This window comes from Streptomyces sp. NPDC101151 (assembly GCF_044768335.1).
GTDB lineage: Bacteria > Actinomycetota > Actinomycetes > Streptomycetales > Streptomycetaceae > Streptomyces.
Map to the genome: position 1 here is coordinate 170,619 of NZ_JBIWPP010000004.1, position 115,343 is coordinate 285,961.

94 protein-coding genes, 1 tRNA gene and 2 pseudogenes (2 of these 97 cut by a window edge) are annotated in these 115,343 nt (G+C 70.2%); 56 read left to right on the forward strand and 41 right to left on the reverse strand.

Features of this window, described 5'->3' with window-relative positions; all coding sequences use genetic code 11:
• Positions 1-44: the 3' end of a RidA family protein gene (locus tag ACIRU3_RS09205; protein WP_404053636.1), read on the forward strand. 355 nt of this gene lie to the left of the window's left edge; 44 of the gene's 399 nt are visible here — the last part of the coding sequence; its start codon lies beyond the left edge, outside the window; the stop codon is at positions 42-44.
• Between the two features lie 6 nt (positions 45-50).
• Here the strand turns inward: ACIRU3_RS09205 and ACIRU3_RS09210 are convergent, their stop codons facing one another.
• Positions 51-245, reverse strand: coding sequence for a DUF5999 family protein (locus tag ACIRU3_RS09210; protein WP_404053639.1), 195 nt, complete (start codon positions 243-245; stop codon positions 51-53).
• 231 nt (positions 246-476) lie between these two features.
• Between ACIRU3_RS09210 and ACIRU3_RS09215 the strand changes: the two genes are divergently transcribed.
• Positions 477-1,151, forward strand: a complete 675-nt coding sequence (locus ACIRU3_RS09215; protein WP_404053642.1) for a DUF6299 family protein — start codon at positions 477-479, stop codon at positions 1,149-1,151.
• Between the two features lie 70 nt (positions 1,152-1,221).
• Here ACIRU3_RS09215 and ACIRU3_RS09220 read toward each other — a convergent pair whose 3' ends face one another.
• From ACIRU3_RS09220 to ACIRU3_RS09240, 5 genes are all read right to left on the reverse strand, one after another.
• Positions 1,222-1,425, reverse strand: coding sequence for an acyl-CoA carboxylase epsilon subunit (locus ACIRU3_RS09220; RefSeq protein WP_404053645.1), 204 nt, complete (start codon positions 1,423-1,425; stop codon positions 1,222-1,224).
• 11 nt (positions 1,426-1,436) lie between these two features.
• Positions 1,437-2,981, reverse strand: a complete 1,545-nt coding sequence (locus ACIRU3_RS09225; RefSeq protein WP_404053648.1) for an acyl-CoA carboxylase subunit beta — start codon at positions 2,979-2,981, stop codon at positions 1,437-1,439.
• Between the two features lie 32 nt (positions 2,982-3,013).
• Positions 3,014-3,448, reverse strand: a complete 435-nt coding sequence (locus ACIRU3_RS09230; protein ID WP_404053650.1) for a hypothetical protein — start codon at positions 3,446-3,448, stop codon at positions 3,014-3,016.
• 122 nt (positions 3,449-3,570) lie between these two features.
• A complete protein-coding gene (locus ACIRU3_RS09235; protein ID WP_404053652.1) occupies positions 3,571-4,356 on the reverse strand; it encodes a BTAD domain-containing putative transcriptional regulator in 786 nt (261 codons plus the stop codon).
• Positions 4,357-4,654: 298 nt separating this feature from the next.
• A tRNA-OTHER gene (locus tag ACIRU3_RS09240) sits at positions 4,655-4,751 on the reverse strand.
• A gap of 175 nt (positions 4,752-4,926) precedes the next feature.
• On the opposite strand from ACIRU3_RS09240, the gene ACIRU3_RS09245 reads away from it, so the two are divergent.
• From ACIRU3_RS09245 to fabI, 6 genes are all read left to right on the forward strand, one after another.
• The gene (locus tag ACIRU3_RS09245) at positions 4,927-5,934 is read left to right on the forward strand and encodes a DUF2156 domain-containing protein (protein ID WP_404053655.1); all 1,008 of its coding nucleotides are present in this window, start codon (positions 4,927-4,929) and stop codon (positions 5,932-5,934) included.
• A 39-nt stretch (positions 5,935-5,973) separates the two neighbouring features.
• Positions 5,974-6,123 carry a hypothetical protein gene (locus ACIRU3_RS09250; protein ID WP_404053657.1) on the forward strand — a complete coding sequence of 50 codons (150 nt, stop codon included), beginning with the start codon at positions 5,974-5,976 and terminating at the stop codon, positions 6,121-6,123.
• A gap of 261 nt (positions 6,124-6,384) precedes the next feature.
• Entirely contained in the window at positions 6,385-7,500 is a 1,116-nt protein-coding gene (locus tag ACIRU3_RS09255) for a fatty acid desaturase family protein (RefSeq protein ID WP_404053658.1), read from the forward strand.
• Between the two features lie 253 nt (positions 7,501-7,753).
• Complete coding sequence (locus ACIRU3_RS09260) at positions 7,754-9,124, forward strand: MFS transporter (protein WP_404053661.1); 1,371 nt, start codon at positions 7,754-7,756, stop codon at positions 9,122-9,124.
• 28 nt (positions 9,125-9,152) lie between these two features.
• A complete protein-coding gene (gene fdxA, locus ACIRU3_RS09265; protein WP_404053664.1) occupies positions 9,153-9,482 on the forward strand; it encodes a ferredoxin in 330 nt (109 codons plus the stop codon).
• A complete protein-coding gene (gene fabI, locus ACIRU3_RS09270; RefSeq protein WP_404053666.1) occupies positions 9,479-10,246 on the forward strand; it encodes an enoyl-ACP reductase FabI in 768 nt (255 codons plus the stop codon). Before fdxA ends, fabI begins: the two co-directional genes overlap by 4 nt.
• A gap of 64 nt (positions 10,247-10,310) precedes the next feature.
• On the opposite strand, the gene serS (ACIRU3_RS09275) is transcribed toward fabI, so the two are convergent.
• From serS (ACIRU3_RS09275) to ACIRU3_RS09330, 12 genes are all read right to left on the reverse strand, one after another.
• Positions 10,311-11,588: a serine--tRNA ligase gene (serS, locus tag ACIRU3_RS09275; protein ID WP_404053668.1), complete on the reverse strand. Its 1,278-nt coding sequence runs from the start codon at positions 11,586-11,588 to the stop codon at positions 10,311-10,313.
• On the reverse strand, positions 11,581-13,059 hold the full coding sequence (locus ACIRU3_RS09280; RefSeq protein ID WP_404053670.1) for an APC family permease: 1,479 nt from the start codon (positions 13,057-13,059) through the stop codon (positions 11,581-11,583). Before ACIRU3_RS09280 ends, serS (ACIRU3_RS09275) begins: the two co-directional genes overlap by 8 nt.
• Positions 13,060-13,243: 184 nt before the next feature.
• The gene (locus tag ACIRU3_RS09285) at positions 13,244-14,464 is read right to left on the reverse strand and encodes a beta-ketoacyl-[acyl-carrier-protein] synthase family protein (protein ID WP_404053673.1); all 1,221 of its coding nucleotides are present in this window, start codon (positions 14,462-14,464) and stop codon (positions 13,244-13,246) included.
• Positions 14,464-14,694 (reverse strand): phosphopantetheine-binding protein, encoded by a 231-nt coding sequence (locus tag ACIRU3_RS09290; protein WP_404053676.1) that lies wholly within the window; start codon positions 14,692-14,694, stop codon positions 14,464-14,466. Before ACIRU3_RS09290 ends, ACIRU3_RS09285 begins: the two co-directional genes overlap by 1 nt.
• 63 nt (positions 14,695-14,757) lie before the next feature.
• Positions 14,758-15,765 carry a beta-ketoacyl-ACP synthase III gene (locus tag ACIRU3_RS09295; RefSeq protein WP_404053679.1) on the reverse strand — a complete coding sequence of 336 codons (1,008 nt, stop codon included), beginning with the start codon at positions 15,763-15,765 and terminating at the stop codon, positions 14,758-14,760.
• Positions 15,762-16,742 carry a VlmB-like protein gene (locus ACIRU3_RS09300; RefSeq protein ID WP_404053681.1) on the reverse strand — a complete coding sequence of 327 codons (981 nt, stop codon included), beginning with the start codon at positions 16,740-16,742 and terminating at the stop codon, positions 15,762-15,764. The genes ACIRU3_RS09295 and ACIRU3_RS09300 overlap by 4 nt, the downstream gene beginning before the upstream one ends.
• On the reverse strand, positions 16,739-17,287 hold the full coding sequence (locus ACIRU3_RS09305; RefSeq protein WP_404053684.1) for a flavin reductase family protein: 549 nt from the start codon (positions 17,285-17,287) through the stop codon (positions 16,739-16,741). The genes ACIRU3_RS09300 and ACIRU3_RS09305 overlap by 4 nt, the downstream gene beginning before the upstream one ends.
• Complete coding sequence (locus tag ACIRU3_RS09310) at positions 17,284-17,829, reverse strand: hypothetical protein (protein ID WP_404053687.1); 546 nt, start codon at positions 17,827-17,829, stop codon at positions 17,284-17,286. The genes ACIRU3_RS09305 and ACIRU3_RS09310 overlap by 4 nt, the downstream gene beginning before the upstream one ends.
• Positions 17,830-17,850: 21 nt before the next feature.
• Positions 17,851-18,333, reverse strand: coding sequence for a type II toxin-antitoxin system RatA family toxin (locus ACIRU3_RS09315; RefSeq protein ID WP_404053689.1), 483 nt, complete (start codon positions 18,331-18,333; stop codon positions 17,851-17,853).
• A 2-nt stretch (positions 18,334-18,335) separates the two neighbouring features.
• Positions 18,336-19,640, reverse strand: coding sequence for an aspartate aminotransferase family protein (locus ACIRU3_RS09320; RefSeq protein ID WP_404053692.1), 1,305 nt, complete (start codon positions 19,638-19,640; stop codon positions 18,336-18,338).
• 37 nt (positions 19,641-19,677) lie between these two features.
• Positions 19,678-20,820, reverse strand: coding sequence for an acyl-CoA dehydrogenase (locus tag ACIRU3_RS09325; protein ID WP_404053695.1), 1,143 nt, complete (start codon positions 20,818-20,820; stop codon positions 19,678-19,680).
• A 32-nt stretch (positions 20,821-20,852) separates the two neighbouring features.
• The gene (locus tag ACIRU3_RS09330; protein WP_404053697.1) at positions 20,853-22,484 is read right to left on the reverse strand and encodes an aldehyde dehydrogenase family protein; all 1,632 of its coding nucleotides are present in this window, start codon (positions 22,482-22,484) and stop codon (positions 20,853-20,855) included.
• Between the two features lie 150 nt (positions 22,485-22,634).
• On the opposite strand from ACIRU3_RS09330, the gene ACIRU3_RS09335 reads away from it, so the two are divergent.
• The 10 genes from ACIRU3_RS09335 to ACIRU3_RS09380 all read left to right on the forward strand — a co-directional run bounded on the left by ACIRU3_RS09335 (position 22,635) and on the right by ACIRU3_RS09380 (position 38,222).
• Positions 22,635-22,934, forward strand: a complete 300-nt coding sequence (locus ACIRU3_RS09335; RefSeq protein ID WP_404053700.1) for an acyl carrier protein — start codon at positions 22,635-22,637, stop codon at positions 22,932-22,934.
• A gap of 11 nt (positions 22,935-22,945) precedes the next feature.
• Entirely contained in the window at positions 22,946-28,657 is a 5,712-nt protein-coding gene (locus tag ACIRU3_RS09340) for an SDR family NAD(P)-dependent oxidoreductase (protein ID WP_404053702.1), read from the forward strand.
• Positions 28,658-28,678: 21 nt separating this feature from the next.
• Entirely contained in the window at positions 28,679-30,292 is a 1,614-nt protein-coding gene (locus ACIRU3_RS09345) for a fatty acid--CoA ligase (RefSeq protein ID WP_404053705.1), read from the forward strand.
• On the forward strand, positions 30,289-31,290 hold the full coding sequence (locus ACIRU3_RS09350; RefSeq protein ID WP_404053707.1) for an LLM class flavin-dependent oxidoreductase: 1,002 nt from the start codon (positions 30,289-30,291) through the stop codon (positions 31,288-31,290). Before ACIRU3_RS09345 ends, ACIRU3_RS09350 begins: the two co-directional genes overlap by 4 nt.
• 29 nt (positions 31,291-31,319) lie before the next feature.
• A complete protein-coding gene (locus ACIRU3_RS09355; protein ID WP_404054414.1) occupies positions 31,320-32,087 on the forward strand; it encodes a thioesterase II family protein in 768 nt (255 codons plus the stop codon).
• A gap of 98 nt (positions 32,088-32,185) precedes the next feature.
• On the forward strand, positions 32,186-33,205 hold the full coding sequence (locus ACIRU3_RS09360) for a ketoacyl-ACP synthase III family protein (RefSeq protein WP_404053709.1): 1,020 nt from the start codon (positions 32,186-32,188) through the stop codon (positions 33,203-33,205).
• 17 nt (positions 33,206-33,222) lie between these two features.
• On the forward strand, positions 33,223-34,674 hold the full coding sequence (locus ACIRU3_RS09365; RefSeq protein ID WP_404053711.1) for an MFS transporter: 1,452 nt from the start codon (positions 33,223-33,225) through the stop codon (positions 34,672-34,674).
• A 503-nt stretch (positions 34,675-35,177) separates the two neighbouring features.
• Complete coding sequence (locus ACIRU3_RS09370) at positions 35,178-36,128, forward strand: diacylglycerol/lipid kinase family protein (RefSeq protein WP_404053713.1); 951 nt, start codon at positions 35,178-35,180, stop codon at positions 36,126-36,128.
• 62 nt (positions 36,129-36,190) lie between these two features.
• On the forward strand, positions 36,191-36,559 hold the full coding sequence (locus ACIRU3_RS09375; protein WP_404053716.1) for a nuclear transport factor 2 family protein: 369 nt from the start codon (positions 36,191-36,193) through the stop codon (positions 36,557-36,559).
• 94 nt (positions 36,560-36,653) lie between these two features.
• Positions 36,654-38,222: an MmgE/PrpD family protein gene (locus ACIRU3_RS09380; protein ID WP_404053718.1), complete on the forward strand. Its 1,569-nt coding sequence runs from the start codon at positions 36,654-36,656 to the stop codon at positions 38,220-38,222.
• Positions 38,223-38,252: 30 nt separating this feature from the next.
• On the opposite strand, the gene ACIRU3_RS09385 is transcribed toward ACIRU3_RS09380, so the two are convergent.
• On the reverse strand, positions 38,253-39,545 hold the full coding sequence (locus ACIRU3_RS09385; protein WP_404053719.1) for an NB-ARC domain-containing protein: 1,293 nt from the start codon (positions 39,543-39,545) through the stop codon (positions 38,253-38,255).
• 64 nt (positions 39,546-39,609) lie between these two features.
• The gene (locus tag ACIRU3_RS09390; protein ID WP_404053722.1) at positions 39,610-40,392 is read right to left on the reverse strand and encodes a GntR family transcriptional regulator; all 783 of its coding nucleotides are present in this window, start codon (positions 40,390-40,392) and stop codon (positions 39,610-39,612) included.
• Between the two features lie 314 nt (positions 40,393-40,706).
• Here ACIRU3_RS09390 and ACIRU3_RS09395 point away from each other — a divergent pair, with 314 nt between their 5' ends.
• From ACIRU3_RS09395 to ACIRU3_RS09435, 9 genes are all read left to right on the forward strand, one after another.
• Positions 40,707-41,987: an extracellular solute-binding protein gene (locus tag ACIRU3_RS09395; RefSeq protein WP_404053724.1), complete on the forward strand. Its 1,281-nt coding sequence runs from the start codon at positions 40,707-40,709 to the stop codon at positions 41,985-41,987.
• Positions 41,988-42,071: 84 nt separating this feature from the next.
• On the forward strand, positions 42,072-43,070 hold the full coding sequence (locus ACIRU3_RS09400) for a carbohydrate ABC transporter permease (RefSeq protein ID WP_404053726.1): 999 nt from the start codon (positions 42,072-42,074) through the stop codon (positions 43,068-43,070).
• Positions 43,067-43,897 (forward strand): carbohydrate ABC transporter permease, encoded by an 831-nt coding sequence (locus ACIRU3_RS09405; RefSeq protein WP_404053727.1) that lies wholly within the window; start codon positions 43,067-43,069, stop codon positions 43,895-43,897. Before ACIRU3_RS09400 ends, ACIRU3_RS09405 begins: the two co-directional genes overlap by 4 nt.
• An 8-nt stretch (positions 43,898-43,905) precedes the next feature.
• On the forward strand, positions 43,906-45,417 hold the full coding sequence (locus tag ACIRU3_RS09410) for a glycoside hydrolase family 3 protein (RefSeq protein ID WP_404053730.1): 1,512 nt from the start codon (positions 43,906-43,908) through the stop codon (positions 45,415-45,417).
• A gap of 219 nt (positions 45,418-45,636) precedes the next feature.
• On the forward strand, positions 45,637-46,668 hold the full coding sequence (locus ACIRU3_RS09415) for a phytanoyl-CoA dioxygenase family protein (RefSeq protein WP_404053733.1): 1,032 nt from the start codon (positions 45,637-45,639) through the stop codon (positions 46,666-46,668).
• Entirely contained in the window at positions 46,665-47,978 is a 1,314-nt protein-coding gene (locus ACIRU3_RS09420; RefSeq protein WP_404053735.1) for a DUF6271 family protein, read from the forward strand. Before ACIRU3_RS09415 ends, ACIRU3_RS09420 begins: the two co-directional genes overlap by 4 nt.
• Positions 47,975-49,171: a type III PLP-dependent enzyme gene (locus ACIRU3_RS09425; RefSeq protein ID WP_404053738.1), complete on the forward strand. Its 1,197-nt coding sequence runs from the start codon at positions 47,975-47,977 to the stop codon at positions 49,169-49,171. The genes ACIRU3_RS09420 and ACIRU3_RS09425 overlap by 4 nt, the downstream gene beginning before the upstream one ends.
• A gap of 1 nt (position 49,172) precedes the next feature.
• On the forward strand, positions 49,173-49,676 hold the full coding sequence (locus ACIRU3_RS09430) for a GNAT family N-acetyltransferase (protein ID WP_404053739.1): 504 nt from the start codon (positions 49,173-49,175) through the stop codon (positions 49,674-49,676).
• Complete coding sequence (locus tag ACIRU3_RS09435; RefSeq protein ID WP_404053741.1) at positions 49,676-50,857, forward strand: MFS transporter; 1,182 nt, start codon at positions 49,676-49,678, stop codon at positions 50,855-50,857. Before ACIRU3_RS09430 ends, ACIRU3_RS09435 begins: the two co-directional genes overlap by 1 nt.
• Here ACIRU3_RS09435 and ACIRU3_RS09440 read toward each other — a convergent pair.
• On the reverse strand, positions 50,838-51,857 hold the full coding sequence (locus tag ACIRU3_RS09440; RefSeq protein ID WP_404053744.1) for a GlxA family transcriptional regulator: 1,020 nt from the start codon (positions 51,855-51,857) through the stop codon (positions 50,838-50,840). The two genes, ACIRU3_RS09435 and ACIRU3_RS09440, sit on opposite strands and share 20 nt — an antisense overlap.
• A 158-nt stretch (positions 51,858-52,015) precedes the next feature.
• Between ACIRU3_RS09440 and ACIRU3_RS09445 the strand changes: the two genes are divergently transcribed.
• The 3 genes from ACIRU3_RS09445 to ACIRU3_RS09455 all read left to right on the forward strand — a co-directional run bounded on the left by ACIRU3_RS09445 (position 52,016) and on the right by ACIRU3_RS09455 (position 55,385).
• Positions 52,016-52,606 (forward strand): isochorismatase family protein, encoded by a 591-nt coding sequence (locus ACIRU3_RS09445; RefSeq protein ID WP_404053747.1) that lies wholly within the window; start codon positions 52,016-52,018, stop codon positions 52,604-52,606.
• A gap of 277 nt (positions 52,607-52,883) precedes the next feature.
• A complete protein-coding gene (locus tag ACIRU3_RS09450; protein ID WP_404053749.1) occupies positions 52,884-54,008 on the forward strand; it encodes a hypothetical protein in 1,125 nt (374 codons plus the stop codon).
• Between the two features lie 132 nt (positions 54,009-54,140).
• On the forward strand, positions 54,141-55,385 hold the full coding sequence (locus tag ACIRU3_RS09455) for a CynX/NimT family MFS transporter (protein ID WP_404053752.1): 1,245 nt from the start codon (positions 54,141-54,143) through the stop codon (positions 55,383-55,385).
• Between the two features lie 134 nt (positions 55,386-55,519).
• Here the strand turns inward: ACIRU3_RS09455 and ACIRU3_RS09460 are convergent, their stop codons facing one another.
• A complete protein-coding gene (locus tag ACIRU3_RS09460) occupies positions 55,520-56,434 on the reverse strand; it encodes a tyrosine-type recombinase/integrase (RefSeq protein WP_404053753.1) in 915 nt (304 codons plus the stop codon).
• A gap of 841 nt (positions 56,435-57,275) precedes the next feature.
• Here ACIRU3_RS09460 and ACIRU3_RS09465 point away from each other — a divergent pair.
• On the forward strand, positions 57,276-57,446 hold the full coding sequence (locus ACIRU3_RS09465; RefSeq protein WP_404053756.1) for a helix-turn-helix transcriptional regulator: 171 nt from the start codon (positions 57,276-57,278) through the stop codon (positions 57,444-57,446).
• Positions 57,447-57,720: 274 nt separating this feature from the next.
• Here ACIRU3_RS09465 and ACIRU3_RS09470 read toward each other — a convergent pair whose 3' ends face one another.
• Both ACIRU3_RS09470 and ACIRU3_RS09475 read right to left on the reverse strand, forming a co-directional pair.
• Positions 57,721-58,422: a 2'-5' RNA ligase family protein gene (locus ACIRU3_RS09470; protein WP_404053758.1), complete on the reverse strand. Its 702-nt coding sequence runs from the start codon at positions 58,420-58,422 to the stop codon at positions 57,721-57,723.
• Positions 58,409-59,770, reverse strand: a complete 1,362-nt coding sequence (locus ACIRU3_RS09475; RefSeq protein WP_404053760.1) for a helix-turn-helix domain-containing protein — start codon at positions 59,768-59,770, stop codon at positions 58,409-58,411. The genes ACIRU3_RS09470 and ACIRU3_RS09475 overlap by 14 nt, the downstream gene beginning before the upstream one ends.
• 350 nt (positions 59,771-60,120) lie before the next feature.
• Between ACIRU3_RS09475 and ACIRU3_RS09480 the strand changes: the two genes are divergently transcribed.
• The 7 genes from ACIRU3_RS09480 (at position 60,121) to ACIRU3_RS09510 (ending at position 67,322) form a co-directional block, all read left to right on the forward strand.
• Positions 60,121-61,014 carry an aminoglycoside phosphotransferase family protein gene (locus ACIRU3_RS09480; protein ID WP_404053763.1) on the forward strand — a complete coding sequence of 298 codons (894 nt, stop codon included), beginning with the start codon at positions 60,121-60,123 and terminating at the stop codon, positions 61,012-61,014.
• A 78-nt stretch (positions 61,015-61,092) separates the two neighbouring features.
• The gene (locus ACIRU3_RS09485) at positions 61,093-62,343 is read left to right on the forward strand and encodes a methionine adenosyltransferase (protein WP_404053765.1); all 1,251 of its coding nucleotides are present in this window, start codon (positions 61,093-61,095) and stop codon (positions 62,341-62,343) included.
• Positions 62,343-63,266 carry an aminoglycoside phosphotransferase family protein gene (locus ACIRU3_RS09490; RefSeq protein ID WP_404053767.1) on the forward strand — a complete coding sequence of 308 codons (924 nt, stop codon included), beginning with the start codon at positions 62,343-62,345 and terminating at the stop codon, positions 63,264-63,266. The genes ACIRU3_RS09485 and ACIRU3_RS09490 overlap by 1 nt, the downstream gene beginning before the upstream one ends.
• On the forward strand, positions 63,263-63,973 hold the full coding sequence (locus ACIRU3_RS09495) for a histidine phosphatase family protein (protein ID WP_404053769.1): 711 nt from the start codon (positions 63,263-63,265) through the stop codon (positions 63,971-63,973). The genes ACIRU3_RS09490 and ACIRU3_RS09495 overlap by 4 nt, the downstream gene beginning before the upstream one ends.
• Positions 63,966-65,258: a serine--tRNA ligase gene (serS, locus tag ACIRU3_RS09500; protein ID WP_404053772.1), complete on the forward strand. Its 1,293-nt coding sequence runs from the start codon at positions 63,966-63,968 to the stop codon at positions 65,256-65,258. Before ACIRU3_RS09495 ends, serS (ACIRU3_RS09500) begins: the two co-directional genes overlap by 8 nt.
• 1 nt (position 65,259) lies before the next feature.
• Positions 65,260-66,282 (forward strand): glycosyltransferase, encoded by a 1,023-nt coding sequence (locus tag ACIRU3_RS09505; RefSeq protein ID WP_404053774.1) that lies wholly within the window; start codon positions 65,260-65,262, stop codon positions 66,280-66,282.
• Positions 66,276-67,322: a hypothetical protein gene (locus tag ACIRU3_RS09510; protein WP_404053776.1), complete on the forward strand. Its 1,047-nt coding sequence runs from the start codon at positions 66,276-66,278 to the stop codon at positions 67,320-67,322. The genes ACIRU3_RS09505 and ACIRU3_RS09510 overlap by 7 nt, the downstream gene beginning before the upstream one ends.
• An 84-nt stretch (positions 67,323-67,406) precedes the next feature.
• Here the strand turns inward: ACIRU3_RS09510 and ACIRU3_RS09515 are convergent, their stop codons facing one another.
• From ACIRU3_RS09515 to ACIRU3_RS09530, 4 genes and pseudogenes are all read right to left on the reverse strand, one after another.
• Positions 67,407-67,781 (reverse strand): HAD family hydrolase, encoded by a 375-nt coding sequence (locus ACIRU3_RS09515; RefSeq protein WP_404053779.1) that lies wholly within the window; start codon positions 67,779-67,781, stop codon positions 67,407-67,409.
• Positions 67,782-68,011: 230 nt separating this feature from the next.
• A pseudogene (locus tag ACIRU3_RS09520) lies at positions 68,012-68,368 on the reverse strand (cytochrome P450); the annotation flags it as partial.
• Between the two features lie 485 nt (positions 68,369-68,853).
• On the reverse strand, positions 68,854-70,383 hold the full coding sequence (locus tag ACIRU3_RS09525; RefSeq protein WP_404053782.1) for a helix-turn-helix domain-containing protein: 1,530 nt from the start codon (positions 70,381-70,383) through the stop codon (positions 68,854-68,856).
• A 149-nt stretch (positions 70,384-70,532) separates the two neighbouring features.
• Positions 70,533-70,865 carry a hypothetical protein gene (locus ACIRU3_RS09530; protein WP_404053784.1) on the reverse strand — a complete coding sequence of 111 codons (333 nt, stop codon included), beginning with the start codon at positions 70,863-70,865 and terminating at the stop codon, positions 70,533-70,535.
• 245 nt (positions 70,866-71,110) lie between these two features.
• Between ACIRU3_RS09530 and acnA the strand changes: the two genes are divergently transcribed.
• Positions 71,111-73,825 carry an aconitate hydratase AcnA gene (gene acnA / locus ACIRU3_RS09535; protein WP_404053786.1) on the forward strand — a complete coding sequence of 905 codons (2,715 nt, stop codon included), beginning with the start codon at positions 71,111-71,113 and terminating at the stop codon, positions 73,823-73,825.
• 232 nt (positions 73,826-74,057) lie between these two features.
• A complete protein-coding gene (locus ACIRU3_RS09540; protein WP_404053789.1) occupies positions 74,058-75,575 on the forward strand; it encodes an ATP-binding protein in 1,518 nt (505 codons plus the stop codon).
• A 64-nt stretch (positions 75,576-75,639) separates the two neighbouring features.
• On the opposite strand, the gene ACIRU3_RS09545 is transcribed toward ACIRU3_RS09540, so the two are convergent.
• Positions 75,640-78,345: a SpoIIE family protein phosphatase gene (locus ACIRU3_RS09545; RefSeq protein ID WP_404053790.1), complete on the reverse strand. Its 2,706-nt coding sequence runs from the start codon at positions 78,343-78,345 to the stop codon at positions 75,640-75,642.
• 596 nt (positions 78,346-78,941) lie between these two features.
• Here ACIRU3_RS09545 and ACIRU3_RS09550 point away from each other — a divergent pair.
• The gene (locus tag ACIRU3_RS09550) at positions 78,942-82,208 is read left to right on the forward strand and encodes a GH92 family glycosyl hydrolase (protein ID WP_404053793.1); all 3,267 of its coding nucleotides are present in this window, start codon (positions 78,942-78,944) and stop codon (positions 82,206-82,208) included.
• A 60-nt stretch (positions 82,209-82,268) separates the two neighbouring features.
• Here ACIRU3_RS09550 and ACIRU3_RS09555 read toward each other — a convergent pair whose 3' ends face one another.
• Positions 82,269-86,069, reverse strand: a complete 3,801-nt coding sequence (locus ACIRU3_RS09555; protein WP_404053795.1) for a GH92 family glycosyl hydrolase — start codon at positions 86,067-86,069, stop codon at positions 82,269-82,271.
• A gap of 341 nt (positions 86,070-86,410) precedes the next feature.
• Here ACIRU3_RS09555 and ngcE point away from each other — a divergent pair, with 341 nt between their 5' ends.
• The 11 genes from ngcE to ACIRU3_RS09610 all read left to right on the forward strand — a co-directional run bounded on the left by ngcE (position 86,411) and on the right by ACIRU3_RS09610 (position 100,759).
• Positions 86,411-87,856, forward strand: coding sequence for an N-acetylglucosamine/diacetylchitobiose ABC transporter substrate-binding protein (gene ngcE / locus ACIRU3_RS09560; RefSeq protein ID WP_404053797.1), 1,446 nt, complete (start codon positions 86,411-86,413; stop codon positions 87,854-87,856).
• Between the two features lie 28 nt (positions 87,857-87,884).
• Positions 87,885-88,811, forward strand: coding sequence for a carbohydrate ABC transporter permease (locus ACIRU3_RS09565; RefSeq protein WP_404053800.1), 927 nt, complete (start codon positions 87,885-87,887; stop codon positions 88,809-88,811).
• Between the two features lie 4 nt (positions 88,812-88,815).
• Positions 88,816-89,733, forward strand: a complete 918-nt coding sequence (locus ACIRU3_RS09570; RefSeq protein WP_404053802.1) for a carbohydrate ABC transporter permease — start codon at positions 88,816-88,818, stop codon at positions 89,731-89,733.
• A gap of 665 nt (positions 89,734-90,398) precedes the next feature.
• Positions 90,399-91,610 (forward strand): ROK family transcriptional regulator, encoded by a 1,212-nt coding sequence (locus ACIRU3_RS09575; RefSeq protein WP_404053805.1) that lies wholly within the window; start codon positions 90,399-90,401, stop codon positions 91,608-91,610.
• Between the two features lie 133 nt (positions 91,611-91,743).
• Positions 91,744-92,847: a sugar ABC transporter substrate-binding protein gene (locus ACIRU3_RS09580; protein WP_404054417.1), complete on the forward strand. Its 1,104-nt coding sequence runs from the start codon at positions 91,744-91,746 to the stop codon at positions 92,845-92,847.
• A 185-nt stretch (positions 92,848-93,032) separates the two neighbouring features.
• Positions 93,033-93,824, forward strand: coding sequence for an ATP-binding cassette domain-containing protein (locus tag ACIRU3_RS09585; RefSeq protein ID WP_404053807.1), 792 nt, complete (start codon positions 93,033-93,035; stop codon positions 93,822-93,824).
• Complete coding sequence (locus ACIRU3_RS09590; protein WP_404053810.1) at positions 93,821-95,134, forward strand: sugar ABC transporter permease; 1,314 nt, start codon at positions 93,821-93,823, stop codon at positions 95,132-95,134. The genes ACIRU3_RS09585 and ACIRU3_RS09590 overlap by 4 nt, the downstream gene beginning before the upstream one ends.
• A gap of 129 nt (positions 95,135-95,263) precedes the next feature.
• Complete coding sequence (gene dxs, locus ACIRU3_RS09595; RefSeq protein ID WP_404053813.1) at positions 95,264-97,192, forward strand: 1-deoxy-D-xylulose-5-phosphate synthase; 1,929 nt, start codon at positions 95,264-95,266, stop codon at positions 97,190-97,192.
• A 151-nt stretch (positions 97,193-97,343) separates the two neighbouring features.
• On the forward strand, positions 97,344-98,870 hold the full coding sequence (locus ACIRU3_RS09600) for an amino acid permease (RefSeq protein WP_404053816.1): 1,527 nt from the start codon (positions 97,344-97,346) through the stop codon (positions 98,868-98,870).
• A gap of 73 nt (positions 98,871-98,943) precedes the next feature.
• The gene (locus ACIRU3_RS09605; RefSeq protein WP_404053819.1) at positions 98,944-100,398 is read left to right on the forward strand and encodes a glycosyltransferase family 39 protein; all 1,455 of its coding nucleotides are present in this window, start codon (positions 98,944-98,946) and stop codon (positions 100,396-100,398) included.
• 82 nt (positions 100,399-100,480) lie between these two features.
• Positions 100,481-100,759 carry a hypothetical protein gene (locus ACIRU3_RS09610; protein ID WP_404053822.1) on the forward strand — a complete coding sequence of 93 codons (279 nt, stop codon included), beginning with the start codon at positions 100,481-100,483 and terminating at the stop codon, positions 100,757-100,759.
• Positions 100,760-100,919: 160 nt separating this feature from the next.
• Here ACIRU3_RS09610 and ACIRU3_RS09615 read toward each other — a convergent pair whose 3' ends face one another.
• The 3 genes and pseudogenes from ACIRU3_RS09615 to ACIRU3_RS09625 form a co-directional block, all read right to left on the reverse strand.
• Complete coding sequence (locus ACIRU3_RS09615; RefSeq protein WP_404053825.1) at positions 100,920-101,408, reverse strand: carboxymuconolactone decarboxylase family protein; 489 nt, start codon at positions 101,406-101,408, stop codon at positions 100,920-100,922.
• 164 nt (positions 101,409-101,572) lie between these two features.
• A pseudogene (locus tag ACIRU3_RS09620) lies at positions 101,573-101,884 on the reverse strand (IS982 family transposase); the annotation flags it as partial.
• Between the two features lie 2 nt (positions 101,885-101,886).
• Positions 101,887-102,279 carry an NTP pyrophosphohydrolase gene (locus tag ACIRU3_RS09625; RefSeq protein ID WP_404053826.1) on the reverse strand — a complete coding sequence of 131 codons (393 nt, stop codon included), beginning with the start codon at positions 102,277-102,279 and terminating at the stop codon, positions 101,887-101,889.
• Positions 102,280-102,351: 72 nt separating this feature from the next.
• Between ACIRU3_RS09625 and ACIRU3_RS09630 the strand changes: the two genes are divergently transcribed.
• A complete protein-coding gene (locus tag ACIRU3_RS09630; protein ID WP_404053827.1) occupies positions 102,352-103,368 on the forward strand; it encodes a hypothetical protein in 1,017 nt (338 codons plus the stop codon).
• A gap of 11 nt (positions 103,369-103,379) precedes the next feature.
• A complete protein-coding gene (locus tag ACIRU3_RS09635; RefSeq protein WP_404054420.1) occupies positions 103,380-103,772 on the forward strand; it encodes a hypothetical protein in 393 nt (130 codons plus the stop codon).
• A gap of 60 nt (positions 103,773-103,832) precedes the next feature.
• Here the strand turns inward: ACIRU3_RS09635 and ACIRU3_RS09640 are convergent, their stop codons facing one another.
• The 5 genes from ACIRU3_RS09640 to ACIRU3_RS09660 all read right to left on the reverse strand — a co-directional run bounded on the left by ACIRU3_RS09640 (position 103,833) and on the right by ACIRU3_RS09660 (position 110,641).
• The gene (locus ACIRU3_RS09640; protein WP_404053829.1) at positions 103,833-105,962 is read right to left on the reverse strand and encodes a 3-hydroxyacyl-CoA dehydrogenase NAD-binding domain-containing protein; all 2,130 of its coding nucleotides are present in this window, start codon (positions 105,960-105,962) and stop codon (positions 103,833-103,835) included.
• On the reverse strand, positions 105,959-107,179 hold the full coding sequence (locus tag ACIRU3_RS09645; RefSeq protein ID WP_404053832.1) for a thiolase family protein: 1,221 nt from the start codon (positions 107,177-107,179) through the stop codon (positions 105,959-105,961). Before ACIRU3_RS09645 ends, ACIRU3_RS09640 begins: the two co-directional genes overlap by 4 nt.
• 352 nt (positions 107,180-107,531) lie before the next feature.
• The gene (locus tag ACIRU3_RS09650) at positions 107,532-108,818 is read right to left on the reverse strand and encodes a ribonuclease D (protein WP_404053835.1); all 1,287 of its coding nucleotides are present in this window, start codon (positions 108,816-108,818) and stop codon (positions 107,532-107,534) included.
• A 204-nt stretch (positions 108,819-109,022) separates the two neighbouring features.
• Positions 109,023-109,682: a LuxR C-terminal-related transcriptional regulator gene (locus ACIRU3_RS09655; protein WP_404053838.1), complete on the reverse strand. Its 660-nt coding sequence runs from the start codon at positions 109,680-109,682 to the stop codon at positions 109,023-109,025.
• Positions 109,683-109,963: 281 nt separating this feature from the next.
• Positions 109,964-110,641: a DUF3000 domain-containing protein gene (locus tag ACIRU3_RS09660; protein ID WP_404053840.1), complete on the reverse strand. Its 678-nt coding sequence runs from the start codon at positions 110,639-110,641 to the stop codon at positions 109,964-109,966.
• 96 nt (positions 110,642-110,737) lie between these two features.
• Here ACIRU3_RS09660 and hemE point away from each other — a divergent pair, with 96 nt between their 5' ends.
• The gene (gene hemE, locus ACIRU3_RS09665; protein ID WP_404053843.1) at positions 110,738-111,805 is read left to right on the forward strand and encodes a uroporphyrinogen decarboxylase; all 1,068 of its coding nucleotides are present in this window, start codon (positions 110,738-110,740) and stop codon (positions 111,803-111,805) included.
• Positions 111,806-111,815: 10 nt separating this feature from the next.
• Here the strand turns inward: hemE and ACIRU3_RS09670 are convergent, their stop codons facing one another.
• Complete coding sequence (locus ACIRU3_RS09670; RefSeq protein WP_404053845.1) at positions 111,816-112,640, reverse strand: rhomboid family intramembrane serine protease; 825 nt, start codon at positions 112,638-112,640, stop codon at positions 111,816-111,818.
• 92 nt (positions 112,641-112,732) lie between these two features.
• On the opposite strand from ACIRU3_RS09670, the gene ACIRU3_RS09675 reads away from it, so the two are divergent.
• Positions 112,733-113,020, forward strand: a complete 288-nt coding sequence (locus ACIRU3_RS09675; protein ID WP_404053848.1) for a hypothetical protein — start codon at positions 112,733-112,735, stop codon at positions 113,018-113,020.
• Between the two features lie 93 nt (positions 113,021-113,113).
• On the opposite strand, the gene ACIRU3_RS09680 is transcribed toward ACIRU3_RS09675, so the two are convergent.
• Positions 113,114-114,508 carry an FAD-dependent oxidoreductase gene (locus tag ACIRU3_RS09680; RefSeq protein WP_404053850.1) on the reverse strand — a complete coding sequence of 465 codons (1,395 nt, stop codon included), beginning with the start codon at positions 114,506-114,508 and terminating at the stop codon, positions 113,114-113,116.
• A 27-nt stretch (positions 114,509-114,535) separates the two neighbouring features.
• Positions 114,536-115,343 carry the 3' portion of a DUF4349 domain-containing protein gene (locus ACIRU3_RS09685; RefSeq protein WP_404053852.1) on the reverse strand. The gene runs 176 nt beyond the window's last position, so the window shows 808 of its 984 coding nt (coding positions 177-984); its start codon lies off the right edge, out of view; the stop codon is at positions 114,536-114,538.

A 115,343-nucleotide genomic window follows, 5' to 3' on the forward strand; every position in this document is an offset into this window, starting at 1 on the left:
AGCAGGCGATGGTGGAACTGGACGGGTTCGCGGTGCTGCCGTAGCCGGTGTCAGGCCGCCACCGCGAGCCGCTCGGCGGGGACCCGCCGGGGCGGGACCACGCTGCCGTCCGGGTGCAGCTCCCCGGTGTCGTCGAAGACGATCGAGCCGTCGCACAGCAGGGCCCAGCCCTGTTCGGGGTGGGCGGCCACGGTGTGCGGGGTACTGGCGTCGGACGCGGCGCAGGAGATTCGGTAGGAGCACATGGCGCACCTCCACATCGGATGTGAGGGGGCCGGCGGGTTCGGCCGCCGCCCGGCATGGTCAGAACATGCCCCCGCTGTGAACGCCCCGGAACCGTCCGCCGTGAAGCGTGACAACTTGCGGACAACTCCCGGACGGTTCCATGACGCGCCACCGATGGAGTGACGATCACGCCAGACTGCACGGCCGCCCGGTACCAGTGGAGCCTCACCCATGAACTCCGGGAGGTCCCCATGCCCCTACGCCCCGCCCTCGCGGCGGCCCTCGGCGCCGCCGCCCTGCTGTGCGTCGCCGCCGGCCCGGCCGCCGCAGGGCCGTCCGAGACCGTGACCGTCGACCCGAGCGGCACCATCGCCCCGGACGGCACCATCACTCTTTCCGGCACCTACCGCTGCACCGGCGCCATCGGACCGGTTTTCGTCAGCTCCTCGATCGGCCAGGACGAATCCGACGTCAGGCACGGCATCGGCGGCACGCTCGCCCAGTGCGACGGCGCCGAGCACCACTGGGAGAACTCCGGCAAGGCCTCGGCCGACTCCGTCAAGGCCGGCAAGGCCCGTGTGGAGGCCACGGTCACCGAACTGCGCGCCGGCGGCATCCTGTTGCTGCCGGCCTTCCACGCGATCAAGGCCCAGGACGTCAAGCTCACGAAGACGCAGGACGTCAAGGCCACGAAGGAGCAGGACGCCAAGGCCACCAAGGAGCAGGACGTCAAGGCCACCGAGGACCAGGGTGTGAAGGCCACCGAGGACCAGGGCGTCAAGCTCGCCAAGGGCCAGGCGGTCAAGGTGATCAGGATCATCGAGGGCCAGGGCGTCAAGGCCATCAAGGACCAGGACGTCAAGGTCACCGACAAGAAGGACGTCAAGGTCACCACGGGGCAGGACGTCGAGCTCGCCAAGAAGTGAGCCGCCCGTACGCCGAGGGGCCCGGCACACCGGTGCGTGCCGGGCCCCTCGGCGTGCGCCCCGTGACCCGTCAGGATCGCTGCCAGCTGTGCGGCGCGTGAAAGGCGTGCGGGCGCCACGAGGTGGTGCCCGGGGTGGCGGGATCGGTGCCGGCCCCGGCCAGGGCGCTGCGGCTGAGCAGCAGCACCGCCAGCGCGGCCAGCTCCTCCTGCGTGGCCTCGCCCTTCTCGACGCGGATGGGCGGAGCCAGGGACGCGGGGGACGTGGGGGACATGGGGACCTCCGTCACTGAGGGGGGTTGCCGTGTTTGCGGGCGGGGCGCTCCGCGTGCTTGGTGCGCAGCATCGCCAGCGCTCCGATGAGCACGGAACGGGTGTCGGCCGGGTCGATCACGTCGTCCACCAGGCCGCGTTCGGCCGCGTAGTACGGGTGCATCAGCTCGGCCTTGTACTCCTTGACCAGCTCGGCACGCTTGGTCTCCGGGTCCTCGGCCTCGGCGATCTGCCGGCGGAAGATGACGTTCGCGGCACCCTCCGCGCCCATCACGGCGATCTCGTTGGTGGGCCAGGCGTAGGTGAGGTCGGCGCCGATCGACTGGGAGTCCATGACGATGTAGGCGCCCCCGTAGGCCTTGCGGAGGATCAGGGAGATGCGGGGCACGGTCGCGTCGCAGTAGGCGTACAGCAGTTTCGCGCCATGGCGGATGATGCCGCCGTGCTCCTGGCCGACGCCCGGGAGGAACCCGGGGACGTCGAGCAGGGTGACGATCGGGATGCTGAACGCGTCGCACATCTGCACGAAGCGCGCCGCCTTCTCGGAAGCCTCGATGTCCAGGACGCCGGCCAGGGTCTGCGGCTGGTTGGCGACGACGCCGACGACCTGGCCGTCCAGCCGGGCCAGCGCGCAGATGATGTTCCGCGCCCAGCGCTGGTGGACCTCCAGATATTCGCCGTCGTCGACGATCTCCTCGATCACCCGGGCCATGTCGTACGGCCGGTTGCCGTCGACCGGCACCAGGTCGGCCAGCGCCTCGCAGCGCCGGTCGGCCGGGTCGTCGCAGGGCACCGGGGGCGGGTTCTCGCGGTTGTTGCGGGGCAGGAGGGAGAGCAGGTAGCGCACCTCCTCCAGGCAGGTCTCCTCGTCGTCGTACGCGAAGTGACACACGCCGCTGGTCTCCGCGTGCACGTCGGCCCCGCCCAGGCCGTTCTGGCTGATCTCCTCACCGGTGACCGCCTTGACGACGTCCGGGCCGGTGATGAACATCTGGGACGTCTCACGGACCATGAACACGAAGTCGGTGAGTGCGGGACTGTAGGCGGCACCTCCGGCGCACGGGCCGAGCATCACGCTGATCTGCGGGATGACACCGGACGCGGCCGTGTTGCGCCGGAAGATGCCGCCGTAGCCCGCGAGGGCGGTGACGCCCTCCTGGATGCGGGCGCCCGCACCGTCGTTCAGGGAGACCAGAGGGGCACCGGCCGCGATGGCCATGTCCATGATCTTGTGGATCTTGGCGGCGTGGGCCTCGCCCAGCGCGCCGCCGAAGATCCGGAAGTCATGGGCGTAGACGAAGACGGTGCGGCCCTCCACCGTGCCCCAGCCGGTGACGACACCGTCGGTGTACGGCCTCTTCGCCTCCAGGCCGAAACCGGTCGCCCGGTGCCGGCGCAGGGGTTCGACCTCGTGGAACGAGCCCTCGTCGAGGAGCAGGCCGATCCGTTCGCGCACGGTGAGCTTGCCCTTGGCCTTCTGGGCGGCGGTCGCCTTCTCACCGGGTCCGGCGAGCACACTCGCGCGTATGCCGTCCAGTTCCTCGACCTGGGACCTCATGTCTCCCCCTGCTTTCCTGAAATGACGGAACGTCAGTTGCCGAGCCGGCGCAGACCGCTCGCCTGGAGTACGGCGAACGCGCCCACGACGGCCGCCTGCAGCACGGTCCACACCGTGCCGACGGTGTTCGGGTCGAACCAGCCGAAGACCGCGGTGGCCACGGACGCCACCGCCCACAGTGCGTTGGCCTCGATGACCGCCTTGGTGGCGGCCTTGTTCGGCATTGGACGGCTCGCCAGCAGCGCGACGAGGCCGCCGTACACCGTGAGGAACACGCCGATGCCCCGCAGGAAGCCGGTGTCGAGGTCGAGCAGATCGCCGACCGGTCCGGCGGCGAGCAGATAGATCAGGCCGTTGGCGGCGGTCACGGCCGCGTCCAGCGCGAGGAAGGTCCGTAACGGGCGGGCCGCTGCGGTACGGGTGGGCGTATGCGTCGCCGCCTGCACCGGGGTCTGGCTCGTGGTCATGGGGCCTCCGAAGGTAGGGGGGTTGATTCCACTTGCCCGTCGAGCGTGCCAAGGTGGGCTGACCGGGTGCTGACGGGACGCTTACGCGGACCGGTCCACCCGTTCCGCGAGCCGTCTGCGCGCTAGGCCAGTTGCAGGCGGAGGTCGCCGGTCAGGGCCGGGTCGTGGGCGAGGATCGCGTTCTCGACCCGGCGCAGGGCCGGGGAGGGCTGGATGCCGAGTTCGTCGTCGAGGTGGCGGCGCATCCGGCGGAAGACGTCGAGGGCGTCGGCCTGTCGTCCCGAGCCGTACAGGGCGATCATCAGCTGCTCGCAGAAGCGTTCCCGCAAGGGGTGGTTGGTGTGTGCCTCGGACAGTTCCGCGAGGACCGCGGCGTGCCGGCCGAGCCGTAACTCGGCGTCGAAGCGCAGCTCCATGGCCCGCATCCGGTGCTCCTCGTAGCGGGCGCCCGCCAGCTGGCACAGCGTCCCGGCCGTGAATCCGCCGAACACGGGGCCGCGCCACATCCCGAGCGCCTCGCCGAGCAGCCGCGCGGTGCGGGCCGCGTCGTCCGGTGCGGCGGACTCGGCCAGCCGCACCGCCCTGATGAACTCGGCCGCGTCCAGCTCGCCCTCCCCGACACCGAGCCGGTAACCGGAGGGATGGATGGTCACCCGGGAGGAGGGCCGGTCCGGCTCCAGGTCACGGAGTCTGCGGCGCAGCCTGCTGACATGGGCCTGGAGCGCGTTGGCCTGGTTGTCGGGGACGCAGTCGCCCCACATCTCCTCGGCCAGGCTCTCCCCGGACACCGGCTGCCCCTCGCTGACCAGCAGGGTCTGCACCAGGGTGCGCTGCAGATCGCCGGAGACGTCCGCCGGACCGACGGCGGTGAGTATCTGCAGTGCCCCGAGTACGGAGAACCTCAGCATGTCTTCCCCCCTTGGTGACAATTCCTGGCGAAGCTGTTTCTTTCTGGGTCGCGCCGCGGTGCAGGAGAGGATGGCCGAACGCACCGCGCCCCGGCGGGCCTCTGCTTCCTGGACGGCCCGCCGGGGCGGTTGTTCCGCCGGGACGGGGGGCGGCCGGCGGCTCCTTGGACATCCGGTGCCGAGCCGCCTTTGGCCCGGTACCGGGTGGGGAAAAGTCTATTCCGTGCGCCGGATCCGTGAATTCAAGACGATCCGTGCTCGGAATTTCCGGTCGACTGTCGCTTCCCCGGTGACTTCGTGGCGGAGAGGGCAGGATTTGAACCTGCGTGGGTCGTTGCCGACCCGACCTAGAGGCGTGCTCACGGTCCCCGATCAGCCACTCCGGGCACCTCTCCTCGCTCCCGGCTCCGGTTTCCCGTGCCGTTCACGGGAACAACAGTGCCAGCACCCGCTGACGGAATGCTGACACGCTTCTGACATAGGCAATGAATTCCTTGTGGCCCTTTTCTCGGACGTCCACTCGGTGCTGTACTCCCCTGGATGGAAAACACTCCAGAAAGGGGTACGGGAATGACCGCGACCACCACCGAAACCGTTACGGGAAACCCGGTTCTCGACGCCATACGCAGCCACACCGCAAGCGAGAACCCGAGTTCGTTCCTGACGCTCAACAGCGGAAACAGTACCTTCACCGTCCCGGGTGCGGACGGTGTGGTCGTCTACCGCCGCACCGGCCGCTACGCCGTGCAGTTCGGCGGCCCGTTCGCCGCCGAGCGGGACTACGGCACCCTCCTGGAGGCCTTCCGGCAGTACGTCCGCGACGAAGGCCTCACCCTCGTCGGCGTCCAGCTCCAGCGCAGCGACGCCGAGCGCTACGCCCGGCTCGGCTGCACCGTCAACCAGGTCGGCGCCTCCTGGGCGGTGAGCCTCGCCGAGTTCACCCTGCGCGGCACCAGGTTCATGCAGCTGCGCAACAAGATCTCCCGCGCCCACCGCAACGGCCTGCAGATCCAGGAGGCCGACGCGGCCGACGTGCAGGACGCCATCAGCGCCATCGACCAGGCCTGGCTCGGCTCCAAGGGCGGTGCCCAGCAACTGGAGTTCCTCGTCGGCCAGATCGGCGGCGAGGCCCAGGCCCACCGCCGGCTCTTCGTCGGCACCATCGACGGAGCGCCGGTCGCGTACATCTCGTACTCGCCGGTCTACGGCAGCCGGGCCGGCTGGATGCACGACCTCAGCCGCCGTATCCCCGAGGGCTCCCCGGGCCTCATGGAGGCCATCAACGCGCACGCCATCGAGGTGTTCCGGGCCGAGGGCGTCGAGTGGCTGCACTTCGGGTTCACGCCGTTCACCGGCCTGGACGCGAACCACGAACTCGACGGGCACAGCCCCGCGTTCCAGTGGCTGATGCACGCCCTGTGGGCCGAGGGCGCGGCCCTGTACCCGGCCCAGACGCAGCTGTCGTACAAGCAGAAGTGGGCCCCCGACCTGCTGATTCCCGAGTATGTCGCCTTCGACGGCCCGCAGGCCTCGCTGCCCGGCTTCGCGCACATCTTCCGTGCCTGCAACGCCTTCTGACCGTCACCCGCCCACCTCTTTGCCGACAGGAGTCGCGACATGAGCCAGTCCACCGAAGAACTCCAGCACGCCATGGTCGAGCAGCTGATGGCCGTCATCGGAGCCCCCGACGACGAGGCCGTCGCCGAGGCCGCCGACTCGGTCGTGCGCGCCCTCGACGAGCGGCTGCGCACCGGGGCGGCCGCCTGAGCCCGGCCCGGCACCTCCGATCAGACCGGCATCAGTGCCACATCAGCGCTCCACGGAACGCTGGACACACGTTCGCCCGGCGGTCCGGGCCCGGGAACACCGCACCGTGCTCCCGCCGTCCGGGTCCGCCGGGCGGACCCCAGGCCCTGTCCCGCGACCGATGACCGCACGCGGGAGCCTTGTCGACTCGCGGCGCCCGCAGGTCCGCGGGGCAGCGGCGCCGCCGCCCGATCCGGGCACTTCTCCCAAGGAGAGCAACGCATGCAGCGTCCGCACATACAAGAAGCCGGGGCAGTGGCCGCCGGTGGAGGCGCCGGCGCCGCCGGGCAGCGCACCGGTGCCTCGGCGACCTTCGCCGAACTGCTCAAGCGGGTCAAGGCCGAGGGTCTCCTCGATCTCGACCCCCGGTACTACGTGGGCAGGCTGGCCCTCAACACCACCCTGCTGCTGATCGGGTTCGCCGCCTTCTTCGAGCTGGGCGACTCCTGGTGGCAGCTGCTCACGGCCCTGTGGATGGGCCTGTGCGGCGGCCAGTCGGCGTTCATGTGGCACGACGCCGGCCACAAGGCGATGTTCCGCAGCAAGAAGGCCGCCTCGGCGGTCGGCTACATCCACGCCAACCTGGTCAACGGTGTCAGCTACGGCTGGTGGGTCAACCACCACAACCGGCACCACAGCAACCCCAACCACCTGGACATGGACCCGGACATCGGCCGGCGCACCGCCATCTTCGACCTCAAGCAGTACCCGAGCCGCAAGGGCACCCAGAAGTTCGTGGTGCGCTACCAGAGCGTGCTGTTCTTCGTGCTGCTGGTGCTCGAGGGCTTCAAGATGCTGAAGACGGCCGTCCTGTCGATCGTCCAGGGCAAGACCAAGCGGCCGGTCCTGGAGACGTTCCTCATCCTGGCGCGCGCGGCCGTCTACCTCGGCCTCGTCTTCACCCTTCTGTCCCCGGGCCTCGCGGTCGCCTTCATCCTGGTCCAGCACGCCGCCCTCGGTGTCTACTTCGGAATGATCTTCGCCCCGAACCACAAGGGCATGGACGTCCGCGACGGCGAGGAGGAGACCCTGGACTGGCTGGAGCGCCAGGTCCTCACCTCCCGCAACATCCGGCCCAACCGGCTGGTCGACTTCCTCTACGGCGGCCTCAACTACCAGGTCGAGCACCACCTGTTCCCGGCGATGCCGCAGAAGAACCTGGGGCGTGCCCGGGAGCTGACGATGGAGTACTGCGCCGAGCGCGGGGTGCCGTACCACGAGGTCGGGTTCTGGGCCTCGTACCGCGAGGTCGCCGCCTATCTGCACGAGGTCAGCGCGCCCGTCCGGAGCGGTGACGTGGAGGAGCAGCTCCGGCGCCGGGCCGTGGAAGCGGCCTGATCACACCACGGGGAGCGCCGCCGGGGCACAGGCCGCGTGCCGGTGCGGGTCCCCGGTGGCCGAGCGCGCAGTTCCCCGTGCCCCAGGGGAGTTGCACCCCCGTACCCAGCACGCCTCTCACCCCACTCACCACCCCACACCCCCCACATCCCGGCCCCCGGGCCGCACGCCCGGGCCCGCCGGCGGGCCCGGGCGGTTCCTTCCCCAGGAGCGACACACGTGGTCGCAAGAAGTCCCCAAAGGAGCCAGCCCCATGTCCCAGACCACTGCGGCGGCGGGCGGTGTCACCGCTCCCGCCCCGATCGGGGTCCGCCTGGACCGCATGCCGATCACTCCCCTGCACCGCAGACTCACCGCGGTCATCGGTATCGGCCTGTTCTTCGACACTTTCGAGAACAACCTGTCGGGCACCATCGGCAAGGTGCTGCAGAGCGACTTCGGCTTCGGTACCACCTCGCTCAAGCTCGTCCTGGCCTCCGTGTTCGTCGGCCAGTTCATCGGTTCCCTGACGCTCGGCCGGATCGCCGACCGGTTCGGCCGGCGCCGGGCCTTCCTGATCAACCTCGCCATCTACTCGGTCTTCTCGCTGCTCGGCGCCTTCTCCCCGAACGCCACCTGGCTGATCGTCACCCGCTTTCTCGCCGGTATCGGCATCGGCGCCGAACAGGCCCTTTCCGACTGCTACCTGGCCGACGTGCTGCCCGCGAAGAAGCGCGGCCGGTTCATCGCCTGGGCCTACACCCTCGCCTTCTGCGGAGTGCCCGCGGTGGGCTTCGCCGCTCTGTGGCTGGTCCCGCTGACCCCGCTGGGCGTGGCCGGCTGGCGCTGGCTGTTCGTGCTCGGCGCGCTCGGCTCGGCCGTGGTGTGGGTGCTGCGCCGGCAGCTGATCGAGTCCCCGCGCTGGCTGGCCGCGACCGGCCGGACCGAGGAGGCGGAGCGGCTGGTGGCCCGGATGGAGGCGGAGGCCGCGGGCCGCGGACTGCGCCTGGACAAGCCGGGTCCCACGCAGCCGGATCCGGTCGCCGGGGAGTCCCGTCTGCGGGACGTCTTCCGGCCCGGCATGCTCCGCCGGACCCTCGTGCTCTGGCTGTTCTGCGTGCTCTCCGTCGTCGGCTACTACGGCTTCGGCACGCTCGCCCCGCAGATCGTCGCCGCCAAGGGGTACGGCATCGTCGCGGGCCTCGGCTTCACCGCAGTGTCCTTCCTCGGCTACCCGGTGGGCTCCGCCCTCGTCCTGCCCGTCGTGGACCGCATCGAGCGGCGCACCCTGGTCGCCCTCTCGGCGGCCGCGATGGTCGTCGCCGGACTCGGCTTCGCCTACGCCGACTCGGCCGCGCTGATCGTGACCTGCGGCTTCGCCTACACCTTGTTCAGCAACGTCTTCTCCAGCGTCTCGCACGTCTATCTGTCCGAGCAGTACCCCACCGCGATCCGGGCCACCGCCTCCGGCGCCGCCTACTCGCTGTCCAAACTCAGCGCGGCCGCACTGCCGTTCGTGCTGCTGCCCGTCCTGGAGGACCACGGCGCCGGCGCCCTGTTCGCCGTCATCGCCGCGGCCATGACCGTCCTCGCCGTCACCGTGCTGACCCTGGGCGAGCGCACCACCGGCACTCCCGTCCGGTGAACCCGACCGACATCGTTAGGAGTTGAGCATGGCCTACGTCATCGGACTGCCCTGCGTCGACGTCAAGGACCGCTCCTGCATCGACGAATGCCCCGTGGACTGCATCTACGAGGGGCAACGCGCCCTGTACATCCATCCGGACGAATGCGTGGACTGCGGGGCCTGCGAACCGGTGTGCCCGGTCGACGCGATCTACTTCCAGGGCGACCTGCCCGAGGAATGGGGCGACGACCACGCGGCGTCCAACGCCGCCTTCTTCGAGGGCCTCGGCGAACCCGGCGGCGGCAGCTCCCTCGGCCCCCAGGACTATGACTCCCCGCTGGTCAGCGCCCTGCCGAAGGGGGTGTCGGTGGCATGAGCGGCATCCTCGCAGGCAAGCGGATCCTGGTGACCGGGGTCGTCACGGACGCCTCCATCGCCTTCCACGTGGCCCGGATCGCACAGGAGGAGGGCGCCGAGGTCCTGCTGACCGGCTTCGGCCGGCTGACCCTGATCGAGCGCATCGCGGCCCGGCTGCCCAAGCCTGTCCCGGTGATCGAGCTGGACGTCACCGACCAGGGCCACCTGGACAGCCTCGCCGAGCGGATCGGCGAGCACGTCGACTCCCTCGACGGCGTCGTGCACTCCATCGCCTTCGGCCCCCAGGGCGCCTTCTCCTTCATGGACGGCACCTGGGACGACGTGTCCACGGCCGTGCACGTCTCGGCGTACTCCCTGAAGTCCCTCACCACGGCCTGCCTGCCGCTGCTGGAGCGGCGCGGCGGCTCCGTCGTCGGGCTCACCTTCGACGCGTCCGTCGCCTGGCCGCACTACGACTGGATGGGTGTCGCCAAGGCCGCCCTGGAGTCCACCAGCCGCTACCTCGCCCGCGACCTCGGCGGCCGCGGCATCCGCAGCAACCTCGTCGCGGCCGGACCGCTGCGCTCCATGGCCGCCAAGTCCATCCCCGGCTTCTCGCAGCTGGCCGACGTCTGGGAGACCGAGCGGGCGCCGGCCGGCTGGGACCTCACCGACCCGGACCCGGCCGCCCGCGCGGTCGTGGCCCTGCTGTCGGACTTCTTCCCGCGCACCACGGGCGAGATCGTGCACGTGGACGGCGGAGTGCACATGATGGGTGCGTGAGCAACGTGCCCAAAAGGGGCGGGAGTCGAGGCCGCGACCTCGACTCCCGCCCCTTTCCGACGCGTTACTCGGTCGCGCCGCCCGGCAGTATCCGGCGGAAGCCGGTGTAGGGAACCAGCACCTCGGGCAGCAGCACCGAGCCGTCCTCCTGGGCGCCCTGCTCCAGCAGCGCGGCCACGGTCCGGCCGATCGGCAGCGCCGAGCCGTTCAGGGTGGCCGCCGGCGTCTTGCGGCCGTCGGCCCGCTTCACCCGGATGTCGGCGCGACGGGCCTGGAAGGTGCCGCAGTCGGACACCGAGGAGATCTCCCGGTAGGAGCCGCCGCCCGGCAGCCACACCTCGATGTCGTACGTCATCCGGGCCGAGAAGCCCATGTCGCCCGCGGGCAGCAGCACCGTACGGAAGGACAGTTCGAGCCGGCGCAGGCACTCCTCCGCCTGCGAGACCATCAGCTCCAGCTGCTCCTGGGCCTCCTCCGGCGCGCAGATCCGCACCAGCTCCACCTTCTCGAACTGGTGCAGCCGCAGCACGCCCCGGGTGTCCCGGCCGTACGCCCCGGCCTCCGCGCGGAAGCAGGGGGTGCGCGCGGTGAACGCGTACGGCAGCGTCCGCGCGTCCAGGAGCTGTCCGGCCACCAGGTTGGTCAGCGGCACCTCGGCGGTCGGGATCAGGAACAGTTCGCGGTCGCCGACCTGGGTGCGGAACAGGTCCTCCTCGAACTTGGGCAGCTGCCCGGTGCCGGTCATGGTGTCGCGGCCGACCAGGAACGGCACCGACTGCTCGGTGTAGCCGTGCTCCCGGGTGTGCAGGTCGAGGAAGAAGTCCCCGAGGGCACGCTCCAGACGGGCCCCGGCACCGTGCGAGACGCTGAACCGGGCGCCGGAGAGCCTGGCCGCGGCGGGGGAGTCGAGGATGCCGAGCGCGTCGCCGATCTCCGCGTGGTGACGGGCGCCCTCCGCCGGACGCGGGGCCGGACCCCCGCGCCGTATCTCCACCGCCTCCTTCTCCGAGTCGCCGTCCGGTACGGCGTCCAGCGGCAGGTTGGGGATACCGAGCAGCAGCTCGGTCAGCTCGCCGGCGGCCGTGCGGGCGGCGCCCTCCGCCTGCTGCACCTCCGTGCGCAGCGCGCGGGCGGTCTCCTTCTCCGCCTCCGTGGGCGGGCCGGAGCGGCGGGCCTTGGCGGTCCGGTTCAGCTCGGTGCGCAGCCGGGTGACCTCGGCCTGGGTGGCCGAGCGGGCGCGCAGCGCGGAGCCCAGGACGTCGAGGTCGAGGTCGTAGCGGCGGCGGGCCAGGCGCCGTACGGCGTCCGGACCGGCCTCGATCAGCTCGTTCGGATCAAGCATGGCGGTCTCCTGACAGGGCGGGGGAGGCGGGGGACGGCTCCGGCACGGGGGCCGCGGTGTGGCGGGTGCCGAGCAGGCGGTAGCGCAGCGGGCGGGCCGAGCGCAGCCACGCTGCATACAGCAGGCCGCCCAGCGCCACCGCCGGCAGCAGCCAGGGCAGGGCCGCGATGACCTCGGACGGCGAGCCGGTGAGCATGTCGAAGTTGCCGACCACCAGCCACACCGAGGCGGCCAGGCCCGCGAAACCCAGCAGCGGGGCGAGCACCTCCCGCCACCAGTGCCCGCTGCCGCTGCGCAGCCGCAGCCCGAGCACGGACAGCGCGGCCAGCGCCTGCAGGGCGACGATGCCGAGGGTGCCGAGGCCCAGCATGCTGGTGGTCAGGTCGGCGTACGGGTCGAGACCGGCGACGGCGAAACCGGCGACGACCAGCGTGGTCAGCGCGCTCTGCGCGAGGCTCGCCCGGTGCGGGGAGCGGTGCCGCGGGTGCTCCGCGGCCAGGCCGCCGGGCAGCAGACCGTCCTCGGCGAGGACCTGGGCGTAGCGGTTGGCGGCGCTGTGCAGGGCCAGTGTCGCCGCGAACAGGCTGGTGCAGAGCAGGATCTGCAGCCCGGTGCTGCCCGCCTTGCCGAGGAAGTCGTCACCGAGGACGAAGAACAGGTCGCCCATCTGCTTGCCCGCGACCTCGCGCACCTTGTCGCTGCCGACCGCGCCGACCGCCAGCCAGCTGGTGAGGGCGTAGAAGCCGGCGATCAGGACGACGGCCGCATAGGTGGCGCGGGGCACGCTGCGCCGCGGGTCCTTCGCCTCCTTGCCGTACAGGGACGCCGACTCGAAGCCGATGAAGGAGACGAACGCGAACATCAGCGAGACACCGACGCCGTGCCCTGTGGCGACGTGCGGGGAGAACGAGTCGGTGGGCAGGGCGTGCAGGCCGTGCCGGGCGAGGATCGCCACGTCCAGGGCGGCCAGGACCCCGATCTCACCGAGCATCAGCAGCGCGAGCACGCGGGCGCTGAGCGCGATCTCCCGGTAGCCGAGGACGGCCGTCAGCAGCAGGCCGACGGCCGCGCACCACTCCCAGGACACCGTCAGCCCGTGGGCCGCGAAGACCAGTTGGGTGAAGTAGCCGAGCGCGCCCGCGAGGCCGATGGTCGCGCAGTTGTAGGAGAGCAGGGCGACATAGCCGGCGGCGACCGCGGGCGGCCGGCCGAGTCCGTCGGCCACGGAGGCGTAGAAGCCGCCGGAGCCTCCGGTGCGTCGGGCGCTGACCGCGTAGCCGACCGAGAAGCACAGCAGGGTGACCCCGGCGAACAGGAAGGCAGCCGGTACGCCCGCGCCGTCACCGAAGGCGAACGCGAGCGGCACGGTGCCGACCATCGCGGACAGCGGGGCCGCGGCGGCGACGATCAGAAAGAGGATGTGCCCGGTGCCGAGCCGGCCGGACGCGGGCGGGGAACCACTGGTGGACATGGGAACTCCAGAGCAGGGGAGAGGGACGGGAAAAGGGGGACAGCCGCCCGCAGAGGTTCTCCGCAGACGGCTGTGGAAGCGCCCTGAAGGGGCGCGGGCGCTCTGTCGATGTGCGGCTTCGCCGCGTGGGCGCGACCAGCCACAGAACACCCGCAGCCGCCGGACCACCGACCCGGGCGGTTGCCTAGGCAGGTGCGATGGCCAGTGCCGTGTTCTGCCCACCGAACCCCAGCGAGTTGCTCAGAGCCAGGTCGATCGGCATCTCCGTAGCGGTCTGGGCCAACTTGATCTCGATCCGTGGATCGGGCAGGACCAGGTTGGCGACGGGCGGAATCATCTCGTGCTCGACGCTCAGCACGGCGAACGCGGCCTCGACCGCGCCGGCGGCGCCGAGCAGATGACCGGTGACTCCCTTCGTGGAGGTGACCAGCGGATCACCGCGCAGGGTCCGCTGGATCATGCGGGCCTCCGACAGATCGTTGAGCGGGGTCGAAGTCCCATGGGCGTTGACGTGCTGCACATCGTCCGGATCGGCGCCGGCGTCGGCGAGAGCCGCTCGCACGGCTGCCTCGATGCCGGTGCCGTCCGGGTGCGGCGAGGTCATGTGGTGGGCGTCGGCGGTGGCGCCGTACCCGATGATCCGGCCGTGGATGTGCGCGCCACGTGCGCGGGCGTCCGCGACGCGTTCCATCACGAGGATCCCGGCGCCCTCACCGGCGACGAAGCCGTCCCGGTCCACGTCGAACGGGCGGGAGGCGGCCGCCGGGTCGTCGTGCCGCTTGGACAGCGCGCCCATCTGCGCGAACCCGGCCATGACCAGTGGGGTGATCATGGCCTCGCTGCCGCCGGCCAGCACGATGTCGCACCGGCCGAGCGCCAGCAGGTCCCGGGCCGTACCGATGGCGGTCGCGCCCGAGGCGCAGGCGGTGGCCACCACCAGGTTGGGTCCGGTCGCCCCGAACTCGATGGCCGTCTGACCGGCCAGCATGTTCGGCAGCTGCATGGGCAGCAGCAGCGGCGACACCCGGTCGGCGCCCTGCTCGCGCAGCACATGGTGCTGTTCCTCGACGGTGCCAGGACCGCCGTCGGCGCATCCCAGCACCACCCCCACCCGCGCGCCGTCCCAGGTCTGCGGGTCGAGGCCCGCGTCGGCCACCGCCTCGTGCGCGGCGACCAGCGCGAACTGCACGAACCTGTCCAGACGGTGGGCCCGTCGCGCACTCAGCAGGGTCTCGGGGTCGAAGGCGGGCACTCGGCAGGAAATCTGTACGGGGTTGTTCGCCAGCACCGGATCGAGGGCGGCGGCCGGCCTGCCGTCGCAGACCGCCGCCCAACTCGGCCCGACCCCGATACCACCCGGGGTCACCAGGCCGAGCCCGGTGACGGCGATGTCCATCCCGGCCATCAGACCTTCGCGCTCCGCTCCTCCATCAGCCGGACCATGTCGGCCACGGTCTCGGCCTCCAGGAGGTCGTCGTCGCTGATGTCCAGGTCCAGCTCGGACTTCAGCAGCAGCGACAGCTCCACGACGGCCAGCGAGTCCAGCTCGATGTCCTCCCGGGTGGCCCCCGGAGTGATCGACTCGGGCGACACCTTGAGCTTGTTTGACAGGATTTCCTTGAGCTGCTCCAGCATGTCGGTTCCTTTCGAAGGCGTACGCACCCCGCGTACCGCTGAATATGAGTGACTGACGGTCGGTCAGATGGTTTGCAGCTCGGGCCAGACGAGGGTGGCGGCACCCCATGACAGGCCTCCGCCGAACGCGGTGAGCAGCACCCGGTGGCCGGTGGCGAGCCGGCCCTCGGCGGTGGCCTCGGCGAGCAGCAGCGGAATCGAGGCGGCGCCGGTGTTGCCGACCCGCGCGATGTTGCTCAGCTGCCGCTCGGCGGGGATGCCGAGCCGGTCCGAAACGGCCTCCAGGATCCGGGCGTTGGCCTGGTGGGCCACGAACCGGTCGACGTCGTCCAGCCGCCATCCGCTCCGCTCGGCGGCCTCGGTGGACGCGGCGGTCATGCGCTCCACCGCATGCCGGTAGGTGTCCCGGCCGAGCATCCGGAAGTAGTGGTCCTCCGAGGCGATGGGCCGGTCGGTGGACCGCTGCCGGGAGCCGCCTGCCGGTACCTCGATCAGATGGCTCAGCTCGCCGTCACTGCCGAGCACCAGCGGGCCGATCGCCCCGGGTTCGTCGGCCGAGCCGGCGCGCAGCACCACCGCGCCCGCACCGTCCGCGAAGATCACCGCGGTGGTGCGGTCCTCGGGGTTGATGATCGTGGTGAAGGCGTCCGCCGCGATCAGCAGCACCCGGTCCGCGACCCCGGCCGCGATCAGCCCCGCGGCCGAGGCCAGGCCGTACAGGAACCCGGAACAGACGGCCGCCACGTCGAAGGCGGGCACCTGCCCGAGCCCCAGCCGCGCGGCCACCTGAGGTGCGGTCGCCGGGCAGGGCTGGTCCGGGGTGGTGGTGGCCAGCACCACCGCCCCCACCTGCTCGTCGCCCGCCGACTTCAGCGCCCTCAGGCCCGCCTCCACCGCAAGATCGCCGGTGGAGGTGCCCGGGGTGATGAAGTTGCGCTCGACGATGCCGGTGCGCGTCCGGATCCAGGCGTCGGAGGTGTCCAGCCGCTGGGCCAGATCGTCGTTGGTCACCACGTTGGGCGGGACGTACGACCCGATGCCGCTGATGACCGCGGCCCGCCCGGTGCTCATGCGCCGGCCTCCGAGGCGAGGACCTCGACCGGCAGGCCCATGTACTTCATGCGGACCTCGGCCATCTCGTCGGTCCACTGCTCGGCCATGTCGTAGCGCTGCTCGGCGGTGGTGTCGAGGAGCCGGACGCCCGGCCAGACCTCGTAGTCGCCGATCAGATCGGCGTGCTCGAACATGCCCTGCTGGAACAGCTCCTCGCGGTGGATGACGAACTCCCGGTCCGGGATCTCGTCCCACAGCTTCACGCCCGAGCGCAGGATCTCCAGCAGCCGCGGCCGGTACTCCGGGTGTTCGACGATGTGGTCGCGCAGGATGGTGCTGGCCACGGTGAGGTGGCGGATCTCGTCGATGGCGGTGCCGCGTGAGATCTCGCCGGTCGCCGGGGACAGCGGGGTCCACTTGCGCTCGCTCAGCTCCGCCGCCGGGGCGAGCACGCCCTCGATGATGATGGCGAAGACGGCGACCCCGCCGGGGAAGTCGGCCTGGTCGCGGACGATGTCCAGGGTGAAGTCCACCACCGGGTCCAGGACCCGCTTGCGGTAGTCCCGGGCCATCTCCTCGATGTCCTTGAGCAGCGTGTTCGCCGGGACGCCCAGCTCCACCAGGTGCTGGCGGAAGACCCGGGCGTGCCGGGCCTCGTCGATCAGCTGGGTGGCGTAGAACTCCATCTGGGGGATGCCGGGCGCGACCGCCACGTAGTGCCCGAGCAGCCGGGTGGCCAGTTCCTCGGCCAGCGCCCGGAAGCCGAACTCCAGCACCAGCGCCTCGCGCAGCGGGCCGGGTGCCTTCAGGAAGTCCGGGGTGATCGCGTTCTCGTGGTGGCCGGTCACCCCGCGGTCGCGCAACGTGCCCTGGGCCACCGAGGTGATCCAGTAGGCGAGGTCGCACTCCTCGGGGCCGAGGGTCAGTTCCTTCGCGCCGTCCAGCAGACCGGGCGCCTTGTCCCAGTCCGCCTCAGGAGCAACGGGTGCGGTCATGACGCGGCGGCCTCCTTCGCCGGACGCAGGGAGCCGGCGAACAGCCCGCCGGCGTAACTGAACAGGGGGAGCTGCGCGTTGTCGGCGGTGGCACGGACGACGTGGCCGAGCAGCAGCTCGCTGTCGCCCGCCGCGTGCGCCGAGTGGAACCGGCAGACGTAGTGGGCGAGCGCGCCCGCGACCAGCGGGGCGTGCGCGTACCGGTCCGCCGTCCAGGCCAGGCCCGCGAAGGCCGCGTCGCCGTCGGGCCGGCCGCTCTCGGCGAACCGCCGGGCCACGTCGGCCTGGTCGCCGCCGAGCACATTGATGGCGAACCGGCCCTCGGCGGCCGCCCGCCGGGCGAACGAGGACCCGGCCCGCAGCACCACCCCGACCAGCAGCGGCGCGCGGGAGACGAGGGTGACCGTGCTGGCGGTGGTGCCGTGCATCCGGTCCTCGGGTCCGGTGGTCAGCACCGACACCGGGGAGGCCAGGTGGTACAGGGCACGGCGGCGTTCGTCCGGGTCCTGCCGGATCGGACGACGGACGTCGGTCGCGGTGGTCATCGCACGGCCTCCGCTTCCTTCTCCCGCACCGGGCGGACGGCCGGCGCCGGGATGTGCCCGACCGGCACCGGGTCCATGGCGTGCCCGACCGGCTTCGGGTGGGGCAGCCCCAGGTCGTCGAGCAGCCGCAGATAGCCCTCCTGGCGCACCGGCTCGAAGGGCAGCGCGAAGGACTTCATGAAGTTGCCGAACAGGCCGCGGTCGCCGAACAGATGGAACGGCAGCACCAGCAGCGCCCACTCGGGCTTGACCAGCCAGCACCACAGCGCGGCCACCGCGCCCTGCGTGATGAGGCTGTGCATGACGTTGTAGAGGACGTAGTACGCCTTGGGGATCGGCCGGCCGCCGCTCTTGCGGAACGCGATGGCGCCGGGGATGTAGCCGATCAGGTCGATGTAGAGGAACAGTCCGATCGCCGGCAGCCAGCGGATGTCGCTGAAGTGGTAGACGATCAGGGCGGTGGTGACGGCGAGGCCCACCAGGTACTCGGCGCGGTGCAGCGAGTACGTGCGCGGTGTCTCGAACGGGTTCGCCTGGTCCATGGTCAGCTCCTCGGCGGATTCCTAGGCGCCGACCGCGGCGGGCGCGGTGAGTGCGATGCCGCCCTGGATGCGCACGGCCGGGTACAGCCCGGTCAGCGCCCAGGCGACGGTCTCCTTGATGACCCGCTCGGCGATCGGGTCGAGGATGCCCTCCAGGCTCGGGATGCCGAAGTCGAAGTCGGCGTCGAAGCGGACCGTCACATCGGCCCCGTTCTGCTGGACCGACCAGGTACCGCAGAAGGAGTCGAAGTCGCCGTCGGACTGCTCGAAGCGGATCTCGCCGCTCTCCGGCAGCACAGTGTCGTCTTCGGTCCAGCGCAGCAGGCCGCTGCGGAAGTGCAGCTCCCAGCTGGAGGAGGCGGTGGGGTCGGGGTAGGAGGCGTGCACGGTGGTCGCGTTGACGTGGGGCGCCAGGTCCGGGTACTTCTCCCAGCGCCTTACGGCGTGCAGGACCGTTTCGGCCTGCTCCGCGGGTATCAGGGCATCGAGTTCGACGTGCCGCACGATCAGTTACCGCCTTCCGGCATCTTGGCCGCGCCCCTGATGAGGTCGCGGGTGGCGAGGTCGAAGGAGTTGACGAGGAAGTCCACGTCGGTGTCGTCCAGCACGGCGGGCGGGGTGAACCGCACCACCGAGCTGCCGTTCATGGAGTGATTGGCGACCACGCCGTGGTTGAACAGCTCGATCAGCAGCTCGCCGGCGAGGCCGGCCTCCACGAGCTCGACGCCGATGAGCAGACCCCGGCCGCGCACGTCCACGACCAGCTCGGGGATGTTGCGGTGGGCGACCTCCGCGATCCGCGGCAGCAGCCGGGCGCCGAGGTCCATGGCCCGGGTGACCAGGCGTTCCTCCTTGACGGCGCGGATCGCGCCCTGCACCGCGGCCATCAGCACCGGCTGCCCGGAGAAGGTGGCCGTGTGGACGTAGGGGTCCTTGTCGAAGGGGCGGAACGCCTTGCGGGTGGCGACGGCTGCCGACACCGGCATCACCCCGCCGCCGAGCGCCTTGCCGGCGAGCAGGACGTCCGGGACGACGCCCTCGATGTCGGCGCCCCACCACTCGCCGAGCCGTCCGAAGCCGGACTGCACCTCGTCGAGGATCAGGAAGCCCTCGTACTCGCGGACCAGCTCCTCGACCCGCTTCAGGTAGCCCTTGGGCGGGAGGATCACCCCGCCCTCGCCCTGCACCGGCTCCAGGATCACGCACATCTCGCCCGGGTGCGCCCTCAGTTCGGCTTCCAGAGCGTCGGCGTCGCCGAACGGCAGGTGCTGGAAGTCGGGGACGAGCGGGCGGAACGGCGCCTGGTAGACGTCCTTCGCGGTCGCCGACAGCGCGCCCAGGGTCTTGCCGTGGTAGCCGCCGCGCATCGAGATGGTCCGCTTGAACCCGCCCGCGCGGGCCAGCTTCAGGCCGGTCTCCACCGCCTCCGCGCCGGACAGTGCGAAGTGCACACGGTCGAGGCCGGGCGGCAGTACGGACACCAGGGCCTCGGCGGCACGCGCCACCGTCGGCTCCAGCAGGATGCGGGTCGCGGTGGGGTGGGTGCGCAGCTGGCGCTCCACCTCCTCCATGACGATCGGGTGCCGGGCGCCCATGACGAAGACGCCGTAGCCGCCGGCGTTCAGGAAGCGCTCACCGTCACTGGTGGTGAGCCAGGCGCCCTCCGACGCCACCTCCATGTGGCTGCCGAACAGCTCGGCGAGCGTGGCCCGGCCCTTGCTGAGGTGGGCCCGGTACAGCCCGAGGATCTCCGCCTCGTCGTCGACGGCGGACGCCGCCGGGGCATTCGGGGATTCCTGGATGACGGTCACGTGTCGCTCACTCCAAAGATGTGGGGATGACAGCTGCTCAGGCCAGGACCAGCGGGCCCCCGGCGAAGTACCGCAGCAGCGGATCGGCGGCGGCGAGCCGGGAGGGCGGGTGGAAGGCGAGGGCGCGGGTCGCGGCGGCCGTCTGGGCGCTCCCCGGGTTGCTGATGAAGTCCAGGCCGCCGAGCAGCTCAAGGGCGCGGGCCACGATGTCCGGCAGCGCGTTCTGCACGGCGTACCGGGCGACCAGCACGCGGGCCACCGACTCCTCGTCGCCCGGCTCCTGGCCGGTGCCGCGGGCCACGCCCTCCAGCAGGGCGAGGGCGGTCTCCATGTCGACGGCGAGCGCGGCCCGCTCCTCGACGCTGCCCCGCTGCCGCTCCAGGACCTGCTCCACCAGGGCGGCGGCGGAGCCCGCGTACCCGGCGGAGATCAGCATCTCGAACCAGACGAACCCGGCCGACTGCAGGTCGTCGAGGCGGGTGGGGTCGTCGGCGCCGGCCCGGACGACCATCTCGGCCGGGACGAACACGTCCTCCAGACGGACCTCGTCGCTCTCCGCGCCGGCCAGCAGGTCGTTGCCCCAGAACGGGTGCACGGACATGCCGGGCGCGTCGGCGGGCACCAGCGCGAGCGCCAGCTCGGGCTCGCCGCCCTCCTCGCCGTGGATGGCGATGGACGCGGTGAGAAGGCTCATCGAACGGGAGAGGCTGCACGGCTTCTTCGCACCGGACAGCAGGAACCCGCCCTCGACCGGACGCGCGGTCACGGCCGGCTTCAGGATGTTCTGCGCGGTACGGCCCTCGGCCCAGCCGGAGGCCATCACCTGCTGGTCCGGCACGATCCGGTGCAGCAGCTCGGTCTGCGCGCCGGTGAGCCGGCCCGCCTTGACCGCCAGTGAGTACAGCATGGCGGCGGTGAAGTGGTGCATGGACACGGCGGCGACGAGCGACGGCGACAGCGCACCGAGGGCCAGCTGGACACGCAGTGCCTCCAGCGGGGCCGCGCCGTGGCCGCCGTAGTACTCGGGTATGAGCAGACCGACCCCGCCGTGGATGCGGAACAGGTCGATCACCGGACTGCCGGGCCGCTCCCGCTCGGCGTACGGAATCTGCTCCAGCTCCTTGAGCAGTCCGGGGTGGAACCGTTCGCAGACGGTCCGGGCAGCATCGAGGGAACGCACGGGAAACCTCCGGAAGACTTCGGGACGGGCGGTCAGGCGCCGAAGACCGCGTCGTACGGGCTCACGTCGCGGGCGATGCTGACTCCCTGGATGTGGGAGGTCTTGAGCATCGGGTAGTTGGCCTCGCCGAAGGCGCCACCGGTGCGGCCGGTGCCGCCGTGGCTCGGCAGGTAGGGCAGGAAGCCGATGTGCGAGTCGTTGACCTTGAGCAGACCGCCGTTGACCACGCGGCGCACGAAGGTCTCGATGACGTGGTCCGAACGTGACCACAGGGAGTTGCGCAGCCCGTAGTCGTTGCTGTTGACGAACTGCAGGAAGGACTCGAGGAGAGCGTCGTCGTTGTCGCGTTCGGCGACCACGATCGGGACGAGAGGGAAGAACGTCTCCTCGCGGACCACGTCGTACGTCCGGGCCCGGTCCAGGCCGTCCACCCGCAGCACCGTCGGCTGCAGGAAGACACCCGTCTCGGACACCGTGCCGTCGACCTCGGTGCGGTTGCCGCCGGTGACCAGCTCGGCGCCGTTGTCCAGCGCCTGGCGCAGCAGCCGGAAGAAGCGCTCGCTGCGCCGGACCGGCGACAGCAGCACGTCCTCCTCCTCGGGCAGGCCCGGCTTGATGCCCTTGACCTGCTCCTTCACCTCGGCGATCAGCGCCTGAGCGATCTCCGGGTGGACCAGCACGTAGTTGGGCACCATGCAGATCTGCCCGGAGCCGTAGAACGCCTCCGTGATGGCCTCCGCCGCCCACTTCACGTCGGCGTCCTTCCACACCACGATGCCGTCGTTGCCGGCCAGTTCGAGGATCGGCTTCTTGCCGTGCGCCACGCACTGCTGCTCGAAGCGCAGGCCCTCCTGGCTGCCGCCGATGTAGAAGATGTCGTTGATCAGCGGGTCGGCGATCCAGCGGTCCATCGTCTGCTTCGGGTTGGAGCACACCGCGTTGAGCACACCGGCCGGCGCGTCGATCTCCTCCAGCAGCGGGGCGACGATGTCGCGCAGCAGCCACATGGTGGACAGCGCGATGCTGCGGGGCGACCGCACCACGACGGCGTTGCCCGCCATCAGCGCCAGCACGGACAGGGCGGCGCTGGGCAGCGGGGCGTTCTGCGGCGGGTTGAAGGCGACCACGCCGTCGGGCTGGCGGTGCAGGATCAGCTTGCGGCCGTTGTACTCCTTCTCGACCCGCATCTGCTTCAGGTACCAGCGCAGGGAGCCCGGGGCGTAGATCTGCAGCAGGCAGCTCAGCTCCCAGCGGGCCAGCTTCACGGGGTGGGACTCGGCGACCAGCATGCGCAGGAACTCGTCCTGGTGCTTGATCAGTTCCTCGCGGAACCGGGTGCCCAGCCGCATCCGCCGCTCCAGCGGTACGGCCGCCCAGTCGGGGGCGGCCGCGGCGGCCGCCTGGGTCGCCAGGTCGATGGCGGCGTCGTCCGCGATCGCGCAGCGCCCCACGACATAGGGATGCTTGGCCGCCTCGGACTCCGGGTCCTGTTCGAGGGAGCGCTTCAGGCTGACGCTCGTGAACACGTCTTCCAGCAGGGAACGCCCACTGACGGTGTAGACCCACCCGTCCCCGGCGACGTCCTTGCCCGCGATGTAGAGGTCGTAACTCTTGAATTTGGAAGGTGCCTCGGCACTCTCCTCCTGCGCTGCTTCGCGAAGCATCTTCAGCCTTTCAGCTCTGGCGAGTGGATTTCTTGAAGCAATGCGAGCCTGACAGCGGAATCTGACCCCGCGCTGACGCCCCACTGACCGCGCTGATCCAGCCAACGAAGGTGTCAGCGGGACGTCAGCCGGCGCTGCTTGCATGACCGCATGCCACCTGTTGACAGCACGATCCAGCGGTTGCGGGACCTGCCGCGCAGTGAAGTCGCCGAAGAAATCGAGTCAATCGCCCTGAAGAAATTCAAGGCTGTACTTCTCATGGACGACGCCGAGGATCTTCCCGTCGACGTCAGCTATTTCGATCTCGGCCTCACCTCGTTGCGGCTGACCGAGATACGACAGAGCCTCGAGCAGCTCCTGGATCTGTCGATCAACGTCAACGTGCTTTTCAACGAGCCGACGATCGCCCACCTCGTGGACCACCTGACCCAGGCCATCCAGGAAGCTTGAGGAGTCGTTCCATGCCGCGTAAGGAATCAGAGCAGGCGCCCGAGCCGGTCGCGATCGTCGGAATCGGTCTGCGGTTCCCCGGCGGCAGCGGCTCGCCCGACGAGTTCGACGCCTTCCTGAAGGAGGGCCGCAGCGGAATCGGCCCGATCCCCCGGGACCGCTGGGACGTCGACGCGTTCACCCCCGAGGGCCCCGACGACAAGGGCAAGATCATCGCCTCGGGCGGCGGGTTCCTGGACCGCATCGACCTGTTCGACGCCGGCTTCTTCAACATCTCCCCGAAGGAAGCCCGGTACATGGACCCCCAGCAGCGGCTGCTGCTGGAGACCGCCTGGCAGGCCCTGGAGCACGCGGGCATCGACCCGGCGCCGCTGCGCCGCGGCAACGGCGGCGTGTACATCGGCGCCAGCTCCATCGACTACGCACTGGAACTGGACTCGCTGCCGTACGAGGAGCTGGACGGCCATCTGGCCTCCGGCATCACCATGTTCCCGCTGTCCGGCCGGCTCTCGTACTTCCTCGGCTGGCGCGGTCCGAGCATGAGCGTCGACACCGCCTGCTCGTCCTCGCTGGTCGCCCTGCACCTCGCGGTACAGGCGCTGCGCGGCGGCGAGACCGACATCGCGCTGTGCGGCGGCGTCAACGCCCTGCACCACCCGCGCATCCCGGTGATGTTCTCCAACGCGCAGATGCTCGCCCCGGACGGGCAGTGCAAGACCTTCGACGAGTCCGCCGACGGCTACGCGCGCGCCGAGGGCTGCGGCCTCCTCGTCCTCAAGCGGCTCTCCGACGCCGAACGCGACGGCGACCGGGTGCTCGCCCTGGTCCGCGGCACCGCCGTCGGCCAGGACGGCGACAGCGCCGGCCTGACCGTGCCCAACGGTCCCGCCCAGGAGAAGGTCATCCGCAGCGCCCTGGCCACCGCCCGCCTCACGCCCGAGGACATCCAGTACGTCGAGGCGCACGGCACCGGCACCCCGCTCGGCGACCCCATCGAGTTCGGCGCCATCGGCGACGTGTTCGTCGACTCCCACACCAAGGACCAGCCGGTGCTGGTCGGCTCGGTGAAGACCAACCTCGGTCACATGGAGCCCGCCTCCGGCATCGTCGGCGTCATCAAGACCGTGCTCCAGATGCGCTCCGGCACCATCTACCCGCACATCAACCTCAAGGCCCCCTCCGGGCGCATCCCGTGGGACCTCTACCCGCTCCGGGTGCCCACGGAGTGCGAGCCCTGGAAGGCCGACGTCCGGCGCGCGGTCGTCAACAGCTTCGGGTTCGCCGGGACCATCGGCGCGGTGGTCCTGGAGCAGGCACCCGAGCCGGCCACCCGGCCGGAGGAAGCGGACGGTGCGGCTCCGCTGTTCACCCTGTCCGCCAAGAACACCACAGCCCTGCGCGAACTGGCCGCCGAGTACCGGCAGTTGCTGGACGACCGGCCCGGACTCTCCCTGCCGGCGCTCACGCACAGCGCCAACACCACCCGCACCCACCACCCCTACCGCGTCGCCGCCCCCGTCGCCGACCGCGCCGCACTCGTCCGGCTCCTCGACAAGACCGTCGAGACCGAGCACGAGGGACCCACGGGCATCCGCAAGACCGCGTTCATGTTCACCGGCCAGGGCTCCCAGTACGCCGGCATGGGCGCCGCCCTCTACCACGCCCTCCCCGTCTTCCGCGAGCACGTCGACGCGTGCGACCGGCTGTTCGCCGGGCCCCTCGGCCGCTCCGTGCGCGAGCTGCTGCTCGGCACCGCCGCCGACCCCGAGGCGATCGACCGCACCGAGTACACCCAGCCCGCCCTGTTCACCCTGGAGTACGCCCTCGCCCAGCAGTGGATGGCCTGGGGCGTGCGCCCGAACGTGCTCATCGGGCACAGCATCGGCGAGGTCGTCGCCGCCGCCGTGGCCGGCCTGTTCAGCCTGGCCGACGCCATCACGCTGGTCGCCGCCCGCGCCCGGCTGATGCAGGCCGTGCGCACCGAGGGCGGCATGGCCGCCGTCACCGCCCCCGTCGAGGAGGTCGCCCCGCTGCTGGAGGGCCACGACGACCTCGCCCTGGCCGGGATCAACGCCCCCGACCAGACGGTGATCTCCGGTGCCACCGCCGCCCTCGACGAGGTCGTCGCCGTCCTCACCGGCCGGGGGGTTCGCGTCGACCGCCTCAAGGTCTCGCACGCCTTCCACTCCCCGCTGATGGCCGAGGTCTACGACGACTTCCGCGCCGCCCTGGACGGCATCACCTTCCACGAGCCGAAGATCAGCCTCATCTCCAACGTCACCGGCCGCCTCGCCCGGTTCCGCGAGATCGGCGACCCCGACTACTGGGTGCGGCACATCGGCGAACCCGTCCGCTTCCTCGACGGCATCCGGGCCGTCGCCAAGCGCGGCCGGCACGCCCTGATCGAGGTGGGCCCGCAGGCCGGACTCACCGCGCTCGCCCGGCGCGGCGTCACGGTCGAGGACCATGTGTGGCTGGCCAGCCTGCGCCGCCGCGACACCACCACCTCGACCACCCTGACCGCGCTCGCCGACTACTACGCGGCCGGGCTGGGCGTCTCCTGGACCGACTACCACGCAGGACGTCCCGTGCCCGCGCGGGTGGACCTGCCGACCTACGCCTTCCAGCGCAAGCGCTACTGGCTGCCCTCCGTCACGCCCCGCAGGGCGGCCGCGGGCGGCAGCGCACGGCACCTGCTGCTCGGCATCGAGGAGCGGTTCGCCAGCGGAGTGCGCGAGTTCAACGCGGAGTTCACCACCGAAGAACTCGGCGCGCTCGCCGACCTCGCCGACGGCGGCCGTACCGTGCTGCCGGCCGGCGCCTACGTCGACCTGCTGCTCGCCGTGCAGGACGCGGTCCAGGGCCACGCCCGCTCCGCCGTCCGCGACCTGAAGCTGCTCGCACCGCTGGAGCTGCCCGCCGAGACCCTGACCGCGCTGACCACCCGCTGGCGGCCGCGCCCGGGCGGCGGCGCCGAGGTGGAGGTGTTCACGGTCGTCGGCGGCGAGGAGAACCTGCACGCCACCGCCGTGGTCGCCGCCGAACGCGAACCCCTCGTGCCCGTGTCCGAACTGGCCGAGCTGGACGCCACGCTGGCGCCGGCCGGACAGCGGATCGACGACGAGGACATCTACACCGACCTCGCCTCCGTCGGCCGCCCGCAGGGTCCCCGGATGCGGCTGCTGCTGCGTGCCGCCCGGCACGGCGACGGGCTGGTCACCGGCGAGCTGACCGGCCGCGACGCCTCCGCCGTCGAGCATGTCCCGGCGGAGCTGCTCGAGGCCGCCGCGCAGGCCCTGGTCGTCCTCGACCCCGAGGGCCCGGTGTTCGTGCCGCGCGAGATCGCCTCCGTACGGCACTTCCGCAAGCCGCGCGGCGAGAACCTGCGCGTCCTCGCCCGGGTCCGCGGCGAGCAGGACCGGCGGCTGGCGGACGTGCTGCTGCTGGAGAACGGCGACCCGGTCGCCGAGCTGCTCGGCGTCCGCATGGTCCGGCCCGAGGGCCGTACCGGGCGCCGCCAGTTCCTGCACCGCCCCGACTGGGTGCGCCGGGCGCTGCCCGCCAAGGAGCACGCACCGGCCCGGCACGTCGTCCTGCTCGACCCGGCCGCCGCACGCGCCGCCGAACTCGCCGCCGAGCCCGGCCTGAAGGTCACCTGGCTGACCGACCTCGCCGAGCTGAAGACCGTACTCGACGACCAGACCGTCACCGACGTCTGCCGGGTCTGGCGGACGCGCCCCGAGGAGATGTCCGTGGCGCGGCTGCGTGCCGAGTGCGAGGACAACTACCGCGAACTCCTCGCCGTGGTCGGTGCGCTGGACGCGGCGGCACTGTCCCGGCCGCCCCGGTTGTGGCTGGTCACCCAGGGCGCCCAGCCGCTGCCCGGAGACCCCGCCGGCGACGGCGGTCACCTCGCCGCCGCCACCCTGTGGGGCTTCGGCCGGGTGGTGCTCACCGAGTACCCGCAGTACCGGGCCACCCTCGTCGACCTCGCCCCGGGCAGCGGCCTGACCCCGCTGCTGGAGGAGTGGCGGGCCGAGCCCGCCGGCGAGTACCAGGTCGCCTACCGTCCGGGCCGGCGCTACGTCCGCCGTCTGCTCGCCGGCGACGACTCGCTGCACTGGACCGGCGACTACGAGCTGCGCGCTGCCGAGTCCGGCGACCTGTCCGACCTGATGCCGGCTCCCGCCGGCGACCGCGCGCCCGGTGACGGCGAGGTGCAGCTCCGCGTCCGGCTGGTCGGGCTGACCGCCGAGGACGCCCGCTCCGCGCTGGACACCGGACGCGCCGAACGCGAGGAGCTAGAGGAGTCCGAGGAGGACGCGCCCCCGCCCGTGCTCGGCCGCACCGCTCACGGCACGGTCGTCGCGGTGGGAGCGGGCGCCGGGTTCGCCCCGGGCGACGAGGTTCTGGTCCGCCACGAGGGCACCTTCCGTTCCACGCTCACGCTGCCCTCGGCGGCCGTGGTGCACGCCCCGCTGCCCGAACCCGGCGACGGCACCCGCCACTTCCGCCTCGACGAGACCGGCGAGGCACTGCGCACCACGCTGGCCGACCCCACCGGACAGGCCTGGGTGACACTGCCCGACGATCCCACGGCCGACCGGCGACCTCCCGTCGAAGAGCGCCCGGCCGGTCTGCGCACCGACCGCACCTATCTCGTCACCGGCGGCCTCGGCGGCCTCGGTCTCGCCACCGCCCGCAAGCTGGCCGAACTGGGCGCCAAGCACCTGACCCTGGTCAGCCGCAGCGGCAAGCCCGCCCCGGAGGCCGCGCCGCTGCTCGCCGAGCTCGCCGAGGAGGCCGACGTCGACATCGTCCGCGCTGACCTCGGCCGCACCGAGGACGTCGCACGGCTGGTGCGCCATCTGCAGGCCGGGCAGCACTCCCTCGGCGGCATCGTCCACGCGGCCGGCGGCTCCTACGAGGAGCGACTGATCTCCGAACTGACCTGGGAGTCCGTCGAGGACCAGCTCGAAGCGAAGGCGTACGGCGGCTGGCTGCTCCACGAGGCCACCGAACAGGCCTTCCCCGACCTGGACTTCTTCGTCGTCTACTCCTCGGTCTCCTCGGTGCTCGGCGGCTTCGTCGCCCAGAGCCACTACGCCGCGGGCAACGCGGCCCTCGACGGCCTCGCCGACTGGCGCGCCCGCCGCGGCCTGCCGGGACTCGCCCTCAACTGGAGTTCCTGGTCCCGGGTCGGCATGTCCTCGCGGATGAACGACGTCCTCATCCAGGAGCTGGAGCGCGGCGGCGTCCATCTGTTCTCGCCGACCAGGGCCCTCAACACCCTGGTCAGCCTCTGGGACCGGCCGCGAAGCCAGCGCGTCGTGGGCGACTTCGACTGGGACCGCTACATGGCCGGCCGGGTCACCGGCGACCTGTTCTTCGACCGCCTCGCCCGGCAGGCCCCCGAGGACGACGGCGGCCTCGACCTCGCCGCGCTCGCCGCCCTGCCCCCGGAGGAACGCACGACGGCCATCACCGGCGTGGTCCGAGAGAAGGTCGCCGCCGTGCTGCATCTGGAGGAGGGCGACGAGCTGGATCCGAACACCGAGTTCGTGTCGCTGGGCCTGGACTCGCTGATGGCCCAGCAGGTCAAGTCCGGCCTGGAGCAGGCGTTCCGGCTGCCTCTGCCGGCCTCGCTCACCCACGACCACCCGACGGTACGGCAGCTCGCCGGCTTCCTCGGCGAGCGGCTCGGCCCGGCACCGGCTGCGTGACGGACGTAAGGACACACCACCATGACTGACATCCCCAGCGGCACACCGAGGGAGCGCTGGACGCTCCACCACTCCTCCCGGGCCCATGCCGGGAGCCGCCCGGACCACCCGGCGATCATCTGCGACGGCCGGGTCACCACCTACGAGAAGCTCCACCGCGACAGCAACCGCGCCGCGCACGCCCTGCGGACCTGCGGTGTCCGGCGCGGCGACCGGATCGCCTACCTGGGCCGCGAGTCGGAGAACTACTACCTGGTGATGATCGCCTGCGCCAAGGCGGGCGCGGTCCTGGTCCCGGTCAACTGGCGGCTCACCCCGAACGAGGTCGACCACATCCTGCGCGACTCCGGCGCGGCGCTGATCTTCGTCGACGACGAGTTCTGGGACACCGTCGCCACCGTCCGCCACCAGCTGCGCGGACTGCGCAAGGTGATCCGGATCGACGGCACCGACGCCGACGGCGAGCCCGCCCGCGGCGCCGGCCTGCCCGCCTGGACCGCCGACCAGCCCGAGACGGACCTCACGCCCGGCACCGGCCCGGACGACGCGGTCATCCAGATCTACACCAGCGGCACGACCGGCCTGCCCAAGGGCGCGGTCCTCGCCCACCGCAGCTTCTTCACGCTGCCGCACGCGAGCCGCGAGCTGGGCGTCGACTGGATCGACTGGCTGCCCGACGACGTCGGCCTGATCTCGCTGCCCGGCTTCGGCGTCGCCGGCATCGGCTGGTTCCTGCACACCTTCAACGCCGGCGGCACCAACGTGATCATGCCGCAGTTCGACCCGCAGGAGGCCGTACGCCTCATCCGCACCCACCGCGTCACGACCACCTTCGCCGCACCGGCCATGCTTCAGGCGATGGCCGCCGAACGCGGCGCGGGGCCCCAGGCGTTCACCTCCCTGCGCAAGATCGCCTACGGTGCGGCGCCCATGTCGGAAACACTGCTCAAGCAGTGCCTGGAGACGTACGGCTGTGAGTTCGCGCAGATCTACGCCAGTACCGAGACCGGCAGCGTGGCGGTGTGCCTGCCGCCCGGGGCCCACCACCCCGGCAGCACCAAGCTCACCTCGGTCGGCAAGCCCTGCCCGGGCAACGAGATCAAGGTGATCGGCCCCGACGGCGACACCCTGCCGTCCGGAGCCATCGGCCAGATCTGCGTCCGCGCCCCGTCACGGATGCTCGGCTACTGGAACCTGCCCGACGCCACCGCCCGCACCCTGGTGGGGGATTGGCTGTACATGGGCGACGCCGGCTACCTCGACGAGGACGGCTACCTCCACCTGTGCGACCGCATCAACGACACGATCATCGTCGCAGGCCAGAACATCTACCCGGCCGAGGTCGAGAAGGCGCTGGCCGCCCATCCCGCGGTCGCCGACGCGGCCGTCGTCGGACTGCCCGACGAGCGCTGGGGCGAGAGCGTGCACGCCGTCGTCGTCCTGCGGCCCGGCGCGAGCGCCACCCCCCGGGAACTTCTGCTGTCCCTGCGGGGCCGCATCGCCGACTACAAGATCCCGGGCACCTACCACTTCACCGACTCCCTCCCGCGCAACCCCTCGGGGAAGATCCTGCGGCGCGCGGTGCGGGAGCAGCTGACGACACCGGCCAGGCACCCACTCGGGAGTTCAGTGTGACCTCAACTCGGATCGGCATCCTCCTCCCCACCCGGGAGCAGGCCATCAACGGCACCTACGCGGCAGCCCCGTTGCTGGACTTCGCCCGTCAGGCGGAAGCGCTGGGCTTCGACTCCCTGTGGGCCGGCGACTCCCTCACCGCCCGCCCCCGGCTCGACCCCCTGGTCGTCCTCTCCGCAGCGGCCGCCGCCACCCGGCACATCGCGGTCGGCACCGCGGCCCTCACCCCGGCCCTGCGCCACCCCCTGATCGGCGCCAACATGGTCGCGAGCCTCAGCCATGTCGCCGCCGACCGGCTGATCCTCGGGCTCGGCTCCGGGTTCCCCATGGCCGAGACCGAGGAGGAGTTCGCCTCCGTCGGCGCCTCCTTCCAGGGCCGCGTGGGCCGCCTCGACGAGATCACCGCACTGTGGCGCACCGCCTGGCGGTCCGGCAAGGAGAGCGAACCCGCCGAGTTCCAGGGCAGGTTCTGGCAGGCCGAGCACCTGGACCGGCTGCCCTCGCCCGCCGTCGCCGGCGGGCCGCCCCTGTGGCTGGCGGGCAGCGACACCCCCAAGGTCCTCGCCCGCGCGGCGACCCGCTACGACGGCTGGCTGCCGTTCCTCCCCGACGTCGAGGCCTACGACCGCGCCCGCCGCCGGCTGGCCGAACTCGCCGAGGAGGCCGGCCGTGGTCCGGACGCCGTGACACCCGCGCTGTACGCCACGGTCACGGTCAACAGCGACGAGTCGGCCGCCAAGGCCGAGCTGGAGCACTACATCAGCCACTACTACGGCCGCTCGCTGGAGCAGATGAGCAGCATCCAGGCCTACGCCTGGGGCAGCGCCGAGAAGTGCGCCGAGTGGCTCGGCGGCTATGTCCGGGCCGGCGCCCGGCACCTGGTCGTGCGGATCGGATCCCTCGACCCCGAGCCGCAGTTGAAGGAGATCGCCGAGGTACTGCTGCCCGCCGTACGCGCCCTCGGCCAGCCGACCACCGTTGGGAGTACACAGCCGTGACCAGTGCCATCACCGCCCTCGGCCAGGACATGTCCCGTGCGGGGCAGTGGTTCCACCCCGTCGAGGCCTCGCCCGAAGCCTCGATCCGCTTGTTCATGCTGCCGCACGCGGGCAGCGGCGCCATCATCTACCGGGACTGGGAGCGCCTGCTGCCGCCGGAGATATCCCCCCAGGCGGTGACCCTGCCCGGCCGCCACAACCGCCGGGACGAGCCGACCTACGAGGAGTTCGCGTCGCTGCTCGACGCCCTGCACGAGGCCGTGCTCGACGACCTCGACGACCGCCCCTTCGCCCTGTTCGGGCACTGCCTCGGCGCCCAGCTGGCGTTCCGGCTGGCCATCCGCATGGAGGAGGAGGGCGGCCGGACGCCCATCATGATCGGCACCTCCGGCTGGTCCCCCGAGGGCTTCTTCAAGCCCACCGAGGAGCAGAGCCGGATGCCGGAGCCCGAACTCATCCAGTGGATCAAGAAGTTGGGCTCGTTCCCGGCGGAGATCTACGACAACCCCGAGATGCTCGCCCTCGTGGTGCCCGCGCTCCGCTCCGACCTCCGGGTCGCCGCCGAGTACGACGACGACGGCGCCGGGGTCGGCTGCCCGCTCGCCTCCTACGGCGGCCGGTCCGACCCGCTTCAGGAGCACGCGGACGCCATGTCCCACTGGGCCGGGCGCACCCCCACGTACCTGGGCCACAACGAGTACCCCGGCGGCCACTTCTACATCGACACCCACGCCCAGGCCGTCACCGCCCACTTCGCCCACCGCCTGCTGCGCATCGCTGCGACCCAGCCGGCCTGACACACCCCCCGGCAGCGGCCGCGACTCCCGTCGGCCGCTGCCACCCGCGCTCGCGAACTGACCAGCGCCGGCGCCCCGAGAGGAAGGATGGAGATGCCATGAAGGTGGAAAACGACCTGTTCATCGCCTCGGCCGCCTCCTGGCTGCCGGACCTCCGCCCGCTGAGCGACGTCGTCGCGCAGGGCCTCGTCGACGAGGAGCACCGCAACCTCGGCTACGAGTCGATAGCGGTGGCCGAGGGGATCTCCGGGCCGGAGATGGCGGTGCGCGCCGGCCGGCTGGCACTGGAGCGGGGCGGGATCGACCGCGCGGAGGTGGGCCTCGTCCTGCACTCCTTCTGCGGCTACCAGGGCCATGAGATGTGGCCCGCCGCGTCCTACGTCGCCAACGAGACCGTCGGGCCCGCGGCGCCCGCCTTCGAGATCCAGCAGCGCTGCGCCGCCGGGCTCGGCTCGCTGTGCCTGGCCGCCGCGCAGATCACCGCCGGCTTCACCGATGCCGCTCTGCTCACCACCGGCGACAACTTCGCCCCGCCGTGGGTGGACCGGTGGAACGCCCAGCTCAACCTGATCTTCGCCGACGGCGGCAGCGCGCTGCTGCTCTCCCGCCGGCCGGGCTTCGCACGGGTGGTCGCAGCCCGCATGGGCGCCGACAACTCGCTGGAGCGCTGGAACCGGGGCCTGGAGCCCTTCGGATCCGCGCCCGGCCGGGAGCAGCCGTTGCGGCTGCGCGAGCGCGGCCTCCAGCACGCGGCCACCCCGGAGGCCTCGGGCTCCTGGGACCGGTACTCGGCCGCGCTCTCGGACACCAGCGCGCGCGTCCTCGCCGAGGCCGGTGTCTCCGTCGAGGACATAGCCCGTGTGGTCGTACCGCTCATACACCGCGGTGAGGCCCCGGAGAACTACGAGTACCTGGGGTTCACCGAGAAGCAGAGCACCTGGGATCTCGGCCGCCGGGTCGGGCACATCGGCGCCGGCGACCAGTTCCTGGGACTCGAACACCTCGTCAAGCAGCGGTCCGTGGGCCCCGGCGACCTCGTCCTGATGGTCGCCGCAGGCGCCGGCTTCAGCTTCTCCGCCGCGGTGGTGGAGATCCTCGAGGTCCCCGAATGGCGTTAAGAAAGGAACCGTCGACCATGTCCCTGCAGCAAGCGCGGACACCCGCCGCGGAGGCCCGGAAGCGGGCACCGGCCACCCCGCACTGGGCCACCCTCCCGCTCATCCTGGTGGGCACGTTCGTCATCACGCTGGACGTCTTCATCGTCAACGTGGCCATCCCCGAGACCCAGCGGGATCTGCACGCGAGCGCGTCCGCGGTCGAGTTCGTGGTCGCCGGATACGCCCTCGCCTACGCGGCCGGGCTGATCACCGGCGGCCGCCTCGGCGATCTCTACGGCCGGCGGAGGATGTTCCTGCTGGGCGTGGCCCTGTTCACCCTCTCCTCCGCGTGGGCCGGCATGGCGCCCACCGCCGGACAGCTCGTCGTCGCCCGGGTCGCCCAGGGCCTGTCCTCCGCGCTGATGGGCCCGCAGGTCCTGGCCATCATCGGCGTCACCTACGAGGGCCAGGCCCGGGTCCGGGCCTTCAACGCGTTCGGCCTGACCATGGGTCTGGCAGGCGTCTTCGGACAGCTCATCGGAGGCCTGCTGATCCACGCGGACATCGCCGGCCTCGGCTGGCGCACCTGCTTCCTGGTCAACGTGCCCGTGGGCATCGCCGCGCTGCTGCTCGGGCCGCGCCTGATCCCCGAGTCCCGGGCCCAGGGCCGGGCCCGGCTGGACCCGCTCGGCATGGTGCTGGTCTCCGCCGGCCTGGTCGCCGTGGTCCTGCCGCTGGCCGAGGGGCAGCAGCAGGGCTGGCCGCTGTGGACGTGGCTGTGCCTGGCCGCTTCCCCGGTGCTGCTGGTGCTCTTCGCCGTCCAGCAACGGCGCCTCGCGGCCTCGGGCGGCAGTCCCCTCGTCGACCCGGCGCTGTTCCGGCAGCGGCCGTTCACGGTCGGTGTCGTCACCGGTGTCGTCTACTACTCGGGCATGTCCTCCTTCTTCCTGGTTCTTGCCCTCTATCTGCAGGCGGGTGTGGGGCTCAGCGCCCTGGAGTCCGGGCTCGTCTTCCTGCCGCTCGGCGTCGGATTCCTGGCCATCTCCCTGCAGGCCCGCCGGATCGCCGCACTGCTCGGCCGTCAGGTCCTCGCGGTCGGCGCGCTGGTGCTGCTCGCCGGGCTGGGCGGGCTCTGGGCCGCGGTGGACCACATCGGCACCCACGGTTCCGTGGCCTGGCTGGTGCCCGGCCTGATGGTCGGCGGCGCGGGCATGGCCATGGTGATGGCCCCGCTGGCCTCCGTCGCCCTGGCCGGCACGGACCCGCGTTACGCCGGATCCGCCTCGGGCGTGCTGTCCACGGCCGCCCAGGTCGGCGGCGCGGTGGGGGTGGCCGGGGTCGGCGTGATCTTCTACCACGTCCTCGGCGACGCGCTCAGCACCCAGGCCTACGCGGACGGCTTCGTCGCCAGCCTCTGGCTGCTCGGCCCGCTGGCGCTGCTGGTGGCAGTCCTGGTCCAGTTCATCCCGAAGCCGAAACAGGCCGCCTGATCCCTCCGGGCCGCCCGGGAACCCGGTGGGCGCACGGGAGACCACGCCCCGTCGCGCCCACCGGCACGTGCGAGGGGGCCGGTCCCGGTACGGCGCCCACCGTTCCCGCGCGGGCCGGGTGCGATCCGCACGGACCCCGCGCCCGCACCGGTCCCCTGCCCTGGCGCGGCGACCCTCCGTGGTGTGTCTTCTGCGGCGGGGGATCCCCAAGGGTTCCGCGCTGCCTGGGCCGGTGCGCGTACGTGTACGGACCGGACCGGCACCCGAACCCGTGCGTTCTCGTGGCGCCCGAACCCGTGCTCCCGAGGGCCGGGAGTACGGACCGCGGTCCACGCCGTCCGGCCCCGGCCGGTCCGTCCGGGGCGGCGCCCGCGGCCCGTGCGGCCGCGTCAGGTGCGTGTCAGGCCGAGGTCAGCGCCGGTTGAGAGAGTCGTAGCCGACGCACGCCGAAGCCACCGCCCCGGCCCGCCGCCGGTGCGGCCGACGTGAGGAGAACGCCCGACATGGCAGACACCGCAGCCCCAGGTCCCTCCCGGGCACTGATCGTGGCCAACCCGGCCTCCGGCAGTCACAGCCCGGAACTCGTCCGCCAAGTCGAGGAGTTGTGCCGCACCTGCCTGGAGCGCACCGAGGTCCATCTCACCACCGCCCCGGGCGACGCGACCAGCGCCGTACGCCGGGCGCTGGAGTGGACGGAGGTCGCCCCCGACCTGGTCGTGGCCATCGGCGGCGACGGCACGGTCCGCGAGGTCGTCCAGGGACTCGTGCCGGCCGCCGGCCGTGTCACCCTGGCCGTCGTGCCGGGCGGCACCGGCAACTCCGGCTACAAGATGCTGTGGGGCGACCGGCCCTGGAGCGAGTCCCTGAAGGCGGTCCTGACCGACTACGGCATCGGCGGGAGTGCCCGGCTGCGCCGTCTGGACCTGGCCCGCCTCGCCGAGACCCGCAACTACGTCTATCTGGGCGCCTGTTCGGGGGTGATCGCCGACGCGCTGATCACCGCCCGGGACCTGCCGCTGACCGGACGCGAGCGTTACGCCCGCGCCTTCGCCGACACGGCCGCCGGCTACCCGCCCTATCCGGGCCGGGTCACCGTCGACGGCCGGGTGGTGCACGAGGGCCCCACGGTCCTCGCCAACGTCGGCGGCGGCCGGTACCGCGGCGGCCGGTTCCTGGTGCTGCCGGACTCGCTGCTCGACGACGGACTGCTCGACGTCTGCGTGATCGGCGGCGAGATCCCCGCTGCGGACGTACCCGAACTGACCCTGAACGCCGCGCACATGGAGCACCGGGCGACCGTGTACGCGCGTGGCCGCAGGATCACCGTCGAACGCACCGACGGCGGGCGGCTGCCGCTGGAGCACGACGGCGAGTACCAGCACGGCATCGGCGCCTCGGCCACCTTCGAGGTGCTCCCGGGAGTCCTCCCGGTCTGGGCGCCGGCCACCCCCTGAAGCCCGTACGAAGCCACCTGTCAGAAGAACAAGTCAAGCAAGTCACAGAGGAGAACACCCGCATGAGCGACCTGACCACCACCGTTTCCCGTTACCTCGACATCTGGAACGAGGCGGACGCCGACAAGCGCGCCGCGGCCATCGCCGAGCTGTTCACCGCCGATGCCCCGTACATCGACCCGCTCGCGGCGGTCGAGGGTCCCGAGGGCTTCGGGGCCGTGGTGGCCGGTGCCCGTGACCAGTTCAAGGGCCTCTCCTTCGAGCTGCACGGTGCTGTCGACGCCCACCACAACCAGGCCCGCTTCCAGTGGGGCCTGGTGACCGAGCCGGGCGCCGAGCCGATCGCCATCGGCTTCGACGTCATGGTCATCAACGACGAGGGCAAGATCAAGGCCGTCTACGGCTTCCTGGACAAGGTCCCGGCCGCCTAGGACCCACACACACCGCGGGAGCACCGGGGCGACGGTGCTCCCGCGGTCGTGTGCCCACCTTCGACGCATGCACGGCAAGGAAGGTAGCCGCCTCATGACCGCTGTCCTCGGGGAGAGCGTCGCCCGGGCCCTGTGCGCCGACTGGGCCGAGCAGGCCGACACCCTGCCCCGGGCCGCCCGCGGCCGCACACCCGTCGACACCCCGTTGCGCGAACTCTCGCACTGGGCCGCCGCGTTGCGCCCGCAGGACATCCCGTGCCGGGTGCTGAAGCTCGCCGCGAGCCAGGTGCTGTCGCAGATCGCCTCCATCCGGGCGGGCCTCCAGCACCCCCTCGGCAGAAAGCTGGTGGCCGCCTTCGGACACCCCATGCAGCGCGACCCGCGGCAGGCCGCCGGCGTCTTCGCCGCGCTCGGCTCCTGGCTCAACCTGGACGACACCGCCTACGCCGGGCACCTGTCGAACTCCACGGTCGCCGTCCCGCTCGCCTTCGCCTACGCCCGACAGCTGGACGGGCTCTCATTGCTCACCGCGGTGGTCGCGGCCAATGAGTGCGCGGCCCGCATCACCGCCTCCGCGACCCTCGGCCCGCTGCGCGGCCAGAGCGCCGTGCACACCCACCTGGCCGGCGCGGTCGCGGGCCGCCTGCACAGCGACCGGGCCCCCGCCGCCCTGTTCGAGGATGCGTTCGGACTGGCCTTCGCCATGCCCAACTGGCCGCTGATGCGCGCCTTCCTCGCCAGCGATGCCCGTCTGTTCAACACCTTCACCCCGGTGCGCACGGCGATGGACGCCTGCGACGCGGCGTACGCGGGGCTGCGCGGGGCACCCGACATCATGGAGCACGACGACGGCTTCCTGGCCCGGTTCGCGACGGTGCCGCTGCCGCAGGCGGTGGCGAAGGGGCTGGGCCGCCGCTGGCACACCGACACGCTGTCGTTCAAGATGCACCCCGGCGGGCCCGGCATCGACGCGGCGGTGGACTGTGCCGCCGAGATCCACCGGGAACTCGGCGCCGTCAGGCCGCAGGACGTGGCCGAAGTGGTCGTCGAGGCCTCCCTGTACACGCTGTTCGCGGGGGAGCGGGCCGCGCAGTACGTCAGCGGCCCCGGTTCCCCGCTGGGCGCGCTGGTCCTGGACGTTCCCTATCCCGTGGCCACCACTTTGCTCACCGGAGAGTTCTCGGTGGACGACTTCTCCCCGCCCTATCTGGACGAGCCCGACCGCTGGGCGCTGGCCAAGCGGACCCGGCTGGTGCACGACACCGAGATGACCCGCGAACTGTTCCTGTCCGACGCACCGTTCGGTGAGGCCGTGCGCGAGGCCGGGGAGCTGGCCGTGCCGTGGCTGCGCGGCTTCGGCGGAGACGAACTCGTGGATCTGATCGGCGCGTTGCAGGCCGACGACCGGGACTTCTCCCGGTCCACCAAGGCCACCGGCGCCCGGGTCACCGTACGCCTGACGGACGGCCGTACGGTCTCCCGTACCCGGCTGATCCCGGTGGGCGCCGCAGGTCCGGAGACCAGGGCGGGCCACGCCGAGCTGGTGCGGGAGAAGTTCCTGTCGGTCGGCGGCTCGCAGCAGGTGGCCGACACCGTCGACCGGCTGCACCGGATGCGGCCGCGCGCGGTACGCCGCTGGATCGAGACGGCGTTCCTGGACTGACCCTCCGTGCCGCAGCTGTCCGCCGAGCCCCTACAGGGGGTGCAGGGACCGTACCTGTGGCAGTACGGCGCCGTGTGCCACGTACAGGCGCACGGCGTCGTACAGGCGGTAGCGGACCTGTCCGTTCCGGTCCGGCTCGCCGGCCTGGATCATCTGGCGGTGCAGCAGCTCCTCCAGCAGGTCCACGGCGAGCCGTCGGGACGGTGTCACCCGGGACATCATCTGCTCGATCCCGAAGTCGCCGCGCACCGGCTCCAGTTGGTGCAGCGAGGTTCGCAACGGAGGCGGCAGCAGCCGGTAGTAGGCGGTCACGCTCGTCTGCAGGGACAGGTCCCCGATGTGCAGCGAGCGCAGCCGGTCGCTCTCGTCCGCCAGCCGGTCCGCGAGATCGTGCAGGGACCGGTGCGGGCGCGCCGTGAGCCACAGGCCGGCGATGTGCAGGGCCAGCGGCAGCCCCGCGCAGAACTCCGCGATGCTCAGCGCCGCCTGGCGTTCGGCCCGGACCCGGGCGGCGCCCACCAGGTCCGTCAGCATTCGGTGGGCGTCCTGCCGGTCCAGGGCGCCTGTCCGGCGGCGGAACCGGTCGGGCAGCGCGGACAGTTCGCGCCGCGCGGCCACCAGCACCGCGCTCCGTCCGCCGTCCACGAGCAGCGGTCGCACCTGCGCCTCGCTGTCGACGTTGTCCAGGACCACGAGCACGCGCCGTCTGCTGAGCGCGTCCCGCAGCCGGGCGTGTGCCTCCTCCGGGCTCTCCGCGGCCGCGGCGCCGCCGAGGGAGCGCAGGATCCGGCGGACGAGCACGTCCGAGGTGAAGGGGAGCGAGGAGGCGGGGTGCAGGTCGACGAAGACCTGTCCGTCCGGGAACCGGCCGCGCACCTCGTGCGCGGCCCGCAGCACCAGCGAGGTCTTCCCGGCCCCGGGGGGTCCGACCACGACGGCGGGCCCGCCCCGACCCTCGGGCCGCGCGAGATGGGCCGTCAGGTCCGCCACCAGCGCACCCCGCCCGACCAGCCGCCGGCCGGGCGCGGCAGGCAGCTCCGCCGGTACGGTCCCGTCCCAGGGAGCGGGCGGGTGCCCGGTGCGGGGCAGCCGGAGTAACCGCCCGGCCTCGCGGGACGGGAGCCCGAGCGCCTCCGCCAGGAGCAGCAGCGACTGCTTGCGGGGGCGGGCGGTGTGGCCGGTCTCCAGGTTGCGGATGGCCCGCACGCTCAGCCCCGACCGCTCCGCCAGCTCCCCCTGGGTGAGGCAGGCCGCCTCGCGGGCCCGGACCAGCGCGGCGGCCAGACCGTCCGGGCCGGCCGCGGCGTGGAGCGGACCGGTCACTGCACCCCCCTGGATCGACATCCCTCGGATCGACTGAACCGCCTGGACCGCCTGGACCGACGGGTCACCGGGCTCCGGAACGCCCGGGTGCCGGCCGGCGCAGGGCGGCGACGAACTTGTAGCGGGAGCCCCGGTACACCGAGCGCACCCACTCCACCGGTCTGCCTTCCGCGTCCCGTGAGTGCCGGGACAGCAGCAGCATCGGCAGGCCCACGTCGGTGGCGAGCAGATGGGCCTCCCGCGGGGTCGAAAGCGAGGTCTCGATCGTCTCGTCGGCCTCCGCGAGATGGACGCCGTACACCTCGGCGAGGGCCGTGTACAGGGACGGGTACGTCGTCAGCGACTGCCGCAGCCCGGGAAAGCGCCGTGCGGACAGATGAGTCGTCTCGATCGCCATGGGGTCGCCGCTGGCGAGCCGCAGCCGCTCGATGCGCAGGACGCGTTCGCCGACACCGATGCCGAGGAGGCCGGACAGCTTGGCGTCCGCCGCGACCTCGCCGATGTCCAGCATCTGGGAGGCGGGCTCCAGGCCCTGGGCGCGCATGTCCTCGGTGTGCGAGGTGAGCTGGAGGGTCCGGTACAGCTTGGGCTGGGCGACGAAGGTGCCCTTGCCCTGGATGCGGTCGAGCCGCCCTTCTCCGACCAGCTCCTGCAGCGCCTGCCGGACGGTGGTGCGTGAGGTGCCCAGCCGGACGGCGAGCAGACGTTCCGCGGGCATGGCCGAGCCGGGCTCCAGCGCCTGCGTCATCTCCAGCACCTGCTGCTTGATCCGGTAGTACTTCGGCACGCGCGCGGTGCGGCCGGGCCCCCCGGTGGGGTGCTGGGCGCTGCTGACGTCGGTGGCCATGCCTGCCTTCCCGGCTGTGTGGGTGGGCTCCCGTTATAGCGACCAACTGGCCTATGGTCTAGTCCAACTTGCACGGGAGGTCTAGTCCAGTAGGCGCGCCGCGAAAAAAGGGGACGGACGCGCTCCGGTGACTTTCTCGTAACGGCCGGGATCGCCTTCCCGGCCACCCTTGACACCTCAAAAGGTCTAGGCCAAGCTCCACCGTACTGGTCTACACCATTAGTGGCCAGGTCCCGAGCCCTACGTGCAACAGCGTCGTACGCAGGTCACCGCCGAGGGCGTGGGGGGTTAGTGGCATCCCTGAGGAGGGTGGCGTGAAGCGCAAGCTTGCGGCCGCGATCGTGATCGCGGGCATGATGGTCTCCGTCTCGGCGTGCGGCGGCGACGACGGCAACGACAGTGGCAAGAACGCGGGACCGGACAGCTTCAAGGGCCAGACCCTGACGGTCTGGACGATGGACGGCTCGGCGCCGCCCCAGTGGACGAAGGACGTCCAGGCCGCCTTCGAGAAGAAGACGGGTGCCAAGCTGAAGTTCGAGATCCAGAAGTGGGACGGGATCCAGCAGAAGATCACCACCGCCCTCTCCGAGTCCAACCCGCCGGACGTCCTGGAGGTCGGCAACACCCAGACCCCGGCCTACGCGGCCACCGGCGGTCTGGCCGAACTGAGCGACCTCAAGCAGGAGATCGGCTCGGACTGGACCCCGTCGGTCTCCCAGTCCTCCGTCTACGACGGCAAGCAGTACGCCGCCCCGTGGTACTTCGCCAACCGCGTCGTCATCTACAACAAGAAGATCTGGGCCAAGGCCGGCCTCAAGGACACCCCGAAGACCCGGGACGAGTTCTTCAAGGACCTGGACACGATCGGCAAGAAGACCGACGCCGAGCCGCTCTACCTGCCCGGCCAGAACTGGTACTTCTTCGACGGTCTGACCATCGGCCAGGGCGCCGACCTGGTGAAGAAGGAGGGCGACAAGTACGTCTCCAACCTCGGTGACCCCAAGGTCGCCGCGGCCATGGCGATCTACAAGAAGTACGCCGCCTACTCCAAGGCCCCCAAGGACAAGGACGAGGCCACCCCGCAGCAGGCCCAGGTCTTCGCCAAGGGCAAGACCGGCGCCTTCATCGGCATGGGCTGGGAGGCCGGCACCGCCGTCCAGGCCAACAAGGCCATCGAGAAGGACCTCGGCTACTTCACCATCCCCGGCACGACGGCCGACAAGCCCGAGGGTGTCTTCCTCGGCGGCTCCAACCTCGCGGTCGCCCAGGGCAGCAAGAAGCAGGCCCTGGCCAAGGAGTTCCTGAAGATCGCCCTGTCCGACCAGTACGAGGGCGAGCTGGCCAAGCTCAACGGCGTCATCCCGAACAAGCAGGCCCTGGAGAGCAACCTCAAGGGCAACGCGGTCGCCGAGGCCGCCGCTCCCGGTGCCTCGGTCGGTGGCACCACCCCGCTGATTCCCGAGTGGGCCGCGGTGGAGAACACCCCGAACCCGATCAAGTCCTACATGACCGCCGTGCTGAACGGTAAGTCCCCTGCGGACGCCGCCAAGCAGGTCGAGGGCGAGATCAACAAGCGTCTGGCCCAGCAGAACTGATGACCCGCGCCGGGGGTGCCCCAGGGCGCCCCCGGCTCAGACGCGTTCGTACGGCCCGTACGGCCACGGAAGAGATGGCAACTCATGTCAGTGCAGACCGAAGGCACGGACACGGCCGGGGGGCCCGCTGTCCGCAAGGCCCGGATACCGGGGCCGCCGAGGGGTGAGGAGCACGGCTCCGGGTCCCCGTCCCGCCGCGGTGCCGCCGCCCCCTATCTGCTCCTGCTGCCCGCGCTGCTGGCCACCCTGATCCTGCTCGGCTGGCCCCTGGTGAAGAACGGCATGCTGTCGTTCCAGAACCTGAACCCGCGGCAGCTCATCCAGCACCTCACCGAGTGGAACGGCGGCGACAACTACAAAGAGGTCCTGACCGGTTCGGACTTCTGGCACGTCGTCGAGCGGTCGGTGGTCTTCACCGCGGCCAACGTCGTACTGATCATGGTGCTCGGCACCCTGGTCGGGCTGCTGCTCGCCCGCCTCGGCCGGAAGATGCGGCTGCTGCTCCTGCTGGGGCTGGTCCTCGCCTGGGCCATGCCGGTCATCGCGGCCACCACCGTCTACCAGTGGCTGTTCGCCCAGCGTTTCGGGGTCGTCAACTGGGTGCTGGACAAGCTCGGCTGGCACTCCATGGCCGACTACAACTGGTTCGGTTCCCAGTTCTCCACCTTCTCCGTGGTCACCCTGCTGATCGTCTGGCAGTCCATCCCGTTCGTGGCGATCAACCTGTACGCCGCCACCACCACGATCCCCAGGGAGCTGTACGAGGCCGCGTCCCTGGACGGCGCGGGCGCCTGGCAGAGCTTCACCTCGGTGACCTTCCCGTTCCTCAGGCCGTTCCTGTACGCCACGACCTTCCTCGAGGTCATCTGGGTCTTCAAGGCGTTCCCGCAGATCTTCGCGATCAACGAGGGCGGCCCCGACCACCTCACCGAGACCCTGCCGATCTACGCCTTCGTCGAGGGCGTCGGCAACCAGCACTTCGGCGTCGGCGCGGCGATCTCCTTCCTGACCATCGTGGTGCTGCTCGTCATCACCTCGTACTACCTGCGCATGGTGCTCAAGCAAGAGGAGGACGAGCTGTGAAGCGCTCCGTCATCGGCCGTGTCTGGCCCAACGCGACCGCCCTCATCCTCTTCGTCGGCTTCGTGTTCCCCGTCTACTGGATGTTCGCGACGGCCTTCAAGCCGACCGGCGACATCATCTCCGAGAACCCGGTGTGGCTCCCGACCGACGTCACCGTCGGTCACTTCAGCAAGGCCGTGGACGCCGACCACTTCTGGACCCTGGTCCTCAACTCCGTCACCGTCACGGTCACCGCGGTGCTCCTGTCGCTCGTCATCGCCCTGTTCGCCGCCTTCGCCCTGGCCCGGATGCGGTTCAAGGGCCGGCGCGGCTTCATCGTGACCTTCATGCTGGCGCAGATGGCGCCCTGGGAGGTCATGGTCATCGCCATCTACATGCTGGTCCGCGACAACGACATGCTGGACAGCCTGGTCCCGCTCACCGTCTTCTACGCGATCATGGTGCTCCCCCTGACCATCCTGACGCTGCGCGGCTATGTGGCCGCCGTGCCGAAGGAGCTGGAGGAGTCCGCGATGGTCGACGGCTGCACCCGGACCCAGGCCTTCGTCAGGGTGATCTTCCCGCTGCTCGCGCCCGGTCTGATGGCCACCTCGCTGTTCGGCTTCATCACCGCCTGGAACGAGTTCCCGCTCGTCCTGATCCTCAACAAGGACATCGAGAAGCAGACCCTGCCGCTGTGGCTGTCCCAGTTCCAGACCGCCTTCGGCGACGACTGGGGTGCCACGATGGCCGCCTCGTCCTTGTTCGCGCTGCCCATCCTGATCCTCTTCATCTTCCTGCAACGCAAGGCAGTCAGCGGTCTGACCGACGGTGCCGTGAAGGGATGACGCCCCCGATGACCACACTCGCCACTACCGGATCCGACAGCGGCTCCGCTGCGGGCGACACCCTCACCCGGGACGCGCTCGCGGTGCTGCAGCCGGGGTTCGACGGCACCACCGCACCGGACTGGGTGCGCCGCCGTCTCGGCGAAGGGCTCGCCTCCGTCGCCCTGTTCGGCCGCAACGTCGTCTCCGAGGAGCAGGTCACCGCGCTGACCGCGCAACTGCGCGCCGAGCGGGACGACCTGCTGGTGGCCATCGACGAGGAGAGCGGCGACGTCACCCGCCTGGACGTCCGCACCGGCTCCTCCTTCCCCGGCAACCACGCCCTGGGCGCCGTCGACGACCCCCGACTCACCCGGGGCGTGGCCCGCGAACTCGGCCGGCGCCTGGCCGCCTGCGGCGTCAACTTCGACTGGGCGCCGTCCGCCGACGTCAACGCCAACCCCGACAACCCCGTCATCGGAGTGCGGTCCTTCGGCGCGGACACGGCGCTGGCGGCCCGGCACACCGCCGCCTGGGTCGAGGGCCTGCAGTCCACCGGCGTCGCCGCGTGCACCAAGCACTTCCCCGGGCACGGCGACACCAACGTCGACTCGCACCACGCGGTCCCGCGCATCGACGTGGACGCCAGGACACTGTACGAGCGTGAACTGCCGCCCTTCCGCGCCGCCATCGCGGCCGGCACCCGGGCCGTGATGAGCGCGCACATCCTCGTCCCCGCCCTCGACGCCGAGCGCCCCGGCACCCTGTCCCGCCGCATCCTCGGCGAGCTGCTGCGCGGCGAACTCGGCTACCAGGGCCTGATCGTCACGGACGGCATGGAGATGCGTGCCATCTCCGGGACCTACGGTCTGGAGCACGGCGTGGTCCTCGCGATCGCGGCGGGCGCGGACGCGATCTGCGTCGGCGGCGGCCTGTGCGACGAGGGCACCGTGCTGAAGCTGCGGGACGCGCTCGTGGCCGCCGTACGCTCCGGCGAACTCCCCGAGGAGCGCCTTGCCGACGCGGCCGCCCGGGTGCGGGATCTGGCCCGGTGGACGGCCGAGACCAGGAAGGACGCGGAAGCCGTCGTACCCGAACCGGAGATCGGCCTCGTCGCGGCCCGCCGCGCCCTGACGGTGACCCGTGACGGCTCGGCCGCGCCGGTCACCGAGCCGGTGTACGTCGCCCGGTTCAACCCTGCCCCGAACATCGCTGTCGGCGACGAGACCCCCTGGGGGGTGGCCGCCGAACTGCGGCGACTGCTGCCGGGCAGCACGGAGGGCTCCTTCACCGGGCCCGACGCGGGCCGGGAGGCCCTCGCGGCCGCGGCCGGCCGCCGGGTCGTCGCCGTGGTCCGCGACGAGCACCGGCACGCCTGGATGGGCTCCGCCCTCGATGTGCTGCTCGCCGCCCGCCCGGACACCGTCGTGGTCGAGATGGGCGTACCGCAGGCCCCGCCGCGCGGCGCCCTGCACATCGCCACCCACGGAGCCGCCCGCGTCTGCGGCGTGGCGGCGGCGGAGGCGGTCGTCGCGGGCTGATCCGTACGGCCCGCCGCCGTCGCGCGGCATACCGATCCGGCCGGCACCGAGCGCCTCACCGAGGCCCGGTGCCGGTCGTTTCCTTTGGTCAACAGGCGGCAGTCCGGCGGCAGTTGGGCGGCACTTTTACGGGGGTACCGGCCGGTAATCGTTGACACCCTCAATTGGTCTAGTCCAGCTTGAGGGGGCGCAACAGTTCGATCACCACGGAGTGACGGCATGCACAAGCCCACCCCTTTCCTTCACCGAGCGGCGTCCGGCCGCCCCTACTTCAGCGCGGACGGCGAGACCTATCTCGCCCCGACCCCCCTGCGCGACCTCGAGAAATCCCGGCCCCTGCGGGCGCTGTCCGAGGAGGACTTCGCCTTCTGGCAGACGTACGGCTACGTCGTCGTGCGGGAGGCCATCACCCCCGGCGAGGCGAAAGGCCTGCTCGAATTCGCCTGGGACTTCCAGGGACTCGACCCGGACCGCCCCGAAACCTGGTACGAGGAACCGGAGTTCCGCTCCGAACTCGACCAGCACCTGTTCATCTACGGCTTCGTGGAGGCCTACCACCACCAGCTCATCTGGGACAGCCGCCAGACGCGACGCGTCTACGACGCCTTCGTCGACGTGTGGGACTGCGAGGAGCTGTGGGTCACCCTGGACCGGCTCAATCTCAACCCGCCCAATGTCGGCACCCGTTCCCGCTCCCTGATCGAACCCACCGACGAGGGCTTCGACATCGAGCTGCACTGGGACGTCGACACCACCCTCGCCGTGCTGCCGCAGCGGGTCCAGGGCATCATCGCGCTGGGCGACACCCGGGCCGAACTCGGCGGCTTCCAGTGTGCCCCGGAGCTGTTCCGCCGCTTCGAGGAGTGGCGCGTCGCCCGGCCGGCCGGCCGCGACCCGATCCGGCCCGGAACCGACCGCGCCGAGTTCCCCGTGGTCCGGCCCGAACTCCAGGCCGGCGACCTGCTGATCTTCAACGGGCTGCTCGCGCACGGCGTGGCACCGAACCTCTCCGACAACGCTGTCCGAGCCGTCCAGTACCTGTCGATGATGCCCGCCCTGGAGGAGCACACCGCCCTGCGCACCTCCCGCGTCGAGTCCTGGCGCACCCTCGCCACCCCCGACTGGAACGGCACCCTGCTCGGCGACGCGCGCAGGCCGGAAGCCCTCCGCTACGGCCCCGCCGAACTGAACGGCCTGGGGCGCAAGCTGCTGGGCCTGGACCCCTGGGCCGCCACGGAAGGGGCACAGTGAACCGGATCTGCCTGTGCCTGCCCACCAACCGGGCCTGCTCCGCCACCCTCACCGCGATCCACCAGGAGGCGGTCCACGCCGCCCGTCACCACGGCGCGGACGTCCAGCTGCTGGTCCTGGACTCCTCCGACGACCGCACCCGCGCCGAGCACGCCCGGGTCGCGGCCGCACTGCCCCCGGCCGAACACGTCACCGTGCACCACCTCGGCGAGCAGCCGCAACGCGCCTTCCTGCGGAGGGTGATCCGGCGGGCCGGCCTGCCCGACCCGGACCGGATCCTGGGCCTGCTGCTCCCGTCCGGCGTCTCCTACGGCTCCTGCACCGACCGGGCCTTCCTGCTGGCCGCCGCGCTCGGCTGCCGGTCGGTGCACCGCAGGGACTCCGACAGCACCTACCAACTCCACGGCACGGAACCGGTCTTCCCGGTCCACCACGAACTGCCGTGGCTGGGCAGGCCCGCCGCCGAGGCGTCGGCCGCCGTCACCCGCACGGACCTCGACCCGGCCCATTCGGACCGCCCGGTGTCGATGGCCGGGGCCTCCTTCATCGGTGAACTCTCCGTGGACATCGGCGAGATACGGCGCCTGGACGAGGCCGTCTACCACGACGTGGTGGGCCTGTGGGCGCCGGCCGGCTCGGCACCGGAGCACCGGCGCCGGCTGGTCGAGGAGTCCTTCACCGGCGCGGGCACGGCCCCCTTCACCGGCGACCACGCAACCCTCACCCTCGTCGACCCCATGCGGGTCGACATGTGCAACATCGCCTTCCACCACGACGTGTACGAGCGGATCCCGCTGCCCCCGGCGACCGACACCATCGGCAGCGACTACTTCCTCATCCACCTCGTCCACGACGCCACGCTCCCCGGCATCCTGCACAACCGGCACATCGAGAACTTCTACACCCCCGAACGCCGCACCGACGCGGGCTTCCTGGCCTACCAGACCCGCTTCGTGAAGTTCCTGCTGTCGATGCTGTACTTCCACCACGTCTACGACCGGATGGCCGCCGAGGGCGCCCGGCTCCTCGACGGCCGGCAGCACGTACGGGCCGGCCGGATCGTGGAGTTCCTGCGCGAGAGCACCGGCCTGGACCGCGCCGACAACCTGTGGCGACTGGACCGGGTCGACACCGCCTACCGCAAACTCGGCGGCCGCTACGCGGAGTTCGCCGTGCGGCTGACCGGCCGCCGCGAGCGGCTGCTGGACGAGGCCCGCCAGGACATCGAGGACTTCGCCCGGCTCGTCGAGGCCTGGCCCGCACTGGTCGACGCGGCCCGCCACACCGCACTCGGCCCCGAGGGCCGGTGACCGTGGAGATCAGCACACGGCTGGCCGCCGCACTGGCCGCTGCCCCGGCGGACCGCATCGTCTACGACCTCGACGGCATCGAGGCCCAGTACGACCGACTGGTGGCCGAGCTGCCCGGCATCCAGGTCCGCTTCGCCCTGAAGGCCTGTCCCGTGGACGAGGTGCTCGGCTGTCTCGCGGACCGGGGCGCCGGCTTCGACGCGGCGAGCCCCGCCGAGATCGCCCAGGCCCTGCGCACCGGCGTGCCCGCGGACCGGATGCACTACGGCAACACCGTCAAGTCCGACGCGGACATCGCCGAGGCCCACCGGCTCGGCGTCCGCACCTTCGCCACCGACAGCGTCCAGGACGTGACGGCCATCGCCGAACACGCCCCCGGTGCCCGGGTGTTCTGCCGCCTCGCCACCAGCGGGGACGGCGCCCTGTGGGGTCTGAGCCGCAAGTTCGGCTGCTCGCCGGAGGACGCCGTCCGGGTCCTGACCACCGCCCGCGCGTCCGGCCTCGTCGCGGCGGGCCTGTCCGTGCACGTCGGCTCCCAGCAGATGACCGGCGAGGCCTGGCAGCAGGCCCTCGACTCCCTCGCCGAGGTGCTGATGACACTGGACGGGCTGGGGATCGTACCGGACCACGTCAACCTCGGCGGCGGTCTGCCCGCGCTCGGCTGCCTCGACCGCCACGGCAACCCGCTCGACCCGCCTCTGGACAAGATCTTCACCGTGATCCGCGAGGGCATGGAGCGCCTCGGCGGGCTCACCGCCGCCCCGCTCGGCTTCGTCATGGAGCCCGGCCGCCACCTGGTCGCCGACCACGGAGCGGTCCGCGCGCACGTGTACCGGCTGACCGGGCGGGCGCAGCCGGACGGGACCCACGCCCGCTGGCTGTACCTGAGCGCGGGCAAGTTCAACGGCCTCTACGAGATGGACCGGTTGAAGCACCGGCTGGTCTTCCCCGCCCAGGTGGATCAGGACGACAGGGAGTACGTCCCTGCCGTCGTCGCCGGCCCGACCTGCGACAGCGACGACGCCTACGGCGGCGGCCGGCACCCGGTGCGCGTCCCCCGTGCCGTCGCCTCCGGCGACCCGGTCTGGATCCTGTCCGCCGGCGCCTACGCCACCAGCTACACGACCCAGGGCTTCAACGGCATCCGCCCGCTGCCGTGCCTGTGCATCCGCGGCCCGGAAGGACAGCACTGACATGAGAGACGTCATACGGGGCATCACCGAGGCCGACTGGCCCCAGGTGGCGGCCCTGGAGGCCGGGGCGTACGCGGACACGGCACTGACGGAGGGCGAGACCGCGCTGCGCTCCCGGGCCTCGACGGGCACCTGCTTCGTCCTGGACCTCGACGGCCGGATCGCGGGCTATGTACTGGCCCTGCCCTACCCGATGTTCCGCTACCCGGACCTGACCCGGCCGGAGCGGTTCGCCCACCACTCGCCCAACCTCCACCTGCACGATCTCGTCGTCGGCGCGCCCCTGCGCCGCAGGGGACACGGCAGCGGACTGGTGCGCCACCTGACCGACGCCGCCGGCGCGCGCGGCTTCCGGACGATGTCGCTGATCGCGGTCGCCGGCAAGGAACCGTTCTGGCGGGCCAACGGCTACCGCGTGCACCGCGAAGCCCGACTGCCGTCCAGCTACGGCAGCGACGCCGTGTACATGTCGGCACAGGTGGCCGCGCACCGGGAGGCGAGCTGATGGACGTGACACCGGACCCCGCCGGATTCCGCCGCGCCAAGTGGGCGATCGCGGCGCTGTTCTGCTTCCTCGGCTTCCAGTACGCCACCTGGGCCGCCCGGCTGCCCGCGCTGAAGACCAGGCTGGACCTGGGCGCCGGTGAACTGGGGCTGCTGCTGATGGCCTGCGGCGCGGGCGCGGCGGCCTCCTTCCCGCTCGTCGCGGTCCTGATGCGCAGGCTCGGCTCGCGGCGCCTGTCCCTCGCCTCCGCGCTGTGCCTCGTTGCGCTGCTGGCGGCTCTCTCGGTGGTCCCGAACTACCCGCTCGCCCTGCTGGTCGTCTGCGGTGACGGCGTGGCCGTCGGCTGTCTCAACGTAGCCATGAACGCACAGGGCGCCGCCCTGGAGACGGCATACGGCCGCACCGCCATGTCCCAGCTGCACGCGACGTTCAGCGCGGGCCTGCTCGCCGCCGCCCTTCTGGCCTCCGGCAGCACCGCGCTCACCCCGTCCGTACCGGCCCACTTCGCGGTGGCCGCGGCGCTGTTGCTGCTCCTGCTGGTCCTCGCCCGCCAGGGCCTGCTGCCGCACACGGAGTCCGGGCCCGCGGACCCGGACACACCGAGGCAGCGCACCCGCCCGACCCTGCCGTCCGGGAAGACCCTGCTGATGGGCTGCGCCATGGCGTTCGGCACCATCACCGAGGGCGCCATGAACGACTGGTCGACGCTCTACATGAAGGACGTCGTCAAGGCCTCCCCGACGGTGGCGCCGATGGGCATCGCGGTCGTCTCGGTCATGATGCTGCTGGCCCGGGTGCGCGCGGACCACTGGCGCAGCCGCTGGGGCGACGGACGTGTCGTGCGCACCGGCAGCGCCGTGGCCGGCATCGGCCTGGCCCTCGCCCTGCCGGCCGGCGGGGTGGTGCCCACCCTGCTCGGCTTCGCCTGCGTCGGTCTGGGAGCGGCCGCCGTGACCCCGTGCGTGTACGTGGCCGCCGCCGAACGCGGTTCGGACGCGCTGTCCCTGGTCGCCGCGATGGGGACGACGGGACTGCTGGCCGGCCCCGCCCTGATCGGGTTCGTCGCGGGCGCCGGCGGCCTGACCCTGGGCATGGCCACGGTCGCGGCCTCGGCCCTGATCGTCACCGTGGCCGCCACCCGTATCCCGTGGCGGGAGCGGGTCACGGTGCCGGCCGGCTGAGGTCCGGGGTCTGCGGGGAGTGCCGGAACCGGCTCCGGTACTCCGTGGGTGTCGTGTTCAGCCGGCGCCGGAACGCCCGGATCAAGGTGTCGACCGTGTGGAAACCGCAGCCGGAGGCCACGCGTTCGAGCGTGTCGTCCGTGGTCTCCAGCCGGTTCCGCGCCACCTCGACACGGGCCGACTCGATGTAGGCGGCGGGGGTCGTGCCGAGTTCCGTCTTGAAGATCCGGGTGAGCTGCCGTTCGCTGACGTGGGCGTACCCGGCGAGGTCGGCGATGGTCAGGGGAGCGGCGAGGTGCTGGGTGATGTGATGCCGCAGGTCGTCCATGCGGCGCGTGGTCGAGACCGGCTCGATGGGGACGCTGAACTGGCTCTGCCCGCTCGGCCGCTTCAGGTACATCACGAGCTGCCGGGCGACGCGCAGGGCGACGGCCTCGCCGAAGTCCTCGGCGACCAGCGCCAGTGACAGATCGAGACAGGCGGTGATGCCCGCGCCGGTCCACACGTCGCCCTGCCGGATGAAGATGGGGTCGGCGTCGACCTCGACGGCCGGATGGTCGGCCGCGAGCTGTTGCGCGGTCGACCAGTGGGTGGTGGCGCGCTTGCCGTCCAGCAGCCCGGCGGCCGCCAGGAGGTGCGCGCCCACGCAGACGGACGCGACACGCTGCGCCCGGCCGGCGAGTTCCTTCACCCGGCCGACGACGGCGGCATCGGTGAGGGCGTGCACACGGCGCCGGTCGTCGACGTCGACCGAACCGGGAACCAGCAGGGTGTCGATGGCGCGCCCGGACACCTCTTGGAAGGTGGTGTCGGGCAGGACGCGCACCCCGGCCGAGGTGGTGACCGGGTCCATGGTCTCGGCCGCCAGGACGACCTGATACCCCGTCTCGTCGTCCGTCTCCCGCCGGAGCAGGGAGAACACCTCGGGGGGGCCGGTGACGTCCAGCAGGTCGACGCCGGTGAAGAGCATGATGACGATCAGTCGGTTGATGCTGCCCATGGGCTCCGTCCGGTCGGTGAGCGGGGGTGTCCCCGGCGGGTGTCCGGATCTGCAAGTTACATGACATTGCTGCCATGTCATGGCCGCTCCTAGCGTGGAGACCGGCCGCCGCGCGGTGGCCACGACCCTCCCGACGCACAGACCGAGAAGGGGCCGCAGTGCCTACGACAACCCTTCGTGAACTCAACGGATTCGACCAGACCCCGGCCTCGCTGGCCGGAGCCACCCTGATCCTGATCGACTACCAGAACACCTACACCCGTGGCGTGATGGAGCTGGAGGGGTGGGAGGAGGCCCTCGACGCCGCCGCCGGCCTGCTCGCCCGCGCCCGCAGCGCCGGCGCGAAGGTCATCCACGTCATCAACGACGGCGGCGAGGGAACCCCGTACGACATCCGCGCCGAGATCGGGCAGATCCACCCCCGCGTCGCTCCGGTCGACGGTGAGCCGGTGGTCGTCAAGCAGGTGCCCAACGCGTTCCTCGACACCGGCCTCGGCGACCATGTCGACGCCGCCGGCCACAAGGACGTCGTCATCGCCGGGTTCATGACCCACATGTGCGTGGCCTTCACCGCCCAGGGTGCGTTCCTGCGCGGCAACCGGCCCACGGTGGTGGCCGACGCCTCCGCGACCCGTCCGCTGCGGACGGCGGTGGCCGAGGTGAGCGCGGAGCAGGTGCATCACGGCGCGCTCGCCACGATCGAGGACCTCTACGGGGTGGTCGTCCCGTCGGCGGCCGCGCTGGGCTAGCACATCGCCCGGCGGCACCGGGAATTCACCATTCCGCACCCCTGATTCCGAATCCAGGATTCCGAATTGAATATTCCGAATCCTGGATTCCGAATTCAGTGCGGTCTGATCGCACAGGCCGTGAATGCAAGCGCTGTGTCATTGGCCGGTATTTTCTTGCCCCCTCGTCGGGATAGCTTCATGCCCGCTGGGCGCGGATGGGGATCCGCGCACCTTTCCGAGGGGGAAAGAAAAGAACGTGGCAACACGCAGAACATTCATAGGAAGCGCCACCGCGGTGAGCGCCGCGGCACTGGTCGGCAGCACCGCCCCGGCATCCTTCGCGGCGGACGGCCCACGCGGCGTGGACCCGGCACAGACGCAGCGTCAGGCACGCGACGCGATCCGCGCGGTCAACGCCGACATGCGGCGCAACTACGCCGCGCTCAAGTCGGAACTGATCAAGCGCCTCGGCCCGGTCATCATCGTCCAGAACGACGCCACGGGCGGGAAGTACTTCCTGGTCCACAACGGCGAAACGATTTCCGAGCAACCGATTTCCGAGATATTCGAGCTGGCGAAGTCGATCGCCCACATTCCGCTGGGCATCTTCTCCGTCCTCGCGCCCTACCTGAACAAGCGGGTTCCGGCGCAGCACACCGACGACATCGACCCGCACGACCTGGAGATGGTCGCGTTCAAGGGTCCCGAGACGGACGGCTGGATCCAGCCGCTCCAGGACTTCGCCAAGACCATCACCACCGCCCGGCAGAAACTCGAAGCGGCCGACCTCCCCGCGAAACTGCAGGCCTCCAGCACACACATCCTCGACGGCGCGCTGAAGTTCATCGACGACGCCGTCAAGCGCCGTTCCTTCGACATGAAGTCCTTCGAGGACTTCTCCGGCAGTGTGTACGGCGACATCCGCACCAACATGTACCACGCGGCCAAGGTCCAGATCGCGGGCGTCAAGGACATCATGACCCGCTGGAAGGCCAAGGTCGGCGACCGGGCGTGGAAGGACCTCTACGTCGTCGTCCTGTCCATCTGGACCACGTCGGTGCTCAACCAGAACAGCATCATCATCGAGCACCACATGGACCAGGAACAGGTCGACACCCACCTCATCGACCTGTCCACCGCGCAGCTTCCCGACGACCCGGTCTTCATCGCGCTCGACAACCTCGCCCGCATCGTGCAGGACAACATCGCGGCCGAGATGGTCTTCCCGGTGGACCAGGACATCGCCGACGCGCTCAAGGGCAAGCAGGACCTGCTCTCCACGGAGATCGAGGACCAGCTCGGCACGGGCACGGGCGCGGGCACAGGCACGGGCGCGAGTGCGGCCGTCGCGGCGGACCAGGCGGCGTGTCCCTTCCACAAGAAGAAGGCACCGCGTGCGGCCGCTCACGTGAACGCATGACAACCATCAGGCGCGCCCGGCTGGGGGGTCGGGCGCACCGGTAAGACACCGGACACGGCTTCCTCCACGGCGGCCGGCGCGAACCGCCGGCCCACGGGAGGAAGCCGTTGTCGTGTACCGACGGGGGAACTCATGGCCTTCGCTCTCACCATCAAACGCCTGTCAGCGCTCTGGCCCGTCGCCGGGCTGGTGCTGCTGGCACTGAATCTCCGCGCGGCGATCACCGGGGTCTCGCCGGTACTGGACCATCTGCGCACGGTGTTCGGGCTCAGCGGGCTCGAAGTGAGCGTGCTGACCACGCTGCCCGTGCTGTGCCTCGGCGGATTCGCCTGGCTCGCACCGCCGTTGGCACGCCGGGTGGGCCTGGACACGGCGGTGGCGGGCGGGCTCGCTCTGGTCACCGGGGGAGTGCTGCTCCGCTCCGTGCCGTCACCGGTCGCCCTGTTCGCCGGCACGGTGCTGGCCGGCGCCGGCATCGCCATCGGGAACGTCCTCGTGCCGGTGGCCGTCAAACGCCACTTCCCCGACCGGACCGGGGTGTTCACGGGCCTGGCGATGATGCTGATGGCGGCCAGCGGTGCCCTGGCCGCAGCCATGGCCGTACCGCTCGACACCGTCGCCGGATGGCGCGTGGCCCTCGCGGCGTGGGCCACCCCTGCCTTTCTGGCCGTGCTGACGTGGGCCCTACTGGCCTGGCGCACCCGCCACGAGCGCCCCCGGCCGCTCCCCGCCCCGTCGGACACCGCGCACGGATCGCTGCTGCGCTCCCCGCTCGCCTGGTCGGTGGCCGCCTTCCTTGGCACCGTGTCCCTGATGTTCTACGTGCTGGTGGCGTGGCTGCCCGCGATCATGCACGACCACGGCTTCCCCCCGGCCGAAGCCGGAGTGATGGTCTCGGCCATCCAGATCATCAGCATCCCGCTGGGCCTCGCCGTCCCCGTGGCCGCCGGCCGGCTCCCCGACCAACGGCCCCTGGTCGTCGGCGTGGTCGCCACCATGGCGGTGGGGCTGACCGGCATTCTCCTCGCCCCCCGGGCCGGCTGGCTGTGGATCGCGATCCTGGGCCTCGCCACCGGAAGTGCCTTCCCGCTGGCCTTCACCCTGCTGACCCTGCGTGCCCCGAACCCACAGGTCGCCGCCCGCCTGTCGGGCATGGCCCAGACGATCGGCTACCTGATGGCCGGCATCGGCCCCCTGGCGATCGGGGTCCTCCACGACGCGACCGGCAGCTGGCGACCACCCCTGCTCCTGCTGACGGCACTGATCCTGCCCGAAGCCGCCTTCGGCCTGCTGGCCGCCCGCTCGGGCTTCGTACACGTCCCCGCCCGTCGACCGGGCCCGGGCCCCCGCCCCGGCTGGAGACGGGGGCTCGGGTAGGTCGCCCGAGCGGGCTGTGCGGTGCTTGTCGCGCAGATGTCCCGGAACTCATAGACAAAGCTTCTGACCTGCGCAAATGACCCCTCTCGAAGATCATCTTGCACGGTTGTTGCACAAGCCGAACGGAGCAGGACTCACGCGGCCTTGGTGTAGGCGCTCCGGACCGCGATGCGGACCCTGGAACCGGCTCCCACGACCCGGTGCACGTATTTACGCAGGGTAAACGCGGGATCGGCGTGTCCGAGTCGGTCCGCAAGCGTGTACACGTCTACCCCTCCGTTGATCATCATCGACGGGTACAGGTGTCGGAGCGCGTGCATCATTACGTCGCGGGACTTCTCCCAGCGTCGTCCCTTCGCGTCGGGCTCAAGGGGCTTGATGAGGCCGGCCGACGCCAGGGCGGGCTTCCAGCGGTAGGTGTTGAACCAATTCGACTGAATGGCGGTCTTCTCCCGGGTGTAGAAGATCAGCCGCACCGTGACCGGGTCGCCGCCTTTGCTGCCCCACGGTCGGGTCACCTCGACCGGCGGGTACTTCTCCATGTGCTCGCGCAGGGGGATGGCCACGTCGTCGGTCAGCTCGACCCACCGGTCCTTCGGATCCTCGTCGCTTCCACCCTTGGGGAGGGCGTATGCCAGGAACGAGCCGTCGTGGACTACTTGCCGTTGCACGTGCACCATCGGGCCGTCCGGATGTGCCCAGTCGATGTCGTCTGGTGACAGGCCGAATATTTCTCCTTGACGAAGGCCCAGGCCGCGACCGCAGTCGACGAGCGCCTTGTAGCGGTCGGGAAGTTCGGCGCGGATCTTGTCGGTGTCCCCCCACGTCAGGGTCAGCTCTGCCCGGCCGCCATCTCCTCGCTTCGGCTTGGCGTCCTGCACCGATTTGGCGAGGCACGGATTCTTCGGTATCAGGCTGTCGTCCACGGCCAGGTCAAAGACAGCCCGAAGATTGTCGAAGACCAGGCGCAGCGTGGAACTTTCGAGCAGCCGACGACGATCGTGCAGCCAGTCCAGCAAAGACGACGCGTTCACGTCCTTTACGCGCATCTTCCCAACTGTGGTAGGAACGATGTGTAGGTGAACCCGCTCCCTGTGGCGTCGGTATGTGCGCGGATTCTTGTGTTCGTGCCCCTTGAGCCGCGTCAGGGCGAGTTCACCGACTCTGACCTCTCCGGCGCGAGGGTTGATGTATGACCCGTCGTCCACTCCGGACCGCATTTTGGTCTCGTGCCTGCGGGCTTCGGCCTCGGTGCGGAACAACTCCGTCTGCTGGACATCTTCCTGGTTACGCCAGCGAGCCTGCCACCCCTTCCCCGCCCCGTGATCCCTCGTCGGAACCTTGCCGTGTTCCCTGCAGGTCGACTCTCCGGCTTTCGGGCGTGACTTGTGCCAGCAGTCGTATGGCATGGGCGCAACTCCTAGTTTTCAGCAGGCCTTGCAGTTTCTTTGCGGGGTCTCTCGTGTCAGAGTCGTTATCGACGGCGAGATCGTGTGCCCGTTCATCGCGCCCTGGGTGAATGGGATGTTGATCCAGACAAGTTGAAAATGTCAAACGCATTCTTGGGATCTTCGCGGCAAAGGGGTGCAGGGCGGTGGGGAAGATCTCACCTAGACGAATCCTCGCTGAGGCGTCGGCGAGGGTTCGACGAGCCCTCGCCGAGGATTCGCTGGCTTCTTTCGAGAGTTCGGGGGAGTTGTAGGAGTTTCGCCGCACACTCTTCTATTTGGTCCGGCTGGAATTTCATGTCAATGTTCCGTGGGTCACCGGAGCGGACTACCGCTCACGTGGTTCTTTCCTGCCCGTTCTGAGCCGTTCTGGAGTGCCCATGCGTCGAACCACTGCCCGTGCGGCAGAAGCCGCCAGTGGCGCGAGGGCCGGTGTCCATTGATGAGTGCTGAGGAACTGGCCGACTTCCTGGGCATACCGCTGAACGCGGTCTACATATGGAATCACCTACACCAGGGTCCGCGAGCCCACAAGGTCGGCCGCTATTTGCGCTACCGCTGGCCGGAGGTGGAGGCATGGCTGGAAGCTCAGGCGGTGGATCGCACGGTCTGATTGGCCGAGTACGCCTGGTGCATTCGCGCCGGCAGGGCGACAGAACCCGGCGTACAGCCCGACTCGTCTGCCGCCACCTGCGGCTTTGTCTTGGAAAGGGCCTCTGACCTGCATCGAGGCCCTTTCTGGTCTTTCAGGAGCTTGCCGCGTTAGGCGGCCAAAACTCCCTCGGAAGTCCCTCAGACGGAGCTGAAAGTCCCTGAAAAGTCCCAGGAGCGGAGAGGCGGGGGGCGCCTCTGAGCTGGTACGTCTGCGAAGGGTGCCGGGGATGCGATCAGTTCAGAGCCAACCGATCGATGGTGCGCCAGCGATAGGCGCGGTCTTCGCGACGCAGTTCGACCAGTTCCAGGTGATCGACCGGGACGCCGACGCTGTCCATGTCGCGGAGCGGGCGGATCGCTTCCCGGACAACGCATGCATCCGTGGGGCGGTTGCAGTACGCGATGCCGATGTGCGGCCGCAGCACCGCGGTCGGCTTCCGCAAAGGCAGCTGGCATTGCGCGGTGGTGGCGGACAGCTTGGAGTGGAGGTCGAGCACGGGAGTCCACGGGGCGATGCTGTAGCGGACCGCGCCGCGGGATGCGGTCATCGGTATGGCCTGGAGCCGGAACCTGGCTGTAGGTATCGCGGCTGTGGTGGCGAGCAGCGTGTCCAACTGCTTCAGCGTGACGTCGTCGGTGGTGCCGATCCGGCCGAGGGTCAGGTGCAGACCGTCCGCGTCGATGGAGTCGAAGTTCAGGTTTCGGATCTTGTCTTGGCAGTGTCGAGCGTGCTCGGCGAGCGCCGAGTCGGCGGGGAAGCTGAGCATCCAGTAGTAGGCCCGCGTCGATGGAGTCCACCCAGCCCGGTCCCAGTGGTTAGTCATCTCCTGCTCCCGGTCGAAGGCCGCCCAGTCGTGTGCTGCGATGACCTCGGGGTCATCGACGCTCGGCGGCGGGGCGGTGGGAAACGCGCTGGGATCCTCAGTCAGCAGCACTCGGTGCCCTTCTCGTACGACTATCGCTCAAGCGTGCCATCGTGGCAAAGTTGGTCACCGCTCGGGTTAACGGGGTGGTGTGCCAAGTGCGTAGCGCCTCGGCGTAATCCCTGACGACAGGTAGCTGGTGCCACGATGCTGCACGGGTGTGGAGTTCACCGGCTCGCTGGATGACCGATCGGATCGGCGGGCCACCCCCGGCTTCGAGAACCTGCCTGCCGAGCACCATGGCCTGCTCCACATCCGGCCGAGGCCCTGCGAGCAGAGCAGTGGCCACGTCCAGGCGGACCAGGGCCCGGCTCCAGTCGGAGTCGGACTGCTCTATGAGTTCGTCGACCTGCTCCGCGTACTCGATGACGTCCCGTGTGTTGCCGAGGGCGACATGGGCGGTAGCGGCGTTCGCCAGTGTGCGGGCGATGCTGTACGGGGCGAAAGAGATGCACGGTGTCAGCCCGCCCGGGAGCCGGTGGTTACTGCTGAGATCCTCGGCCTCTGCGATGGCCCTCTGCGCGCCCACGGTGTCGCCGAGCTTGCCGAGAGCACGTGCTCGGCCGTTAGCTAGTAGCCGGATCGCCTGCGCGTTGTCGCGATCGATGGCCAAGCCGGCATCGGCCCATTCGAGCGCCTGGTCGTAGAGGCCCGCGTAGTACGCGCCCAGAGAGCGGGTGCCGAAGATCCACATCATCAGCTCCAGGTCGTCGATCTCCTGGGCGAGCTGGAGGGCTTCGGTGCTGTAGGCCTCGGCGATGGCGTCGTGACCCGCGTTGACCGCCATGTAGCTGAGCAGGCCGGAGGCTTGGGCTGCAAGACGGAAGAGTTCTGCCCGCTGCCCAGGCGGCTGGCGCCCTTCCAACAGTGTCTGGATGAAATTACGCAACTCGGCAGTCTTGGGAGCGAGTTGGTGCGGACCGTCGGCCTCGTACCGGTCCACTATGGCGCCCACCTGCTGGACCAGCACGGTCAAGGTGGTGGGGTCGGTGTTGGACGAGATGGTCGTGCTCAGGCGCCTCGCCACGTCGAGCGGGCTCTCCCAAGGTTCCCGGGCAGCTGTCTCGCGGACAGGTTCCCGGTGCCGGTGAGCTTCCTCAATCGGCTCGGGAGCGTTCCGAGCGAATAGCTGCGGCAGCGCGTGCGGCGGCACGGCCAGCTGCTCCAGCACGGTCACGATCTTGTCGAAGTTGGTCAGCCGCCTCGAACCGGACTCGAGAGCGGAGAGGAACGGCTGGCTCAGGCCCGTGAGACGGGCCATCTCCTCTTGCCGTAAGGAGGCCAGCTTGCGCACGCGGGTGAGAGCCGTCCCAAAGTCGCCGTCCCGCAAGGCCATGACGACCTGCGCGTCCTGCCACACGTGGTTAGGCACCCGGACCGGGTCCGGCTCGGCGGCTGTCAGCAACCGGCTGCAAGGGGCACAGATCGGCTCACGGTTGTACCGGCTCAGCACAAGCCCGCACCCCTCGCACCGTCCTGGTTTGCCTGCCACCGCTACCGCCGCCCCTCCATTGCCACCTTCTTGCGGGCCTTCAAGAGTCTGATCACCCAAGTGTTATCACCGCCGGAATGTGCCATCAGCCGGTTCCTGCCACATCGTTGATGGCCACAGCCAGCCCGCATTCCCTGGCCGCTGATCAACACTCAGGTCGTTGCGGACCCCTGCCTGGAAAGGGCGAATGTCAAGACCCCGGCTACAGGAGGTGACTTGTGCCCGCCGTTGACACGACGATGCACGAGATCGAGCTCAAGCACGGTCCATTCGGCCAGGCGATCACGAAGCCGTTCGCCAGAACGCGGCGGGCAGTCGACGAACGGTCTCTGCTCAAGATCTATATGGGGATTGATCCCGAGGGCCGCCGTAAGCGGGAGGCGGAGTCAGTGGAGCGCGCCGCTCACTTGGGTCTGTCGGTCCCCGAGGTCCTGGCCACGGGCACGGGAGAGGACGGATCTTGGACGGTGTTCGGTATGTTGCCAGGCGTGCCCTGTGGGGTGCGTACCGGCCGGGCAATCGAGGGGTACCTCGGTCACGTTCTTAATCTGACCCACCGACTCCACCGGTCTTCGGCCAGTCTTGCACCCGGCCTCGGCTGGGAGAACCGCCACGGTCGCCTTGTGCCCCAACACCGCTTCCTGCTCGACCAGTTCTCTCCACGCTGCCGACTACGACCGTGGTGGGAGGCGTTGACCGAGGCCCTTCAACCGCTTGAATCGCATCCCGTCGTCCACCTGCATGGCGACCTCAAGCCCGAGCACCTGTTGGTCGACGACGGCCGAGTGCACGTCGTGGACTGGGAAGCCAGCGCCCGAGGCCCCGCCGTCGTCGACTACACCGACGTGGTGTTCCATCTTGTACGTGACCTGCTGTACGAGGGCGTGCCACCCAAAGACGTCCCAGTCGGCCTCATGACCCGGTTACCGTTCAGCGGTCCTGTGCTGGCCTGGCGCTTGCTGCTCTGGCTCGATCGCCGTCGTCCTGAAGACATCGACCTCGTCACGGCCCGCGAAGTCGGCCGCCTCACGGCCGAGGAGCAGGCGCCAGCCGCCTATGCGGCGTTGGCTCGGACCGTCTCACTCCTGCGTGCCGTCGGCGTACCTCGCTGATTCCTTCGCGCATCGCCCGTCCAGGCGTGCTGACGCCTGCGCTCATTCACCTTTCTGTCTCCCTGAACGGAGTTCGTGATGCCTCGTACGAGCACGATCGTCAACAACAGTCACCTCGTCATCGACACCGCCATGGCCAAGCCGGATACGACGACCATCGTCGAGCGGAAGGGCCTTGGACACCCGGACACCCTGGCTGACCACCTCGCCGAGCGGCTGTCCCGTGCCTACAGCCACCACACCGTCGCGCGGTTTGGCGCCGTGCTTCACCACAACTTCGACAAGCTCGCCCTCCTCGGTGGGGGCAGCGAGGTCCGATACGGCGCCGGCAGGATGACAGCCCCGGTGCGTGTCCTAGTCAATGGGCGGGCAGCACCCACGTGCGGAGGCGAGAAGATCCCGGTCGAGGAGATCATCGAGACTGAGGTCAGGGCGTTCTTCGCCGAACGGCTCCCCGAGGTGTCGGACCACCTCGACATCGTCTTCAACATCACCAGCAACTCCAGCCCGGGCGCGGTCCTCACCGGCGACGGGGTCCCGGACCGTACACGCTGGTTCAATCCGCGCTCCGTCGATGACCTGCGGGAGCGGCGGGTGCGGCTGTCGAACGACACCTCACTGGGGACCGGCTGGGCTCCGGAGAACGCTTTCGAGTCGTTCGTCCGTGAACTGGTGAACCACTTCTCCGGCGAGAGCGTTTTCACTCGCGCCCACGCCTGGTGCGGGTCCGATGTCAAGCTCATGGGCTACTGGGACGGCGATCAGGCCGACGTCGTGCTGTGTGTTCCGCAGAAATCACGTCACGTCGCCAGCCGGGTCGAATATGTCCGCAACGCGGAGAGCGTCCTGGCCGAGTGCCACCGGCTGGCGGACCTTCGGCTGCCTGGTGCTCAGGCGCGCTTCCGGCTCAACGCCCGCGACGTGCCGGAGAAGGACGAGTTGTACCTGACCTACACCGGAAGCTCGATCGAGTCGGGGGACGAGGGTGTCGTCGGGCGCGGCAACCGAGTCAACGGCCTGATCACGCCACTGCGTCCGATGAACCTTGAGGGAGCCAACGGCAAGAACCCCGTTTACCACGTCGGCAAGCTCTACAACATCGCCGCCCAGCGCCTGGCCGAGCGCCTGCACGAGACCACGAACGGCCACGCGGAAGTGCACCTGGTCAGCACCACCGGGCAGCGCCTCGATCAGCCGTGGCGCATCCTGGTCCGCCTCTCGGCTCCCTACGCCGAGACCGACAAGGTGCAGGCCCTCGTAGCGGAGACGCTGGGAGAGTTCCCGGCGCTGACCGACGAGTTGGTCTCCGACGGGATCGTGCTGAGCTGATGACGAAGCGGACGCTCGGAGAGATCCCCGCAGGGTGCCGACGGAGATTACTTGCGCACTACGGGCCTGCTGCCCAGCGGTGGCTCGATGCCGCCCCGGGGCGGCTGGCACGTGCGGCGGAACGCTGGAAGCTGTCGCTTGTGTCCTATCACGACGCCGGACACGCCTCGGTGATCGCGTCGGCGACCTGCCTTGACGGGTGTCCGCTGCTCCTCAAGGCGTGGTTCGATCCCACCCGCTACCGCCGTGAGGTGGACGCGCTACGACTCTGGTCCGGCGGACCGACAGTCGGCGTCGTGGAGGCCGCGGACGACCTGGCTGTCGCCGCACTCGAACTCGTCGGAGGACAACCCGGTGGCGCGGAGTGGCCAAGGCGGGAGATCCAGATCGTGGCTGCGGCCCTCCAGGGGCTGCACGTCTTTGGGCAGCGCAGGCGCCGGCCGGAGAGTCTGCCGCGCCTCGCTGACTACCTCGCGCAGGAAATCCGGCCCCGGATCGAATGGCGGCTACAGAAACTCGATCTCGGCGGCTGGCGCTCCCTGGTCGAAGCCGGGCGCCCTGCTGCCGACCTGGAGGAAGGCCCCCGCCGGGCGACGGTGCTGCACGCGGACCTGTATCGGGAGAACGCGCTGTTCGACCGGCTGGGTCACCCCCGGCTGATCGATCCGCTTCCCATGGTGGGTGATCCGGCGTTCGACTGGGCGTTCTGGACCGTCTACTACGACCTGGGGCGCGGTACCGACAAGCGGCTGGCCACCGCCTCACGCGTCTCCCGGATTCCCGTCCCGGTGCTCGCACCCTGGTGCCGTCTCCTGGGCGTCGACGGCCTCCTTTTCTACGTGGAGTCTCGCGACCCACGAGCGGCCCTTATGGCGGAAGTGCTCACCCACCTCTTGGCGTCGACCTCTTGGAGCGGATCGTGACGACGTACATCCTCCGCCATGGCCAAACGGACTGCAGCAAGCGGTACCTCGTCAACGGCGACCCATCCCAACCCATCCGCCTGACCGAGGAGGGGCGGCAATCGCTGAGCTTGAACCGCTCCACTCTCCCCCTCCACACCGTACGGACGTGGCTGACCAGCGAATTCCCGCGTGCCCAGCAGACAGCTTTTCTACTGATGGATATGTCGGCGGCGGACCTGGTCATCGATCCTCGGTTGAACGAACTCGACTATGGAGAGTTCGAGGGCCGCCCGTTCCTGGAGTACGCGGTCTGGCTTAACGGCCAGGGTCCCGGCGAGCGGCCGGCGGGTGGCACCGAGTCACAGCGCGACGGCATTCGGAGGATGCTCACGGGAGTCCTGGCGGCCCTGGAGCACCCAGGTCCCCGTGTCCTCGTAGGCCACGGCCTTCTGCTCTCCGTACTCCTCTGGCACCAGTGCCGATCGTCGAAGGAAGCCATGCCGCTCTTCTTCCCGGAGGCGCCGTACGTCGAGCCGATCGCTATACCCGACGACGAACTGCCTGACTGGTGCACGGCGCTGCTGAGCGATCTTGACAGAGATGTTCCTGGAGGTCGCGTCGACCGCGGTGGCGTGGACATATTCCGGATCGACGAGGGCTCGGCGCTTGCTACCGTCGATTCCGTATCCCACCCGCCGGATCAAAAGGATCTTCCTCATGCATGATGCCCGCGCCCTAATCGAAATGGGTGCCGAAGCGGTTCGTCGGCTCGCTCGGCGCGGCTACTCTCTGGACCTGTCCGAGCTGGAGTCCCTCCAGTCTCGTCGCAACCAGAACATCCGTTCGGCTGACGAGCTGCGGGCAGAGTCCAAGCGGGTGGCGAGCGAGGTCCAGCAGACGGCCAAGCAAGGTGGTGACATCTCCAAGCTGAAGGATCGGGCTCGCGAGCTGAAGGAGCAGATCCGGGACATCGAGACCGGTCAGAGCCAGATCGAGGAGCAGCTTCGCGACCTCCTCCTCAGCATCCCGAACCTGCCGGACGAAGCGGCCCCAGACGGCGATTCCGAGGACTTCGCGGTCGAGGTCCGACGGGTCGGTACTCCGCCGGCCTTCCCGTTCGAGCCGAAGGACCACGTTGACCTCGGCGAGGGCATGGGGATCCTCGACTTCGCGCGGGCTACGAAGCTGTCCGGCCCCCGCTTCGCGGTCTCGCGAGGCGTCGGGGCAGCCCTGGAGCGTGCCCTGGCCACGCTCTTCCTCGATCTGCACACTCGTCGGCACGGGTACATCGAGCACGCCGTCCCGTACCTGGTCACCCGCAAGACGATGACCGGCACTGGGCAGCTGCCGAAGTTCGAGGAGGACCTGTTCAAGACCGGCGTCGCCGACCGTGAGCTGTTCCTGATCCCGACCGCCGAGGTGCCGCTGACTAACCTCTACGCCGACGAGATCATCCCTCCGGCCGAGCTGCCGATGGCGCTCACCGCGCACACGCCGTGCTTCCGGTCCGAAGCAGGCTCGTACGGTCGTGACACCCGGGGCCTGATCCGCCAGCACCAGTTCGCCAAGGTCGAGATCGTCCAGATGGTCGACCCGGTTGACGCGGACGCGACGCTGGAGACGATGGTCGGCCACGCTGAGGCGTGCCTGAAGGAACTCGGCCTCGTCTACCGCGTCGTCAAGCTGGCCGCCGGTGACACGGGCTTCTCAGCCCAGCTCACGTACGACATCGAGGTCTGGATCCCGAGCCAGAACACGTACCGCGAGATCTCCTCGGTCTCCAACTTCGGCACCTTCCAGGCCCGCCGGGCCAACATCCGGACCCGTGGCGACGACGGCAAGCCCAAGCTCGTCGCCACCCTCAACGGCTCCGGCCTCCCCGTCGGCCGCACCCTGGCCGCTCTCCTTGAGCAGTGCCAGCAACAGGACGGCTCCGCCGTCCTGCCCGAATCTCTCGTCCCGTACCTCGGCTTCCGCCGTATCTCGGCGGACGGAACACCGGAGGCATAACGTGCTCGTCGGCGTCTGCGACTTCCCCAGTAGCTACGCTTTTCCACCCGCCGGTTACGGCGGGATCGAACGATGGCTGTGGGCGGTCGCCGTAGGCGCCCGAGCCGCAGGCGCCGACGTACACCTCCTCGGGCCGGGCTGGCTCACGAACCTGGAGAACGACTGGGTTCGTCGGCCGGTCCGCCTGGAGGACACCACCACCGGGTCGCTCGCCTCGCGCGATCTCCGCAGCACCGGATACGACCTCCTGGTCGTGGGGCACGAATACCCGTCGCTGCCAGCCTGGACGCGTACCTGGAACGACCTGGACTGCGACGTTGCCACGTTCCAGCACTCGCCCGTCTTCGAGCACGCCGATGCGGCCTTCGACGGCAAACGGTCACGGCTCTACTGCTACTCGCCTGAGATGGTCGAGCGGTATGCAGACCACCAGCCGATCCCTGAACTCGCTGTACACCTCGGCCTGGACGAGGAAGAGCCGTCGGCCGTCACCGGTGACGACCTCGTGTGGCTTGGCCGCATAGACGACGAAAAGGCGCCCCACATCGCTGTTCGAGCCGCTCAGATCCTCGGCCGCCGGATACAAATCGTCGGCCCGGTCTTCGACCAAGCGTATGTACAACGCCACGGACGCCTCTTCAGCGCGGACCACGTGAAGTGGGCCGGCGAACTCGGGGGTCCCGCCAAGACCGCCGCCATCCGCGACGCCTCCGTCTTCGTCTACACCTACGCCCGTACCTACGTGGAGGCCGGCGCTGCCGTTTTCGGCGAGTCCCTCCGCACCGGCACCCCTATGGCTGCGCTCACATGGCGCGAGGGGACCTGCGCCGAGGCGGCCCTGTGCGAACGGACAGGCGTGATTACGGTGGCCGATCCCGACGAGGACGACGAAACCGCTGCGGAGCTTCTCGCCCTCGCGATTGAGCAGGCCGAAGACCTCAACCACACGGAGGCCCAAGAGATCGGAATGCATCGCTTCGATCCGGCCCGCCACTTTACGGCGATGTCGACTCGGCCATGCTGACGAGCGGTCTCGGAGAGCTTGCGCCCGGTCCGCCGACCGATACAGAGGGCCGCTTACCTGCGGTCCTGCGCCAAGCTCTGGGACCCCACTGGGAGTTCACCTTCGCCGACGGGCGGATTGCAATCGAGCACGCCCACAGGGGCTCGCCGTACCGTCCGCCCCGCCAAGCCCCGTCGTGGGAGGGGCTGCTGGCGGAACTGAAGGCAAGTTTCGCCGCCCAGGGCGTCCCGCAGGACGCCTGCCTGCCACTTCGGTGGGGCCGCGAGACCGAGCTGACGATCTCGGCCGTCCAAGCCCTCGACCCCCTCCTCAAAGATGGGCGTCCGCTGACCTACCGCAGCGGCTTCCTGCCTCAGCCTGTTGTCCGTTTCACCGGGCAACGTGACGCATCGGGCGACCTCCGGGATGGATTTCTGACCTCGTTCGTCAACGTTTCCCGTGTCCAGCCAATTCAGCGCATGGACGAATACGGTGTGATCCTGGATGGCTGGCTCAGTGTGCTGTCGCGATTGGGTTTCCACGCGCGCCACATCAGCGTCCAGGGAAAGCTGGCAGCATGGCGACGTCGCCAAGTCGAAGGCGTCACCCTTCGCTTCAACCACCTCGACCTGTCTCTCGGCGACATCGTCCTTCTATGGAACGCCGACAACCCTGCGCGAATGGCGGTAGACCTCGGCACCGGCTTGGAGCGGTTGGCCTGGGCACGTACGCGGCTGGGGTGGATGGACCTCGTCTTCGGCAAGTTCGCGCCCCTGGCGCCCCCACCGACTCTGGACGCCGTCCGTACCGCCACTCTCCTCCTCGCGCACGGCATCCGTCCCACCGCGCGAGGGGCTGGCGGAATCACACGCCGGGTGATCGGAACGATCGACCCTTATTCGGCGAGATTGGGCGTCAGCTCCCTGGTTCGTGCCTCGTATCGATATTGGCGACTGTTCGGTGAGCCGAATGTCCCATGGCCAGCCGTGGCCATGGCGATTGAGGAGGAGCTCAGCATCTCCCTCTCTGTCAAAGTAGATCGAGTCAGGCATACTGGATGATTTATTGAGTCGAGGGCGGAGACGCGAGTGCCGGTATCACTCATGTAATCCGGGCAGTTGAGGAACCCTGGCGGGCAGCTGTCATCAGTTGCGGTCGTGGGTCGTTTTGACGATCGCGTCCAGGAGCCGTGGGACGTCTTCGAGACTGTCGAGGACCACGTCGGCTCCGGCCGTGGAGAGTTCGGCAGCGGTGGTCTTGCCGGATGCGACTCCGATCACAGGAGCACCGCCTTCAAGCCCGGTACGGACGTCTTCGAGGGAATCTCCGATGATGACCGTGTTGGAGCGGCTGAAGGCGGTGGTTCCGTACTTGGCCTGAGCTGGGCGGTGTTCGTCGTCCGAGGAATATCCGCCGATCTCCGTGAAGGTCTCCCGGTACACCTGCCGGTCGATGTCACCGACGTACAGCAGGGTGCGGTCGATGTCCCAGAGCACGAGAATCTGCCTGGCGTCGGTCAAGTTCGGCTCCCTGCTGCTGCCATGGCGGCGCGTCGCTCCAGTACGTCTTGAGCGTACGGGCTGTGGGCGACGGGGCGAAGTTGTTGGATCACGCACGTGACGTGACTGTCGAACCGTGCCGACTGAAGATTCTCGGCGAGGCCGAGGACCTCGTGTGCCGTGGCGCAGCCGGCTTTGAGGTCGCCCTGCCCTATGTGGGCGGTTGCGGCTCGGGAGAGGAACAGCCGTACTCATGACGAGGTCAGGACAGGAAGTGAGACCAGTCCGCGCACAAGGCGGGTGCGCCGCCAGTCCAGTTGATCAGGCAATACGGCAAGCCGGATCCCAGGGAAGCGGGACAGGATCGCGCGCAGGGCGATGTCGGCTTCGGCTCTGGCGAGGGGAGCGCCGACGCAGCGATGGATGCCGTGGCCGAAGCTGAGGTGGCTGGCGGCTTCCCGGTCCAGGTTGAGCTGGTCCGGCGAGGGGAATCGCTCCGGGTCTCGGTTGGCGGTTCCAAGAGCGATCATTACCGGGACACCGGCGGGGATCTCGGTGCCGCCGAGTGTGACGGCTTCCGTGGTGAATCGGAAAGTGGCCGTGCCGTTGGCAGGCCCGACGACGGCAGCACGCGTTTCACTGCTCGTCTCGACGCGCTCCCGGGCAGGGTCGTCGCGGACGCTGTCGGCGGGCGCCTCGGTCAGCAGGTCGCCGACCCGGACGTGGGGGTCAGCCGGATGATCGAAGGAGCGCCGGTGCGCGTGGAGGTCCGGGCTGGAACTGGCCGTAGCGGTGTAGTGCGCTTGATGCGCGTGCGCGGCGAGGACTGAACTCCGAATCTCAGGAACGCCAGTGGCACCGTCGGTGCGGACATTGCGAGGCCCCTTTGGCGAGCACTCTCCGTGAAGGCTGACGGATAGTCAGATATCTCTGATGTATCGTCACCAATTTAAGATCATCTTGCACGCGCGTTGCACAAGGTGATGAAAAACAGCGATGATCAATGGAGGGTCCCGCAAGTGTGTAACAGCAGGTCAGCATGCATTTAGGAGTGTCGTGCCCCTCATCTCCTAGGGGCACGACACTCCGCCAATCAGATGTCCCGGAAGATCTCGATCTGCGCCCCGATCGAGTTCAGCCGCTCCGCGAGATCCTCGTACCCGCGGTTGATGACGTACACGTTGCGCAGCACCGACGTGCCCTCGGCCGCCATCATCGCCAGCAGCACGACCACCGCGGGGCGCAGGGCGGGCGGGCACATCATCTCGGCGGCGCGCCAGCGGGTCGGGCCCTCGACCAGGACGCGGTGCGGGTCCAGCAGCTGCAGGCGGCCGCCGAGCCGGTTGAGGTCCGTCAGGTAGATCGCGCGGTTGTCGTAGACCCAGTCGTGAATCAGCGTCTGGCCCTGCGCGACGGCCGCGATGGCCGCGAAGAAGGGGACGTTGTCGATGTTCAGGCCCGGGAAGGGCATGGGGTGGATCTTGTCGATCGGGGCCTCCAGCTTGGAGGGCCGGACCGTGAGGTCCACCAGACGGGTACGGCCGTTGTCCGCGAAGTACTCGGGGCTGCGGTCGTGGTCGAGGCCCATCTCCTCCAGGACCGCCAGCTCGATCTCGAGGAACTCGATGGGGACGCGGCGGACCGTCAGTTCCGACTCCGTGACGACCGCGGCGGCCAGCAGGCTCATCGCCTCGACCGGGTCCTCGGAGGGGGAGTAGTCGACGTCGACGTCGATGTTCGGCACACCGTGCACGGTCAGCGTGGTGGTGCCGATGCCCTCGACCTTGACGCCGAGCGCCTCAAGGAAGAAACACAGGTCCTGGACCATGTAGTTGGAGGAGGCGTTGCGGATGACGGTCACGCCGTCGTGCCGGGCGGCGGCCAGCAGCGCGTTCTCGGTCACGGTGTCGCCGCGCTCGGTCAGCACGATCGGGCGGTCGGGGCGGACCGTGCGGTCGACCTGTGCGTGGTACTGGCCCTCGGTGGCTGCGATGTCCAGACCGAACCGGCGCAGCGCGATCATGTGCGGTTCGATGGTCCGGGTGCCCAGGTCGCAGCCGCCGGCGTACGGCAGCTTGAAGTGGTCCATGCGGTGCAGCAGCGGACCGAGGAACATGATGATGGAGCGGGTGCGGACGGCGGCCTCCGCGTCGATCGCCGCCATCTCCAGCTCGGCCGGCGGCACCAGTTCCAGGTCGACCCCGTCGTTGATCCAGCGGGTGCGCACGCCGATGGAGTTGAGCACCTCCAGCAGGCGGTACACCTCCTCGATCCGGGCCACCCGGCGCAGCACCGTGCGCCCCTTGTTCAGCAGCGAGGCGCACAGCAGGGCGACGCACGCGTTCTTGCTGGTCTTGACGTCGATGGCGCCGGACAGCCGACGGCCGCCGACCACGCGCAGATGCATCGGACCCGCATAGCCCAGCGAGACGATCTCGCTGTCCAGAGCCTCACCGATCCGGGCGATCATCTCAAGGCTGATGTTCTGGTTCCCGCGCTCGATGCGGTTCACCGCGCTCTGACTGGTGCCGAGCGCTTCCGCGAGCTGCGTCTGTGTCCAGCCTCGGTGTTGCCGGGCGTCACGGATGAGCTTGCCGATGCGTACGAGGTAGTCGTCTGCCATGAGGCCGAGGTTATCTCACATATGAGATGGCGCCTGTTGGGGGGGCCATTCGGGTGACCCGCTGTCAGTGACCTGCAGGGATGCGGGAGATGTGGGACTATATGGGGGATTTACCCGATAGGCGGCGACTCTTCTGATTTCTTAGATCTTCACCCGGAAGCAGTAGAAATCCTCGCGTACTCGCGCGCGTAGAACAGGAACGGCTCGAAGCGGACTGCCGGGATGGGGTCCGTCGCGTACGGCGGCAGGGCGGGGGCGACGGTGTAGTGGTACCGCTCGACGTCGCCGAACTCGTCGCGCACCTCCAGCGTCCCCAGCTCCGGACAGTGCCACGAGAACGGGGCGACCTGGTCGCCCAGGGCGTTGCTTATCGTGCCGCACCCCTGTCCGTCGTCGAGGAACTCCAGCTCCGACGCCTCCATGACGCCGAAGTCGAAGGGTGAGCTGTCCCAGTGGCCGATCAGGGCGGTATCGAGAGACATGTGGCGATCTTCGCTCATCGTCGTGTGGCCGACGCCACCGAAAAACGGCAGGACCGGGCCCGGCCGGACATGACCAGTCGGCCCCCATGTACTAGAGTTATCTCGACATCGAGATATCTGCCGAGGTGCACCGCAGCCGCCACCCCGGTAAGGCCTACCTAACTTAGCCTTACCTTAGCGGATCGGCCAAGACGACGTGGCGGCAGGATTGCGGTGGTACGCGCACATCAATGAAGGAGACTGTCGTGTCGGCGAACAGCTTCGACGCCCGCAGCACGCTGCAGGTGGGCGACGAGTCGTACGAGATCTTCCGGCTGGACAAGGTCGAGGGCTCCGCGCGCCTTCCCTACAGCCTGAAGGTCCTGCTGGAGAACCTGCTCCGCACGGAGGACGGCGCGAACATCACCGCCGACCACATCCGCGCCCTCGGCAACTGGGACTCCCAGGCCCAGCCCTCGCAGGAGATCCAGTTCACGCCGGCCCGCGTGATCATGCAGGACTTCACCGGCGTCCCCTGCGTCGTGGACCTCGCGACCATGCGTGAGGCCGTCAAGGAGCTGGGCGGCGACCCGGCGAAGATCAACCCGCTGGCGCCGGCCGAGCTGGTCATCGACCACTCCGTCATCGCCGACAAGTTCGGCACGAACGACGCCTTCAAGGTGAACGTCGAGCTGGAGTACGGCCGCAACAAGGAGCGCTACCAGTTCCTGCGCTGGGGCCAGACCGCCTTCGACGAGTTCAAGGTCGTCCCGCCGGGCACCGGCATCGTCCACCAGGTCAACATCGAGCACCTGGCCCGCACCGTCATGGTCCGTAACGGCCAGGCGTACCCCGACACCCTCGTCGGCACCGACTCGCACACCACCATGGTCAACGGCCTCGGTGTGCTGGGCTGGGGCGTCGGCGGCATCGAGGCCGAGGCCGCGATGCTCGGCCAGCCGGTCTCCATGCTCATCCCGCGCGTCGTCGGCTTCAAGCTCACCGGTGAGCTCAAGCCGGGCACCACCGCCACCGACCTCGTGCTCACCATCACCGAGATGCTCCGCAAGCACGGTGTGGTCGGCAAGTTCGTCGAGTTCTACGGCGAGGGCGTGGCCGCCACCTCGCTCGCCAACCGCGCCACCATCGGCAACATGTCGCCGGAGTTCGGCTCCACCGCCGCGATCTTCCCGATCGACGGCGAGACCCTGAAGTACCTGCGCCTGACCGGCCGCAGCGACCAGCAGGTCGCGCTCGTCGAGGCGTACGCCAAGGAGCAGGGCCTCTGGCTGGACCCGAAGGCCGAGCCGGACTTCTCCGAGAAGCTCGAGCTGGACCTGTCGACGGTCGTGCCCTCGATCGCCGGCCCCAAGCGTCCGCAGGACCGTATCGTCCTCGCGAACGCCGCCCAGCAGTTCGCGCTCGACGTCCGCAACTACGTCGACACCGCCGACGAGGCCGGCAAGGAGTCCTTCCCGGCGTCCGACGCCCCGGCGTCCACCAACGGCGTCCCGTCCAACCCGGTCACCGTGACCGCCCCCGACGGCTCGTCCTACGAGATCGACCACGGTGCGGTGACGGTCGCGGCCATCACCTCCTGCACCAACACCTCGAACCCGTACGTCATGGTCGCCGCCGCCCTGGTGGCCAAGAAGGCGGTCGAGAAGGGCCTGACCCGCAAGCCGTGGGTCAAGACCACGCTCGCCCCGGGCTCGAAGGTCGTCACCGACTACTTCGACAAGGCGGGTCTGACCCCGTACCTCGACAAGGTCGGCTTCAACCTCGTCGGCTACGGCTGCACCACCTGCATCGGCAACTCCGGCCCGCTGCCGGACGAGGTCTCCAAGGCCGTCAACGACCACGACCTCGCGGTCACCTCGGTCCTCTCCGGCAACCGGAACTTCGAGGGCCGGATCAACCCCGACGTCAAGATGAACTACCTGGCCTCCCCGCCGCTGGTCGTCGCGTACGCCCTCGCGGGCTCCATGAAGGTGGACATCACCAAGGACGCCCTCGGCACCGACCAGGCCGGCAACCCGGTCTACCTGACCGACATCTGGCCGACCGAGGCCGAGGTCAACGACGTCGTGGCCAACGCCATCGGCGAGGACATGTTCAACAAGTCCTACCAGGACGTCTTCGCCGGCGACGCCCAGTGGCAGTCGCTGCCGATCCCGACCGGCAACACCTTCGAGTGGGACGCCGAGTCGACCTACGTCCGCAAGCCCCCGTACTTCGAGGGCATGGAGATGGAGCCGGCCCCCGTCACCGACATCGCCGGTGCCCGTGTGCTCGCCAAGCTGGGCGACTCGGTCACCACCGACCACATCTCCCCGGCCGGTGCGATCAAGGCCGACACCCCGGCGGGCCAGTACCTCACGGAGCACGGCGTCAAGCGCGTCGACTTCAACTCCTACGGCTCCCGCCGAGGCAACCACGAGGTCATGATCCGCGGTACGTTCGCCAACATCCGCCTGCGCAACCAGATCGCGCCGGGCACCGAGGGCGGCTACACCCGCGACTTCACGCAGGCCGACGCGCCGGTGGCGTTCATCTACGACGCCTCCCGCAACTACATCGAGCAGGGCATCCCGCTGGTCGTCCTGGCCGGCAAGGAGTACGGCTCCGGTTCGTCCCGCGACTGGGCCGCCAAGGGCACCGCGCTGCTCGGCGTCAAGGCCGTCATCGCCGAGTCGTACGAGCGCATCCACCGCTCGAACCTCATCGGCATGGGCGTCCTGCCGCTGCAGTTCCCGGAGGGCCAGTCCGCCGAGTCCCTCGGTCTGACCGGTGAGGAGACCTTCTCCTTCTCCGGCGTGACCGAGCTGAACGACGGCACCACGCCGCGCACGGTCAAGGTCACCACCGACTCCGGTGTCGAGTTCGACGCGGTCGTCCGCATCGACACCCCCGGTGAGGCCGACTACTACCGCAACGGCGGCATCATGCAGTACGTGCTGCGCAGCCTGATCCGCAAGTAAGCGGTACGGCACGGCCGTTCAGGGCCGCATCCCCGGTGCGGGGGTGCGGCCCTCGGCCGTGCCCGGGCCGTCCGCGCCCAGGTCATCACCGACCCTCAGGCGGAACACAGGGTTTCCCCAGCGGACCGGGACAGGATCGGTACATGTCTGGCACCACTGGGTCACGTACCACCTCGACGATCCACCCCGTGCGCGGTCTCGGGTATCGCATCCGGTCCGCGGAGCAGGGCAGATGAGCCGCCGCCCGCGGGCCCGCTCGCTGCGCACGCGGCTGCTGGTCCTGATCACGGCCACCCTCGTGTGCGTCTGCGCCGCGCTCGCCCTCACCACCGTCCTCGCCCAGCGCGCCTACCTCATGGGCACCCTGGACGACCGGGTGAACGACGCCGCCGAACGCGGCCTGGGCGGAGCCGCGCTCCACCCCGCACTCCCCGCCGGCCTCGGCTTCCTCGGCAGGGGCGGCCACACCGAGGGGCTGCTCGCCGCCCGGTTCGACGCCACCGGGCACATCGTCTCCGCCGCGGTCGTCACGCGGGAGGCGGCCCCGCGCACCCTCACCGCGGTCCAGCGCGACTCCCTCACCGGCATCCGAGCCGACGGCTCGGTGCACACCCGGACCGTGCCCGGGCTCGGCGCCTACCGCGTCGCCGCCCTCGACGCCGGCGGCACCCGCGTCCTGGCCGGCCTGCCCATGGACGACGTCCGGGACACGCTCCGCAGGCTGGTCGAGATCGAGACGGTCGTCGGGGCCGCCGGACTCGCGGTCGCCGGTGGCGTCTGCGCGGTCGTCATCCGGCGGCAGCTGCGCCCGCTCGACCGGGTCGCCGCCACCGCCGTCGAGGTCTCCCGGGTACCGCTCGGGCACGGCCGGATCACCGCGCTGCCCCGGGTGCCCGAACGCGACACGGACCCCAGCGGCGAGGCCGGCCAGGTCGGCGCCGCCCTCAACCGGATGATCGACCACGTCGAGGCCTCGTACGCCGAACGCCGGCGCGGTGAGGAGCGCATGCGCCGCTTCGTCGCCGACGCCGGCCACGAACTGCGCACCCCGCTCGCCTCCGTCGCCGGGTACGCCGAGCTGATGAACCGCGTCGCCCCCGACCTCGCCTGGCGCCGGGTCCTGGCCGAGTCGGCGCGCATGACGGACCTGGTCGAGGACCTGCTGCTGCTCGCCCGTCTGGACGAGGGACGCCCGCTGCGGAACGCCGAGGTGGACCTGGCCGTCGTCGTCGCCGAGGCCGTGTGGGACGCCCGGGCGTCCGGCGCCGGTCATCTGTGGCGGCTCGAACTCCGCCCGGACACCCCGGCGCCGGTCGCCGGGGACGCGGCCCGGCTGCGTCAGGTGGTGGCCGTCCTGCTGGCCAACGCGCGCGTGCACACCCCGCCCGGTACGACCGTCACCGCCACGGTCGCGTCCACCGCGACCCGCCAGGTGATCCGCGTCCGCGACGACGGCCCCGGAATCCCGCCCGGCCTTCTTCCGTCCGTCTTCGAACGCTTCACGCGGGCCGACGCCTCACGCTCCCGGGCCCCCGGTGCCCAGGGCGGTTCGGGCCTCGGGCTCGCGATCGCCGCGGCGATCACGGCGGCACACGGAGGCCGAATCCATGTGGACAGCGTCCCGGGGCGGACCGAGTTCACGGTCGAACTCCCCGGCGCCGTGCCGTCGCCCACGGTCGGGGAAACGCCCTCGGACAGAAGGTCCGGCACCCCACGCCCGGCCTCCCGGCCGCTGGGCAGCTCCGCCTGAGCCCCGTCAGCCCCTCAGGTCACCTCAGGTCCCTTCAGCTCCCCTCAGGTCACCTAAGGTCACCTCAGGTCCCTTCAGGTCCCCTCAGGTCCCCCGAACCCTCCGAGTCGCCCGAGTTCCCTGAGTCGGTGAGGAACCCCGTGATGTCCGGCAGTGCCACCTCGGCCCAGATGACCTTGCCCTGGGGGGTGTACCTGGTGCCCCAGCGCTCGGTCATCTGCGAGACCAGGAACAGACCCCGGCCTCCCTCGTCGGTCGTCGCGGCGTACCGCAGATGCGGCGAGGTGCTGCTGCCGTCGGCCACCTCGCAGACCAGCGTCCGGTCCCGGATCAGCCGGACATGGATCGGGTCGGAGCCGTAGCGGATGGCGTTGGTGATCAGCTCGCTCAGCACCAGTTCCATGCCGAAGCCCAGCTCGGCCAGGCCCCACTCCTCCAGCTTCTCGGACACCGCGCCACGCATCCCGGACACGGCGGCCGGGTCGCACGGCACGTCCCAGTCGGCGACGTTCTCGGGCGGCAGCGCGTGGGTGCGCGCGATGAGCAGGGCGACGTCGTCCTTGGCCCGCTCCGGCAGCAGCTCGTCCAGCACCGCCTGGCAGCTCTCCTCCGGCGCGCGGTCGGGGTGGCCCGCCAGCGCCTGGCGCAGCAGCTCCATGCCCACGTCCAGGTCCCGTGTGCGGTCCTCGATGAGGCCGTCGGTGTACAGGACGAGCTGAGTTCCCTCGGCCAGCTCCAGCTCCGCCGTCTGGAACGGCATGCCGCCGAGGCCGAGCGGCGGCCCGGCCGGCAGGTCGGGGAACGTGACATTGCCGTCGGGGTGCACCAGTGCGGGCGCCAGGTGCCCGGCGCGCGCCATGACACAGCGGCGCGACACCGGGTCGTAGATCGCGTACAGGCAGGTCGCGCCCACGATCTCCGCGGTCGCCTCCGCGCAGGCCTCGTCCTGGTCGATGCGGCCGACCAGGTCGTCGAGATGGCTGAGCAGTTCGTCGGGCGGCAGGTCGAGCGTGGAGAAGTTGTGGACCGCGGTGCGCAGCCGGCCCATCGTCGCGGCGGCGTGCAGGCCGTGCCCGACCACATCGCCGACGGCCAGCGCCACCCGGCTCCCGGGCAGCGGGATCACGTCGAACCAGTCGCCGCTCACGCCGGACTGGGCCGGCAGATAGCGGTAGCCGACCTCCAGGGCGCTCTGCTCGGGCAGCGCCCGCGGCAGCAGGCTGCGCTGGAGGGTGACCGCAAGGGCGTGCTCGCGGGCGTAGCGGCGGGCGTTGTCGATGCTGACCGCGGCCCGGGCCACCAGCTCCTCCGCCAGTGACAGCTCCTCCTCGTCGAAGGGGTCGCGCTTGGAACGCCAGAAATTGGCCATGCCCAGGACGACACCGCGGGCCTTGATCGGGGCGGCGATGAGCGAGTGGATGCCGAACTCGATGATCTGCTGGGCCCGCTCCGGGTCCTGTGCCTGCCAGCCCGTGGCGGTCGACAGGTCGGTCACCAGCTCGGAGCGGCCCGCGCCGTAGCCGCGCGCCTGGGGGGTGGAGGGCAGGAAGTCGATCAGCCGGCCCTTCTCGTAGAGGGGATGGTCGTCCCGGATGCCGCGCACGGCGACGCGCCGCATGTCCGTCGCCGTGGGGGCAGGTTCCTCGCCGTGCAGCACGCCGTCGCCCACGTCCACGGTGATGAAGTCGGCGAAGCGGGGGACGGCGAGCTGGGCCAGCTCGTCGGCCGTGCGGACCACGTCGAGTGTGGTGCCGATGCCCAGTCCGGCGTCGTACAGCAGCTCGAGTCGCTCCCGTGCGGCCTCCGCCCGGCCGGACACCGCCTGCAGCTCGGTGGAGTCGCGAAGCGTCACCACGGTGCCGCCGGGACCTCCGGGGCCGTCCGTGGGCCGCTGGTTGACCACGAGCAGCCGTCCCCCGGCGAAGTGCACCGCGTCGGTGGCCTCGCTCCCGGAGGCGAGCAGCTCCACCATTTCGGTGTCGAGGCCCGACAGCTCCCGCACGTGCCGCCCCTCGGCCTCGGGGGGCAGCTCCAGCAGTCGCCTGGCCTCGTCGTTGGCCAGGAGCAGGAACCCGTCGTCACCGACGATGAGCACTCCTTCCCGCACCGAGTGCAGCACCGTGTCGTGATGCTCGTACATGCGGGTCATCTCGTCGGGGGCCAGGCTGTGCGTCTGCCGCCGCAGCCGCCTGCCCACGAGTGCCGTCCCGCCGGTCGACAGCACGAGCGCCGTGGCGCCGGCGGTCAGGATGATCGGCAGCTGCCGGTTCACCTCGCTGGTCACGTTCTTGACCTTCAGGCCGGCGGAGACGAGGGCGATCACCTTGCCGTGGGAGTCGTCTATGGGAACGGTCGCCTGCACCTCGTGGCCGAGCGGGCCGTGGACGCTCTCGGTGTAGACCTTCCCGGCGAGCGACGGCTCGATCCTGCCGACGAAACGCTTGCCGATCTTGCTCGGGATGGGGTGGGTGTAGCGGATGCCCTTGGTGTCCATGACCACGATGAAGTCGACGCCCGCGCTCTTGCGCCCCGCCTCCGTGAGCGGCTGGAGCACCTTCGACGGGTCGGGGCTGTGCAGCGCCTGTTCGACGCCCGGGGAGTGCGCGAAGGTCTCCGCGACGGCGATGGACCGGCGCTTGGCCTCCGTGGTGGTGTCACGTTCCGACTGCAGGACGAGGGCGATGACGGCGCAGACCACCAGGGCCACCACCAGCGCCGCTTGCAGGACGAAGACCTGCCCGGCGACGCTGCGGGGGCTCTTGCCGACCATCGAGCGCCATGAGAAACGCCTGATTCGGTCGAATAGGTCCGACATGCGACATTTCTAGCACCGGCATTTAGTACGTGGCTATGGCTGGTCCAAGCGATGGACGTCACATTCCCCTCGGTCGGCACTTCGTGCCACCGGAACACGGCGTGGGAGCGCTCCCAAAAATCGCGGCATCCATGCCGGATTTCTTCGTGGCTCCGTGCGGCGCGCGCGACTGCCGAGGGCTCCACCACCCTTCCCGGCCGGGTCGGTTGAGCCGCTCTGGGCGGACCCGGTGGTCGGGCACACCGGGTCCGCGAGCCGGGCAGGAGAGGGGGGCTGTGGTGTCCCTGCCCGGGTGGTGCTGGCTTGTGCGGCAATACCCTCGCGGGCTTGTCCATGTGGAGCGCGACAACGTTGTCTTATGGTCTGTACATGACTCTACCGCCTCAACCGACAACGATGTCAAGCCACTTCGGGTAGTCCGACCGGGTGATCCCGGGTGTGCCTGAGGAAGCGCACGCGGTCTTCCGTGCTACGGGTGGCGCACGTTACTGTCCCTGCGGCTTGTGCGACCTGTGGTGCGCGACCCGTCCGTCATTAGGAAGGGCCGCGTCATGCGTTTCCGTCCCACGTCCCTGCTGCTGGCCGCGGTGCTCGCGACCGGCGGCGCCACTCCCGCCCTCGCGGCGACCGCAGCTCCACCCGACCTCGTCAAGGATCCGACCGCGTACGTCGATCCGCTGATCGGCACCAAGAACGGCGGCAACGTCTTTCCCGGTGCCGTCATGCCGTTCGGCATGCTCTCCTGGAGTCCGGAGAACACCAGAGGCGACGCCACCCGCACCGCCGCGCCCGGCGGGTACCAGTACGACACCACCCGCATCCGCGGCTTCAGCCTGACCCACATGTCCGGCACGGGCTGCGCGGGCGGCAGCGGCGACATCCCGTTCTTCCCGTACGCGGGCGAGGTCACCTCCTCCCCGGCCGGTGACACCAAGGACGCCGTCTACGCCTCGGACTTCCGCCACACCGACGAGACCGCCGAACCGGGCCATTACCGAGTGGGCCTCGCCTCCGGCGTCACCGCCGATCTCACCGCGACCACCCGCACGGGCTCGGCCCGCTTCACCTACCCGGCGGACAAGCCCGCCTCACTGCTCGTGCGCGCCGCCAACTCCGAGGTGGGCTCGGAGGATTCGACGATCACCATCGACCCGGAGACCCGCACCGTCTCCGGCTCCGTCACCTCCGGGAACTTCTGCGGCTACCTCGACCCGGAGGGCCGGCGCTCGTACTACACCGTGTACTTCACCGCCCGTTTCGACCGCGCCTTCACCGCCACCGGCACCTGGCAGGACGAGAAGCTGAGCCCCGGCTCGCTGGCCGCCTCCGGCGGCACGGGCGGATTCTCGCAGGGCGGCCGGCCCGTCGCGGGCAAGGGCGCCGGGGGGTACGTCCGGTTCGCACCCGGCGCCGGCCCCGTGAACGTCAAGGTCGGCATCTCCTACGTCAGCCGGCAGGCCGCCGAGGCCAACCTCAGGGCGGAGAACCCGCCGGCGCGCTCCTTCGACGCGGTCAGGGAAGCGGCCCGCCGCGCCTGGCGCGACCGGCTGGCCGCCATCCGGGTCGGCGGCGGCACCGACGCCGAGCGCACCACCTTCTACACCGCCCTCTACCACTCGCTGCTGCACCCGAACGTCATCAGCGACGCCGACCGCCGCTACCGGGGCAGCGACGGAAAGGTGCACCGGGTGGGCCGCGGCCACCGCGCCCAGTTCGGCACCTTCTCCGGCTGGGACGTCTATCGCGACCAGGTGCAGCTGCTGACCTTGCTCGACCCCGCGACGGGCTCCGACATCGCGCAGTCGCTGTACGCACTCGCCCGGCAGAACGGCGGGGTCTGGGACCGCTGGCTGCACGGCGCGAGCGGCACCCACGTCATGAACGGCGATCCCTCGCCCACCGCACTGGCCGGCATCCACGCCTTCGGCGGCACCCGCTTCGACCTCGAGGGCGCCCTGGCATCGCTGGTCAAGGCGGCCACCGTACCCACACAGCAGGACCTGTCCGGATCCGGCAAGCCGGTGCTGTCGGTGGGCCAGCGCCCGTCGCTCGACAAGTACCTCAAGCTGCACTACATGCCCAGCGTCTCCAACGCCTGGGGCGGCGCCGCCGAGACCCTGGAGATGTCCACCGCCGACTTCTCCCTCTCCCAACTGGCCGCCGCGGCGGGGGAGAAGCACACCGCGACCGCCTTCGCCCGCCGCGCCCAGTGGTGGCAGAACAACTTCAACATCGCGGCCGACCCGGGCGGCGGCTACATCGCCAACCGCAAGGCCGACGGCAGCTGGGTCACCGGCTTCGCCCCCGACACCGGCAACGGCTTCGTGGAGGGCACGGCCGCCCAGTACACCTGGATGGTCCAGCACAATCCGGCCGGGCTCTTCGCCGCCCTCGGCGGCACCGACAAGGCGCTCGCCCGGCTCGACTCCTTCTTCCACACCGCCGACGGCGGCTGGGCCTTCACCGGCAACGGCGGCACCAAGTCCGAGCTGGACAACGAGCCGTCGGTCAACGTGCCCTACCTGTACGACTACGCGGGCGCCCCCTACAAGACGCAGGAGACCGTCCGCGCGGCGATGCGGCAGCTCTGGTCGACCGGGCCCGCCGGCATCCCGGGCAACGACGACCTCGGCGCCATGTCGTCCTGGTACGTCTTCTCCGCCCTCGGCATGTACCCGCAGGTGCCCTCCCGGGCCGAACTCGTCCTCGCCTCACCGCTGTTCGAGCGGATCGAGATCCACCGCCCGCACGGCAACGACATCTCCGTCCGCGCCACGGGAGCGGCGGCCGACGCCCCGTACATCCGGTCCCTGAAGGTCAACGGGCGTACCGGCGACCGGCCGTGGCTGCCCGCCTCCTTCGTCCGGGACGGCGGCCGTCTCGACTACACGCTCTCCACCGCCCCGAACCGCGGCTGGGGCGCGGACTCCCCGCCGCCGTCCTTCCGGCAGGGGGAGCAGCCGTACCAGATCGGCGTCGGCCCCACCTCCGCCACGGTCGCACCCGGTGACAGCACCAAGGTCGGCATCCGTGCGCTGGCGCTCGGCGGCGGCACCGGACCCGAGGTGCGCTTCCGGGTGGAGACCCCGTCCGGCGTCACGGCCGTGCCCGCCGAGGGCACGGTCACCGACGGCTCCCAGGAGATCACCCTCACCGCGGCGAAGGACGCCACCCAGGGCTTCTACGCCGCCAAGGTCACGGTGACCTCGGGCGACACCTCCTACGAGCAGCCGGTCTCCCTGACCGTGGCCGCTCCGGGCACCCTGCTCGCCGCCTACAACAACACCGGCGTCTCCGACGACGAGGGCGAGCACGACGAGGCCGACTACGACGGCGGCGGCTGGAGCTACTCCCGCCAGGCCCTCGCCGCGGCCGGCCTGACCCCCGGCAAGCAGGGCACGGTCGACGGCCTCACCTTCACCTGGCCGAACTCGCCCGCCGCCCGCCCGGACAACGCCTCGGCCGCCGGCCAGACCATCGAACTCGCCGATACGGCAGGCAGGTTGTCCTTCCTCGGCAGCGCGGTCAACGGCAACCAGCAGACCAGGGCGACCGTCACCTACACCGACGGCACGACCGACACCGTCGATCTCTCCTTCACCGACTGGACCGTCGGCGGCGGAGGCGGCACCGTCCAGTACGGCAACGAGGTGGTCGCCAGGACCGCGTACCGCAATGTCGCGGGCGCCGACAAGGACCCGGTGGCGACGTACATATTCGCCACCAAGCCGTTCACGGCCCCGGCCGGCAAGAGCGTCCGGAGCGTCCGGCTCCCGGACAACACCGACCTGCACGTGTTCACCCTGGCCACCGGCTGACCCTGCGCACGACGAAGGGGCGGGTCCGCGAGGGACCCGCCCCTTTGCGTGCCCGGAGGGTCAGGCCAGCAGCTCCACCTCCGCCAGCGTCGACTCGCCGTCGAGGACCAGGCGGTACTTGGCGTAGGAGCCCGGTGCGGAGACGGTGAACGCCCGGGTCTGGCGGTCCCAGGTGAACGACTCGCCGGAGCGGCGGTCCAGGGTCTTCCACGTCGTGCCGTCCCTGGAGCCCTGCAGGGTCCAGCCGGCCGGGGCCTTGGCGTGGTCGGCCGAGGTGAGCGTGTACTGGACGGCCCGGGTGGCCGTGCCGACCGGCAGGTCCGCCGAGGAGACCGTGGCACTCGTCCCCGACGTGTTGTCGAACAGGGCGCCGTCACCCTTCAGCACGTCCGCGCGGGGCGTCGGCACCTTGTCGTCCTGGGTGACGGAGACCGGGGCGGCATGCTTGCCCGTGCCCCATGTCGAGGGCTTGGACCCCATGAAGAACTCCAGCACGCCACCCTTGGCCAGCAGCGAGTGAGGCAGCGAAGTCGAGGTCCAGGGACGGCCGTTGAGCTTCACCCCCTGCACGTACAGGTTCTTCGCGCTGTTGCGCGGGGCCTTGATCACCAGGTCCCGGCCGTTCTCCAGGTGCACGGTCGCCTTCTTGAACAGCGGGGAGCCGATGGCGTACTCGCCGCTGCCCATGACCAGCGGATAGAAGCCGAGCGAGGAGAAGAGGTACCAGGCCGACTGCTCGCCGTTGTCCTCGTCGCCGTGGTAGCCCTGGCCGATCTCGCTGCCCGTGTACAGCCGGGACAGCGCCTCGCGGACGTTCTCCTGTGCCTTCCAGGGCTCGCCGGCCGCGTCGTACATGTAGATGACATGGTGGGCGACCTGGTTGGAGTGGCCGTACATGCCCATCCGGACGTCGCGGGCCTCGGTCATCTCGTGGATGACACCGCCGTAGGAGCCCACGAAGTCGGGCGAGGCGGTCTCCGGGGTGGCGAAGTACTCGTCGAGCTTCTCCGCGAGACCGGTCCGGCCGCCGTACAGGTTGGCCAGGCCCCGGCTGTCCTGCGGGGCGGTGAAGGCGTAGCCCCAGCCGTTGGTCTCCGTGTAGTCGTAGCCCCACACGCGCGGGTCGTACGTCGCGGAGTCCACGCGCCAGTTCCCCTTGGCGTCACGGCCCTGGAAGAAGCCCGCCTTGGAGTCGAAGAGGTTCACGTAGTCCTGGGCGCGGTTGAGGAAGTACTGCGACTCCTCCTTGTAGCGCTTCTCGCCGGTCTTCTTGTAGAGCGTCTCGCCCATCCGGGCGATGCCGTAGTCGTTGACGTAGCCCTCCATCGCCCACGACAGGCCCTCGTGCGTGTCGGTGCCGGTGTAGCCGAGGAACGGCGAGGTGCTCATGCCCTTGCGGCCCACGCCCGAGGAGGGGGGAACGACCGTCGCGTTCTTGACCGCGGCGTCGTAGGCCGCCTTCGCGTCGAACTTCACGCCCTTGACGTAGGCGTCGGCGAACGCCACGTCCGAGGAGGTGCCGGTCATCAGGTCGGCGTAGCCGGGGGAGGACCAGCGGGAGGTCCAGCCGCCGTCCTTGTACTGCTGCACGAACCCGTCGACCATCTCGCCCGCCTGGGACGGGGTCAGGAAGGAGTACGCCGGCCAGGTGGTCCGGTAGGTGTCCCAGAAGCCGTTGTTGACGTACACCTTGCCGTCGACGATTTTCGCGCCGGTGTGCGTCGGCGTGTCCGGGCCCGGCATGGGGGAGAAGGGCGAGGCGTACCGGTCCTTGCCGCCGGCCTTCTCGAAGCCGGAGTTCGGGTACAGGTACAGCCGGTACAGGCTGGAGTACAGCGTGGTCAGCTGGTCCGGGGTCGCGCCCTCCACCTCGACCTTGCCGAGCAGCTTGTCCCAGGCCCGCTGGGCCCGCGTCTTCACCGTGTCGAAGGACGTCCCGTCCGGGATCTCCTGGCGCAGGTTGTCCTTCGCCTGGTCGACGCTGATCAGGGAGGTGGCCAGGCGCAGGGTGACCGTGCGGTCCGCGCCCGCGTCGAAGCGCAGATAGCCCTTGACGCCACTGGAGGAGCCGTCCGTCACCGCCTTGTCGAAGACGCCGTACACGAACAGCCGCGTCGCACCGGTCGACAGGCCGGACTTCACGTCCGAGTAGCCGGTGACGGTCCCGTGTTCCTTGTCCAGCGTCAGGCCCGCCTGCTCGGTGACGTTGTCGAACACCACGCTCGCGTCGTCGCCCGGGTAGGTGAAGCGCATCGCCGCCGCGTGGTCGGTCGGGGTTATCTCGGCCTTCAGGCCGTTCTCGAACCGGACGCCGTAGTAGTACGGCCGCGCGGTCTCGTTCTCGTGCCGGAAGGCGAGCTGCCGGGCCTGACGGCCGGTGTCCGGAGTGCCGGTCGCGGCGGACGGCATCAGCTGGAAGGTCTGCCGGTCGCCCATCCACGGGCTGGGCTCGTGGCTCGCGCTGAACGCCTGGACCGTGGGCAGATTGTCGTCGTTGTTCGCACGTGCGTACTCATAGAGCCAGCTCAGCGAGGACGCGTTCGTCACCGGCGTCCAGAAGTTGAAGCCGTGCGGGAGAGCCGTCGCCGGGAAGTTGTTGCCACGCGAGAAACTGCCGCTGGAGTTGGTGCCGCGGGTGGTCAGCGCATAGTCCGACAGGTGCGCCTTCGGTTTCTCCGGCGCCACCTGCCTGATGTCGACGTCGTCGATCCAGCCGCGGAACTTCGCCGGCCCCTTCGGCGAGTCGTACGCCACCAGGATCCGGTCGACGGTCTTGCCGGCCGCGACCGAGCCGATCCGGGAGGCCACGTCGTTCCACTGGTTGGCGTACAGCACCTTCGCCGTGCCCTGACCGCGCGGCGACAGCGGGAAGCCGTGCTGGTCGGTCGCGCCCAGGCCGCTCAGATAGGTGCCGTCGGTGAAGGCCAGGTCCACGGAGACATGGGTGGCGTCGTAGTCGCGGTCGCCGTCGGCCATCGACGGGAAGATGCGGTACGACAGCTGGGTGTCGCGGCCGACCTTCACGTTCACGTCGAAGACCTTGTTGTACGAGTACGCCCGGCCGGCCGCCGTGTGCCGTCCGGCGTAGCGAAGGGCCCGCTTTCCGGTGAAGCCGGACCGTGCCTTGGCCGTGGGCGAGCCGTTGGGACCCTTGTCGACGAGCGACAGCATGTCCTGCGGGACCGGGCCGCCCCCGCCGCCGGTCGAGAACTGCAGGTCGGCGATCTGCAGGATGTCCGCCGCGCCGTTGTTCTTCGTCACCTCCAGCCGGAAGTGCTGGTACTCGGCCGGCTGGGCCAGGTCGTACGACTTGGTCTGGAACCGCTCCGAGAAGGCCTCGCCGGAGCGGGTGTCGACCGTCTTCCAGTCCTTGCCGTCCGTGGAGCCCTGGAGCGTCCAGTCCTTCGGGTCGCGCCCGTCGAAGTCGTTGGCCGAGGTGAGTGCGTACGTCACCAGCTTGATGGGTTTGTCCAGGTCGAATTCGACCCAGCCGGTGGGCTGGAAGGTCAGCCACTTGGTGCCGGGCTCGCCGTCGACGAGGTTCTCCTTGACCTCGCCCGCGCCCGCGTTCTCGCCACTCGACCGGACCTCGGTCACATGGTCGGTGACATTGCCCGGGATGCCGGTGCTGTAGCCGCCGTCCACGCCCGAGGCGCGCTTGCTGCCGTCCGCCGCCGTGTCGACGGTGTTCAGCCAGTCCGGCGCCGGATCGTCCGCCTCGAACGAGGATGCGAACTCCTGGTCGGCGGCGGTGGCCCTGGCCGGCAGGGCGACCGCGGCGCCCTGCGCGCCGACGGCCATGACAAAGGCGGCCGTGAGGACGACCGCCGGACCGTATCTGTGCCGAGTTCTCCGCTGCATCTACGGATTCCCCTCCTGCACCCGCTCTGGACAACGTTGTCAACTTCGATGCGCAGGAACCAGTAGGTGGCCAAGTGGCCCTTGATGTCAAGGGTGTTGGGTGTGGCATTCAGGGGCCTATGTCGCGAATTTTTCCCACGGAGCTCCCACGGGCCGCTCATATTTCCGAGAGGTCTCAACTCGGAAAAGACCCATGGCCAACCTTGCATTCGATCTTGCTCCGCTGGCGGGAAGTGGACTATACCTGTCGGCGTTTCCCGTATGACCCTGCACTACCCGACAGCGGTGCCGGGGAGGATCCGGTTCACCGCCTGAGTCCTGGAGAAGGCGAGGACTTGAGCATGGGATCCACTGCGCACCACGGTGGCGAGGGTGTCGGCCGCCGCGATCTGATCAAGCGTTCGGCCGCACTCGGCCTGGTGGCCGCCCCCGGAATGGGCCTGCTGTCCGCCTGCGCGAGCAGCGGCGGCGACGGACAGGACAAGGCGAAGACGGGCAAGAAGACCGCGAAGAACCCGCTCGGCGCCAACGAGAGTGCGAAGATGGAGTTCGTCCTCTTCGACGGCGGCTTCGGCAAGGAGTACGCCCAGGACGCGGTGAAGATCTATCAGAAGGACTTCCCCAAGGCCTCGGTGAAGTTCTCCGCCACCCAGAAGATCCAGTCCACCCTGCAGCCCCGTTTCAACCAGGGCAACCCGCCGGACCTCATCGACAACTCCGGCGCCGAGCAGATGGACATGGGCGTGCTCGTCGGCAAGAAGCAGCTGGCGGACCTCACCCCGCTGCTGGACGCGCCGTCGTACGACGACCCGAACAAGAAGGTCCGCGACACCCTGCGCCCCGGCATCGTGGAGATGGGCCAGTTCGACGGCGACCCGGTCTGGATCATGTACTACGCCTACACGGTGTACGGCGTCTGGTACTCGCAGAAGGCCCTGGACTCGCTCGACGCCGAGTACCCCCAGACCTGGGACCAGATGCTCGCCGTGTGCGAGAAGGCCAAGAAGAAGGGCATGGCGGGCTGGACGTACGCGGGCAAGTACCCGTACTACGTCCCCTTCTCGCTGTACCCGATGATCGGCAAGGTCGGCGGCGTCGAGGTGCTCGACGCCATCGACAACCTGGAGCCGAACGCCTGGAAGCACCCGGCGGTCAAGGCCTGTTTCGAGGCCTACTACGAGCTGTACAAGAAGGGCTACATCCTCAAGGGCACCCCGGGCCTGGACCACATCCAGTCCCAGACCGCCTGGGCCAAGGGCAAGGCGCTGTTCATCCCGAACGGCTCTTGGGTGGAGAACGAGTCGGCCAACGTCATCCCGGCCGACTTCAACCTCGCGGTCTCCGCGCCCACCGGCATCGACAGCTCGGACAAGATGCCGTTCGGCACCATCTGGGCCTCCGGCGGTGAGCCCTTCATCGTCCCGGCCAAGGCGGCGAACGCCGAGGGCGGCATGGAGCAGCTGCGCATCATGCTCTCCGAGGCCTCCTCGAAGAACTTCACCGCCAAGGTGAAGTCGCTGACCGCGTACAACGGCGGCACCACCGGCATCGCTCTCACACCGGGTCTGAAGTCGGGTGTGGCGGCGCTGGACAAGGCCGGATCCAACGTGGTGAATCCGCGGATCCAGGACTGGTACGTGCAGCTGCAGAAGGAGAAGATCGGTGTGGCCGGTCTCGGCGAGATGATGGCCGGCCGTCTCACCCCGGCCGAGGCCATCAAGAAGATCCAGGGCTTTGCCGACGAGGCCGCCAAGGACACGTCGATCAAGCACTACAAGCACCAGTAACCAGCACCTTTACCGCACCGGAGTGGCGATGCAGCACGGCAAGTACCGGTTCATTGTGGGGTTTCTGGCTCTGCCCCTCGGACTGTACGCGCTCTTCGTGGTGTGGCCGTTCATCCAGTCCATCTACTACTCGTTCACGGACTGGACCGGCCTCAGCCCCGAATTCAAGATGGTCGGCTTCGACAACTACAAGAGGATGCTCGACGACGACATCTTCTGGAAGTCGCTGCAGCACAGCCTGCTCTTCGCCCTGGTGCTGCCACTGGTGACTCTCAGCCTGGCGCTGTTCTTCGCCTTCATGATCAATGTGGGCGGACGACGGAGAAGGGGCGGCCCCGTGATCTCGGGTGTCCGGGGCTCGTCCTTCTACAAGATCGTCTACTTCTTCCCCCAGGTCCTGTCGATCGCGATCGTGTCGCTGTTGTTCGCCTTCGCGTACAACCCGGACAGCGGCGCGATCAATTCACTGCTGCGCGGGATCGGGCTCGACGACATCCAGCCGCTGTGGCTGGGCGACCCGAGCCTCGCGCTGTGGTGCGTGATGGCGGTGCTCGTGTGGTCCACGGTCGGCTTCTTCGTGGTCCTGTTCTCGGCGGGCATGGCGTCGATCCCGGCCGAGCTGTACGAGGCGGCCCTGCTGGACGGCGCGAGCCGCTTCGCCACGTTCTTCCGCATCACCCTGCCGCTGCTGTGGGACACCGTGCAGTCCGGCTGGGTCTACATGGGCATCCTCGCGCTCGGCGCCGAGTCGTTCGCGGTCGTACAGATCATGACGACCGGGCCGGGCGGTCCCGACTACTCGACCACCGTGATGGTCCTGTACGTGTACCAGAAGGCGTTCCGGGACGGTCAGGCCGCCTACGCCACCACCATCGGCGTCGCCCTGCTCGTCGTCACGCTCGCGTTCGCCGCGATCGTGATGCGGCTGGGCCGTCGCGAGCGGCTGGAGTACTGAACCGATGAAGACGACCGAGACCCCGCTGCCGGCCGAGTCCGGCGCCCCCGTCGTGAAGGTCGACCTGCCCGCCACGCGGCCGGCCGCCCGGAAGAAGGAGGGCGGCGTCCTCAACGCCTTCTCCCACGGCATCCTGATCATCTGGGCGGTCATGGTGGTCATGCCGCTGCTGTGGGCGGTGATGACGTCCTTCAAGGACGACAACTCCATCTTCGGCTCGCCCTGGTCGCTGCCGGACAAGCTCCACTTCGACAACTGGTCCCGGGCCTGGACCCAGGCCAACATGAGCGACTACTTCCTGAACACCATCCTGGTGGTCGGCGGCTCGCTGATCGGCACCCTGGTCCTGGGCTCCATGGCGGCCTACGTCCTGGCCCGTTTCGACTTCCCGGGCAACCGCTTCATCTACTACCTGTTCATCGGCGGCATGAGCTTCCCGATCATGCTGGCGCTGGTCCCGCTGTTCTACGTCGTGAACAACATGGGCCTGCTGAACACGATCCACGGCCTGATCCTGGTCTACATCGCGTACTCGCTGCCGTTCACGGTGTTCTTCCTCACGGCGTTCTTCCGCACCCTGCCGACCTCGGTGGCGGAGGCGGCCTTCGTCGACGGCGCCTCGCACAGCCGTACGTTCTTCCAGATCATGCTGCCGATGGCCAAGCCGGGCCTGATCAGCGTGGGCATCTTCAACTTCCTGGGACAGTGGAACCAGTACATGCTGCCCACGGTCCTCAACACCGACCCCGACAAGCGCGTCCTCACCCAGGGCCTGGTCCAGCTGGCGGTCAGCCAGGGCTACAAGGGCGACTGGTCCGGCCTCTTCGCCGGCCTGGTGATGGCGATGCTGCCGGTCCTGGCGGCCTACATCGTCTTCCAGCGCCAGGTGGTCGCGGGTCTGACGGCGGGCGCACTCAAGTAGCACACCTCACCGGCGCGCCCGGGTCGGCAGTGCCCCGCCCGGCGGGGGAGCGAACCCCGCGCTCGCGGCAGCCGGGGCCGCGGCCGACCGGGTGGCGGCCGACCGGGCCGCGGCCGCCGGGGGGCACCGCCTCCTGCCGGTGCCCCCCGGCGGAGCACCGGCTCCTGCCGGTCGCACCGGTGGACGGGCCGTGGGTCGCGCCACAGCAGTCGGCGTGGGAGCAGGCGGCGATCCTGCCCGGGAGGGCGGCCGCCTGCTCCAGCCGTTCGCCGGGACTCCGCACCGGCGCCCGCCACCGCTTCGCACCCGCGATTCGCTGCAAGGGCGTCGGCCCCGATCACAACCGGGTAACGCCCGGCCGCCCGGATTCCGCGGCTGAACGATCGACCGGCCCCTGCACGGCAACTCTGCCGCACCCCTGGATCCCTGCCCACAGGCCCCTCCGAACGTGCTTTCGGCCTGCTCCGCGGTGGCGTACACGTGTCCTGGGGGTGTCCACCTCGGAACCGGAGAGGCGAGAGCGATTTCCGTCAAGGACTTGACTGCGGCAACCCGTACAGCCGAGCTTGGAGTTCATAACTTGTAAGTGGCCCGGTTCCGCAGATGTGACCTGGGCCACGGGCGGCACAGGGGCCGCCCGGCCGATGGCGGGAGTGGATGGGTCGATGGAGACTCCGGGGTCGCAGTCGTCGCTGCACCGAGCCAACCTGGAACGAGTCGTACGGGCCGTGCGGCTGGCCGGGTCGCTCACGCAGGCGGAGATCGCGCGGACGACCGGCCTGTCCGCCGCAACAGTCTCGAACATCGTGCGGGAGCTGAAGGACGGCGGGACCGTCGAGGTCACGCCCACGTCGGCGGGCGGGCGGCGGGCCCGCAGCGTCTCGCTCAGCGGGGACGCCGGCATCGTGATCGGCGTCGACTTCGGGCACACGCACCTGCGCGTCGCGATCGGGAACCTCGCGCACCAGGTGCTGGCCGAGGAGTCCGAGCCGCTGGACGTCGACGCCTCCGCCACACAGGGCTTCGACCGGGCGGAAGAGCTGGTCAATCGCCTGATCGCAGCAACCGGTGTCGACCGGTCCAAGGTGGCGGGCGTGGGGCTCGGCGTGCCCGGTCCGATCGACGTCGAGTCGGGGACGCTCGGGTCCACCGCGATCCTGCCCGGCTGGGGCGGCACCAAGCCCGCCGAGGAGATGCGCGAGCGCCTCGGCGTGCCCGTGTACGTGGACAACGACGCCAACCTCGGCGCTCTCGGCGAGCTGGTCTGGGGCAGCGGCAAGGGCGTGCGTGATCTTGCCTACATCAAGGTCGCCAGCGGCGTCGGCGCCGGTCTGGTGATCAACGGGATGATCTATCGCGGCCCGGGCGGCACCGCGGGTGAAATCGGACATATTACACTCGACGAATCCGGCCCGGTCTGCCGCTGCGGGAACCGTGGCTGTCTGGAGACCTTCACGGCCGCGCGCTATGTGCTCCCGCTGCTCCAGCCCAGCCACGGCGCCGACCTGACGATGGAAGGCGTCGTACGGCTGGCCAGGGGCGGGGACCCGGGCTGTCGTCGGGTGATCGCCGACGTCGGCCGTCACATCGGCAGTGGAGTGGCCAATCTCTGCAATCTGCTGAACCCGAGCCGGGTGGTCCTGGGCGGTGATCTCGCCGAGGCCGGAGAGCTCGTCCTCGGGCCCATCAGGGAGTCCGTCGGTCGCTATGCCATCCCCAGTGCGGCGCGCCAACTGTCCGTTCTCCCAGGGGCACTTGGGGGCCGTGCGGAGGTGCTCGGGGCGCTCGCTCTCGCACTCAGCGAGATGGGCGATTCGACCCTTTTGGATGGCTCTGCCGCCGGCTCGCTGTCTGTGGCGGCCCCTGCCTTCACTTAGAGAACGGATGGCACCGTTGCCATCTCGTTAAGGATTTACTTCTTGACGTCGCACGTGTGGCCGAGTTGACTTCCAGCCACCTCGGCCGCAACGACGCGGCCTCGTCAGGGAGGTTTCTAGAGTGAACACGCGTATGCGTCGTGCCGCCGTTGCCGTTGCCGCAGGTGCGATGGCCGTCTCGCTGGCCGCCTGTGGCAGTGCCAAGGAGTCCAAGGGTGACGACAGCTCTTCCTCGGCGTCCGCCAAGAAGGGCGACGACATCAAGGTCGGACTTCTCCTTCCGGAGAACAAGACCGCCCGCTACGAGAAGTTCGACCGGGTCCTGATCGAGAAGAAGATCAAGGAGCTGACGAACGGCAAGGCGACCGTCCAGTACAACAACGCCCGCCAGGACGCGAACCTGCAGGCCCAGCAGGTCGACACCATGATCACCAACAAGGTGGACGTCCTGATCCTGGACGCGGTGGACGCCAAGGCCATCCAGAACTCCGTCCAGAAGGCCCAGGACGCCGGCATCAAGGTCGTCGCCTACGACCGCCTCGCCGAGGGCCCGATCAGCGCCTACACCTCCTTCGACAACACGGCGGTCGGCAAGACCCAGGGCGAGGCCCTGCTGAAGGCGCTGGGCAGCAAGGCCACCAAGTCCTCCAAGATCGTCATGGTCAACGGCTCGGTCACCGACCCGAACGCCAAGCAGTTCAAGGACGGCGCGCACTCCGTCCTCGACGGCAAGGTCACCGTCGCCAAGGAGTACGACACCAAGGAGTGGTCGCCGGACAACGCCAACTCCGAGATGGAGGCGGCGATCTCCGCGGTCGGCAAGGGCAAGATCGCGGGCGTCTACTCCGCCAACGACGGCATGGCCGGCGGTATCATCACCGCCCTCAAGGCCGCGGGCATCAGCGTCCCGGTCACCGGCCAGGACGCCGAGCTGGCCGGTGTGCAGCGCATCGTCGCCGGTGAGCAGTACATGAGCGTCTACAAGCCGTACGCCCCCGAGGCCGACGCCGCCGCCGAGATGGCCGTCGCGCTCGCCCAGGGCAAGTCGCTCGACTCGATCGCCAAGGACAAGGTCTCCTCCGGCTCCGCCAAGGACGTTCCCTCGGTCCTGGTCCCGGTCACCGCGCTGACCAAGGAGAACATCAACGACACCGTCATCAAGGACGGCGTCTACACGGTCGCCGAGATCTGCACGGGCAAGTACAAGTCCGCCTGCGACAAGCTCGGCCTCAACTAAGCAGCCCAAGTCCCTTCCCCCGTACGGACATTCATCCTTGAACATCCGTACCGGAACGGACGGACTGCCCAAGACTCCTCCGGCGCCCCGCGCATCAGACAGCCCCGCAAGCTCGGTGCGGGGCGCCGGACGGAAACTCCCCCAAACTTCTGCACAACCTCCCGCCGGGTCAGGCGGCGAAGGAGATGGTTCACGTGTCCGCTACGCCCGTGCTGGCGTTGCGCGGGGTCTCCAAGCGTTTCGGTGCCGTTCAGGCGCTCACCGACGTAGAGCTTGAGGTCCACGCCGGTGAGGTGGTCGCCCTGGTGGGCGACAACGGTGCCGGAAAGTCCACGCTGGTCAAGACGATCGCCGGCGTGCACCCCATCGATGAGGGCGTGATCGAATGGGGCGGCAAGCCCGTGTCGATCAGCAGGCCGCACGACGCCCAGGCCCTGGGCATCGCGACGGTGTACCAGGACCTCGCGCTGTGCGACAACATCGACGTCGTCGGCAACCTGTTCCTCGGCCGTGAGCTGAGGAAGTGGGGTGTCCTCGACGAGGTCGAGATGGAGCGCCGCGCCCGCGAGCTGCTCACCACGCTGTCGATCCGCATCCCGAGCGTCCGCATCCCGATCGCCTCGCTCTCCGGCGGTCAGCGCCAGACCGTGGCCATCGCCCGTTCGATGCTCGGCGAGCCCAAGCTGGTCATCCTGGACGAGCCCACCGCCGCCCTCGGTGTCGAGCAGACCGCCCAGGTCCTCGACCTCGTGGAGCGCCTGCGCGAGCGCGGTCACGCCGTCATCCTCATCAGCCACAACATGGCGGACGTGAAGGCGGTGGCCGACAAGGTCGCCGTTCTGCGCCTCGGCCGCAACAATGGCGTCTTCGAGGTCAAGTCGACCTCGCAGGAGGAGATCATCTCCGCCATCACCGGCGCCACCGACAACGCCGTGACCCGCCGTGCGGCGCGCACGACCGGGGAGGTTTCCAAGTGAGCATCGACAAGACCTCCGCCAACGTCGAGAAGACCCCCGGCGCCGGCACGGACGCACCCGTAGTGAACCCCGAGGCCGCGGCCGCCGCGGTCACCGCGGTCGACCCGCGCCTGCTGGTGCGCGAGCAGGGCCTGCTCGGCTACTGGACCGAGTTCAAGCGCAAGATGAAGGCCGGCGAACTGGGCTCGCTCCCGGTCGTCCTGGGCCTCGCCATCATCTGCATCATCTTCCAGGTCCTGAACTCCGAGTTCCTCTCGGCGCAGAACATCAGCAACATCACGGTCACGATGGTCGGCACGGGAATGATCTCCGTCGGCATCGTCTTCGTGCTGCTGCTCGGCGAGATCGACCTCTCGGTCGGCTCGGTCAGCGGCGCGGCCAGCGCCCTCGCGGCCGTCCTGACGGTCAACCAGGGCTGGCCCGAGTGGCTGGCCGTGCTCGTCGCGATCGCCGTCGGTGCCGCCATCGGCGCTCTGCACGGCTTCTTCTTCGCGGTGCTCGGCGCGCCCGCCTTCGCCGTGACCCTGGCCGGTCTGCTGTTCTGGCTGGGCTTCATGCTGAAGGTGCTGGGCGACGACGGCACGATCAACCTCGACAGCGACGGTCTGATCGGCAAGCTGACCACGTACACCTTCACCGACGTGGCCGCCGCCTACGGCCTGGCCGTCGTCGTGGTCGCCGTGTTCTTCATCAGCTCCTTCCTGGGCAACCGGCGCCGGGAGGTCGCGGGCGTCCCGTCCCGGCCGCTCAGCGACACGATCCTGCGCACGGTGCTGCTGGCCGTGGTCTCCTTCGCGGCGGCCTACATGTACAACCAGTACAAGGGCCTGCCGCTGGCCACGGTGATCTTCATCGCATTCCTGGTCGGCACCGACTTCGTCCTGCGCCGCACCTCCTACGGCCGCAAGATCTTCGCGCTCGGTGGCAGCGTGGAGGCGTCCCGGCGTGCGGGCATCAACGTCACGGCGGTGCGGATCTCCGTCTTCGCCATCTCCGGTGGCTTCGCGGCGATCGGTGGTCTGTTCCTGGCCTCGAAGATCGCCTCCGCCAACCAGAGCGCCGGCGCGGGCGACCTGCTGATGAACGCGATCGCCGCAGCCGTCATCGGTGGTACGTCGCTCTTCGGTGGTCGCGGTCGCACCTGGAACGCCCTGCTGGGTGTGCTGGTGATCGTGTCCATCCAGTACGGACTCCAGCTGGAGTCCATCGCGGAGCCGGTGAAGTACATGATCACTGCGGCGGTCCTGCTGACCACCGTCGTCATCGACTCCATCACTCGCAAGACGCAGAAGACCGCGGGTCGCGCGTAGCGCCCCTAGGTGGGTGACAGTGCCCGGCGCCTCGAAGGTGCCGGGCACTGTCGTGTCCCGCAAAGCCGGAACATTAGACTCGTCAAGCCCGGCAACAGCTCGATCAGCTCTACTTGCAAGGAGGCACGGGTGCCGCTGCTGACCCGCATCAGGGGACCGCGCGATCTGGACCGGCTCAGCCTGGAGGAGCTGGACCAGCTGGCAGAGGAGATCCGCACCTTCCTCGTCGACGCCGTCGCCAAGACAGGCGGCCACCTCGGCCCCAACCTGGGCGTGGTCGAGCTCACCATCGCCCTGCACCGTGTCTTCGAGTCCCCGAAGGACAAGGTCCTGTGGGACACGGGACACCAGTCCTATGTGCACAAGCTGCTCACCGGCCGGCAGGACTTCTCCAGGCTGAAGATGAAGGGCGGCCTGTCCGGCTATCCCTCGCAGGCCGAGTCCGAGCACGACGTCATCGAGAACAGCCACGCCTCCACCGTCCTCGGCTGGGCCGACGGCATCGCCAAGGCGAACCAGTTGCACAAGCGGGACAGCCACGTCGTCGCCGTGATCGGTGACGGCGCCCTCACCGGCGGTATGGCCTGGGAGGCGCTGAACAACATCGCCGAGGCCAAGGACCGCCCGCTCGTCATCGTCGTCAACGACAACGAGCGCTCCTACGCCCCGACCATCGGCGGGCTCGCCAACCACCTGGCGACCCTGCGCACGACCGACGGGTACGAGCGCTTCCTCGCCCGGACGAAGGACATCCTCGACCGCACCCCGGTCCTCGGCAGGCCGCTGTACGAGACCCTGCACGGCGCCAAGAAGGGGCTGAAGGACTTCATCGCCCCCCAGGGCATGTTCGAGGACCTCGGCCTGAAGTACGTCGGCCCGATCGACGGACACGACATCGAGGCGCTGGAGTCCGCACTCGCGCGGGCCAAGCGGTTCGGCGGGCCGGTGATCGTGCACTGCCTGACCGAGAAGGGCCGCGGCTACCAGCCCGCCCTCCAGGACGAGGCCGACCGCTTCCACGCCGTCGGCAAGATCCACCCGGACACCGGTCTGCCGATCGCCTCCTCCGGCGCCGACTGGACCTCCGTGTTCGGCGAGGAGATGGTCAAGCTCGGCGAGGAGCGCAAGGACATCGTCGCCATCACGGCGGCCATGCTCCAGCCGGTCGGCCTGGACAGGTTCGCCAAGCGGTTCCCCGAACGGGTGTATGACGTGGGGATCGCGGAGCAGCACGGCGCCGTGTCCGCGGCCGGTCTGGCCCACGCCGGTGTGCACCCGGTCTTCGCCGTCTACGCCACCTTCCTCAACCGCGCCTTCGACCAGGTCCTGATGGACGTGGCCCTGCACAGGTGCGGGGTGACCTTCGTGCTGGACCGGGCCGGCGTCACCGGCACCGACGGCGCCTCGCACAACGGCATGTGGGACATGTCGATCCTGCAGGTCGTGCCCGGGCTCCGGCTGGCCGCCCCGCGCGACGCCGACCAGGTACGGGCGCAGCTGCGCGAGGCCGTCGCCGTCGACGACGCGCCGACCGTGGTGCGCTTCTCCAAGGGCGCCGTCGGCCCCGCCGTGCCGGCCGTGGGCCGCGTCGGCGGTATGGACGTGCTGCGCGAGCCCGGCACCGACCTCCCGGACGTGCTGCTGGTCTCCGTGGGCGCGCTCGCCCCGATGTGTCTGGAGATCGCCGGCCTGCTCGACAAGCAGGGCATCTCCACCACGGTCGTCGACCCGCGCTGGGTGAAGCCCGTGGACGAGGCGATGGCCCCGCTCGCCGAGCGGCACCGGGTCGTCGTCACCGTCGAGGACAACAGCCGCGTCGGCGGCGTGGGCTCCGCGATCGCCCAGTCCCTCAGGGACGCGGGCGTGGACGTACCGCTGCGTGACTTCGGCATCCCGCCGCGCTTCCTCGACCACGCCTCCCGCGCCGAGGTCATGGCCGAGATCGGGCTGACCGCGCCCGACATCGCCCGTCAGGTCACCGGGCTGGTCGCCAAGCTGGACGGCCGGTTCGACCGTACGGCCGACGAGGTGGAGTCCGTCGAGCCCGCGCGCGACTAGACACGCCCGGGAAAGCACCCGTCGGGCCGGTTTCGCCTCCTTCCCCGGTGGCGGAACCGGCCCGTTTGCGTGAACCTGCCTGTGCCGGGGCATACGCATCCCCAGCTCTCTCGATCATGTCGAGGACGACGAGCGTGTGGGAGGTAGGCCCGTGAGCAGCACCCTCTTCCGAACGAAGAAGGTCGAACAGTCCATCCTCGACACCGAGGAACCGGAACACGCGCTCAAGAAGTCCCTGTCCGCGCTGGACCTGACCGTCTTCGGCGTCGGTGTCATCATCGGCACCGGCATCTTCGTCTACACCGGGTCGGTCGCCAAGACGACCGCGGGCCCCGCCATCTCGCTCTCCTTCGTCGCGGCGGCTGTCGTCTGCGCCCTGGCCGCGCTCTGCTACGCGGAGTTCGCCTCCACGGTCCCGGTGGCGGGCTCCGCGTACACGTTCTCGTACGCCTCGATCGGCGAACTGCCCGCCTGGATCATCGGCTGGGACCTGGTCCTGGAGTTCGCGCTGGGCACGGCGGTGGTCGCCGTCGGCTGGTCCGGCTATTTCCGCTCGTTCCTGGTCAACAACATCGGCTGGCAGGTTCCCGAGGTGCTGGGCGGCCGGGACGGCGCCTCGGGATTCGGCTTCGACCTCTTCGCCGCCCTGCTGGTCCTGGCCCTCACGGCCGTGCTCGTCGTCGGCATGAAGCTGTCCGCACGGGTCACCCAGGTGGTCGTCGCGATCAAGCTGGTCGTCGTGTTCATCGTGATCATCGCCGGCGCCTTCATCGTCAACACGGCCAACTACACGCCCTACATCCCGCCGTCCCAGCCGGAGAAGGCAGGCGGCAGCCTCCAGGCCCCGCTGATCCAGCTGATGTTCGGATGGGCACCGTCCAACTTCGGTGTGATGGGCATCTTCACCGGCGCCTCGATCGTGTTCTTCGCGTTCATCGGCTTCGACGTGGTGGCCACCGCCGCCGAGGAGACCCGCAACCCGCAGCGCGACATGCCGCGCGGCATCATCGGCTCGCTGTTCATCTGCACGGTGCTCTACGTGGCCGTCTCGATCGTCGTCACCGGCATGCAGAAGTACACGCAGCTGTCCGTGCAGGCCCCGCTCGCGGAGGCCTTCAAGTCCACGGGGCACCCCTGGTACGCAGGCGTGATCAGCTTCGGCGCCACCATCGGCCTGATCACCGTCTGTATGATCCTGCTGCTCGGCCAGACCCGGGTGTTCTTCGCGATGAGCCGCGACGGGCTCCTGCCGCGGTTCTTCTCGCACACCCACCCGCGCTTCCGGACGCCATACCGGCCCACCATCCTGCTCGGCGTGATCATCGCGGTCGTCGCGGGCTTCACCAGCCTCCAGACGCTCGGTGAGCTGGTGAACATCGGCACGCTGTTCGCCTTCGTCATCGTCGCGATCAGCGTCGTCATCCTCCGCAGGACCCGCCCCGACCTGCACCGGGCCTTCCGTACCCCATGGGTTCCGGTCCTCCCGATCCTGTCCGTGTGCGCCTCGCTGTGGCTGATGCTCAACCTGCCCGCCGAGACCTGGCTCCGGTTCGCCATCTGGATGGTCATCGGCTTCCTCGTCTACTTCCTCTACGGCCGCTCGCACAGCCGCCTCGGCCGGCGCGAGGAGTCCGCGGTCGGCCAGGCCACGCGTCCACCGAAGGGCAACGCCGAGTAACTGTCCCGGTCACCGCGCCCGACCCGTATGTTCCGCTTCGGCCGGAACTGCGGGGGTGGATAGCGTGGTGCCCATGCTTGCCGCCCCGCTCGCCCCCGCGCGGACCGTGGTCACCCGGACGGCGTACTGGACGCGGCTGCTGCCCGCCCTTGCCGCCCTGGCCTGCGCCACCCGCGTGCCCTCCTTCGTCCGCCCCCTGTGGAACCCGGACGAGGGCTATCTCGCGGTACAGGCGCGCCTCCTCGCACACGGCGGGCAGCTGTACGAGACGGTCGTGGACCGCAAACCGCCCCTGGTGCCCTGGCTGTACGAGGCCGCCTTCGCGGTCTGCGGCTCCGGCTCCCTCACCCCGGTCCGGGTGCTGGCGGTCCTCGCGCAGTTGCTCACCGCGGCGCTGCTCGCCTCCCTGGCCCGGCGCCGCTGGGGTGACACCGCGGGCCGTACCGCCGGGGTGCTGTATCTGCTGGTCTCGGTCGGGCTCAACCCCGAGGACGCGCAGGCCGCCACCTTCGAGGTGTTCATACTGCCCTGCACGGTGGCCGCCCTGTGGTGTGCGGACCGCGGCCGCTGGGGCGCGGCCGGGGCCGCCGTCGCCTGTGCCTTCCTCACCAAGCAGACCGGCGGCGCGGTCCTGCTGCCGGTGGCGTGCCTGCTGCACACCGCCGGCACCCCGCGCGCGGGCGTGGTCCGGCTCGGGGCCGGATTCGCCGTACCGGTCGTGTGCGCGGCCCTGGTCACGGATCCGGCCGGCTTCCTGTTCTGGACGGTCACCGGCTCCGCCGCCTACGCCTCCTTCACCGGCTCCGAACTCCACGTCCTCGGCCGCTGCCTGGCCAACGCCGCGATTCTGGCCGTGGCCTGCGCGGGCCTGATCCCGCCCGTCGTACGTGCCCTGCGCGCCGCCCGTCCTGCAGCGGCCGACCTGTGGCTGTGGCTGTGGCTGGCCTCCTCGGCCGTCGCCGTCGCCCTCGGCTTCCACTTCTTCGGTCACTACTACCTGCAACTCACGCCGCCCGCGGCCCTGCTGGCCACGGCCGCGCTGCGGCTCCCGCCCCGCGAGCGGCTGACCGGCGCCGTTCTCACCTCGGCCTGTTGCTGTGTTCTGTTCCTCGCCTGGGGCGTGCTCGCGCCGCGCCCCGAACTCGCCCACGCCCAGCGCCTCGCGGGCGCCCTGGCCCAGCGCACCGCGCCCGCCGACCGGGTCCTCGTGTGGGGCATGCACCCCGAGACGTACTGGCTGGCCGGCCGCACCCCCGCAACCCGCTATCTCACCGCGGGCCTGCTCACGAACTACAGTGGCGGCCGCGACGGCCCCCAGGTCGGCGAGAAGTACGCGGTCGAGGGCACCTGGCCCGTCTTCCGGGCGGAGCTGGCCGCACACGCCCCGGCCCTGGTCGTCGACGACTCGCGTGGCCGGCCGTACGCCCCCGACCGCGTCCCGAGCCTGCGGCGGCTGCTGGAGGCGCGGTACGAGGAGGTGGGGCGGGTGGACGGCGCGGTGCTCTACGCCCGGATTCCGCGCGGTTGAAGGGCAGTGGGTCGTAGTGCCCGGCCGGCCTCCTGCTATGCTCGCAGCAGAGATTTGAACACGTTCAAATCAGGAGGACCGCATGTCCGCACCGACCGCGCCCGGCAGCAACGACTCACCCGCGGTCGCGCTGGGCCCCACCTCACTCGTCTTCGGGGCCATTGCGGCCATCGGCGCCTGGCCTTCCCTCATGCTGGTCGCGCTGCCGTGGTCGTTCATCGCGGGACCCCTCGCCATGACCTTCGGCCTCGCGGGCATCCACTACGCCCGCCAGGGCATCGGCCGCATGTGGACCGGCGCGGCCGGAACCACCCTCGGAGCGGCCGGTTTCCTCGCCCTGTTCGCGGTGCTCGCCGCCTAGATGAACGAGTTCGATGTCCGCGCCGGCCGCAGCCACGAAGGGGGTCCGCCGGCTTCTGTGTGACCACCGGCCCGAACGCCCTTCGGGCGGCACTGCATGTGTTCATCGACGACCGAGTGGCCCCGCGTCGACGGATCGGGCGACCCCGCTGACGTGCAGGTCAGTCCCATTGCTCGTCCGCGAGGGAGCTGACCGGCTGTGGCTTGCCGATGACGGCCAGGGCGATGAAGAAGTTGATCTGGCCGATCGCGATGGTCAGGGTGGCCAGCGCCTTCTCGTCGTAGTGCTTCGCCACCTCGGCGTACAGCTCGTCGGAGACGCGCTCCCTGCCGTGCGGGGCGGGCTGCAGGGTGGCCTCCACCAAGGCGAGGGCGGCGCGCTCGGCGTCGGTGAAGTACGGGGCGTCCTGCCAGGAGGAGACGGCGGTGATGCGCTCCTCGGACTCCCCGGCCTTACGCAGGAAGCCGGTGTTCAGGATCGTCAGGTAGGTATTGCCGACGATTTGCCCGGCACGCAAGTGGACGAGGTTCATCGTGGTGCGTGGCACCGCGTGGTTGCCCGTGGCCCGGAAGAGAGCGGCGCTGATGTCGTTCAGCTCGGGCACGAACTGGGCCGGGTTGGGCATCCGGGAGATGGAGGTGTTCGTCATGGCTGCTTTCCTTCGCTTCGGCCTGGTCGGCGTCTTCACAGCACTGACGGATCGGCGCACGCAGGTGTGACAGGAATCCGGGAAAGTTCTCCGACGTGCTCCGGACCCGGTGACAACCCCGTCCTTTTCGGGCCGTGCCCGGACGGGGGAGCCCGATGCCTTCCGTGGTCTTGGGCGATCAGAGATCGTTCGACCTTGGCACCGCTGCTCCAGTCGTGCCAGATGCCAGATGCCAGATGCCAGATGCCAGATATCAGGGTGAGGAACCGTCGACCGGTGCGGGCGAAGACCCCGGCCGGGGTTCTGCCGCCGTGCTGTTCGAGGCTGAGCCGGCCTCTGCGAGTGTCGATGACGGCCTCGATCCACTGGCGGACACGGGCGGTCTTCCCGTGCCGGACCGGCTCGTCCTTGCGGTCCGGCCGAACCAGGTGAGCCCTGAGCCGGCCGGCGACGAAGGTCTCGAACTCCTTGCCCGCCCTCAGCCGAGCACGACGCGTGGTCCCGCCACCTCCGCGCCCAGCTCCGTCACCCGGCGCCGCAGTTCACGGTCGGCCGTGACCACCAGGCGGGGCCGGCCGGGGTGTTCGGCGGCCAGCTCCACGATCCGGTCGTCGCCGCTGCCCGGCGCGGACTCCACCCGTACCCCCGGCACGGACTCCACCCCACGGGCGGCACCCTCGACGACGAGCACGAGCTCCACCGCACCGACCCGGCCCGGCAGCCCCTCGGCGGCCAGCCGGTCCCGCAGCCGCTCGGCGGCGCCCCTGCGGTCCCGCCACCAGCCGTCCGGCCGCGACCCGACGACGTTCGCGCCGTCGACGACGACAAGCAGCGGGCCGTCCGGGTCCGGGGAACCTAGGGGGGCGTTCATGACGCAAGGGTCCCACGCGGCCCGCGAGGGGGCGGGCCCCGGCCGACCCCGGCAGCCGCTTAGAGTGAACCGGTGAACGGCGACTGGCTCATACGCGGCCGCGACGGCCGGCTCAGTGCCTACCAGCTGTCGGGCGACGCCGTCCTGTGCCGGGCGGAGCGCGGGACGGGCGGCCCCTGGACCGACCCGCGCACGGTGGGCGGCGACCAGAAACTCCACCCCGTCCTCGCCCTCGGCCAGGGCGCCGACGGCTATGCCCACCTGGTCTCCTGGCGGCCCACGAGGAAGGGCGAGTCGGGCCTGGTGCACTCCACCCACTTCCGCCCGCGCCTCGCGGCCCTGGACTGGAACCCGATCGGCCACCCGGACAAGAGGGGCGACCGCACGGGCGCGCCCGCCGTCGCCGTGGACGTGAAGGGCCGGGCCCATGTCTTCGCACGCAACTCCGGCGGCGGGGTCAGCCTGCTCGCGCAGCAGGAGAAGGGCGGCTGGGAGCCCTGGCGGGACCTGAAGGGCCAGGAGGTCCGGGACGGTCTGGCGGCGGTGACGGGGGAGTCCGGCAGGGTCGAGCTGTACGCGGCCGCCCCCGGGGCGCTCCTGTACTGGCGTCAGGAGGAGCCCGGCGTCCAGCCGGTCCTCCAGGAGACCCTGGCGACCGGGGTCCGTCCGGGCACCCTGCACGCCCTGGCCACGTCCCCGGCCGGCACGACCGTCTTCTACACCGACGAGTCCGGCGACGTGTGCGCCTGGCGCCCCGGGACCAAGCCGGTCGCCCTCCTCCACTCGGCGGGATCCGGCCCGGTCACCGCGGTCCGCTGCGACCTCGACGGCCACGACTGCACCTTGCTGGCCCAGCGTTCGGCGAGCGGGCGCATCGCCTTCGCCGCCTACCCGACCGAGCAGGAGTCGGCGGGCGCGTGGTGGAGCGAGTCGGGCCCGCAGCTGCCGGTGGACGCGCTGGTGTCCCTCGCCCTGGACGAGGACGACCGGGTGGCGGCGGCAACGTTGTCCCCGTCGACCGGCCGACTCCTGCTGACCCGGCGCAAGGACGAGCCGGGGCTTGCGCTGGAGGCGTGGCGGCAGGTCTGAGTGCTGCGATGATGACCGCCGTGGACACCGAGACACTCATCGACGCATGGCGGCGTCTTCTCAGCGGCTCAGGAAAATCGTGGGTGCTCTTCGAGCACGGCACCTGTGTGGTGCTCGAAGAGCCCGAGGGATCACTGGCCGATCGGGCCACCGGGATCCTGCGCGAGTTCGGCCCCGTGAGCGTGGGCGGTCCGGCGGGCGACTTCCGCGTGCTCGAACTCCAGAACGGCGAGGGCTGGCTGGTGACGGGCCATCATCCGGACGTCGTCACCTTCGTCGCCCTCGACGAGTCCGAGGACCCCTCGCACCTGGCCGTCGGGATCCACGGACGGTCCAAGCGTGACCAGGACGGCCGGGACCCGCACGTCGTCCATGTCGAGGACGCCCGTCCGCCCGCCTCCTGAAACGCCGATGCCCGGCACACCACGCGGTGTGCCGGGCATCGTACGACCGTACGGAACGGGTTACGCCGGGACGCTCGCCACGCCCGGAGCCAGGAACTTCTTGCCGTTCACGCGCTCCGAGACGCCCTCGCGGTCCAGGTACGGCGTGATGCCGCCCAGGTGGAAGGGCCAGCCGGCGCCCGTGATGAGGCAGAGGTCGATGTCCTGGGCCTCGGCGACGACACCCTCGTCGAGCATGAGCCCGATCTCCTGCGCCACCGTGTCGAGCACCCGCGCCCGCACCTGCTCCTCGGTCAGGACGACATCGCCCTGCTTCAGCAGCGCGGCGACCTCCGGGTCCAGCTCCGGCTTGCCGCTGTCGTAGACGTAGAAGCCGCGCTTGCCCGCCTTGACGACGGCCGCGAGGTTCTCGGAGACCGTGAAGCGGTCCGGGAAGGCCCGGTTGAGGGTCTCCGAGACGTGCAGGCCGATCGCCGGGCCGACCAGCTCCAGGAGGACGAGAGGAGACATCGGCAGGCCGAGCGGCTCCACCGCCTTCTCCGCCACCTCGACGGGCGTGCCCTCGTCGATGACGTTCTGGATCTCGCCCATGAAGCGGGTCAGGATGCGGTTCACGACGAACGCCGGGGCGTCCTTCACCAGAACGGCCGTCTTCTTCAGCTTCTTGGCCACCGCGAAGGCGGTCGCCAGCGAGGCGTCGTCCGTCTTCTCGCCGCGGACGATCTCCAGCAGCGGGAGGACCGCGACGGGGTTGAAGAAGTGGAAGCCCACGACCCGCTCGGGGTGCTGCAGCTTCGACGCCATCTCGGTGATCGAGAGGGACGAGGTGTTGGTGGCGAGGATCGCGTGCGCCGGGGCGACCGCCTCGACCTCCGCGAACACCTGCTGCTTGACACCGATCTCCTCGAACACGGCCTCGATGATGAAGTCCGCGTCGGAGAAGCCCTCGGCCTTGTCCAGGACGCCGGTCACCAGCGCCTTGAGGCGGTTGGCCTTGTCCTGGTTGATCCGGCCCTTGCCGAGCAGCTTGTCGATCTCGGTGTGGACGTAGCCCACACCCTTGTCGACGCGCTCCTGGTCGATGTCGGTCAGGACGACCGGCACCTCCAGGCGGCGCAGGAAGAGCAGGGCGAGCTGGCTGGCCATCAGACCGGCGCCCACGACGCCGACCTTGGTGACCGGGCGGGCCAGGTTCTTGTCCGGGGCACCGGCCGGGCGCTTGCCGCGCTTCTGCACCAGGTTGAACGCGTAGATGCCGGAGCGCAGTTCACCGCCCATGATCAGGTCGGCGAGGGCGACGTCTTCGGCGTCGAACCCCTGCTGCAGGTCACCGTTCTTGGCGGCCGCGATGATGTCGAGGGCGCGGTACGCGGCCGGAGCGGCCCCGTGCACCTTGGAGTCCGCGATGAAACGGCCCTTGGCGACGGCCTGGTCCCAGGCCTCGCCACGGTCGATCACCGGACGCTCGACCTCGATGTCGCCCTTGAGCACCTGGGCGGTCCAGATCAGCGACTGCTCCAGGAAGTCGGCGCCCTCGAAGATCGCGTCCGCGATGCCGAGGTCGAAGACCTGCTGGCCCTTGAGCTGCTTGTTCTGGTTGAGGCTGTTCTCGATGATGACCGAGACGGCCTTGTCGGCGCCGATCAGGTTCGGGAGCAGGGCGCAGCCGCCCCAGCCCGGGACCAGGCCCAGGAAGACCTCGGGGAGGGAGAACGCCGGGATGGCCTTCGACACCGTGCGGTAGGTGCAGTGCAGGCCGACCTCGACGCCGCCGCCCATCGCCGCGCCGTTGTAGTAGGCGAAGGTCGGGACCGCGAGGGCCGCCAGACGCTTGAAGACCTCGTGGCCGCCCTTGCCGATGGCCAGCGCGTCCTCGTGCTTCTTCAGCAGCTCGACGCCCTTGAGGTCGGCGCCGACCGCGAAGATGAACGGCTTGCCGGTGACACCGACGCCGACGATCGTGCCCTCGGCCGCCTCCTTCTCGACCTGGTCGACGGCGGTGTTGAGGTTCGCCAGCGACGCCGGGCCGAAGGTGGTCGGCTTGGTGTGGTCCAGGCCGTTGTCCAGCGTGATCAGGGCGAAGCGCCCGGCACCGGACGGCAGGTCGAAGTGGCGTACGTGCGCCTCGGTCACGACCTCGTCCGGGAACAGCTCGGCCGCGCCCTTCAGGAGTTCAGCGGTGGTGCTCACTTGTCGCCTCCGTCGAAGTGCGGGTTCTCCCAGATGACCGTCGCGCCCATGCCGAAGCCGACGCACATGGTGGTCAGGCCGTAGCGGACCTCCGGCTGCTCCTCGAACTGGCGGGCCAGCTGCGTCATCAGACGGACGCCGGAGGAGGCCAGCGGGTGACCGAAGGCGATCGCGCCGCCGTACTGGTTGACGCGCTCGTCGTCGTCCGCGATGCCGTAGTGGTCGAGCAGGGCCAGGACCTGGACGGCGAAGGCCTCGTTGATCTCGAACAGACCGATGTCGGAGATGGACAGGCCCGCCTTGGCGAGAGCCTTCTCCGTGGCCGGGATCGGGCCGTAGCCCATCACCTCGGGCTCGACGCCCACGAAGGCGTAGGAGACCAGGCGCATCTTGACCGGCAGGTTGTGCTCGCGGGCGAAGTCCTCGCTCGCGATGATGGAGGCGGTGGCGCCGTCGTTCAGACCGGCCGCGTTACCGGCGGTGACCCGGCCGTGGACGCGGAACGGCGTCTTGAGGCCGGACAGGTTCTCCAGGGTCGTGCCCGGGCGCATCGGCTCGTCGGCGGTGACCAGGCCCCAGCCCGTCTCGCCGCCCTCGGGGCTGGTACGACGCACCGAGATCGGCACCAGGTCCTGCTGGATCTTGCCGTTGGCGTACGCCTTCGCGGCCTTCTCCTGCGAGCGCACCGCGTACTCGTCGGTGCGCTGCTTGGTGATGTGCGGGTAGCGGTCGTGCAGGTTCTCGGCGGTCATGCCCATGAACAGGGCGGACTCGTCGACCAGCTTCTCGCTGACGAACCGCGGGTTCGGGTCCACGCCCTCGCCCATCGGGTGGCGGCCCATGTGCTCCACACCACCGGCGATGACGGCGTCGTAGGCACCGAACGCGATCGAACCGGCCGTGGCCGTCACGGCGGTCAGGGCGCCGGCGCACATGCGGTCGATCGAGTAGCCGGGGACCGACTGGGGGAGACCGGCGAGGATGCCGGCGGTGCGGCCGAGGGTCAGGCCCTGGTCGCCGATCTGGGTGGTCGCGGCGATGGCGACCTCGTCGATCTTCTTCGGGTCCAGACCGGGGTTGCGGCGCAGCAGCTCCCGGATCGCCTTCACGACGAGGTCGTCGGCGCGGGTCTCGTGGTAGATGCCCTTCGGGCCCGCCTTGCCGAACGGGGTGCGGACGCCGTCTACGAAGACGACATCCCTGATGGTACGAGGCACGATGGCTCTCCTCCAGGGTGCGGGATGGCACTGCTGCGACGCGCAAGAGCTGAGCGCGCGCTCAGGACCCATGCTACTTATGAGTAACGTAGCTGCCCAGTCCTGCTGAAGGGAGCGGTGAACGTCACACCCGCCCCTCCCAGGATCTTGGCGTGATCTCGACGTCGCTGTTCCGCTTGCGCGGCCCACCGGATGAGCGCGCCCCACAGGGGCGCGCGGAACCGGGCGGGCAACCCCGGCGACCGCCGTACGCGAGGGAGCGTTACGGCGGCCGGGTCTCAGGCCGAGTCCAGGCCCCGCGCCCCGGCAAGATCCGGAAGAAAGGCCCTGAGGGGACAGCCCTTAGGCACCCTTAGGCATCCTTCGCGGACAGCGCCGCGACCAGCACGGGGGTGACCTGCTCCACCTGCCACGGCCGTGCGCCGTATCCGACCAGCGCAGCCTCCACGGCTCCCGCGTCGGCAGACGGCGGCTCCCAGCAGATCCTGCGCACAGTGTCCGGAGAGACGAGGTTCTCCTGAGGCATCGTGAGCTGCTCGGCCAACGCCGAGACCCCGGCCCGGGCGGCGGACAGCCGAGCCGCGGCAGCGGGATCCTTGTCGGCCCACGCCCGAGGCGGCGGCGGACCGGCCACCTGCTGCCCGGGCTGAGGCAGCGCGCTGTCCGGAAGAGCCTTGGCCCGGTCGACCGCCGCCTGCCACTGCTCCAGCTGCCGGCGCCCCACCCGGTGCCCGAACCCGTTCAGCGCGGCGAGCGCGTGCACGTTGCTCGGCAAGGAGAGCGCGGCCTCCACGATGGCCGCGTCCGCCAGCACCTTGCCCGGCGACACGTCCCGCCGCTGAGCGACCTGGTCCCGCGTCTGCCACAGTTCCCGTACGGCGGCCAGCTGCCGGCGCCGCCGCACCTTGTGCATGCCGGACGTACGGCGCCAGGGGTCCTTGCGGGGCTCGGCCGGCGGTGCTGCCGCGATCGCGTCGAATTCCTGGCGCGCCCACTCCAGCTTGCCCTGCCGGTCCAGCTCCTTCTCCAGGGCGTCCCGCAGGTCGACGAGAAGCTCGACGTCCAGAGCCGCGTAGCGCAGCCAGGGCTCGGGCAGCGGCCGGGTGGACCAGTCGACGGCGGAGTGCCCCTTCTCCAGGACGAAGCCGAGGACGCTCTCGACCATGGCCCCGAGTCCGACCCGGGGGAACCCGGCGAGCCGGCCGGCCAGCTCGGTGTCGAACAGGGAGGTCGGCACCATGCCTATCTCGCGCAGACAGGGCAGGTCCTGGGTGGCGGCGTGCAGCACCCACTCGACGCCGGACAGCGCCTCACCGAGACCGGACAGGTCGGGACAGGCGACGGGGTCGATCAGCGCGGTGCCGGCGCCCTCGCGACGCAGCTGCACCAGATAGGCGCGCTGCCCGTAGCGGTAGCCGGAGGCGCGCTCGGCGTCGACGGCGACGGGGCCGGAGCCGGCGGCGAACTCGGCGATCACCGCGGCGAGGGCGGCCTCGTCGGCGATCACGGGCGGAATGCCCTCGCGGGGTTCGAGGAGGGGAGTCGGCGCCCCCGTCACAGAAGATCCGGCGTCGTCCGGAGGGGTGCCTCCGGTGATACGCAGGGAGCTGTCTGCTGCGGTCTCTTGGGCGTCGGTCACATGTCAAGGGTATCCATGTGTGGACAGCACCCGTCGACGGAACGTTCCGTCGACGGGCACCGGAGGGTCGTAAACCAGTCAGGCCGGTGAAACTTACGGTTCACGTGAGTGAACCGGGGCTCCGCCGAGCGGCTCATCGGCGGTGCGCGTGAGAGGGCGGTTCGGAGGAGGGCGGTACGGGGGAAGGCGGTACGGGGCGGGAGGTCAGTGGATGATTCCGGTGCGCAGGGCCACGGCCACCATCCCGGCACGGTCGCCCGTGCCGAGCTTGCGGGCGATGCGCGCGAGGTGGCTCTTCACGGTCAGCGCGGACAGGCCCATCGAGACGCCGATGGCCTTGTTGGACTGGCCCTCCGCGACCAGCCGCAGCACCTCGACCTCACGCCCGGACAGCTCGCGGTAACCACCCGGGTGGCTCGGGGAACCCGGGGGGCGGCGGTGCATGCGGGCGGCGGAACCGAGGGGAGCGGCGCCGGGCCGGGCGGGCAGTCCGATGTTCGTCCGGGTGCCGGTGACGACGTAGCCCTTGACGCCGCCCGCGAGGGCGTTGCGGACTGCGCCGATGTCGTCGGCGGCGGAGAGCGCCAGCCCGTTGGGCCAGCCCGCGGCGCGGGTCTCGGACAGCAGGGTCAGGCCGGAGCCGTCGGGCAGGTGGACGTCGGCGACGCAGATGTCGCGGGGGTTGCCGATGCGGGGACGAGCCTCCGCGATGGACGAGGCCTCGATGACATCGCGCACACCCAGCGCCCAGAGGTGGCGGGTGACGGTGGAACGGACGCGCGGGTCGGCCACGACCACCATGGCGGTCGGCTTGTTCGGGCGGTAGGCGACCAGGCTTGAGGGCTGCTCGAGGAGAACGGACACCAGGCCTCCTGGGTGGGGGGACGGGGCCGGCTTGTGGGGATGAAGCCGGGACGAACCGTGCTTTCAAGGTCACAGTCGTCTTCGGCAGCAAACGCGTCCGCCTTTAGAGAATGATCACGATCTAGTGAGTAACAATCCGTGCAATTCGGACACGCGATCGATCATCCGAAGATCAAGTCGGTTCGGGTCGATGCGATTCGAGTGCGAAAGTGGTCGTATCGACAAAGGGATGGTCAACTACGGGTCCGCGAGGATTACCCCGGCATGACCGGGGGGTCGCTTCACCGGGACTGCGGATCCCTGCGCTGCGGCAGCGTCACCACCGAGGCGTCGCCCGGACCGGCCGGCGGCAGCCCGCCGACCTGGGCCAGCAGATCGCACCAGGAGGCCAGGTGGGCGGCGGTGTCCGGCACCCCGCCGAGACCCTCGCGAGGCGTCCAGGAGGCACGGATCTCGATCTGCGAGGCGGGTGGGCGCTCGGACAGCCCGCCGAAGTAGTGCGAGCCCGCGCGCGTGACGGTGCCGCTCGGCTCGCCGTACGTCAGCCCCCGCGCCTGCAGCGCACCGGTCAGCCACGACCAGCACACCTCGGGGAGCAGCGGATCGGCCGCCATCTCCGGCTCCAGCTCCGCGCGCACCAGCGTCACCAGCCGGAACGTACCGTGCCAGGCATCGTGCCCGGCCGGGTCGTGCAGCAGCACCAGCCGGCCGTCGGCGAGGTCCTGATCGCCGTCGACCACCACGGCCTCCAGCGCGTACGCGAACGGGGCCAGCCGCTTCGGGGCAGGCGTCGGCTCCACCTCGACCTGCGGCCGCAGCCGCGCGGCCCGCAGCGCGTCGACCGCGGACCGGAACGCCGGCGGTGCCGCCGTGCCCGCCCGCCCCTCCGCCTCCGCGGTGTCCTTCGCGTCGTCCATTCCGTCAGCGCCGTCCGACAGTCGTCCCTGAGCCGCAGCCATGCGGGGAAGAGTAAGGGGAACGGCGCCCCGGCGCAGGTAGGACACCCCTGAGGGCGGCCGCACTTCTCACGCCGTGCCCGTGCGAGACTTGCCGACGTGAGTGCCAACGGAAGCCCCACGGGCAAGCAGCCGACAGCGACGTACGAGAGCGCCTTCCTCAAGGCGTGCAGGCGCGAACCCGTGCCGCACACCCCCGTGTGGTTCATGCGTCAGGCCGGCCGCTCCCTGCCCGAGTACCGCAAGGTGCGCGAGGGCATCCCCATGCTCGAGTCCTGCATGCGGCCCGAGCTGGTCACCGAGATCACGCTCCAGCCGGTGCGCCGGCACGACGTGGACGCGGCGATCTACTTCAGCGACATCGTCGTCCCGCTCAAGGCCATCGGCCTCGACCTCGACATCAAGCCGGGCATCGGACCGGTCGTCGAGCAGCCGATCCGCACCCGTGCCGACCTCGCCCGGCTGCGCGACCTGACCCCGGAGGACGTCCCGTACATCACCGAGGCGATCGGGCTGCTCACCCGTGAGCTGGGCGCCACTCCGCTGATCGGATTCGCGGGCGCGCCTTTCACCCTCGCGAGCTACCTGGTCGAGGGCGGTCCGTCGCGCACGTACGAGAACGCCAAGTCCATGATGTACGGCGACCCCGAGCTGTGGGCCGACCTGCTGGACCGCCTGGCCGACATCACGGCCGCCTTCCTGAAGGTGCAGATCGAGGCGGGCGCGAGCGCGGTCCAGCTGTTCGACTCCTGGGTCGGCGCCCTGGCCCCGGCCGACTACGTGAAGTCGGTGATGCCCGCCTCGGCGAAGGTCTTCGAGGCCGTCGCGGGCTACGGCGTCCCGCGCATCCACTTCGGTGTCGGCACCGGTGAGCTGCTGGGGCTCATGGGCGAGGCCGGCGCGGACGTCGTCGGCGTCGACTGGCGCGTCCCGCTGGACGAGGCCGTGCGCCGGGTCGGCCCCGGCAGGGCGCTCCAGGGCAACCTCGACCCGACCGTCCTGTTCACCGACAAGAACACCGTCGAGGTCAGGGCGCGTGAGGTTCTCGACGCCGCCGCCGGTCTCGAGGGGCACGTCTTCAACCTCGGCCACGGTGTGCTGCCCAACACCGACCCGGACGCGCTGACCCGGCTCGTGGAGTACGTCCACACGCACAGCGCCCGCTGAGCGGACCCGCTCACCACACCTGACGGGGCCGGGCCTGCCTGCCGAACAGCAGGCGGCGCGGCTCCGGCGGGGGCGGCGTGCCGGGCTTGAGCGGCCAGGCCAGCAGCATGCCCGCCACGAAGCCGACCACATGGGCCGCGTACGCCACCGTTCCGGCGCCGGAGACGGCGTGCCCGGAGGAGTACACCGCCTGGAGCACGAACCAGAAGCCCAGCACCAGCCAGGCGGGCAGCCTGAGCGGCAGGAAGACCAGGAACGGGACGAGGACCCAGACCCTCGCCTTCGGATACAGCACCAGATAGGCGCCGAGGACCCCTGCGATCGCCCCGGACGCGCCGATCAGCGGATCCCCGGAGGTGGCGTTGAGCAGCGCGAAGCCGTAGCCGGCCGCGTAGCCGCAGACGACGTAGAAGAGGAAGTAGCGGATGTGGCCCATCCGGTCCTCGACGTTGTTGCCGAAGATCAGCAGGAAGAGCATGTTGCCCAGCAGATGCAGCCAGCTGCCGTGCAGGAACATCGCGGTGAACACGGACAGGGCCGGGGACTTGTCGTAGCCAGGCGGTGCCACCACACAGCCCGGGCCGTTCGGCCCCATACCCACGACGCCCGTCGGGACCACCCGTGGCATCTGATGGTGGATCAGCTCCTGGGGGACCACCGCATAGCGGTCCATGAAGGCCTGCAGATGGCACAGTTGCGCCAGGTCGTCGGCGCCGGCCACGGAACCGGCTATGCCGGGAGTGGTGAGGAAGACGAGCACGTTGGCGGCGATGAGCGCGTACGTCACATACGGGGTGCGGCGTACCGGGTTCACGTCATGGACGGGGATGACCACACAGAAGTAGTGCCCCCGATGCGGCGCGCGAACCGGTGAACGCCGTCGGGCGGGTGTGCGTATCTCTCCTCAACCGACGTGAGGATCAGGCGATGAACGAGCGAGTTACTCCTCCGATGCATGCCCTGCCCGACGGCGAGGCGGAGATCTCCCTGGTCGTACGGCTTCCCTGGGAGGATGTCGCGCGGCTCGGCCAGGAGGCGGGACGGCTGGCCGCCCAGATGCAGCGGCCCGTGACGCTGGACGAGGCCGTGAGCCATCGGCTGCGGTCGCTGCGGCCCGGTGCGGCGACGCACGCGAAACCGGCGGTGGAACAGCCGGCAGCCGTCACGTCCAGCGCGTCCGTGGCGTCCCTGCCGCGCCTCAGCGGGACGGCCTAGGACCTGTCGTCGGACTCCCGCCTGCCGCGCGGGGCCGGTGCCACCACGCGGCGGAGCCGCAGCAGGGCCACAGCCCCGCGCCCCTGGGGCCGGTCACCTCGCCCGCACCTTTGACGTCGCCTTCCTCGCCGCGACCAGCACCGGGTCCCACACCGGGGAGAACGGCGGGGCGTACCCCAGGTCCAGGGCCGTCATCTGCTCGACCGTCAGGCCCGCGGTGAGGGCCACCGCCGCGATGTCGACCCGCTTGGCCGCGCCCTCCCTGCCGACGATCTGCACGCCGAGCAGGCGGCCCGTGCGGCGTTCGGCGAGCATCTTGACCGTCATGAGGGAGGCGCCGGGGTAGTAGCCGGCGCGGCTGGTCGACTCGATGGTGACGGTCTCGTACTGGAGGCCCACGCGGCGGGCGTCCTTCTCGCGCAGGCCGGTGCGGGCGATCTCCAGGTCGCAGACCTTGCTGACCGCTGTGCCGACCACGCCGGGGAAGGTGGCGTAACCGCCGCCGACGTTGGCGCCGATGACCTGGCCGTGCTTGTTGGCGTGGGTGCCGAGCGGGACGTACTGCTCCTGACCGGAGACCAGGTTGAGCACCTCGACGCAGTCGCCGCCCGCCCAGATGTCCTTGTGGCCGCGTACCCGCATCGCGAGGTCGGTGAGCAGGCCGCCGTGGCCCCCGAGCGGGAGGCCCGCCGCGCGGGCGAGGGCGGTCTCCGGGCGTACGCCGATGCCGAGGACGACGACGTCAGCCGGGTACTCGACGTCGTCCGTGGCCACCGCGCGGACCCAGCCGTCCTCGCCGGTGAGCAGCTCGGTGACGGCGGCGTCGTTCACCATGGTGATGCCCAGGCCCTCCATGGCCCGGTGCACCAGGCGGCCCATGTCCGGGTCGAGGGTCGACATCGGCTCCTGGCCGCGGTTGACGACGGTCACGAGGAAGCCGCGATTGATGAGCGCCTCGGCCATCTCCACACCGATGTAGCCGGCGCCGACGACGACCGCGCGACGGCCGCGCCCGGGGGACAGCGAGTCGAGCAGGGCCTGGCCGTCGTCGAGGGTCTGCACCCCGTGCACGCCCGCGGCGTCGGCGCCCGGCATGTCGGGGCGGATCGGGCGGGCGCCGGTGGCGATGACGAGTTTGTCGTACCGCGTCCAGGACTCGGCGCCGGAATCCACGTCACGCGCGCTCACGGCCCGTCGGTCCGGATCGATCTCGGTGACCTCGGTGCGCAGCCGTACGTCGATCCCGCGCGCGCGGTGCTCCTCCGGTGTGCGCGCGATCAGCTCGTCCCGCTCGGCCACGTCACCGCCGACCCAGTACGGGATCCCGCACGCCGAGAAGGAGGTGAAGTGACCGCGCTCGAAGGCAACGATCTCCAGTTCGTCGGGCCCCCGCATCCGGCGCGCCTGTGACGCCGCGGACATCCCCGCGGCGTCACCGCCGATCACGACCAGCCGTTCCCTGTCGCCCCGCTCGCCGTTCATCCTCATGCGAACACGCTACGGGGCGAGGGCATTTCACTCCTGGCCGGGCACGCTGGAGGAGTCCGGCACGGGGCGTGCGTGGGGCAGCGGGCCCGGGGCCGTCGTCGCGGGCGCGGCACCCGCACGGCGCGGGCGTACGAGGCGCAGCCACAGCAGCGCCAGCAGGGCCGCGAGCGCGGCGAACGGCAGGACTGCGCCGAGGGCCAGGGCGATCCAGCGGAGCATCGTGACGAACACGTGCCAGCCACCGGACAGCGCGTCCACGAAGCCCGGCGTGTCGTCCTCGGCGGCCTTCTTCACCGGCGTCCCGGACAGCGACAGGGTGATGGTCGCGAGGCTGGTGCGGTCCTTCAGCGACGCCTGCTGCGCGAGCAGCGCCTCCAGGTCCGCCTCTCGGTTGCTCAGCTCCCCTTCCAGGGTGACGACGTCGCCCAGCTTGGTCGCCCTGTCCATCAGCTCGCGGATCCGGGCCACGCTCGCCCGCTGCGACTTGATGCGGCTGTCCACGTCGACGACCTGGTCGGTGACGTCCTCCGCCTTCGCGGTGCGTTCGATCAGCTTGCCGGTGCCCTGGAGGTCGGCGAGGACCGCGTCGTACTCCGTGGTCGGCACGCGCAGTACGACCCGGGTCTGCTCGTGGCCCTCGGGGTCCCGGCTCGTGCTCTCGTTGCCGACGTAGCCGCCCGCGCTCTCGGCGGTCGTCCGGGCCGCCTCCAGGGCCTTGGGCACGTCCTTGACCTCGACGGTCAGCGAAGCGGTGCGGATGATGGCGCTCGGGGTGAGCTTGGGCGCCTTGCTGGGCGCCTTGGCATCCTCGGCCTTGCCGCCGGCGGCGCCCGCC

Excerpts from the sequence above, each read along its gene's own strand:
- ACIRU3_RS09365 (WP_404053711.1), top strand. The coding sequence starts at position 33,223 with ATGTCCCTGCAGCAAGCGCGGACACCCGCCGCGGAGGCCCGGAAGCGG.
- ACIRU3_RS09485 (WP_404053765.1), top strand. The coding sequence starts at position 61,093 with ATGCCTCGTACGAGCACGATCGTCAACAACAGTCACCTCGTCATCGAC.
- ACIRU3_RS09625 (WP_404053826.1), bottom strand. The coding sequence starts at position 102,279 with ATGAACGCCCCCCTAGGTTCCCCGGACCCGGACGGCCCGCTGCTTGTC.
- ACIRU3_RS09570 (WP_404053802.1), top strand. The coding sequence starts at position 88,816 with ATGAAGACGACCGAGACCCCGCTGCCGGCCGAGTCCGGCGCCCCCGTC.
- ACIRU3_RS09380 (WP_404053718.1), top strand. The coding sequence starts at position 36,654 with ATGACCGCTGTCCTCGGGGAGAGCGTCGCCCGGGCCCTGTGCGCCGAC.
- ngcE (WP_404053797.1), top strand. The coding sequence starts at position 86,411 with ATGGGATCCACTGCGCACCACGGTGGCGAGGGTGTCGGCCGCCGCGAT.
- ACIRU3_RS09310 (WP_404053687.1), bottom strand. The coding sequence starts at position 17,829 with ATGGACCAGGCGAACCCGTTCGAGACACCGCGCACGTACTCGCTGCAC.
- ACIRU3_RS09550 (WP_404053793.1), top strand. The coding sequence starts at position 78,942 with ATGCGTTTCCGTCCCACGTCCCTGCTGCTGGCCGCGGTGCTCGCGACC.
- ACIRU3_RS09585 (WP_404053807.1), top strand. The coding sequence starts at position 93,033 with ATGGTTCACGTGTCCGCTACGCCCGTGCTGGCGTTGCGCGGGGTCTCC.
- ACIRU3_RS09285 (WP_404053673.1), bottom strand. The coding sequence starts at position 14,464 with ATGGCCGGGATGGACATCGCCGTCACCGGGCTCGGCCTGGTGACCCCG.
- ACIRU3_RS09245 (WP_404053655.1), top strand. The coding sequence starts at position 4,927 with ATGACCGCGACCACCACCGAAACCGTTACGGGAAACCCGGTTCTCGAC.
- ACIRU3_RS09440 (WP_404053744.1), bottom strand. The coding sequence starts at position 51,857 with ATGGGCAGCATCAACCGACTGATCGTCATCATGCTCTTCACCGGCGTC.
- ACIRU3_RS09290 (WP_404053676.1), bottom strand. The coding sequence starts at position 14,694 with ATGCTGGAGCAGCTCAAGGAAATCCTGTCAAACAAGCTCAAGGTGTCG.
- ACIRU3_RS09400 (WP_404053726.1), top strand. The coding sequence starts at position 42,072 with ATGTCAGTGCAGACCGAAGGCACGGACACGGCCGGGGGGCCCGCTGTC.
- ACIRU3_RS09300 (WP_404053681.1), bottom strand. The coding sequence starts at position 16,742 with ATGACCGCACCCGTTGCTCCTGAGGCGGACTGGGACAAGGCGCCCGGT.
- ACIRU3_RS09635 (WP_404054420.1), top strand. The coding sequence starts at position 103,380 with ATGACCGCCGTGGACACCGAGACACTCATCGACGCATGGCGGCGTCTT.
- ACIRU3_RS09555 (WP_404053795.1), bottom strand. The coding sequence starts at position 86,069 with ATGCAGCGGAGAACTCGGCACAGATACGGTCCGGCGGTCGTCCTCACG.
- ACIRU3_RS09215 (WP_404053642.1), top strand. The coding sequence starts at position 477 with ATGCCCCTACGCCCCGCCCTCGCGGCGGCCCTCGGCGCCGCCGCCCTG.
- serS (WP_404053772.1), top strand. The coding sequence starts at position 63,966 with ATGCATGATGCCCGCGCCCTAATCGAAATGGGTGCCGAAGCGGTTCGT.
- ACIRU3_RS09360 (WP_404053709.1), top strand. The coding sequence starts at position 32,186 with ATGAAGGTGGAAAACGACCTGTTCATCGCCTCGGCCGCCTCCTGGCTG.
- ACIRU3_RS09210 (WP_404053639.1), bottom strand. The coding sequence starts at position 245 with ATGTGCTCCTACCGAATCTCCTGCGCCGCGTCCGACGCCAGTACCCCG.
- ACIRU3_RS09280 (WP_404053670.1), bottom strand. The coding sequence starts at position 13,059 with ATGTCCACCAGTGGTTCCCCGCCCGCGTCCGGCCGGCTCGGCACCGGG.
- ACIRU3_RS09675 (WP_404053848.1), top strand. The coding sequence starts at position 112,733 with ATGAACGAGCGAGTTACTCCTCCGATGCATGCCCTGCCCGACGGCGAG.
- ACIRU3_RS09430 (WP_404053739.1), top strand. The coding sequence starts at position 49,173 with ATGAGAGACGTCATACGGGGCATCACCGAGGCCGACTGGCCCCAGGTG.
- ACIRU3_RS09610 (WP_404053822.1), top strand. The coding sequence starts at position 100,481 with ATGTCCGCACCGACCGCGCCCGGCAGCAACGACTCACCCGCGGTCGCG.
- fdxA (WP_404053664.1), top strand. The coding sequence starts at position 9,153 with ATGGCCTACGTCATCGGACTGCCCTGCGTCGACGTCAAGGACCGCTCC.
- ACIRU3_RS09235 (WP_404053652.1), bottom strand. The coding sequence starts at position 4,356 with ATGCTGAGGTTCTCCGTACTCGGGGCACTGCAGATACTCACCGCCGTC.
- ACIRU3_RS09260 (WP_404053661.1), top strand. The coding sequence starts at position 7,754 with ATGTCCCAGACCACTGCGGCGGCGGGCGGTGTCACCGCTCCCGCCCCG.
- ACIRU3_RS09335 (WP_404053700.1), top strand. The coding sequence starts at position 22,635 with ATGCCACCTGTTGACAGCACGATCCAGCGGTTGCGGGACCTGCCGCGC.
- ACIRU3_RS09220 (WP_404053645.1), bottom strand. The coding sequence starts at position 1,425 with ATGTCCCCCACGTCCCCCGCGTCCCTGGCTCCGCCCATCCGCGTCGAG.
- ACIRU3_RS09305 (WP_404053684.1), bottom strand. The coding sequence starts at position 17,287 with ATGACCACCGCGACCGACGTCCGTCGTCCGATCCGGCAGGACCCGGAC.
- ACIRU3_RS09525 (WP_404053782.1), bottom strand. The coding sequence starts at position 70,383 with ATGGCAGACGACTACCTCGTACGCATCGGCAAGCTCATCCGTGACGCC.
- ACIRU3_RS09465 (WP_404053756.1), top strand. The coding sequence starts at position 57,276 with ATGAGTGCTGAGGAACTGGCCGACTTCCTGGGCATACCGCTGAACGCG.
- ACIRU3_RS09680 (WP_404053850.1), bottom strand. The coding sequence starts at position 114,508 with ATGAGGATGAACGGCGAGCGGGGCGACAGGGAACGGCTGGTCGTGATC.
- ACIRU3_RS09295 (WP_404053679.1), bottom strand. The coding sequence starts at position 15,765 with ATGAGCACCGGGCGGGCCGCGGTCATCAGCGGCATCGGGTCGTACGTC.
- ACIRU3_RS09230 (WP_404053650.1), bottom strand. The coding sequence starts at position 3,448 with ATGACCACGAGCCAGACCCCGGTGCAGGCGGCGACGCATACGCCCACC.
- ACIRU3_RS09250 (WP_404053657.1), top strand. The coding sequence starts at position 5,974 with ATGAGCCAGTCCACCGAAGAACTCCAGCACGCCATGGTCGAGCAGCTG.
- ACIRU3_RS09255 (WP_404053658.1), top strand. The coding sequence starts at position 6,385 with ATGCAGCGTCCGCACATACAAGAAGCCGGGGCAGTGGCCGCCGGTGGA.
- ACIRU3_RS09355 (WP_404054414.1), top strand. The coding sequence starts at position 31,320 with ATGTCCCGTGCGGGGCAGTGGTTCCACCCCGTCGAGGCCTCGCCCGAA.
- ACIRU3_RS09460 (WP_404053753.1), bottom strand. The coding sequence starts at position 56,434 with ATGCGCGTAAAGGACGTGAACGCGTCGTCTTTGCTGGACTGGCTGCAC.
- ACIRU3_RS09605 (WP_404053819.1), top strand. The coding sequence starts at position 98,944 with ATGCTTGCCGCCCCGCTCGCCCCCGCGCGGACCGTGGTCACCCGGACG.
- serS (WP_404053668.1), bottom strand. The coding sequence starts at position 11,588 with ATGCTTGATCCGAACGAGCTGATCGAGGCCGGTCCGGACGCCGTACGG.
- ACIRU3_RS09615 (WP_404053825.1), bottom strand. The coding sequence starts at position 101,408 with ATGACGAACACCTCCATCTCCCGGATGCCCAACCCGGCCCAGTTCGTG.
- ACIRU3_RS09225 (WP_404053648.1), bottom strand. The coding sequence starts at position 2,981 with ATGAGGTCCCAGGTCGAGGAACTGGACGGCATACGCGCGAGTGTGCTC.
- ACIRU3_RS09330 (WP_404053697.1), bottom strand. The coding sequence starts at position 22,484 with ATGCTTCGCGAAGCAGCGCAGGAGGAGAGTGCCGAGGCACCTTCCAAA.
- ACIRU3_RS09340 (WP_404053702.1), top strand. The coding sequence starts at position 22,946 with ATGCCGCGTAAGGAATCAGAGCAGGCGCCCGAGCCGGTCGCGATCGTC.
- ACIRU3_RS09415 (WP_404053733.1), top strand. The coding sequence starts at position 45,637 with ATGCACAAGCCCACCCCTTTCCTTCACCGAGCGGCGTCCGGCCGCCCC.
- ACIRU3_RS09370 (WP_404053713.1), top strand. The coding sequence starts at position 35,178 with ATGGCAGACACCGCAGCCCCAGGTCCCTCCCGGGCACTGATCGTGGCC.
- ACIRU3_RS09540 (WP_404053789.1), top strand. The coding sequence starts at position 74,058 with ATGAGCCGCCGCCCGCGGGCCCGCTCGCTGCGCACGCGGCTGCTGGTC.
- fabI (WP_404053666.1), top strand. The coding sequence starts at position 9,479 with ATGAGCGGCATCCTCGCAGGCAAGCGGATCCTGGTGACCGGGGTCGTC.
- ACIRU3_RS09545 (WP_404053790.1), bottom strand. The coding sequence starts at position 78,345 with ATGGTCGGCAAGAGCCCCCGCAGCGTCGCCGGGCAGGTCTTCGTCCTG.
- ACIRU3_RS09575 (WP_404053805.1), top strand. The coding sequence starts at position 90,399 with ATGGAGACTCCGGGGTCGCAGTCGTCGCTGCACCGAGCCAACCTGGAA.
- ACIRU3_RS09580 (WP_404054417.1), top strand. The coding sequence starts at position 91,744 with ATGCGTCGTGCCGCCGTTGCCGTTGCCGCAGGTGCGATGGCCGTCTCG.
- ACIRU3_RS09660 (WP_404053840.1), bottom strand. The coding sequence starts at position 110,641 with ATGGCTGCGGCTCAGGGACGACTGTCGGACGGCGCTGACGGAATGGAC.
- ACIRU3_RS09345 (WP_404053705.1), top strand. The coding sequence starts at position 28,679 with ATGACTGACATCCCCAGCGGCACACCGAGGGAGCGCTGGACGCTCCAC.
- ACIRU3_RS09410 (WP_404053730.1), top strand. The coding sequence starts at position 43,906 with ATGACCACACTCGCCACTACCGGATCCGACAGCGGCTCCGCTGCGGGC.
- ACIRU3_RS09530 (WP_404053784.1), bottom strand. The coding sequence starts at position 70,865 with ATGTCTCTCGATACCGCCCTGATCGGCCACTGGGACAGCTCACCCTTC.
- ACIRU3_RS09490 (WP_404053767.1), top strand. The coding sequence starts at position 62,343 with ATGACGAAGCGGACGCTCGGAGAGATCCCCGCAGGGTGCCGACGGAGA.
- ACIRU3_RS09375 (WP_404053716.1), top strand. The coding sequence starts at position 36,191 with ATGAGCGACCTGACCACCACCGTTTCCCGTTACCTCGACATCTGGAAC.
- ACIRU3_RS09455 (WP_404053752.1), top strand. The coding sequence starts at position 54,141 with ATGGCCTTCGCTCTCACCATCAAACGCCTGTCAGCGCTCTGGCCCGTC.
- ACIRU3_RS09510 (WP_404053776.1), top strand. The coding sequence starts at position 66,276 with ATGCTGACGAGCGGTCTCGGAGAGCTTGCGCCCGGTCCGCCGACCGAT.
- ACIRU3_RS09390 (WP_404053722.1), bottom strand. The coding sequence starts at position 40,392 with ATGGCCACCGACGTCAGCAGCGCCCAGCACCCCACCGGGGGGCCCGGC.
- ACIRU3_RS09435 (WP_404053741.1), top strand. The coding sequence starts at position 49,676 with ATGGACGTGACACCGGACCCCGCCGGATTCCGCCGCGCCAAGTGGGCG.
- ACIRU3_RS09565 (WP_404053800.1), top strand. The coding sequence starts at position 87,885 with ATGCAGCACGGCAAGTACCGGTTCATTGTGGGGTTTCTGGCTCTGCCC.